The sequence below is a fragment of the Promicromonospora sp. NPDC050262 genome, from assembly GCF_040655935.1.
GTDB lineage: Bacteria > Actinomycetota > Actinomycetes > Actinomycetales > Cellulomonadaceae > Promicromonospora.
On the sequence record NZ_JBFAKX010000010.1, the window covers coordinates 1 to 115343 of the forward strand.

Below are 115343 nucleotides of genomic sequence, written 5' to 3' on the forward strand. Positions count from 1 at the left end.
ACCCGCGCGTTCATCGACGTCCGCGAGGTCTCCTGGATGCTCCGCGACCTCGGCCAGCACCTCATCGCCGGCGGACTCCTCACCACCACCGCCGCCGCGGGCGCGGCGGGTGCCGCCGGTACGGCCAAGCCCCGGTTCGGCAAGAAGGAGGCCGCTGTCGCGGCGAGCGTGCTCGCCGCGCTCGCCATCGGCGGCAGCGCCGCGGCCCTGATCGCCAACCAGCTCGGCGACCCGCCCGTCCAGGCCACCGACGACGCCGGGGCCGCCGGCGAGGGCGGCGGAGCGGGCGGCGGCGGAGGCGGTGGCGGAGCGGGCGGCGCCGGGGGCGGCGACGGCACGGACTCGTCCGACACCTCGGACAAGCCGTCGACGGACGAGAAGCCCCCGTCGATCCCGCCGGCGGACCCGCAGCCGCGCCCGGCCACCACGCCCAAGGAGGACGGCGCCGCCACGCCCGCCGACGAGCCGCCGGTGATGGCGGAGCCGGCGCCGGAGCCGGACTCCGGCGGCGCCCCTGCCGACACCCCGAATCCGCCCGCCGACTCCGGGCCGGACTCCGGCTCCGGGTCGAGCCCGGACGGTGGCTCCGACGAGCCGGACCCGCCCGAGGAGCCCACGGAGCCCGAGGAGCCGCCGACCGAGCCGGAGCCCCCGGCCGAACCGCCGGAGGTGCCGGAGGAACCGGAGGAGGAGGCGCCGGGTCTCGGGACCGCGCTGGAGGACCTGCTCGCCAGCCTCGGTCTCTCCGACCTGCCCGGCATCGACCTCACGACCACCACGCTGGACGAGATCTGGCAGCTGCTCTTCGGCACGTTCTCCGACGCGGCCGACGACGCAGAGTCGGCGACCGGGGACTGATGGTCGTGCGGGCCTCCCACGAGGCCCGTATCCCCACCTTGCTGTGCGGACGCACAGGTGATCTGGGCGCGAGCCCAAGATCTTCCCGCCATCACGGGGGACCCTTCCATGCTCATGCATTCTTTGCGAGCATGCACGCCCGGAGGCACGCGCGTCGAGGTGCCACGGGGTGCCACGCCGCGTGCAGGAGGGGGGCCGCGTGACCGTCACGAGCGCCGACCTCGGCCTGTGGGCGGCACACCGCCGCGCCGTGGTGTTCACGGTGTCCCGGCGGGTGCCCGGCATCGACCCCGAGCTCGCCACGAGCTGCGGCCTGGAGCTGCTCTGCGTGGAGCTCCTCAAGGCCCGCGACCTCGCCGACCCCCTCGCGTTCTGGAGCGCCACGTCCATCGACGTGGCGAAGCGGATGGCCCGCGAGCAGGACGCGGCCGCCGAGGGATCCGACGACGGCGCCGCCGACGTCAAGCCGCCCGGGCACGCCGTCGACCTCGAGGTGCTGGGCCTCGCGATGGAACGGTTGCCGGCCGGCGAGCAGCAGCTCCTCTGGGACCACCACGTGGGGTCCCGGCCGGTGGCGGCGATCGCCGACGAGATCGGCGTGCTCCCCTACGCCGCCAAGCGCCGCCTGCGCCGGGCCGAGAACCGGCTCGCGAGCACCTTCGCCGAGGCGCACTCCGGCACGGCCGCCGACGTCGAGTGCCGGGCCACCCGGGCCGCCCTGCACGACTTCGTCCGGAACCGCCTGCTGCCCCGCCGGCGGCAGCAGGTCGAGGACCACATGGTCGGGTGTTCCGGCTGCACGCGCGCGTACGTCGACGTCCGCGAGTCCTACTGGATGCTGCGCGCCGCGGCCCCGGTCCTCCTGCTCGGCGCCGCGGCGTCGGCGGGTCCGGGCGCGACGGCGGCCGGTGTCGCCGCGGGAGCGAGCGGCGCCGCCGCGGCCGGTCCTGCCGCATCGGGCGCGGCCGCCGCCGGTACCGCCGCGGCGGGCGCCGGGGGCTGGCTCAGCACCGTGGGTACCCGGGCCGTCGTGACCGCCCGGAGCGTGCTGACCGACCCGATGAGCCTGACCGCGACCGTCGCCGGCGGCCTGTTCGTCACCACGGCCGTCACCACCGGGGTGGCGGGCAGCATCGAGGCCGCGCCGTCGTTCCACGAGACCGGCACGGTCTCGGTCGTCGCGCCGGACGGCACACGGCCCGTCGTCCGGCAGGCCGCGCGGCCCTCCCCGCACACGGACCCGGCGAACGTCCCCGACCTGACCGACGTGACCCCGACAGGGCTCGTCCCGTCCGCCCGGGCGACGACGACGGACGACGTCCCGCCGGGCCTGGCGAAGAAGGACGGGGTGCCGCCCGGCCTCGCCACGAAGGACACGGTCCCGCCGGGCCAGGCGAAGAAGGACGACGCGACGCCGCCTGGTCTCGCGAAGAAGGACGGCGTTCCTCCTGGTCAGGCGAAGAAGGACAAGGTTCCGCCGGGCCAGGCGAAGAAGAACACGCCCCCCGACGAGGCCGAGCGGGAGAAAAAGGACCGCAAGAAGACGCCGCCCGGTCAGGCGCGCTCGAGGAGCACCAGCACCTCGTAGTGCGACGTCTGCGGGAACATGTCGAGCAGCCGCGCGCGCACGGGCCGGAGCGTCGGCATCGCGGCGAGGTCCTTGGCGAGCGTCGTCGCGTTGCAGCTCGAGTACAGGACATGGTCGATCCCTGAGGTCTCCAGCCAGTGCGCCAGGTCCGCGCCGATGCCCCGCCGAGGCGGGTTCACGATCACCATCTCGGGCAGGTCCGGACCCTGCGGCCCGACGGCGAACGCCGTCGCGTCGCCGGCCGCGAAGGTGACGTCCCGGAACCGGTCCGCCTGGCCGTCGTCGCGCAGCCGCTCCACGGTGCCCGACGCCGCCGCGACCGCCTCGGCGCTGATCTCGATGCCCGTGACGGCGCGACCCGGCGCGGCGCAGTGCAGGGCGAAGCCGCCGACGCCGCAGTAGAGGTCCCAGAGGCTCCCCGGGTCCACCTCGTCGACCCAGGAGCGCGCCTGCCGGTACAGCTCGGTGGCGACCGCCGTGTTGGTCTGGAAGAAGCTCTGCGGACGCAGGTCGAGCGTGATGTCGTCGATGCGCATCGGGAGGGTGGCGCGCTCCGTGAGCGGGATCTCGAGGTCGCCCTCCAGCACCGCGGCGTGCGCGGGCTGGATGTTCGCCGACGCCACCGCCAGGGCCGGGAGCTCGGCCTGCAGCCAGGCCAGGTGCTTGCGGATCCGGGCGATCGCCTCCTGGGAGCGCAGCACGAACCGGACCATGAGCTCGCCGTCGGGCGACAGCGTGACCAGCAGGTACTTGAGCTCCCCGCGCTGCTGGGCGCGCTTGCCCGTGCCCGAGACCTGATAGGGCTCCAGGTTCGCGCGCGTGACGAACGCCGCGAGCGGGCGGAAGGACGCCTGGAGCGCCTCGGGGTAGAGGCCGCAGTCGGTCAGGTCGACGCCGTGCCCGGCCCGGTCGAGGATGCCCAGCACCGGCTCGGCGACCGTGCCGCTCACGACCATCTTCGCCTTGTTCCGGAATCCGGACTCGACGCTGCTGACCGCGGGGAGCCAGGTGGTTCCGTCGGAGACCGGGTCGAGGAGCTCGGCGACGTGCCGCTCCTTGTCGAGCACCTGGGTGGGGTAGTCGATCTCCAGGAGGGTGCAGGAGTGGCAGCGTCCGGCGTCGTAGTGAGGGCACTGCACTCCCCCATTATCCAGTGCCCGCGCACCGCCGGGGTCAGCGGCGGCGCGCGGTGGCCCCGGAGGGTCGGTCAGCCCTCGTACTCGAAGTGCCAGGGCTCCTCGCGCCCGGCGCCCTGGCGGGCCCACTCCGGGTGTACCCAGCCGAACTTCGGCCCGTTGGCCGCGAGCCACTCGTACTCGGGCTGGCCGAAGCGGAAGCCGTCGTCCACAGGTACGTCCACAGCGAGCGCCCAACCGTGGTTGGAGGTGCCGGGCTCTGCGACCTGCCCGCTGCCGAACTCGTCGAGCGCCTGGAGCTGCCAGTCGTAGGGCCGGTAGCCGTACTCGATGCGCAGCGGCTTGCCGAGCTCCTCCTCGAAGGCCGCGCCGAGCTTGCTCCAAGCCTCGGCCGCGTCGCACCGGAGGTACTGGTCCTGCCCCTCGGGGCCGACGCCCACCAGGCACAGGTCGGCCTGCGCGAGGCGGCCGTTGGAGTCGTCGGCGACCGCCGCGCGGGCGGCCCACGCGGCGTCCTCGAGCGCGACCCGCGCCGTCTCGCGCTGCTGGCCGAGCGCCTTCACGGAGTTCAGCTTGCTTGTGTTCACGCCGACCGCGAGCGCCGCCTCGCCCTCGGTGCGGCGGGTGGCCAGCGCCGAGCGGACGCCGTCGGGCGCGCCCACCTCGGCCGTCCAGTCGAGCGTGTAGGCGGAGTCCCGCACGGAGATCTTGAGCTGGTCGGTGATCGAGGCGAGCGACGCCTTGGCCTCCTCGAGCTGCTGCGCCATGCTCTCGGCCTGGTCGGCCTCCGTCTGGGCCTGCGCCTCGGCGTCCTTGCGGTCCTGCTGCCACTGGCGGTATGAGGCCTGCACGTCCTTGATCGCCGCCACGAGCGTGGTCGAGGTGGTGCTCATGGACATCGACCACTCGGTCGCCGCCGCCTCCAGGGCGTCGATGTCCTCGGGCGCGTCGAGACCGGGGGCGCCGGCCTCGGGGATCGCCGGCGCCTCCTGCGCGCTGAGCGCCTTGGCCTGGGTGACGTGCGCGGCCAGGGCGGTGCGCACCGCGTCGTCGGCCACCCGGCCCTCCGACGCCGCGAGGGCCGTCTCGGCCTTCGCGATCTGCTCGGCCAGACCCTCCTGGGCCGTGCGCCCCACGTCGACCGCCTGCACGACGTCGGCGCGGGCGCTGCTGAGCTGCTCCAGGTCGCGCTCGTTGCCGACGTGGACGAGCGCGAACGCGATGCTGCCGATCAGGGCGGCCGCGGCGGCGATGAGAAAGACGAACAGCGGTCGCATGGAGCCGCCGTCGGGCCGCCCACCCGCGCCGCGCGGGACGATGTCCGATCTACCCGAGGACATGTCGGGTGTCGGCGCGGACCGCGCGGGCTTCGGCGCTTCCGCGTGGGCTGGTTCGGGCGAGGGCCCGGAGGATGTGGACGGCTCCACGTTGAGGGGCATGGCCCGCAGTTTGGCGAATCTCGGACGCGGGCGCTAGTTGCCTGCCCGCTCGGCGAGACTCTTGAGCTTCTCGTAGTAGGCGTCCGCCTCGCCGGCCTGCCAGTCCGGGATGTTGGTGTTGCCCTCGGTGAGGCCGACGGACCGGTCGGTGAGCTCGCGCAGGATGTCGGCGTGGCCGGCGTGCCGGGCGATCTCGTCGGTCACGTGCACGATGATCCGGAACAGCGTGACCTCGCCGTTCTTCCACCACGGCACGCGTCCGACGGTGCCCAGCGGGAGGGTCTCGACGGTCTCGTCGCAGAACGCCCAGGCTCGGCGGTAGAGGTCCACGACCGAGGCCACCGACTCGTCCGCGGTCGCGTACCAGTCGGCCTGCGGGTCCTTCTCCCAGTCCTCCTGCGAGACGAGCTCCGCCTGGTTCGGCCAGGGCCGCCCGAAGCACTCCCCGAGGTAGCCGATCTCGATGTTGGCGCAGTGCTTCACGATGCCCAGCAGGTTGTTCCCGGAGGGCACCAGGGGCCAGCGTGCCTGCTTCTCCGTGAGGCCCTCGAGCTTCCACACGAGGGCCTCACGGGTCTCCTGGAGGTACTTCTTCAGGATCTGCTTCTGCTCGAGCTCGGCCGCGTCGCCCACGGTCCCGCCGGTCGTCTGTGTCATGGGGACAGTGTGTCCCCGGCCACCGACATCCACCGAGCGCTTTCTACCGGAGCCGGCTCCGCCGCGTCGGCTTCCGGTGGAGCCACCACTCGGCGAACAGGAGGTTGACGATCCACGACACCCACGCGGACGCGACGGCGGCGCCCTCGATCTCCGGTGCGCCGAACCCGATGTCCGGGTCGGTGAGCGCGCCAGGGACGTAGATCGCGATGAGCACGGGCGCCCAGAACCGGTTGGTCACGATCGAGAAGGCGAGCGCCGTGCTGCGGACCATCCACTCCCGGTGGTCACCGAACCGGCGCTGCCGGACGGCGCGGTAGCCGAGCAGGGTGAAGGTCAGGAACAGCACGCCCATCATGGTGTTCGCCACCTGCTGACCCACGCCCGCGCTCGGGAACTGCGCGGTGACCAGCGCGGCGACGCCGGTCACGAGCGCAGTGACCACGTAGACGCGGCCGCTCCACCGGTGCACGCGCGGGTGGTGGGCCCGCAGCCACGGCCAGAGCTGCAGCACGCCCGCGGAGAGCATCACCGAGCCGGCGAAGATGTGCGTCACCAGGGCCGGGTAGAACGCCGGGCCGCGGTCGGTCGGGACCAGCGATCGCGCGGGGTCCAGACCCACGTACCGCGGCAGGGCCGTGACCAGGAGCACCGCGGTGACCAGGGCGAGGGGCGCGATCCACGGCCGCCGCCACCAGCGGGTCGCCGGGGGCGACTCAGCGCCGGGCACGGAACGCCACCCCTGCCGCCACGGCGAACACGAGCCCGAGGCCCACGCACCAGGTGATCGCCAGCGCCGCGACGTCGCCCGGAGCGGTGCCCCCTGCGCCGGCGGCGTCGCCCGCGAGCAGCCCGCGCACCGTCTCGATCACCGGCGTGACCGGCTGGTGCTCCGCGAACCCGCGCAGCCAGTCCGGCAGCGTGTCGACGGGCACGAACGCGCTGGACACATAGGGCAGGAACATCACGAAGAACGAGAAGCCGCCGGCCGCGTCGGGCGAACGGACCAGCACGCCCACGAACGCGGCGAGCCAGGTGATCCAGCCGACGAAGAGCAGGATCATCCCCACCGCGGCGAGCCACTCCAGGGCCGTGGCCGCGGGCCGGAACCCGAGCAGGATCGACACCCCGAAGACGATCGCGGTGGTGACCAGGTTCTTCACCAGGCTCGCCACCACGTGCCCGGACAGCACGGTCCAGGAGCTCACGGGCATCGACCGGAGCCGGTCGACCATGCCGCCCGACATGTCGCGCTCCACCGCCATCGCCGTGTTCGCCGCGCCGAAACCGGCGGCCAGCAGGATCACGCCGGGCGTCACGTAGTTGATGTACTCCGTGCCGGTGTCCAGGGCCCCGCCGAACACGAGGACGAACATCAGCAGGATGATGACGGGCAGCACCACCGCGGTGATCATCGCGTCCGCGTCCCGCGAGACGAGGCGCAGGCCACGCGTGGTCATCGTCGAGACGTCGCTCAGCACGTGGCTCATGCCGCCACCCCCGTGGTCCGGGCCGGGTGCTCCTGGCCGGCGTGCCCGGTCAGGGTGAGGAAGACGTCGTCGAGGCTCGGCGCGCGCACCTCCCAGTGCTCGGGCGCCACGCCGGTGTCCTCGACCAGCGACAGCACGGACCGCACGTGCGCGACCGAGCCGTCGGTGGGCACACGCACCCTGGCGCCGTCGACCGTGGCGCCCGCGAGCGCGGCGGCGACCCGCTCGACGTCGGCCGCGGCGGCGAGGGTGAGCTCGACGCCCGCCTCGCCCACCTGGCGCTTGAGCTGGGCCGGCGTGCCGTCGGCGACGATCCGGCCGCCGTCCACGAGCGCGACCCGCTGGGCGAGGCGGTCGGCCTCCTCCAGGTACTGGGTGGTGAGCAGCACGCTGGTGCCGTCGGCGACCACGCCGCGGACCACGTCCCACAGGGCCTGCCGGGACCGGGGGTCGAGCCCCGTGGTGGGCTCGTCGAGGAACATGACCCGGGGCCGGGTGAGCAGGCCCGCCGCGAGGTCGAGCCGCCGTCGCATGCCACCCGACCAGGTGCCGACGTGCCGGCTCGCGGCATCGGCCAGGTCGAACGCCGTGAGCAGCTCGGCCACCCGGTCCCGCACGACGCGGCGGGGCAGGTGGGCGAGCCGGCCCATCATCGTGAGGTTCTCGGCGCCCGACAGCTTGTCGTCGACGGCGACCTGCTGCCCCGTGAGGCTGATGATCTCGCGCACCCGCCGCGCGTCCCGCACCACGTCGAACCCGCCGACCGTGGCGCGGCCCGCGTCCGGCTTCAGCAGCGTGGACAGGATGCGGACGGTGGTGGTCTTGCCCGCCCCGTTCGGGCCCAGCAGCGCGAGCACCGCGCCTTCCTGGAGCTCCAGGTCGAGCCCGTCCAGCACGGGCGGGCTCGTCGAGCCCCTTCTCCCGAAGGACTTGCCCAGTCCCTCGGCCGTGACGATCGCAGTCATGGTCCCTCTCCGATCCGATTACTGTTTATGGCCTACGCGTTTTAGTGTGGAGCGTAAACAGTATGTGGTCAAGAGAGTTTCCGATCGGACCACGCCCCGGATCAGGGCAGGATGGGAGTCGATGAGCACCGACACGACGCCCGAACCGGCCGAGCAACCGCACGACGCACCACCCGCGCGCGAGCTGCCCGCTGCCGTGCAGCGCCTGTGGGGCGCCGCCGCGCCGCGGCGACGCGGGCCCAAGCCCGCACTGTCCGCCGCGCAGATCGTGGGGGCCGCGATCGACCTGGCCGACGCCGAGGGCCTCGCCGCCGTCTCGATGGCGCGTATCGCGGAGGCCGTCGGATACACACCGATGGCCCTGTACCGGCACGTGTCCGGCAAGGAGGAGCTGCTGGTCATGATGTCGGACGCGGTGGCGGCCGACCTGCCCGACATCCCCGCCGACGGCGGCTGGCGCGCCGGGCTCGAGGCCTGGACGCGGGCCCAGATCGCCCTGGGGCTGGCCCGGCCGTGGATGCTGGAGCTGCCGCTGTCCGCCGCACCGCCGGGGCCGAACCGGGTGCGCTGGATCGACCAGGCGTTCGGGGTCCTGCGCCCGCTCGACCTGCCCCCGGACGAGAAGCTCGCGATCATCGGCCTGCTCGCGCAGCACGTCCTGGGCGAGGCCCGGGTGCAGATCGAGTCCCACCGCGCGGCGGTCCAGCAGGTGCGCCGCGAGGCCGGGCTGCCCGACGGGACCCCCGAGTCCGAGCTCGACCCCGCCGCGGTCGAGGCGGCCAACCCCTACGCCGACTTCGAGACCGTGCTCTCCCGGTATGCCGACGCCACGACGTACCCGAACCTGTTCGAGGCGTTCGCGACCTGGCCGGAGACCGCGCCGCCCACGCCCCCCGACGACGACATCGCGTTCGGGATCACGGCCGTGCTGGACGGGGTCGAGGCCTACCTGAGACGCCGGGGCGCGATCCCGGACGACGGGTCATGAGTCCCTCCGCACGGCAACACAACGGTCCTGGCGCGACCACAGGCAGCGGTTTTCGGACGTTGTGCACAGGCGGACGGCCGGTGGGTGTGGAGTGTCGGTGGCGTGAGTCAGAGTGGTGCCGTGACAAGTGATCCCGTGACAGACATCAGGACAGCGGCCGAGGGAGCAGGCGCCACCCCGCGCTGCTTCGGCGACGGCGACCCGCTCTACTCCGCCTACCACGACGACGAGTGGGGCGTGCCCGTGCACGGCGAGTCCGCCCTGCTCGAGCGCATCGCCCTGGAGGGCTTCCAGTCCGGGCTCTCCTGGATCACCGTGCTGCGCAAGCGCCCGGCGTTCCGCGAGGTCTTCGACGGTTTCGACCCGGAACGGGTCGCCGCGTTCGGACCGGACGACGTCGAGCGTCTGCTCGGCGACGCCCGCATCATCCGGAACCGCATGAAGATCGAGGCCACGGTCGACAACGCGCGCGCCGTGGTCGCGCTGCACGACTCCGGGCGCACGCTCGACGAGCTGATCTGGTCGTTCGCACCTGACCCGGCCGGGCGCGAACGTCATGCCACGTTCAGAGACGTTCCGGCGTCGACCGCCGAGTCCAAGGCCCTGAGCAAGGCGCTCAAGAAGGAGGGCTTCCGGTTCATCGGCCCGACCACCGCGTACGCGGCCATGCAGGCGTGCGGCCTGGTGGACGACCACCTGGCGACGTGCCCGGTGGTGCTCCGCCGGGCCGGCACCGGGAGCGCCGGGACGGCCGGCTGAGGTCACAGGTCGGCGCACGGCTCCACGACCGGGAGCACCGCGTCACGCACCCACGCGGCGAGCGACGTGCCCGGCGGCCGCAGGATCACGGTGTCCACGCCGTGCACGGCGAAGCCCCGCATCTCCTCGACGAAGGCGGCGGTGTCATCCGGGCCGATCGGGCGCCCACGGTGCAGCATCGTGATGCGGATGGCGGCGGGGTCGCGCCCGACGTCGTCGCAGTGCCGGTGCAGCACGTCGAGCAGGTGGCGCAGCCGCTCCGGGGTCTCGGCGAACAGGTTGCACGCGTCGGCGTACTGCGCCACGAGCCGGAGGGTCTTCCGCTCGCCGGAACCGCCGATCATGATCTCCGGACCCGACAGCGGCGGCGGCGAGCACAGCGTCTCGGCGAGCTGGAAGTGCTTGCCCTCGAACGGGCCGTTCTCCTGCGGGTCGTACATCTGCCGGGCGATCCGAACAGTCTCCTCCAGCATCTCGAACCGTTCCTTGACCGGCGGGAACGGCACTCCGAGCCCCGCATGCTCCTTGTCGTACCAGGCGGCGCCGATGCCGTAGGTCGCCCGCCCGCCCGACACCACGTCGAGCGACGCGACGATCTTGGCCAGCAGGCCCGGGTACCGGTACGTCACGCCGGTGACCAGGGCGCCGAGCTGCGCCCGCTCGGTCACGCCGGCCAGGTAGCCCAGCGTCGTGTACGCCTCCAGCATCGGGTCCGACGCCGGAAAGCCCTGGTGCTCCATCTGGAAGTAGTGGTCCATCACGGAGATCCACGAGACGCCGCCCTCGTCGGCGTACCGGGCAGCGTCAGCCAACTCGGTACGCATCCGGGCGGGCTCCATCGAGTCGAAACGCATGAAGTGGGTGCCGATTCGCATGCCTCGATCCTCCTCCGCCGACGCGGGGCGTCAAGCGCGGGGCGTGGCCCGTGAGGCGACCGACGTGGCCAGCTCCTCCGTTCGCCCCAGGACGCACGCCACCAGCCAGGTGATCGACTCGGCCGTCTCGCGCGGGGACGCCGTCGGCTGCATGACGTGGCTCAGCGCGGTCCGCACGACGATGTCGATGACCGTCGCGATCCGCTCCGGCTCCAGGGCGACCTCGTACTGGTCCACCCGGTCCTGGACGACCACCTTCACGGTGCCGAGCAGCGCCTCCGAGTGGGTGGTGAGCAGGGGCAGCAGCTCGGTGTCGGCGCCATGGGTCGCCGAGACCACTGCGCGCAGCAGCGCGTTCCCCTCGGCGAACGTGAGCGTGCTCTCCACCGCGTCGTGGATCGCGGGCAGCAGGTCGTCGGGGTGCCGGTCGAAGGCCTCGGCGATCCGGAAGATGAACTGCGCCGACTCCGTGAGCACCATCGCCTCGGCCAGGTCGTCGCGGCTGCCGACGGCGTTGTAGACCGTCTGACGGCTCACGCCCGCCTCCGTCGCGAGCCGGCCCATCGTCACCTTGGACCAGCCGTGGGCACAGGTCAGACGCGCGGCAGCACCGATGATCCGACTCCGGTTGGAGATCGGGTCGTCGTCGTGTCCGGCGGTCGCCTCGGCCATGGCCTGATCCTAGGCAACGGGTGAACTTTCGGGCCGAGCGGGCGTACCCGACACGACATATTTCACCCGCTCTCCATTTCGCCCTGCGGAGCGGCGGCGCGGTGCGGTCCCGCCGCTTCCCTCACCGGCAACCCCTAGAGTGGCGGACATGGACCAAGAGGAACGCCTGGCAGTCTTCATCGACTACGAGAACCTGGCGCTCGGCGCCCGGGAGCACCTGGGCGGGATGCAGTTCGACTTCGGCCCGATCGCCGACGCGCTCGCCGTGCGGGGCCGGGTGGTCGCGCGCCGGGCGTACGCGGACTGGTCGTACTTCGACGAGGACCGGCGCATGCTCACGCGCCACCAGGTCGAGCTCATCGAGATGACGCAGCGGATGGGGGCCTCCCGCAAGAACGCCGCCGACATCAAGATGGTGGTCGACGCCATCGAGATGGCCTTCGAGCGCGACTACATCTCGACGTTCGTCATGTGCACGGGCGACAGCGACTTCTCCCCGCTCGTCCACAAGCTGCGCGAGCTGAACAAGCGCGTCATCGGCGTGGGCGTCGAGAAGTCGACGTCGCGGCTGCTGCCGGCCGCGTGCGACGAGTTCCTCTTCTACGACCGCCTCGAGGGCGTCGAGGTGCCCGACGAGGACCAGGGCGCCCCCGCCCCGAAGCGCGGCTCGCGCACCCGCAAGGCCGGCACGACGACGGAACGCGCCGCCGCGCAGAAGGCGCCGACCGCCTCGCGCCGTGCCAAGGCCGCCGAGGCGGTCGCGGAGGCCGTCGCCGGCACGACCTCGCCCGAGGCCCTGGCCGAGCCGGAGACGCCGGCCGAGCCCGAGGCGAAGCCCGCGACCCGCCGGCGCAGGAAGGCGGAGCCCGCACCGGCACCCGTCGACGTCGCGCCAGAGGCCGAGCCGGACGTCGACGTCAGCGATCAGGACGACGCCCCGGCGTCGGACGACGTGCCCATGGAGGTACGCGTGGCGCAGACCCTCGGCGACCTGCAGTCCTCGACCAGCGGCGCCGTCACGGCGTCCGCCCTCAAGCGGACGCTGCTGCGCAAGGACGCCACGTTCAGCGAGTCGGACTACGGCTTCCGCACGTTCGGCGAGTTCCTGCGGTTCCTCGCGGACCGCGGGTTCGTCGAGCTGGCGCCGGGACCGTCCGCGGGCGACCCCGAGGTGTCGCTGCCGGAGCAGGGCGACACCGACGCGGCGTTCGCGCTGCTGCGTGACGTGGTGCAGGAGTCGAACGGGTCGGCCGCCCTGTCGGGGCTGAAGAACGCCGTGCGCAAGCGGCGCCCGGACTTCTCCGAGAAGGCGCTCGGCTTCCGCGGGTTCCTCCAGTTCGCGAAGGCGGCGGAGGCGGCGGGCACGGTGTCCCTGGCCTGGGACGACGACGCGGACGACTACCTGGTGACCGCCTCCTCCTGAGCCGGAACCGCAAGCTCGGGCGGCAGACGAGCGGAGCCGGCGCCTAGGTCCCTTCCCGGTCGTCGAGCACGCCCGGCACGGAGGCGAGGCGGCGGGCGAGCTCGTCCCCGTCCCGGCCCGCGACGGTCGGCACCGGCGCGACGGCGGGAACCGCCGTCGTCGTGCCGGCGCGCGACCCGTCCACCGCGTGCGACCCGTTCCCCCCGTGCTGCGCGTTCCCTACGTGCGGCGCGTTCCCGGCGAGCACCTGCTGCCCGCCGGTGAGCTGCCGGATCGCCACGACCCGCACCCGGTCGGGACGGCGGCGCGCGACGTCCTCGTAGATCTCGACGTCGTGCTGGCCGTCGTCGCCGATGAGCACCCAGCGCACGTGCGGGAACCACGACATGAGCAGGTCGAGGCTCGCCCGCTTGTGGGCCTGGCCGCTGCGGAACCACCCGGTGAGGGTCGGCCCCCAGTCGGTGAGGAGCAGCGGGCCCGGCGGGTAGGCGTGCCGCGAGAGGAACGCGCGCAGGGTGCCCGCGGTGTTCCAGGCGCCGGTCGAGAGGTAGAAGAAGGGTGCGTCCGGGTGAGCCCGCTGGAGCGTGCGGTACAGCTCGGGCATGCCCGGCACGGCGCGCCGCGCACTGGAGTGCCGCACGAACGTGTTCCACGCCGCGAGCAGGGGCCGGGGCACGGCGGTGACCATCGTCGTGTCGTCGATGTCGCTGACCACGCCGGACCGCGGGCGCTCGTCGAGCACCCGGAGCGGAGCCTCGGCCTCGGCCGGTTCCGGCTCGTCGAGGCAGGTCAGGACGGCGGTGTGCCAGCCGTCGGACAGTGGGGCGTCCGTGGGGAGCTCGACGTCGACGTAGCCGGCCCGGTCGCTCGTCACCTCGGACGTGCCGCCGCCCACCTGGAGCCGCACCCTGCGGTGGGGCGCCGGAACGGTGAGAAAGTGGCGGAACCCACGCCGGCCGGCCCGGAGGGCGTCGCGGTTCGGGATGCCGGGCCGCCGCGGTGAGAGCACCACGCGGGCGAGCACCCGCACCTTGTCCGGCGTGCCGTACCCGGCGTAGGCCTCCAGCCGGGGGCGCCAGCCCACGCGGACGAGCACCCACCCCGCCGCGGCGTAGAGGTGGTCCTCCACGACCGCGGCGAGGTGCGGGCGCTGCGAAGGGTGCGGGGTCGGAGTGGCCACACCCGATTGTTGCCTACTACTGCCCGCCCATGCCCGTGGTCGCGACACCCTGGACGATGCGGCGCTGGAACAGCATGAACACCACGAGCAGGGGCAGCGCCGCGATCATCGCGGACGCCATGTTCTGCGCGTACTGCACGCCGTAGGCGTTCTTGACGGTGGACAGGCCGACCGGCAGCGTCATGAACTGCGGGTCGGTGGTGACGATGAACGGCCACAGGAAGTTGTTCCACGCGCCGATGAACACGAAGATCGCCACGGCCACGAGGATCGACCGCGAGAGCGGCAGCACGATGGTCCAGAACAGCCGCCAGGTGCCCGCCCCGTCGATGCGGGCGGCGTCGAGCAGCTCGCTGGGGATGGCGTCGAAGAACCGCTTGAGGATGAACACCATCACGGGCGCCACGACCTGCGGCAGCACGATGCCCGCGAACGTGTCCACGAGGCCCATCACCTGCATCTGCCGGAACAGCGGCACGATGAGGATCTGCCCAGGCATCATGATCGACGCGATGGTGAGCCACTGGAGCAGGCCCCGGCCCTTGAACACCGTCTGCGAGAACGCGAAGGCGGCCATCGCGGAGATCAGCACGGTCAGGATGGTGACCAGCCCGGCGACGACGAGGCTGTTCCACATCCAGATCAGCAGGTCGCTGTTGCCGAGCACCTGCTGGTAGGCCTCCAGCGTCCAGCCCGTCGTGGGCCACCACGACGCCGGGAGCGCGGCCTCGGCCTCGTGCTTGAAGCTCGTGACCGCGCCCCAGGCCACGGGGAGCAACCAGATGGCCGCGAGGACGACCAGGGCGGCGAGGGCACCGACCCGCACCCAGGGTGAGGGTCCGATCGTCAGCTTGGTGAGGGCCCGGTTCTCGGCGCGCTCCTGCTGCGCCCTCGTCCGGCGGTCGGCGACCAGTTCGGCGACGGACACGTCAGGCCTCCTTCCTGGACGGCAGCAGCCGCACCAGCGTGAACACGAGAATCAGGGCGAAGAAGACGTAGGAGATCGCGGAGGCGTACCCGAGCCGGTAGTTGGTGAAGCCGGTGTCGTAGACGTACTCGAGGATCGGCCGCGTGCTCCCGTTCGGCCCGCCCGCGGTGAGCAGGTAGATCTGGTCGAACACCTTGAGCGACGCGAGAAGCTGCAGCACCACGATCACGCCGGTGATGTTGCGCAGCTGCGGCAGGGTGATGGAGAAGAGCCGGCGCCAGCCGCCCGCGCCGTCGATCGTCGCGGCCTCGTACTGCTGCTGGGGGATCCCCTGCAGGGCGGCGAGGTAGAGCAGGAAGTTGAACCCGACGGTCCACCAGACGGTGACACCGGCGATGGAGAACATCGCCACGTTCTCGTCGGTGAGCCAGCCCACGGGCTGCAGCCCGAGGGCGGTGAACCACGTGTCGAGCAGGCCGATGTCGGGCTGGAACAGCCAGCTGCTCAGCGCGGACACGACGGCACTGGTCAGCAGGTAGGGCGCGAAGAACGACATGCGCCACACCCACTGGCCCGGCAGGCCGGTGTGCACGAGCAGCGCCATCACCAGGGCGACGACCACCAGGGGGACGGTGCTGAGCACCGTGAACCAGACGGTGTGCCACAGCGTGGTCCAGACCTGGGGGTCGCTGAACGCCTCGGCGTAGTTGGCGAACCCGATGAACTCGCTGCCGGTGCCGGTGAGGCTCTGGTTCGTGAAGCTCATCCACAGGCCGTACAGCGTCGGCAGCAGCAGGAACAGGCCGGTCGCCACCGCGAACGGCGCGACGAACAGGTAGCCGGACCTGTCCCGCTCACGCAGGGACTTGCCGGTGGAGGCGGTGCGGGTACCGGACCGGCCGGAGGGTTTCCGCAGGTCGGACAGGGCCCGTCCTGGGGGCGCCGTGACGCCGGCGTTCGAGACAGTCATCGTCGTCCTCTCGATCAGGCGGGGTTGGGCTGGGAGAGGAACCGGTCCATCTCGCTCAGCATGCGGGTCACGGCGGTGCGCGCCGGGGCCTTGCCGGCCAGGGTGTCCGTCATGGCGTCGGCCATGCGCGTCTGGAAGTCGCTGCCGCCGCCGGTGAACCAGGCGTCGGGGTCGAAGACGGCGACCTCGGCCGCGGGGGCGTAGTCGCGCTGCGGGGTGAGCTCCTGGTACGCGGGCTCCTGCACGATGGGCTGGTAGGCCGGGATGTGGCCGGCCGAGGCCCAGGTCAGGCCCTCCTTGAGGAGGCCCGCGAGCACCCGGTAGGTCGCCTCGCGCCTGGCGGGGTCCGGCGTGCCCTGCTTGGGCAGCACGAACGCGTGCGAGTCGGCGTAGTTGGCCGGGGTGTCGAAGATCGCCGGGAACTGCGTGGCCCCGACGTCGGGGTTCGCGCCCTGGAACATCGGCAGGTCCCACTCGCCGGCGAACATCAGGCCGGTGCGGTTCGACATGAAGCGGCCGGACGCGGCGTTGCCGTCCTGGTTCTTCGCCGCGACCTTGCCGTCGACCATCGCCTGGAGGAACTCGAAAACCTCGGTGGCGGCCTCCTCGTCGAGCGCTGCGGGGCGGCCCGGCGTCAGCTCGTAGCCGCCGCCGTTCTGGGAGTACAGGCCCCAGAACATGCGCCAGCAGCCCGCGGGGTCGCGCTGGTAGCCCCAGCTGACCCCGGTCTCGCCCGTGACCTCGGCCATCGCGCGCCCCGCCTCCAGGAAGCGGTCGGCCCCGGCGACGGCGGCCAGGTCCAGCTTGCCGTCCGGCCCCGCGAGGCCGGCCTGCTGGACGATGTCGGGGTTGTGGAACGCGATGTACGGGTGGGTGTCCAGCGGCAGGGCGTAAAGCTGGCCCTCGAACTGGGCCTTCTGCCACACCGCCGGGGCGAAGTCGGCCTCGGTGATCCCCAGCTCGGCGAGCGCGTCCAGGTCGAACGGCTCCAGGAGCCCGCCCGGCGCATACCCGGCCAGCCGGGACATGTGCATGACGGCGGCCTCCGGCGGACGCCCGCCGGACGAGGCCATCGCCAGCTTCGTGTAGTACGGGGGTCCCCAGGCGAGCGTCGTGGTCTCGACGGCGATGTCCGGGTTGGCCGCGGCGACCACACCCGCCATCTCCTGCATGAGGGCGCCGTCGCCGCCTGAGAAGAGGTCCCAGACCATGACCGAGGTCTTGCCGGCGCCCGCGGCGCTCGGCGTGGCGCAGCCCGCGAGCGCGCCACCGAGCGCAACCCCGCCTGCCCCGACGAGGGCCGCGCGCAGCAGCTCTCGCCTGCTCAGCCCCCCGGAACTACCCACGAGACTGCGGGTTCTCGACGCGGCCACGGGGCTTCCTTGGCCCGGGATGCCACGTCCTCGTACTACGGTCATCATCGACCTCCAATGGTGCAACGTTGCGCTCCAACGTTGGATCACGATGGACTAGGACGGGCGTCCAGTCAAGAGGGCACATGGCGGAAGGAAGTGAAGGCTTGGCCGAGCAAGCGGGTCGACGGGTAGGGATCAAGGAGGTGGCCGCGGCAGCGGGCGTCTCGTGGAAGACCGTCTCCAACGTCGTCAACGACACGGGCCGGGTCGGGGACGTCACGCGGGCCCGGGTGGAGGCGGTGATCGCCGAGCTGGGCTACCGGCCCAACCTGGCCGGCCGCCAGCTCCGGCGGGGCCGCACCAACACGCTCGCCCTCGCGGTGCCCTGGGTGCACGCGCCGTACTTCTCGGTGCTGGCGCACGAGGTGATCGACGTCGGGAGTGCCCGCGGCTACCGCGTGCTCATCGAGGAGACCAGGTCCTCGCGCGACACCGAGCTGGAGGTGGCGCGCGGCTTCGACGTCCAGGCGATCGACGGCATCATCTTCTCGCCGCTGGAGCTGACCCCGGCCGAGATCGACGAGGTCCGCGGCCCCGTGCCCCTGGTGCTGCTCGGCGAGCGGGCCGACCCGGACCCCGCCCGCGAGCGGCGGACAGACCACGTGAGCATCGACAACGTCGACGCGGCGGCGCAGGTCACCAAGCACCTGCTCGACACCGGCCGGCGGCGGCTGGCCTTCCTCGGTGCCGAGCCGCGCGGCGCGGGCCGGACCGGTGCGCAGCGTGTGCAGGGCTTCTTCGACGCCCACGCGGCGGCCGGCCTGGAGGTCGACGAGCGCTGGGTGCTCCAGTGCCCGCAGTTCTCGCGCCCGTCCGGCGCCGCCACGATCGAGTCGGTCCTGGCGCGGATCGACCAGGTCGACGGGATCGTGTGCGCCAACGACGAGCTCGCGCTCGGCGCGCTGCACGCGCTGCGCCTCAACGGGGTGCGGGTGCCCGACGACGTGGCCGTGACCGGCTGGGACAACACCGAGGACGGCCGGTTCTCGAACCCCACGCTGACGACCGTGGCGCCGGACCTCCGGGCCATCGCGGAGACGGCGGTGGACCGCATCATCGCCCAGCTCGAGAAGCCGGGCGTCGACCCGGTCGACGAGGTCGTGCCGTACCGCCTGCTGGTCCGCGAGAGCAGCCGCGTCTGACCTGGTGACGGCCCCGGCCGGGGCCGTCGGCGGGCCGGCCGGCCGCCGACGGACCGGCCCGGCCACCGTCGGCGGGCGAATCGGGTGATACAACGTTGCATTCTTGGCGGAAGACGTGTTGAATCGCCGCGCACCTGTCGTAGACGCAATGGAGCAGCTGATGACTTTCCTCGACCGCTTCTCGCCCGAAGGGACGCCAACGGCGACCGCCGTCCCGCGGCCCGAGTACCCGCGGCCCCAGATGGTCCGGGACCACTGGCTCAACCTCAACGGATCCTGGCAGTTCGAGATCGACCCGGGCGACTCCGGGCTCGAGCGGGGTCTCGTCGAGCGGCCGCTCCAGGACGAGATCACCGTGCCCTTCGCCCCGGAGTCGGAGCTCTCCGGGATCGAGAACACCGACTTCCTCGAGGCGGTCTGGTACCGCCGCGAGATCACCGTCCCCGCGGAGTGGTCCGCCGTGAGCGACGACCCGCACGTGCTGCTGCACTTCGGCGCCGTGGACCACGACGCGACCGTGTGGGTCGACGGCACCGAGGTGGTGCGGCACCGCGGCGGGTTCACGCCGTTCACGGCCGACCTGCACGGGCACGCCGCCCCCGGCGACACCGTCACCGTCGTGGTGCGGGCCCGGGACACGCGCCACGGGCCGCAGGCCCGGGGCAAGCAGTCCAACCGGTACGCCAACTTCGAGTGCAACTACACGCGCACCACGGGGATCTGGCAGACGGTCTGGCTCGAGCCCGTGCCGGCCACGCACCTGCGCCGTCCGCGCATCACGCCCGACCTGTCGAGCTCGGCGTTCGACGTCGTCGTGCCGCTCTCCGCGAACCGCCGGGGCCACACGATCTCCGTCACGGTGACCGACGCCGACGGCGAGGTCGCGAGTGCCACCGCGCGCGCCGACCTCGACCTGGCGCCGGCGCTGCGCGTGGTCGTGCCGGCGGACCGCGTCCGCACCTGGGGCACGGAGGACCCGCACCTGTACGGGGTCGACATCGAGCTGCGCGACGCCGCCGGCGCCGTCGTGGACTCGCTGCGCTCGTACGCCGGCCTGCGCTCCGTCTCCATCGACGGCCAGGCGATCAAGATCAACGGCGAGCACGTCTTCCAGCGGCTGGTCCTGGACCAGGGCTACTGGCCGGAGTCGCTCATGACGGCGCCGTCGGACGCCGCGCTGCTGCGCGACATCGAGCTGGGCCTCGCGGCGGGCTTCAACGGCGCCCGCCTGCACCAGAAGGTCTTCGAGGAGCGCTACCTGTTCCACGCGGACCGGCTGGGGTACCTGGTGTGGGGCGAGTTCGGCGACTGGGGCGTCAGCGGCTACGGCACCCCTGCCGACGGCCAGCGGCCCACCACGTCGTACGTCGCCGAGTGGCTCGAGGCGCTGCAGCGCGACCACAACCACCCGTCGATCATCGGCTGGTGCCCCCTCAACGAGACGCACCAGGACCTGCACGACCGCATCACGCAGCTGGACGACGTGACCCGCAGCATGTGGCTCGCCACCAAGGTGGCGGACCCCTCGCGGCCGGTGCTGGACGCCAGCGGCTACTCGCACCGCGTGCCCGAGACGGATGTCTGGGACTCGCACCTGTACGAGCAGGACCCGGCGAAGTTCACGGAGCTGGTCGGCGGCCTGGCCGACGGCAAGCCCTACGGGAACGAGCGGGACAACGGCACGCCGATCTCCCAGCCGTACAACGGGCAGCCCTACTTCGTCAGCGAGTACGGCGGCATCTGGTGGAACCCGGAGACGGCGGCCAGCGCGTCGGGCAGCTCGCCCGACTCGTGGGGCTACGGCCAGCGGGTCGTGGACGAGGAGGAGTTCCACACCCGGTTCGCCGGTCTGACGGACCCGCTGCTGGACGACCCCCTGATGTTCGGCTACTGCTACACGCAGCTCACCGACGTGTTCCAGGAGGAGAACGGCATCTACCGGTTCGACCGGAGCGTCAAGCTCGACGTCGACCGTGTCCGTGCCGTGCAGGTGCGTCCGGCGGCGTTCGAGAAGGGCGCCGACGAGGCCTCCTGACCGCCCCACCGCACGTGTCAGACGTACAGGTCACCCGGGTGACCTGTACGTCTGACACGTCTACCGGACTGTGCACCTTGTAGGTCTCTTTAGTCTTTTTCAGCACATAACACCCCACCCACAGCGGCGCTTGGGGGGTGCACAATAGGCCGGTGACGTACCGGTTCCTCAAGCTCATCCTCTCGATCCTCGTGCTCGTGCTCCTGCGCCCGCGCGTGACTGGGCTGCAGAACATCCCGAAGCGTGGGGCCGTGATCCTGGCCAGCAACCACCTGTCGTTCATCGACTCGCTGCTGATCCCGATCATGGCGCCGCGGCACGTCGCGTTCCTGGCCAAGGCCGAGTACTGGACCGGCAAGGGCATCAAGGGCCGCCTCTCCCGCTGGTTCTTCACCAAGATGGGCGACATCCCGGTGCAGCGGGACGACCCTCGCGCCGGGCAGCGCTCGCTGGAGGACGCCCTGGCGGTGCTGCAGCGCGGCGGCGCGTTCGGCATCTACCCCGAAGGCACCCGTTCCCGGGACGGCAAGCTGCACAAGGGGCACACCGGCGTCGCGTGGCTCGCCCTGACCGGCAAGGCCCCCGTGGTCCCGGTGGCGCTGCTCGGCACGGACAAGGTGAAGCCCATCGGCAAGATGCCGCGGTTCGCCCGGGTCGAGCTGCACTTCGGTACACCGATCGACCCCTCCCGGCAGATCGCGGCCGGTACCAAGCCCGCGCAGGCGCGGCGCGAGCTGACCGAGCAGGTCATGCAGTCCATCCAGGCGATGAGCGGCCAGGAGCGCGCGGACTGAGGCCGGCGTGAGCGCGGCGTTGGGCCTGGGCAGGCGGGGCCCGTGGTTCGGTCTGGTCGCCGGCGTGGCGGCGCTGGGCGCGATCGAGGTGCTCGTGCAGCACCTCGTCGCGGGCGCCCTGCTCCCCGCGCCCGTGGCCCTGGCCGTCGACCTCCTCGTCGGGGTGCTCACGGCCGCCCTGGTGGTCCTCTTCGTCTCACCCCTGTGGTCGCGGCACCACGTGTCCGACGGCGTGGCCCGGCTCCGGCTCGGCTGGCTCGGCGCGGTCGACGTCGCGGCCCCCGACGTCGTCTCCGCGGCGGTGTACCGGCCCACCGCAGCTCGTCCCCTGGAGCTCGGTGCCGGGTTCGACGAGAGCACCGGCCGGCTCTCGCTGGTACGCACGACGACGTCGCCCGCTGTGCTGATCGAGCTGTCCCAGCCCGTAGCGGGGCGGGTGCAGGTGATGCGGAAGGTCCGGGCGACGTCGGTGCTCGTGGGCGTCGCCGCGCCGGACGAGCTGCTCCGGACGCTGACGCCCACGCCCCGCTGACGCACGTGTCAGACCCACAGGTCACGCGGGTGACCTGTGGGTCTGGCACTCGGGCGAGTGCGGCGTCAGAGGCGGGTGCGGCGTCAGAGGCGCGTGATCCGGATCGCGTCGGCCACGACGTACGCCGTCCCCTGTGTCCAGCGGCTGACCGCCACGACGGTGCGGGCACCCGCCGTCATCGCGTAGGTGCCGAGCGAGAGCCACGCCCCGCCGGCCGCGGACTGGTCCACGCGGATGGTCGACGAGCCGGTGCCGGTGTAGACGATGAACGGCGTGGACGTGTTGTAGCCGGCGATCCCCGGGAACCATGCCTCCACCCGGTACGAGCCGTTGGACGGGATGGTGGCCGAGTACGTCGCCAGGTCGCTGACCTCGGCCGGCGTGGCGTAGCGGTAGTCGGCACCGTACCGCTCGGCCGAGAAGGACGACGTCAGCCAGGAGGAGCCGGCGGAGAAGCCCGCCGAGGTGTTGTCGACGATCACCGACCAGCTCGTGCCGGCCAGGGCCGCGGCCACCTCGGACCGCAGCTGCGGCAGCATCGAGTAGAGGACGTCGCCCGGGCAGGCCGTCGCCGTGTAGTCCCGGTGCCCGTAGATCTGGGTCGGCGCGATGCCGTACTGGTCGCAGATGTACGCGCACAGCTCGACCAGCCGGCTCCAGAGCTGCGCGGGCGGCGTGGCGCTCGTGTAGGTGCCCTGGTTCTCGATGCCGATGGCCTGGCTGTTCTGGCCGGGTGCGTGCGCGCCCACGACCGTGCCGCTGCCGTTCTGCAGCCGCGACAGCGAGCCGTGCCGGCCCTCCATGACGTACCCGCCGCGGCTCACCGTGAGGTGCTGCCCGGTGTCCACCCAGCCGTTGGCGAAGTGCCACTGCTGGATGTCGCGCGCGATCTGGTACCCGGCGGCCTGCGAGTAGTCGGTGACGTTGGCCGACGCCGTGTGGTGGATCAGGATCTTGTTCGGGTTGGTGGCGACCGTGTCGATGGTGCCGCGGGCCGCCGCGGCGCCCCAGGTGGCGCAGCTCGCGATGGTCGGCGCGGCCACCTCGACCCCGGCCACGGCGCCGGGCGGCGCGTCGGCGGGCGCCTCGGGGTCGGGCGCCAGGGAGGGCGGGGCGTCGGCTGCTCTGCCAGGCGCCGCGGGGGCCGCTCCAGCAGGAGCGGCGGGTGCGGCGACGGCGGGCGCGGTGGCTATCGTCGCGCCCGCGGCACCGATGCCGAGGACGACGGCGCCGCGGAGCAGGTCACGCCGGTCGAGAGAGGAGTGGTCGTGGTCGGTGGAGCTGTGGTCGTGGTCGTGCACGGTGGGGCCTCCACGGGTCAATCGCGCTGGTACGAGCCGATTTCATCCGTAGTATCGGCCGACCTGCGACCCGCCGGGTACATCACATCCAGGCCATATCCCGCGTACGATGCCGGCGCCGCCACGGAGGCCGGACGCCCAGGCCACCGGGGTGACCTGGGCGTCCGGCATTGCGGTGAGCGGACTACTGCTCGATGCTCTGGCGGCTCTCGGACGAACCTCGCCCGATCGAGGTCGAGCCGGCCGTGTGCGCCACCTCGACCTTGCGGGGCTTCGCCTCCTCGCTGACCGGGATCGTCAGCGAGAGCACGCCGTCGGCGTACGAGGCCGAGATCCGGTCGAGGGCGAGGCCCCGGCCGACCGTGAGCTGTCGGGCGAACGTTCCCGTGGGCCGCTCGCGGACCAGCCACTGCGCGCCGTCGTCCGAACGCTGCGTGCGCTCGGCCCGGACGGTGAGCGTCCGGTCCTCGACCGAGACGTCGATGGTGCCGGGGTCGACACCGGGCAGGTCCATCGAGAGGACGTAGTGGTCACCGGTGCGGAACAGGTCCATCGGCATCGCGCCGGACTGCCGTGTGTTGCCGGCGAACGTGCTGAACATCCGGTCCATCTCCTGGAACGGGTCCCAGTAGGTAGCCATCGCGCATCACCTCCTATGACGATGCGGCCCTGGCCCCTCCAGGGCCGCAGCGATCGGCGACGGCCTCGGCCGCCGCCCGGCTACGCTTCAATTCTGGCACTCGACACCCGAGAGTGCCAACCCCCGTCCGGGCGATCCGTCAGGCCGCCGCTCGGCCCGTCAGGCCCACGCGGTCCAGGAGGTCGAGGGCGGGGCGGTGCTTGTTGAACGTGTACACGTGCAGGCCGGGCGTGCCGGCGTCGAGCACCTCGCGCGCGAGCGCCGCGGAGTACTCGATGCCGTGCGCATGCTGGGCCTCGGGGTCGACGGCGCCGTCGGGCGCGGTGAGCCGGTCGAGGTCGCGCAGGAGCTCCGCAGGCGCCGCCACCCCGGTGAGCTCCTGGACCCGGCGCAGGCGGCGGGCCTCGGTGGTGGGCAGGATCCCGGCGAGGATCGGGATGGTGACGCCCTCCGCCCGGGCCGCCTCGACGAACCCGGTGTACGAGTCCGCGCGGTAGAAGAACTGGGTGATCGCGAAGCTCGCGCCCGCCTCCTGCTTCTCCAGCAGCCGCCGCACCTCCTGCTCGCGCGTGGTGCCGGCCCCAGGGTTGCCGTCGGGGAACGTGGCGACGGCGATGGCCAGCGGCCGGGCGGCCGAGCGCAGCGCCGTGCTGACGTCGGCGGCGCACCGCCGCTCGTCCACCTGCCGCAGGAGCCGCACCAGGTCCACGCTGGAGCGCACGCCGTCGGCCGGCGGGCGCCAGTCCGGCTCGTCGCGCGGCGGGTCGCCGCGCAGGGCGAGGAAGGACCGCACCCCGGCCTCGAGGAACTCCTCGATCACCGCGGACACGTCCTCCTGGGACGCGCCCACGCAGGTCAGGTGGGCCACCGGGAGCACGGGCGTGCCGCGCAGCAGCGTGGCGAGCACCTCGCGCGCGGTGGCGCGGTCGCCGCCGGCCGCCCCGTAGGTCACGGAGACGAAGTCCGGGCGAGCCGCCACGAGCCGCTGCGCCGTCTCCCAGAAGTTGGGTGCGGCGTTCGGCCGACGCGGGGGCATCAGCTCGAACGACACCGTGGGGCGGTGGGGGTGCGGCTCGGCGACCATGGCTGCTCCATCGAACCTGGCGTGAGCACCTTGCGTCCCTCGCACCGCGGCGACGCGGCAGGAGATCGGCAGGTTGCTGCGGTGTCAGGGAGCCAGGACTCTCGACCGCTCTGGATGGGGTTCGCCACCATGCTAAGCGACCGTCCAGCACTGGGACAGAATTCGTCCGTAAGTCGAGACGGCCCGGTCCACGGTGTGTGGACCGGGCCCGCCCGCTACTTCACCGACCCGGCCACCAGGCCGCCCACCAGGCGCTTCTCGATGATCATGAACAGGATCACCACGGGCACGATCGCCACGACGGACACCCCGAACACGTAGTGCCACGACGTCTCGTACTGGCCCACGAACTTGGTGAGCGCCACGGACAGCGGCTGGTTGCCCGCCGTGGTGAGCAGCACCAGCGAGGCCGCGAACTCGTTCCAGGAGGCGACGAACGTGAACACGACCGCCGTCACGATGCCCGGCCAGACGAGCGGCAGGTTGATCTTGGTCAGGACGGCGAACGTGCCGGCGCCGTCGAGCTGCGCCGCCTCGTCGACCTCCTTGGGGATGCCCGCGAAGAAGCTGTGCATGATCCAGACCGCGAAGGACAGGTTGAACGCGGCGTTGACCAGGATCATCGCGACCCACGTGTCGAGGATCCCGATGGCGATGAACTGCCGGAACAGACCCGACGTCAGCACGGCGGGCTGCACCATCTGGGTCACGATCACGAGGAACAGGAAGAAGAGCCGGCCCTGGAACCGGAACCGCGCCGTGTAGTAGGCGGCGGGCAGCGCCACGGCCAGCACGAGCAGCGTGGCGCACAGCGAGATCACCAGGGTGGAGATCAGGTTCTGCGCCAGCGGCGTCTCGGGCGTGGACCACATCGTGACGTAGTTGTCCCAGTGCCACTCCGTGGGGAAGTAGGTGGGGTCGACCGACCTGATCTCCGCCTTGGTCTTCACGGAGCCGAAGAACATGATCAGGTACGGCAGCAGGAAGACCACCAGCACCACGAGCCCGGCCAGCAGCCGGAGCAGCAGCGACCCGAGCGGCACCTGGTCGGTCGTGTACTTCCGCACCCTCCTCCGGTTGTCGGACGGCGGCCGGGTCGCGCTGCGCGAGGTGGTCCCCGGGTCGGTGATCGCGGTCATCAGACCTCCTCCAGGGGGCGGACGACCCGCACGTAGACGGCGACGATGGCGATGACCACCAGGAACGCGATGACGGACAGCGCGCTGGCCAGGTCGATCTGCCGCTGGTTCTGCATGTACTTGAAGATCATCGTCATGACGGTGTCGGCGTCGTACCCGGGGATGGACCCCGTCATGACGCGCAGGATCGGCAGCGAGTTGAACACGTTGATGATGTTGATCAGCACCGCCACCGAGATGGCACCCCGCAGCTGCGGCAGCACCACGCTGAAGTAGGTGCGCACCCCGCTGGCCCCGTCGATGCGCGCGGCCTCCACGGTCTCGCCGGGCACCGTCTGGAGCCCGGCGAGCACCGTGTAGGTGGTGAACGGCAGCGACACGAACACGGCGACCGCCATGGCCCACGCGAACGCGGTGCCGGGGTGCCGCGTCCAGCCGTAGCCCTCCGGCGTGCTGATCAGGCCGACGTCCACCAGGAACGAGTTGATGATGCCGAAGTACGGCTCCAGGCCGTAGTGGACCACCAGCGTCGTCATGACGACGCTGGAGGCCCACGGCACGATGACGGCCATCCGGACCAGGCGGCGGCCGGGGAATGCCTTGTTCAGCAGCGCCGCGAGCGCCAGCGACCCGATCAGGGTGCAGCCGACGACGACGACCACCCACACGACCGTGCGCCCGAGGATCGGCCAGAAGTACTGGAAGCCGATGACCGTCGCGAAGTTCGCGAGGCCCACTCCCCCGTCGTCCACGCCGCTCTGGCTGATGTCGCGTGTCGAGTTCCAGAACATCAGGCCGACCGGGAACAGGACCACGGCCGCAATGAGTGCGACCGCGGGCCCGATCCACGGCAGGGCCTTCAACAGGTCCTTCACCAAGTTCCCCGTGCTTTCGGTTCAGCGTTGCGTGTGGTCAGCCGTGCCGGGCACGGCGGTCGGTGCGGGGCGTCAGCCCGCGTCGACCTGTTCCTGGATCTCGGTCAGGACGTCCTGCGCCGACTTCTTCCCGTCGAGCTGACCGAAGAGCGCCTTGAACGCGGAGTCGGCCGCGGCCCAGTCCGGGTTGGTGCTCGGGTAGAACTGCGCGTCGGGCAGCACCTCGAGGAACGGCGCGAGCGCCTCCTCGCCGGCGAGCTGCTCCGAGCCCGAGAGGGTCGTAGGCAGGAAGCCCTCGGCCTGGACCCACGGCACGTAGACGTCGGCGGAGTAGAAGTAGTCGAAGAAGGCGGTGATGGCCTCCTGCTTGTCGCCGTCGTTCTGGAACGCCATGAGGTGGTCGGCCACCCCCAGCGTGAACGGCGAGCCGTCCTCGGTGGGGATCGGGTGGATCGAGTACTCCAGGTCGGGGTTGTCCGACTCGATCTGCCCGACGCTCGGCGGCAGGCCGACCTGCATGCCGACCTTGCCCTGGACGAAGATGTCGAACAGCGGGCTGCGGTCCGTCGCGCCGGCGTCGGCCTGCGTGGCGCCCTCGTCGATCATCTTCTTGACGAACTCGGCACCCGGGAGGTTCTCGGGGGTGTCGATCGTGATGGCCTCGGCGTCGCCGAAGGTGCCGCCGCCGCCCCACAGCCACACCGCTGCCTCGGCCTGCGCCTCCTCCGAACCGAGCGGCATGCCGTAGCCGGCCACGCCGCCACCCAGCTCCGAGACCTTCTTGGCGGACTCGAGCAGCTCGTCCCAGGTGGTGGGCACCTCGGCGCCCGCCTCCTCCAGGAGCGCGTCGTTGACGAACAGCGCACGGGCCGACGCGATGAACGGCAGGCCGTAGGTGGTGCCGCCCACCTGGGCGTTCTCCAGGAACGTGGGCTGGAAGTCGGCGTAGGTCTCCTCGGAGGTGACCTCCTCGACCGGGTACAGCAGCTCGTCCTCGGCGAAGCCGGCGAAGGGGCCGCCGTTGTAGATGTCGGGTGCGTCGCCGCCCTGGATCTTGGTGGCGATGACGGACTCGAGGTTGTCCCAGGACTCGACCTGGAGGTTGACGTCGATGTCGGGGTTCTCCTCCTCGAACCCGGCGATCACGTCGTCCCAGTTTCCCTGGGTGGCGTCGGAGTAGCTGGGGACGAGCAGGTCGAGAGTGGTCCCGTCGCCGGTCGCCTCCCCGCTGGACCCGCCGAACCCGCAGGCCGTCAGTCCGGTTGTCGCGGCAAGCGTGATCGCCATGATCCCGCCGAGCCTCTTGTACTGCGCCATTGCCGTCCCTCTCCTTCGTGGTGGTGCAGGTCACGTTTTCACTCGGGTCGGAATCTGTCAATGGTTCTAACAAACCTGTGACACACGGGTGACACAGCGTTTCCAGACCTGCCCCTGGGGCAACCAAGAGGCAGCGAGAAGGGCCGCAGCCGGCGGCTGCGGCCCTTCTCCTGGCGGGTTTCCGGGCCGACGGCGAGGTGCGCCGACCCCTGTGGTCAGCAACCGCAGAGCTCGGGGATCCAGCCGGTGCCCGAGGCGAAGCGGGAGGTCCCCGGGTAGGTGACCTTCCAGTACCCGTCGCGAGCGTTGACGACCGTCGAGATCCGGCCGTCGGACCCGATCTTCAGGTCCCGCACGAAGACGGCTCTCTTCTCGCCCCACGGGCCGTCGGGGTCGTACGAGAGGATCGCGGCGCCCGAGCGGAGCCGCAGCCACGAGACGGAGCCGTCGTCGGCGACCCGCAGCACCTTCGCGGTCGCGTTGATCCGCACGGGACGACCGTCGGTCGCATCCGACGAGATGCCCGCGTGGACCGTGGTGGCGCGGCGGAACTGCACCCGCTGCGCCTCGTTCACGTCGATCTGGTGCCGCACCCGGGTCCCGTCCGCCTTGCGGATCACGGTGAACACCTCGACGCCCACCCGGTAGGTCCCGGGGTCGATGGTCCCGGTAAAGTTGATGGCGCCCCGCTTGACCATGGCGGTGCTGCTGGTGCGCTTCAGGACGATCGTGCGCTTGCGCACCGGCTCACGGTCGATCTTCTGGAGCGTGACCTCGACCTCCGCGCCGAGCATGGTGCCACCGGAGGCCTTCAGGGCGACGGTGTACCCGAACCTGGCGGGGCGGAGCTCCTGCTCGTCCACGTCGGCCCAGATCGTGGAGCCCGAGGCGTACATCGACGTGGTGACCGTGGTGCCCTGGCGCGTGTGGACATCGACGACCGGCAGCGCCGCCGCCTGTGCCGCCGGGGCGACGACGAGGCCCCCGGCGAGCAGGGCCGTGGCGGAGGCCAGTGCCACCAGGCCACGGCGGAAGAGAGAGGTACGAGACGTGCTGTGCAGAGACATCGTGGTGTTCCCGTCCTTCGGAGGATGCCCGTCCCGAGCACGTCGCTCGCCGTCGGGCTTGTACACACCAGTACGGACGGGTGCCGGGAATCGTTGTGGGTGAAGACGGCGAAGGGCCGCGGCCCGCGGCCGCGACCCTCGCCCTGCCCTGCGGCCGACGACGGGACCCACCGCCTGCCTCGTACGGTCAGCAGCCGCAGCCCACGTCGCCCTGCCCGATCCACGCCACGGAGGCGGCGCGGCTCGAGGTCCCCTGGTAGGTGACCTTCCACCAGCCCTTGCGGGACTCGACGACCGTCGAGATCCGGCCGTCGGTCCCGATCTTCAGGTCCCGCACGAAGACGGGCTTCCTCGGCTCGTTCGGGCCGTCCGCGTCGAAGGAGAGGACCGCGGTACCCCAACGGTTCGGGCCCCACGAGAGAGTCCCGCGGTCGATGACCAGGATCTTCGTGGTGGCGTTGATCCGCGCGGGACGGCCGTCCGTCGCCTGCGTGCTGATGCTCCCGTCGGTCCGCGTGTCACGGCGGAGCTGCACCGTCTTGCCGTTGCTCACGTCGACGAGGTGCCGGACCCGGGTGCCGTCGGGCTTGCGCACCACCGTGAACACCTCGACGCCCACGCGGTACGTCCCGGGCTGGATGACCGCTCCGTTGAAGTCGAGGGTCCCCCTGCTCAGGAAGCCGGTGGTGCTGCGCTTCATCTCGATGGTGCGCTTGCGCACCTGCCGGCTGTTGATCTTCTGGACCGTGACCTCGACCTCCGCGCCCAGCATGGTCCCGCCGGACGCCGCGAGGGCGACCGTGTAGCCCACCTCGGCGGGGTAGAGCTTCTGCCGCTCCACGTCGCCGGTGATCGTCGAGCCCGAGGCGTACATCGACGTGGTGACCGTGGTGCCCTGGGACCGGTGGACGTCGACCACCGGCAGCGACGACGACTGCGCCGTCGGGGCCACGACGAGGCCCGAGGCGAGAAGAGCCGCGGAGGTGGCCAGCGCCACCAGCCCCCGGCGGAGCAGAGGGGTACGGGACGTGCTGAGCAGAGACATCGCGAGTTCCTGTCTGTCGACGGTGCCTGTCCCGCCGCGCACACCGCTCGGCGCCAGGCTCCACCACCGTCCACGGACGGGAGCACCAGAACGTTGTGGGTGAAGAGAGCACGAGAGCGCCCGCCCGGTCGGGACCGGACGGGCGCTCTTCGGCTCGCGCTGCCTACCGCGCGGTGCTCATCGTTCCGTGGCGCCGATCATCGGCAGGCCGAACGACAGCCCGACGGCGAGGATGCCGCCCACGAACACGTACGGCGACGATGCCGCGTCGCCGATCGAGCCGACGGCCATCAGCGCGAACCCGCCCAGGAACAGGGCGAAGCACACGATGAAGCGAACCACCAGCGCCGCCGTGGGCTCCTGCTTCTGCCTGCGTGCCACCTCGAAGTTGCTCATGAGCCAAATCTACCGGCTCACGATGACCGGCAGCTCGTCCTGCACCCCGTTGACCGTGACGGTCACCGTGGCCCGGCCGGCGCGCAGGGCCGACAGCTCGTGCATCGCGGGGTCGAGCGCGAGCACCGCGTGGCGGGAGCAGTCCCGCAGGGCGGCGCGGCCCCGCTCGTCCGTCACGCACACGCCCGGGCCGCCCCAGCGCGACGAGACGGGCCAGGCCACCGGCACCTCCCGGGTCCCGTCCTGCACGACGACGGCGCTCACTACCGCGGTGCCGCCCACCTCGAGCGACTCCGGCCCGGAGACCGTCACCTGCTCGGCACGGGTGTTGACCTCCCAGGCCAGCCAGGGGTCGGCGGACCGGCCGCCGGCCGACGGTCCCGACACACGGCCCGACGCCGGGTGGACGCCCAGCATCGACCAGCCCGTGAAGCCGCCGTCGGCCGGGGTGCTCGCCGGGCCCTTCCCGGAGTTGCCGTTGACCAGGTACGGCACGCCGTCCTGCGTGCTCGCGTGGAAGACGCCCACGTGGGAGCCCACCGAGGCGATCGACTTGCCGGACGACTCCTCGAACTCCTCGAACCACCCGCGCAGCGTGTCGGCCTCCAGCCGGTCGGTGAGCTGGCTGGCCTTGGTCGGGAGCGGGTCGTCGAGGGGGTGGTGGGCGAACACCAGCACACCGGTGACGGCGCGGTCGGTCGCGGCGTCGTCGAGCGCCTCACGGAGCATCCGGACCTGCGCGAAGTCCGTGCCCAGGCGGCCCGAGGACGAGTCGAGCATGACGAGCCGCGTCGTCCCACCCGCCCGACCCGGGGTCGGGACGTCCAGCACGCGGGTCCGCTCGCCGAACTCCTCCTCGAAGTTGGCGATCGAACCGCCCATCACCTCGTGGTTGCCGGGCACGTAGTACCAGGGGAAGTCCGCGCCGGAGAGCTCCTCGGTGAGGACGCGGCGGGCGAGGTCGAAGTCCTCGGGGGCGGCCTCGTCCACCAGGTCGCCGTTGATGACCAGCAGGTCCGGGTCGTCGGCGACGATCTCGCGGAGCGCGTCGCGGGCACCGGCCACGGCGCCCGACTCGGGGTCGCGCGCCACGAACTGGGCGTCGGACAGGACGGCCACCCGCAGGGGCGCGCCGTCAGTGGCGCCGTCGGCCGCCACGACCGGGTCCTCGACGCGGGGCGTCTCGGGGGCGTCCACCGCGGGCGGCACCTGCGCGGCGATCGCCGACAGGGTCAGCGCGCCCGTGTACTGCTCGCCCGCCGTCGTCTCCAGCGCGCGCACGCGCTGCAGCCTGAGCGGGAACGCGACGCCGTCGGGCACCGGGAAGGTGACCTGCCGCCAGCCGGTCCAGGTGACCTCGGGGCCGTCGAGCTGCGTGACCACGCCGTCGCCCTGCCGCACCTGGAGCCGCAGCCAGGCGCCGTGGCCGTCGCCGTCCACCCACATCGTCACCGCGCGAGGCGCGCCGGGCAGCTCGCGCCCGCCCGCCGCGGCCTCCGGCAGCACCGCGTACTGGCCGCGCGTGGCCGTGGACCGTGTGAAGTCGTACGTCATGCGCAGGCCCGCCGCGCCGTCGTGTCCCGCTGCCGGAGCGAGCGAACCGCCCGGCGCCCGGTCGTTCGCCGAGGTCCAGGAGGCGGCGTCCGCGAAGTCGGCGACGACGTCCTCCTCCAGGCTGACCGTCACGGCCACCTCGGTGGTCAGGTCCGTCCCGGCCGGGCCGGGCACGGTCAGCTCGAAGGTCGTGCCGCCCACCGCCGCGAGCGCGCGGACCTCGAAGGACCCGTCGGCCTGGGGGACGAGCTCGGCGACCGGCTCACGGGTCGCACGCACCCCCGCGATCCGGGGCTCGCCCGGCTCGACCGCCGTCACCGTGACGTCCCGTGCCTCGATCGGTGCCGAGAACCCCCGCGCGTCGTAGCCGGTCAGCACGAGCGGCGCGGTCGCGTCGGCGTCCTCCAGCCCGACGACCGGCGTGTCCACACCGGTCCGGACCAGGCTGCCCAGCACCTCCACCTCGGTTGTCCCGGAGGCAAGACCCCAGCGGCTCAGGGACGCCGCGGTGACGACGGTGCTGCCGGTCCGGCGGCCGGTCACCACGCCGTCGCGCACGGAGGCGACCCGCCCGTCGCGGGCGCGCCACGAGGAGGGCTCGGTCGCGACAGGACCCATGGCGTCGTCGTACCCCTTGCCGGTCAGGGTGCGGTGCAGACCGGGGAAGACGCGGTCGGCGTCGTCCGCCGGGACCGTGGTGCGCACGTCGTAGGCCGCGACGCGGCCCGACCCCGCGGGGACGTAGAGGCCGAGGCCGTTCGCGTCGGACCGCTCGTAACCGTCGGAGGGGCTGTTCAGGATCGTGTTGGCGCTGTCGCCGGGCAGCCGGGCGACCATCTCGGAGGAGCCACCGCCGTCGAGGTTGATCGCGTCGTCGGCACCGAGCTGGGCCATGAGCTCGCCCAGCTCGTAGAGGTTCATCCCGATGCTGTGGGTCTGGCGGCCGTCGACCACCACGAAGTACGCGCGGGTGCCGGACGCGTCGAAGCCGACCGCGGTCCGCGGGTGCCGCAGCTCCACGTGGTCGCCGGTCGCGGAGGTGACCTCGCCGTCCTCCAGCAGCGGGTCCTCCGGGCCGCCGCCGATCGCGACGGCGACGTCGCCCGCGTCGGCGCGGACGCCGTACGCCAGGTCGACGTGGTCGCCTGGCCGCAGGGCGGCCAGCGCGTCGGCCGCGGCTCCGGGCCGGGCCACGACGGCGCGCGTCCCGTCCGGGAGCTGCCCGTCCCCGGGCTGCCCGACGGCGGTCACGGTGCCGTCCGCGGAGACCGTCACCTCGACACCCTGCTCGCCGGCCGCCAGGGGACGGGTGCGCGTGAAGGCGCCCCACCCGGCGTCGAACACGGCCACCCCGGCCTGGGGCAGGGCCGTGACGTTCAGGCCGCTGACCGGGACCTCGGTACGGGCCCCGGCGTCGGCGCCCGACGCCGAGGCCCAGCTCACCGAACCCTCGAGAAAGATCTGCGCCAGCCGCCCCACGCCGTCCGACCCGAACGCGACCGAGCGCTCCCGGCCCGGCGACGCGGACTTGACCAGCGTGCCGTCGTCGACGCTCGCGCCGAGGGCGGCACCCGAGTTGTTGATGTCGAAGTAGTCGCCGTTGATCGCCGCGATCGCGCCGCGGGAGGAGGCCATCTCGGAGACCGGCGCGGTGTCGGCGACGTGCTCCGGTCCCACGTAGCCGACGCGCACCGTGCCCCGGGGCACCTGCCCGTCGGCGCCCGCCGCGCCGAGGTCCGCGACGAGCACCTCGCCGCTCAGCCAGCCGTCCTCGCCCAGCCGCGCGAACCGCGTGAGCTCCAGGCCAGGCGCGATCCGCCGCTCCTCGCGGCGGGTGACGATGGCGTCGCCGCCGTCGTCGAGCCGGAGCGGGGTGACTTCTCCGGAGGTCCCCGCGGATCTTCCGGACGGCAGCAGAGTGCTCGCGAACGGGGTCGGAGCGGTCAGCGCCGTCGCGGCGCGCGGTACGTCCTCCGGTGCGGGGAGCGGCGCCGCGAAGGCGCCGTTCGCGGGAGCCACGAGAAATGCGGCGGCAACTGTGCAGGTCAGCGCTTTGGTGAGTATTCCTCGCGGCTTTTCCGGCCGTGCGCCGGACAGGACTCGTCGCATGCTCGTTCCTTCTGGGGAGTCGGGGGGAGCGTTCTGCGGCAGGGTTGCGCGGCGAGGTTATGGCCCGACGACCAAAGTGTGAATATCACCCGAATCGCAACGTTGTTCACTGAACGCGAAACATGGGCGAGTTCGGGTGACACTACGATGCGTTCGTGGCAAACACGTCCCCGGCCTTCGACCAACGTCCTGCCCGTGTGCGCACGGACTGGGGCATCTCCGGTGCGCTCGCCCTCACCGCCACCGATGCGCGCTCGTCGCTCGTGGTCGTGGTGGACGTGCTCTCCTTCTCGACCACGGTCACCGTCGCCTGCGAGCAGGGCGCCGGCGTGTACCCGTTCCCGTACCACGATCCCGCCGGGGCGGCCCGACTCGCGCGCACCATGCGCGCGGCCCTCGCCGGCCCGCGGTGGGAGGACGGCATCAGCATCTCGCCCGCGTCACTGCAGGACCTCGACGCCGAGCGCCTCGTGATCCCGTCGCCCAGCGCCGCGCAGATCTGCCACACCATCGCGAACCGCGGCGCCCTGATCGTCGCCGGCAGCCTGCGCAACGCGAAGGCCGTGGCCGGCCTCGCCGCCGCGCACCTGGACGCGTCCGAGCGGCACGACGTCGTGCTGGTCCCCGTGGGCGAACGCTGGCCCGACGACACGCTGCGCCCCGCCCTCGAGGACTACCTGGCCGTCGGCTCCATCGCCGCGCGCCTCACCGCGATGCTGCCTGACGTGAGCATCTCCCCCGAGACCGAGGCCACGGTCACGCTGTGGAAGGGCACCCGGGACATCGTCGACTCCGTGGGCGGCACGGCGAGCGGCCGCGAGCTCCTCGACTCCGGGTTCGCCGACGACGTCACGATCGCCACCGAGGTCGACGCCACCGACGTGGTGCCGGTGCTGATGGACGGCGCGTTCGTACCGCTGGGGCACCGCGTCGCCGCGGCCCGGGGGCGCCGGAACGTCGGCGCGAGCGTCCGCTAGCCCCTCGTGAGCCGGCCCGCGAGGGCCGTCACGATCTGGATGTCGCCGTCGAGCCAGGGCACGTCGTCCAGCTCGGCCGCGGTGAGCCAGCGCAGCTCGTCGTGGTCTTCCAGAGGCTCGGGCGTGCCGTGCGCCAGCAGCGCGAGCCACACCCGCATCCGGTGCCGTTCGGTGATGGGCCACGCGCCGTCGTCGGGGCCGGGTACCTCGGCGCCCACGTCGACCCGCACCCCGAGCTCCTCGGCGAGCTCACGGCGCAGCGCGTCGACGTGCGCCTCACCGGGTTCGACCTTGCCGCCGGGGAGCTCCCAGCGGCCGGCGAGCGCCGCCGGCGCCGAGCGACGCGCGGCGAGCAGCCGGGTGGGCCGGTCCAGGTCGTCCACGATCGCGGCGGCGACCACGTCGATAAGGGTCTGCTGCATGCCGAGCAGTCTTCCACCCGGACCGTCCGGCCGGACCGGCGAGCCACCACGTCCGGACACAGCACGACGACGGCGCCTCTGGGGAATGGCGCCGTCGTCGGGGAACTGCTGCGTGTCAGGCGACGATGTCGAACTCGTTCGCCTTGGCGATCGCCTCCGCGCGTGAGGACACGCCGAGCTTGCGGTACACACTGCGTACCTGCGTCTTCACCGTGTTGCGGGTGACGTAGAGCCGTCGAGCGATCTGCTCGAGTGTGGCGTCCTCGGTGAGGTTCGCCAGGATCACCCGCTCACGACGAGTGAGGCTGGGGAGACGGTGGTCAAGGGTCATCGCGGTCATGGTCGTTTTCCTCCACACAGCGGCCGGTTCTGGGGTTCCGGCCTACGGTTGCTGCTATGAGAAGGACTTGGCCGCCGTAACTTCATGACGCGGTTCTGAAAGAACTTCTTGACTGTTACCTTTCCGAGATCAAAATCGCCCCCCGAGGGCACGAAAGTGCACCTAAGGGGGCGATTTCGCCCGCTCGGTCCTGCTGACCCCGGGACCGGGTCAGCTCCCGGTGTGCTCCGCGTACTGGGCGGCGGTGAGAAGCTCACCCGTACCGGACACCTCGACCTTGAAGAGCCAGCCCTTACCGTACGGGTCCTGGTTGACGATCTCCGGGTTGTCCACGGCCTCGGCGTTCACCTCGGTGACGGTGCCGCTCACCGGGGAGTAGAGCTCGGACACCGACTTGGTGGACTCGATCTCGCCCACCACGGAGCCCGCCTCGATGGTGGCACCCACCTCGGGCAGCTCGAGGTAGACCACGTCGCCGAGCGCCTCGGCGGCGACGTCGGTCACGCCGATGACGGCGGGGGTGGACCCGTCCAGCCACTCGTGCTCGGTGGTGTACTTCAGGTTCTCGGGGAAGTCAGCCATGACAGCTCCTTGCGTGTAGGTCAGTTCTGAGGACGACGGTAGAACGGCATGGGCACCACCACGAACGGTTCGGCCCGCCCGCGCACGTCGACGGCGAGCTCGGTGCCCTCGGCCGACACCTCGGGCGTCACGTAGGCCATCGCGATCGGGTAGCCGAGCGTGGGCGACGGCGCGCCGGACGTCACGCGCCCGACGACGGCCCCCACCTCGGTGCCGACGCCGCGCTGCACCACGTCGTAGTCCGCCCGCGCGGGGCGACGGCCCTCGCCCCGCAGCCCGACGAGCACCCGCACGGGCGCCGACTCCTTGCGCGCGGCCAGGGCGTCCCGGCCGACGAACGGGACCGGCGTGCCGTCGTCCGACACCTTGTCGAGGCGCACCACGCGGCCCATCCCTGCCTCGAAGGGCGTGGTCGTGGTGTCGAGCTCGTGGCCGTAGAGCGGCATGCCCGCCTCGAGCCGCAGCGAGTCGCGGGCCGAGAGGCCGGCCGGGACCAGCCCGAGGGGCTCGCCCGCCGCGAGCAGGGCGCGCCAGAGCGCCACGGCCCGGTCGGCGGGGACCCAGAGCTCGAACCCGTCCTCGCCGGTGTAGCCGGTGCGACCCACGAGCAGCGGCTCGCCCTGGAACCGCATGCCCATGCAGGCGTAGTACTTGAGGTCGGCGAACGCGGTGCCGCCCGAGATCTCGGCGTCCTCCACGAGGCCCTCGGTGGCGAGCATGATCTCGACGGCCCGCGGACCCTGCACCGCGATCAGCGCCTGACCCGGCTGGACGTCCTTGAGCACCACGTCGAACCCGGCGGTGCGCTCCTGCAGCTTGCCCAGCACGAGCTCGGCGTTGGCCGCGTTCGCGATGACGGAGTACTCGCCGGGGGCGTGGTGGTAGACGATCAGGTCGTCCAGCACGCTGCCGTCCTCGGCGCAGATCATCGAGTAGCGCGCGCCCATCTCGCGGACCTTCGAGATGTAGCCGACGAGGGCGTGGTCGAGGAACGCCGCGGCGTCGGGCCCCGTCACGTTGATGTTGCCCATGTGCGACAGGTCGAACAGGCCGGCGGCCTCGCGCACGGCCCGGTGCTCGGCCAGGTCGGACGTGTAGCGCAGCGGCATCAGCCAGCCGCCGAACGGCGTCATCGAGGCGCCGAGCGCCACGTGCTCGTCGTACAGCGGGGTCTTGCGGTCCTCACCCATGGATCAATCCTCTCGTCGGCCCGTTGTCAGACGTACAGGTCACCCGGGTGACCTGTACGTCTGACACGTGCGGCTCCGTCTGACAGCTCACTCGGCGAAGGCCTCGACCGGCGGGCACGCGCACACCAGGTTGCGGTCGCCCTTGGCGCCGTCGATGCGGCGCACCGGCGGCCAGTACTTCGCGGCCCGCAGGCTCGCCACGGGGAACGCGGCCAGCTCGCGCGAGTACGGCTTGGTCCACTCGTCCGTCATGACCGACGCCGCGGTGTGCGGCGCACCGCGCAGCGGCGAGTCCTCGGCGGTCCAACGGCCGGCCGCGACGGCGTCGATCTCGCCGCGGATGGCGATCATCGCGTCGACGAACCGGTCGAGCTCGGCGAGGTCCTCCGACTCCGTGGGCTCCACCATGAGCGTGCCCGGCACCGGGAACGCGAGGGTGGGGGCGTGGAAGCCGTAGTCCATGAGGCGCTTGGAGACGTCCTCCGCGGTCACGCCGGTCTCGGCGGTGATCTTGCGCAGGTCGAGGATGCACTCGTGCGCCACGAGGCCGTTCGGGCCCGTGTAGAGCACCGGGAAGTGCGGGTCGAGCCGGCTCGCCACATAGTTGGCGGTGAGGACGGCGGCCTTGGTCGCCTCGGTCAGCCCGTCCGGCCCCATGAGCGCCACGTAGGCGTACGAGATCGGCAGGATGCCGGCGGAGCCGTAGCGCGTCGAGGCCACGGGGATGCCCGCCGCCCCGGCCTCGCCGGCCCCGACGCCCGGCGTCGGGTCACCCGGGAGGAAGGGCACGAGGTGCTCGGCCACGGCGACCGGGCCCACGCCGGGGCCACCGCCGCCGTGCGGGATGCAGAACGTCTTGTGCAGGTTCAGGTGCGAGACGTCGCCGCCGAACTCGCCCGGCCGGGCCAGGCCGACCAGCGCGTTGAGGTTGGCGCCGTCGATGTACACCTGGCCGCCGGCCTCGTGCACCAGGTCGCAGACCTCGCGCACGTGCTCCTCGTACACGCCGTGCGTGGACGGGTAGGTGATCATGATGCCCGCCACCTGCGGGCCGTGCTGGTCGAGCTTGGCGCGCAGGTCGTCGAGCAGGATCTCGCCGTCGTCCGCCGTGGACACCACCACGACGCGCAGGCCCGCGAGCGCCGCCGAGGCCGCGTTGGTGCCGTGCGCGGACGCCGGGATGAGCACGATGTCGCGGTGCTCCTCGCCGCGCGACGCGTGGTAGCCCTTGATCGCGAGCAGGCCGGCGAACTCGCCCTGGCTGCCGGCGTTGGGCTGCACGGAGACGGCGGCGTAGCCGGTGATCTCGGCGAGCTGGCTCTCCAGCGCGGTGACGAGCTCGGTGTAGCCCTGGGTCTGGTCGACCGGGGCGTACGGGTGGATGTCCGCGAAGCCGGGCCAGGAGATGGCCTCCATCTCGGCGGTGGCGTTGAGCTTCATGGTGCAGGAGCCCAGCGGGATCATGGTGCGGTCCAGGGCCAGGTCCTTGTCCGAGAGCTTGCGCAGGTAGCGGAGCATGCTGGTCTCGGAGCGGTGCTGGTGGAAGATCGGGTGCTGGAGGTAGTCGGTCGTCCGGACCATCTCCGCCGGCAGGGCCGAGTCGAGGACCGGGCCGGACACGGCGAAGGGCTCGTCCGAGAACACTGCGAGCACGTTCGCAACATCCTGTGCCGTGGTGGTCTCGTCCGTGCTGATCTGGACGTGGTCCGCGTCCGGCACGAACAGGTTGTACCCGGCGTCGGCCGCAGCACGGGCGACCTCCCGGGCCCTGCCCGGGACCACGGCGCGGACCGTGTCGAAGAAGACGTCGTGCTCGACCTTGACGCCTGAGGCGTGAAGGCCCTCGGCGAGAGACAGCGCGTACCCGTGCACGCGAGTCGCGATCGCCTTGAGGCCCTCCGGGCCGTGGTAGACCGCGTACATGCTGGCCACGATGGCCAGCAGGGCCTGTGCGGTGCAGATGTTGCTCGTGGCCTTCTCGCGGCGGATGTGCTGCTCGCGGGTGGCGAGCGCGAGGCGGTAGCCGGCGGCGCCGTCGACGTCGATGGAGACGCCGACCAGGCGGCCGGGGAGCTGGCGCTCGAGGCCCTTCTTGACCGCCATGTAGGCGGCGTGCGGGCCGCCGTAGAACAGCGGGACGCCGAAGCGCTGCGCGGAGCCCACCGAGATGTCGGCGCCGAGCTCGCCGGGGCTGGCCAGGAGCGTCAGGGCGAGCAGGTCCGTGGCGACGGTGACGAGCGCGCCGGCGGCCTTGGCCTCGGCGATCACGCCGCGGGCGTCGAGCACGCGGCCGGAGGCCCCGGCCTGCTGCACCACGAGGCCGACCAGCTGGCCGGCCGGCAGCTCGGCGGGGAGGCCCGCCTGCAGGCCGTTCGAGAGGTCCGCGACCACGACCGGGAGGCCGATCGCCTCGGCGCGGCCGCGGGCCACGGCGAGCGACTGCCCGAACAGGTCGGCGTCCAGGACGACGTAGCCCTCCTTGGCCCGCGAGGCGCGCCACATCAGGGCGACGGCCTCGGCCACGGCGCTGGCCTCGTCGAGCAGGGAGGCGTTCGCGATCTCGAGGCCCGTGAGGTCCTCGACCGCGGTCTGGAAGTTGAGGAGCGCCTCGAGCCGGCCCTGGCTGATCTCCGGCTGGTACGGCGTGTAGGCCGTGTACCAGGCGGGCGACTCGAGCACGTTGCGCCGGATGACGGCGGGCGTGTGCGTGCCGTAGAAGCCCTGCCCGATCATCTGGGTCTTGACCTGGTTCTTGCCCGCGAGCTCGCGGAGGTGGGCGAGCACCTCGGCCTCGGTGCGGGCGGCCGGCAGGTTCAGCGGCGCCTGGCTGCGGATCGCCTTGGGGACGGCCCGGTCGACGAGGGTGTCCATCGTGTCGATGCCGAGCTGGTCCAGCATGGTGCGGACCTCGCGGCCGCGCGGGCCGAGATGCCGGTCGGCAAAGACGTCGGGGTTGTGGGGCGTGCTCACGGCGGGCTCCTGGCTGTCCGAGGGCGTGGGGACGACTGCGGTCCCTCCCCGCTCTGTCATCGGACCCTGCCCGCTGGCGGGCATACGTCGACCTGAGAGTTTTGCCGGTCCGTCATCCCTCCCGGACAGCGGGGAGGAGGGCGGGACGCGCCGGCTTGCACCGTCGGTGGAGCCGCCGCACCGGTTGCCCGGCGGCGGCTCGCTTTCCAGAGTTGCCTCGCCGCGGCGGTACGGGGGCCTGAGAGATTCCCGGGGAGGAAATTGCTCCTTCGGCGCCGGGTCGCGCGGCGTCTGGACGACGACGGCGCGGGGCCGGACTCTCCCGCCGCGGTTCTGGCGGCACGGTCCTGGTTCGAGCCGATCGAGGTCGAGCTGGTCGGGCCAGGGCCGTTGAAGATGTTCAGTTATGCGGACATCGTAGCGGCGCGGGCACAGTCCCGGGGAATGCCGTCGGACGGCCCGGAGTCGCCCGACCCAGGGATCACCGCGTGCTGTGCACCACGACCCGCCTCACCATCGACAACCGCTCCAGCGTGCGGACCAGCGACAGCGCCAGGCGCGCGCCCGCGCGGAACCGGAGCTGCACGTGGTTCGCGCTGCCCGGGCCGGTCGACACGGCGTCGACCGTGACACCGCGGGTGGAGAACACGCTGGTCAGCGTGGCGACGACGCCGACCTCGTCGGCGCCCCGCACCTCGGCGTCGACCTCCCACGTCCGGATGTCGGCACCGGACTCGGACGGCATCGCGGCAGCCATGCCCACCACCGGGTCGGCACCGGCGGGGGCGATGCCGAGGCCGTCGAGCATGGCGTCGATCATGCGTCCGGAGGCGGCCAGCGCCGCGGCCTCGTCGTCGGCCAGCGGGTCGAGGACCACGCGGCTCCAGCCCTCCGGACCCAGGATCACCGGGACGCCGAGCACACGGCCGGGGCTGGTCGACCCGTCGATCCGCACCTCGTCCTCGAGGGCGACCTGACCGGCGACCACGATCTCGCGGCCGTCCAGCAGTGTGGCGATCATGTCGACCGTCGCGGCGGCCGTGCCGGCCGGGGTCTTGGCGCCGCTCTGGTGGGTCATCACGGGCCGGGCGACGACGCGCACGTCCGGGGGCCAGGTGTCGACCAGCGCGAACGCCTCGGCGACGTCCCGAGCGGCCACCGCGTCGAGCTGCACCCTGGCCTCGGCCAGCTCGTCCGCGTACGTGTCGAGCGTGCGGCCGCGGCGCAGGTCCGCGACGGCAGCCTGTCGCTCGGCGACGTCGAGCCCGGCGATCCGCACGGTCGACCACAGCGGGACCGCCCGCTCCCCGTGCTGACCCGCGACGAACCCGGACACGCGCGCCCGGCGCACACCGAGCGACAGCGCGATCTCCCGCTGGAACCGCAGGGTGTCGAGCCAGGCGCCCATGCCGATCACCCGGTGCCTGCCGAGCGCGTCGGCGAACACCGCCACGCCGACCTCGACCGGGTTCGAGACGACGATCACGACCTCGCGGCCCGAACCGTGCTTGCGCAGCGCCGCCGCGTGCTGCTCGAAGACCTGCTTGTTCGCGGCGGCCAGCTTTCTGCGGTCGGTGTCGGAGCCGACCTCGGCGGCGGCGGTGAGGCCTGCCGCGACCACGACGATGTCCGCCACCACGTCGGTCGGCGCGAGCGCGACGTCGATCAGGGGCGCACGCTCGTCGAACGCGTCCATCAGGTCCGTCCGCAGCCCGTGGACCGCGCTGGCGCTGCGCCCGTCGGGCCGGCCCACGAGCTGGAGGCGTGAGGTCGGGGAGAGCACTCCGTGCGCGATGAGCTGGGTGCAGACCTGACGGCCCACGTCCCCCGTGGCCCCGAGTACGGCGACGTCCATGCGCAGGAGCCTACGTCGGCGGGAGCGCACGGAATCGCCGGGTGGGCGGGCACTACCCCAGGTCGATCTCCCGGGCCGCCACGACCATCTCGTCCACCACGGCCCGGACGATCGGGCCCGGCTCGTGCCGGTTCTGCCGGTGCCGTACCACGAGCCGCCGCGAGCCGAGCCCGGCGAGCGCCACCACCGCGACGCCGTCGGGCACCTCCTGCTGGAGGGCCAGGGCAGGCAGCATCGCGACGCCCTGACCGGCGGCGACGAGGGAGATCGCGGTGTCGAAGTCGTTGTAGGCGTGGCGGGTCTCGAACGTGGTGCCGAGCTGCGCGGCGAGCCGGCTCGCGGCGCGCTCGGCCGCCGAGCCGGCCTGCGGGCCCACCCACGTGAGCGTCGCGAGGTCGTCCAGCCGCTCGGGCTCGGGCAGGCTGGTCGGCACCACGATGCGCCACGGCTCGTCGAGCAGCGGCACGTCGTGCGCACCGCGCGGGGCGGGCGCGTCGACGGCCACGTCGCGCTCCAGCACCACCGCGTCCAGGTCGCCCGCCCGCAGCCGGCGCACGGAGTCGGTCGGGTCGTGCTCCTGCACGTCGACCTCGATGTGCGGGTGGCGCTCGGCGAGCGAGACGAGCATCGGCGCGACGACGGTACGGATCGCCGTCTGGATGGACCCGACCGAGATCCGTCCCGTGAGCTCACCCTCCAGGGCGGCCACGGCCTGCCGCGCCTGGACGAGCTCCGCCTCGATGCGTTCGGCCGCGTCGGCGAGCACCCGGCCGGCGGGCGTGAGCGTCACGCCGCGCGGCCCGCGGTCCAGCACGTCGATACCCTCCTCCGCCTCCAGCCGGGCGATCTGCTGGGACACGGCGGACGGCGTCACGTGCAGCAGGTCGGCCGCCGCGAGCACCCCGCCGGCACGGTGCACGGCAAGGAGGAAAGCGAGTCTTCGCGGGTCAGTGGCCATGTAGCGATGCTACATCCCGGAGTCACAAACATTCGATTGTGCTGAAGGCAGATGTGGCTCATGATTGAGCCTGGCAGCGGCTGGGCCCAGCTCTTCCCGGACCGCCGGCCACCCTTCCCCCTTGGACACCGGTTCTCGGTCTCCGCCACATCCTCGAATCGTTTCGAGCAGTTCCCCAGGAGTTCTCTCATGTCCCTCATGCTGGTCGTCACCGTCCTCGGCTGGGTTGGCGCCATCGCCGGCCTCGTGGCCTATGCCATGGTCAGCCGCGGGCGCTGGAGCGCCGATTCCCTCGCGTTCCAGGGCACCAACATGCTGGCAGCCGGGACCCTGCTCACCGTGGCCGCCGCGAACGGCATCTGGCCGTCCGCCGCGTCGAACATGGCCGCCATCCTGATCGGCGTGAACGCCGTGTACACCGTGGTGCGCGCCAAGAAGCGTGCCGCGAAGGAGGCGGCCGCGCTGCGGGTCGTCGAGGACACCGTCGACACCGTGCCGGACCACGTCCCGGACCACCTCGCCGACCACGCACCCGCACCGCGGCCCGCGGTCAGCTACCGCGCGTTCGCCGAGGCCGCCTGACCCAGCGGCACCCTGCCTCGTGGGATCCGGCGTCTCCCCCCGGATCCCGCGCGGCACGTGTGTTCCCGTTGCGTACGACGGGGGATGTGGTGCGCTGGCACCATGACCCCACGCATCCGGCAGGTGGTGCTCGACACCACGGACGCACGCGCTCTCGCCGAGTTCTACCGGGAGCTGTTCGGGCTCTCGTACCGCCCCGGCGACGAGCCCCCGCCGGAGGGCGAACCCGACCCGAACGGCAGCGACTGGCTGGTCCTGCGCAACGACGACGGTGCACACCTGGCGTTCCAGCAGGTGTTCGACCTGCCGCGCTCGACCTGGCCGGAGTCCGACATCCCCCAGCAGCTCCACCTCGACACGACGGTGCCGGACGTCGGCGCGCTCGCCGAGGCACGCGACCACGCCCTCACGCTCGGCGCGACGCTGCTCTACGACCGGTCGGACGACCCGGAGGAACCCCTCTACGTCTTCGGCGACCCGATGGGCCACCCCTTCTGCGTCTTCGTGGGCTGACCGGCTCCGTGGCCTGACCGGCTTCGTGGGCTGACCGGCTTCGTGGGCTGTCGCCGCGTGGCGCTACGCCGTCGAGCGGGTGAACGTCACGTCCACGACCAGCGCCCGGTGGTCCGAGACGCCCGTGTCCACGACCCGGCCCTCCGCGGAGCCGATGCGCCCGCCCGGCACACGCGGGTCGCCGTCGGCCCCCGCACCCGTTCCCTCGCCCTCGCCCTGGGGCACGCCCTCGTCGAGGAGGACGTGGTCGATCTGGAACCGCGGGTCGTGCCGGGGGAACGTGTCGCCCGTCACGAGGGGACGCCAGCCGGTGCGGTCGGCGGGCACCAAACCACGCAGGTTGAAGTCGCCCAGCAGGACCAGGGGGCGCCGCAGCCCGACGAGCCGACGGCGCAGATAGTCCACCTGACGTTCCGCGTGCCGCTCCCCCGCTGCGCCCCGGCGGTAGCCGGCGGCGCGCCGGACCATCCCGCCCGCCCAGCTCACGGCGGAGAACCGGTACACGCTCAGGTGCGTGCACACGACGGTGACCGGGCCCGACGGCGCGTCGATCCGGGCCGCGAGCGCCACCCGCGGCTCGTCGGTGCCGAGCTGCACGCGGCCCCACACCCAGGGCGTCGCAGGCGGCAGCAGCACGGTGTGCCAGCTCAGGACGGGGAACCGGGACAGGAGCGCGATGCCGTAGCCGGGCGCTCCGGGCCGCTCCGCCCGACGGGCTCGGCGTCGGATCCCGGGGTAGCGGAACGGGCCGGCGAGCGCCGGCCGGAACCGGTGGTCGACGGCGCCCATCGCCGCCGCGCAGAGGGCCGCCTGGTCCGCTCCCCCGGAGCGCACCTGGCCCTGGTCGACCTCCTGCAGCCCCACGACGTCGGCGTCGAGCGCGGCGACAGCCCGGGCCAGGCGGTCGTTGTCGACGCGGCCGTCCGGGCCGAGGCCGTGCTGGACGTTGAACGTGGCGATGCGCACGTGATGATCCTGGGCCCGCGGTGCGGCGAGCGCTACCCGGTGAGCGGGCGCGGCGGCCGGATGTCTTCGCGGCATGCGTGCAACCTTTGACCCACGTCCCCCGTAGTGGGTGACATGAGGCAGGAGAATGGGACGACCGTGGGCAACCTTGGGACGGGCGAGCCGTCGGGTGAGGACCGGGCCGGCGACGTGCAGGTCTTCGTGCGGCGCTCCCGCGACGCGGAGTTCACCGAGTTCGTGCGGGAGTGCGGGCCGTACCTGCACCGGACCGCGTACCTGCTGTGCGGGGACCCGCACCGCGCGGAGGAGCTGGTCCAGTCGACGTTCGAGCGGGTCTACCGCACCTGGGCCAAGGTCAGGCCGGGCACGCGGCGCGCCTACGCGCGCCAGATCCTGGTCAACCTGCGGATCGACGGCTGGCGGCGCACCCGCCGTGAGTCGTTCCCGGGCGACGACAAGATCCCCGTCACGCCGGCGTCGGACCATGCCGGGCACGTGGTGCTGCGCGACGAGCTGGTTCGCGGGCTGGCGCGGCTCCCGGTCAGCCAGCGGCGGGTCGTGGTGCTGCGACACCTGCTGGACCTGCCCGAGGCGGAGGTCGCCCGCGAGCTCGGGATCGCCGTCGGCACGGTGAAGGCGGCGAACTCGCGCGGGCTGGCCCGTCTGCGGGACCTGCTCGTGGCGCAGACCGAGGCGGTCGAGCCGGTCGAGTTCGACGAGCAGGCCGTCCTGGACCGGAGCCGGGCCGCGCTGCGCCGACGTCGGGTCCGGCAGGCGGTGGGGGCCGCGTGCGCGGTGCTCCTGCTGGCGCTCGGGGTCGTGACGCGCGGGCCGGTGCCACTGCCCTGGGTCGGGCCGGTCGTCCTCCCCGGCGGGGACCTGATCGTTTCCCTGTTCGACGACGGTCGGGCCGGGCCCATCGACGGCCTCGCCCCGCACCTGCGGCCGGACCCGGGGCCGGACCTGGCGGGCAGCACGCCGCTCGCGTGCCCGGAGGAGCTGCCGGCGCCGACCTCGGCGCGGGCCGCAGAGCCGGGCGAGGACGTCGGCCCGCTGGACGGATCCCTAGTGGTGGATGTGGCAGACGCACGCCCGTTGACCTGCTACGACGTCGACATCGAGACGGTCACGCCCGGGCGGATCGACGAGCAGGCAGGGGTGCCCGTGACCGACGACGGAGGCAAGCAGATGCCACCGCTCGACGGTCTCGCCGAGAACGGGGACATCTGGGCCGCCGGAGCGGAGTTCGGGCCCGCCGGCACGGTCGAGGGCGCCTTCGTCAAAGCTGATGCCCACCGCAGCGACGGACCGACCGAGTCGATCCCCACCGACACGATCAACGATGTGACGCTGGTGCCGTACGACGTCGCCGCGCGGGGCGACCGGGTGACGTGGGGCGAGACGACAGGTGGGGAGGGCCCCACACGCACCAGTCAGATACGCACCTTCCGGGCCGGTACGGAGCCAAGGACGCTCGCCACCTACGAGGGAGACGTCGGGGAGGTCGCCCTCACCCGCGACCACGCACTGTGGACGGATGGGGCGCCGGAGGACGAACCGCGACTGCTCAGCACGAGCATCGACGACCCCGGGACGCCGGTGGTGCTGGCGGACCCCGTCACAGCTTTCGCGGCCGACGACGACGAGGTCGTCGCAGCCGTGCTGGAACCGGGGTCCGGCGACACCCGCACGACGACGATCTGGCTGCTGGACAGCCCGGCCGGGGGGAACCTGTCCGGCTCCACGGCGGTGCTCTCGATCGAGCACGGCCCGGCGGACCGGATCCCGGAGGTCGCCGTCTCGGACGATCTCGTGGCATGGACGACCGTGTCCGACGAACAGGGCACCACCCTCTTCGTCCTCGACCGGAGCGGCGGGGTGGACAGCGTCGTGCGGGCCGGTGACAACAGCGTCAATGGCCTGAGCGCCGCGGGCGGCCTGCTCCTGTGGAACAGCGCGGACGACGAGAACCCGGTGGGGCCGGCCTACCTGTACCGCGCCACACCCTCGACCGCCGGGTACGACGGACCGGACCTCGCCCAGTTGCCGGGCGACACCGAGAGGGCAAACCTCGCTGGCGACCGCATCGTCTGGGGCGAGGGCTTCGTCCCGCGCGACGCGGTCGGCCGGGCATGGATCGTCGAGGGCGCCGTTACTCCGACGCTCGCACGCGAATGACCGACGCACCTCGTCCGACGTGGTCCGACGTGGTCCGCGCCGATCGCGTCAGAGGTCGCCCGGAGCGATCGGGGCAGCCAGGAACTCGTCGATCGCCTCGCGGGTGGGGAACACCGTCACGCCCGGGCCGGAGAAGAGGTGCACCAGCGTCAGGGCGATGTCCCGCACCGCGATGTTCGCCGCGTTCGACGCCTCGCGGAGCAGGTCGAAGGCCGCGTCCTCGTCGGCGCCGTAGACCACCATCAGCACGCCCTTGGCCTGCTCGATCACCGCGCGGCGCTCCGCCGACGCCCGGATCGAGGCGGTCGCGTCGCGTGCCGCCGCCTCCCGCTGCGAGTCGGTGACGTCGATGAAGTACCCGAACAGCTCGGTCACCCGGTCGGTTTCCGGATCGCGCCGGCCCTGCCCGGTCACCGCGAGGGTCCGCGTCTCCCCTGCGGCGTCGAGGATCCGGTGCACCGAGCTGAAGGGCTGTCCCGTCTCGGCCGCCTCCCGCAGCACGCCGTCCACGCGGGCGCGGTCGTCAGGGTGCTTGTGGGACAGCATCAGCGGCGTCGTCGGCACGATCTGACCCGGCTCGAAGCCGTGCATCTCGTACACCTCGTCGGACCATTCCCACTCGCCGGTGGCCAGGTCCAGCCGGTAACGGCCGACCGGGGACGTCCTGCCGCGGGCGAGCACTTGCTCGACGCCGTCCACGATCGTGGGCTCGCCGGGCGTCGGTACAGAGTTCACGAAACTCCTTGCAGGGTGATGTTCCGGGCCTGGTGGGACCGAGGGTACGGGATGTGCGGCCTGACGAGGCACGGGCTAGCGTGAACAGAGGTCGAAGAAGATCACGTCGGCCGAGACGTCGCGTGACGATGGAGGACGACATGAGCCAGAACCCGGCGTTCCCACCGCAGCAGCAGAATCCGCCGGGCGCCACCGACCAGATGGTCCCCACCCCCGACCACGGCGAGACCAGCTACGTCGGCAGCGAGAAGCTCCTGGGGCGGAAGGCCCTGGTGACGGGTGGCGACTCGGGCATCGGACGCGCGGTCGCCATCGCGTTCGCCCGTGAGGGCGCCGACGTCGCCCTGTCCTACCTGCCCGAGGAGGAGCACGACGCACGGGCGACGGCGGAGTGGGTGCGCGGGGAGGGCCGCCAGTGCGCCCTGCTCCCGGGTGACCTGCGGGACGAGCCGACGGCGCGCGGCGTCGCACACCGGGCAGCAGGCGAGCTGGGCGGCATCGACGTGCTGGTGAACAACGCCGGGTACCAGATGGCGCGCCGCAAATCGGTCGCGGACGTGACCACCGAGGAGCTCGACCGCGTGGTCAAGACCAACCTCTACGCCCTGTTCTGGGTGACGCAGGCGGCGCTCGGGCACATGGGCGAGGGCGGCTCGATCATCAACAACTCGTCGATCCAGGCCTACCAGCCGTCCACGTCGCTGCTCGACTACGCGGCCACCAAGGCCGCGATCAACAACATCACGGTGAACCTCGCCGCCGAGCTGGGGCCGCGCGGCATCCGCGTGAACGCCGTGGCGCCCGGGCCGATCTGGACGCCGCTGCAGCCGGCCACCCAGCCCGAGGAGAAGATCGAGTCGTTCGGCACCGACACCCCGTTGGGCCGGGCGGGGCAGCCCGCAGAGGTCGCGCCGGCGTTCGTCTTCCTGGCGTCGCCGACCACGGCGTCGTACGTGTCCGGGACGGTGCTCGGCGTGACGGGCGGCAAGCCGGTGTTCTAGGAGCGACCGGCCGGCGTGAGCACCTCGACCGTGCCGTGCTCGCCGTCCACCCGCACCAGGTCGCCCGTGCGCAGCCGCATCGTCGCGTTGCCGCACCCGACGACTGCCGGGATGCCCAGCTCGCGGGCCACGATCGCGGCGTGCGAGAGGGGTGCGCCGACGTCGGTCACGACGGCGGCCGCACGCGGGAAGAGAGGCGTCCAGCCCACGTTCGTCACCGTCGTGACCAGCACCTCGCCGGGGAGCAGCGCCTCGCCGTCGTCCACCGAGCGCACCACCCGCGCGACGCCCTCCGTCACGCCCGACGCCCCGGGGAAGCCCCGGACCTGGTCGGAGCCCACGGCCTCCCGGCCGTGCTCGTCGTAGACGTCCGACCGCCGGGCGGGGTCGGCGGCCCATCGGACCGGGTCGAACCGGCCGCGGATCACCGCCGGGTACGCCGGCAGGCCCTGGTACAGGTCGTAGGTGGCGCGGCGCACGGCGACGACGTCGCGCCCGCCCTCCCCGGTGCGCAACCCCGCGCCGGTGCGGAGCACGTCGAGCAGCTCGTCGACCGTCAGGTAGAAGACGTCATCGCCCAGTCCGGTGAGCTCCCCGGCCCGCACCGCGAAGGCGCGCAGTGCCCAGAACGTGCGGATCACCTCGGACCGCGCCCGCTCCCGGTCCCGCGCGTTCCGGGCCCACCGGTCGAGCTGGCTGCGCAGCCGCGCGGCCTTGCGCGGCGACAGCCGTTCGAGCCGCTCCCAGACGGCGGCCCGCGCCCGCTGCTGCCGGTCGAGCAGCGCGTCGACGTCGGTCCCGGCCGCCGCCGCGATCTGCCTGTCCAGCCAGGCGGGATCCTCCGCCGGGCGCGGCCGGGAGACCTCGAACTCGTCGACGCACCGGTGCCCGTACCGCGTCACGTACGTCTCGCGGTCGAGCCGCCCGAGGGCCACCTCGCGCAGGTTGACCAGCGTCTCCATGCTGGCCAGGTGCTGTCCGCCGGAGGACAGGCCGGACGTCAGGGTCTCCGTGTCGGCGTCGCCGAGCAGCGCGTGCAGGTCGCGGCGCAGGGTCAGCAGCTTGGTGCCGTCCTGCCGGGCGGCGCCGCGCAGCACGCGCGACGACGCCTCCAGGTAGGGGCCGAGCTCCGTGGTCCAGAAGTCCGCGAGCCCGGCCGGGTCCCCGACGTCGGCCGCATGCCGGCGCAGGGCGGTGCCGCGCTGCTCGGCGGTAGCCAGGAATCCCTGCACGGCGCGGACGTCGCGCACGAGCGACGTGAGGTTGCGGCCCACCATCGGCAGGAGCCGCCGGAACAGCTCCCGGCGGCCGATCGGGACCACCGGGATGTCGGGCTGACCCGGGAGCCGCCCGAACACCTCGCGGTACGCCGCGTCGACCGCCTTACGCATGCCGAGTGCCTGGGCGACCGTCTCGGTGGTGCTGAGGTTCATGTAGAACCGGCCGCCGATCGTGCCGTACGCGGGGACGCCGATGTCCGTGTCGGCCATCGCGTTCGCCATGAAGATCCGCACGAGCGACCAGGTCAGCGGTGTCATCACACTGGGCAGCGCCTCGCCCAGGTTCGCGTTGGTCCACAGGAAGTCGCCCAGCAGGCTGTCGTTCCACACCTCCGTGACCGCCACCTGGCCTGCCGCGCCCGTGACGGGACGCGCCTGGAGGATCGCGGGGGCGCCGTCGTGCAGCGCCCACTCCACGTCCATCGCCACGCCGTACAGCTCCTCGATGCGGACGCCGAGCGCGGCGAGGCGCGCGGCCTGCTCGTCGGTGAGCGCGGGCTCGTCCCGCAGCGCGGCGGGGACCGGCTCGTTCCGGGTCCCGTCGGCGGTCCGCACCGTGCGGACCTCCTTGGTGCTGACCATGCGCTCCACCGCGCCGCCTACCCGTGCCACCAGAAAGGTGTCGGGCGTGACCTGCCCGCCGACCACGGCCTCGCCCAGCCCCCAGGCCGCGTTGATCAGCACGCGGTCGCGGGACCCGGTCATCGGGTCGACGGTGAACAGGATGCCGGCGGCGTCGGCGTCGACCAGCCGTTGCACCACCACCGCGAGGGCGACCTCCTCGGCGGGGATGCCGTGGCGCGCGCGGTAGCCGATCGCGCGCGCCGTCCACAGGGAGGCCCAGCAGCCCCGGACCGCCCGGAGCAGGGCGTCCTCGCCGCGGACGTTGAGGAACGAGTCCTGCTGGCCGGCGAACGACATGCCGGGCAGGTCCTCGGCCGTGGCCGAGGAGCGGACGGCGACGGCGGGGGCCTGGTCGTCCGGGGCGCTGTCCGGCGTACCCGCTGTAGTGCTGCCCGTGGTGCGCAGGTTCGCGTACCCGGCCCGGACGGCGTCGGCGACCGCCGCCGGGATCTCCAGGCCGGCGAACACCTCGGCGATCCGGACCGCGGCGGCCTCGTGGGTCTCCGGCCGGTCGGGCTCCACGTCCCGGGCCGCGGCGACGATCGCCTGCTGCGGCGCTCCGGCGACCGCGGCCCGGTAGGCGTCCGTGGTGACGTGGAAGCCGCCGGGAACCGGCAGGCCGGCAGTGGCCAGGCGGGCGAGCGACGAGCCCTTGCCGCCGGTCGCCGCCAGCTCCACCGCCGCGGGATCCGCGAGCGGCAGCGTGAACGAGTGCGTGACCTCGGTGCTCACGACGGGTCTCCTTCTGCTGGCGAGAGGTCTTCCTCTGGCGGGAGGTCGTCGCCGAGCGACTCCCGCAGCTTGGCCCGCGCCACCGCGTAGGCCTGGTCGACGAACGCACGGGTGGCGTCCGCGCAGACGGCGCGCGCAGCGTCGGACGGCGGGTTCTCAGCCGCGAAGGCGCGGGCGAGCGCGTCGCCGATCAGCTCGCCGGCGCGCTCGTCGGACACCCGCAGCGAGTCAGGCATCATCCGCAGCGAGACGAGCGAGCCGTGCAGCACGGCGGCGACCAGGGTGAGGTGGTCCTCCAGGCTGAGGTCGGCGCGCACCATCCCGTGCTCCCGGAGCGTGGCGAGATACTCGCCGAACGGGGCCACCATGTCGGGCGTGGTGGTGCTGGTCTGCTTGCGGGCCACGAGCTTGCCCAGCACCGCGGAGTCCTGGACCATCGCGGCCTGCAGCAGCGGACGCCGGTGGAGCTCGTGGGCGAGGAGGCCGAAGAGCCCGGGCAGGGTCGCGGTCTCCGGATCTTCCTGGAGGCGCCGCCGCACCGCGCCGATCATCTGGGCCCGGTCCCACCGCATCAACGCGGCGAACAGGTCCTCGCGGCTGCCCCAGTGCAGGTAGATGGTGCCCTTGGCCACCCCGGCGAGCCGGGCGACGTCGTCGATGGTGGTCTTGTCGTAGCCCCAGCGCAGCACGAGCTCGGTGGCGGCGTCGAGGATCCGTTCCGCGCGCTCGTACCTGCGCTGCGCCGTCCCCCGCCGCTGCGTCGTCGCGCCCATGGCTGGTGCCTCCACCCCTGGCCTTCGTGAAAGTGTGACCAGATTCGTTCATCTGGTCATCTTGGAGGCTAGACCTGGGCCGAGCAGGAGGTCAACCAGCTTTTCGGCGCTACCGGACCGTGATGGTCACGGCGTGCTGGGACGGCGCCTGGAGGGCCGTACCCGGGTACTCGGCGATCCAGCGACCGGAGATGCTCGTGCCGACCTTCGTGGAGTAGGTGCCGGCCGAGCCCGTCTTCACGGTCTTCTTGTAGACCGGGCCGGCCGACCCGGCGGGGTCGAAGTACAGCTTGACGGGGGTGTTGGGCGAGAGCCGGTTCGCGACCTTGGTGTCGCTGACCAGCTGCACCTTCCGCACCGCTCCGCTCAGCGTGATGGTCTTCGGGCCCGTGAACGTCTTGGCCGACGCCGAGACGCTCGTGCTGCTGGCGCGCTTGACCGTCATGGTGGTGATGGTGCGGTCGTTGACGATGACGTTCGCCTTGCAGCTGCTGCGTGACTCCGGCGCCGGCGAGAAGCAGATAGAGACGTACTGCTGGTCCACCCCTACGTCGTAGACGCCGGCGGGCATCAGCGGGCTGACACGCGCAGTCGTGTGGGTCGACTGCAAGAAGTAGTCGGTGCCCACCTCGTGCTGCCACTCCAGGGTCGCCGTCCGGACGATCCCGTTCGGGTATCGACCCTCGCCACGCCTGCTCTCGAACCAGAGATTGCTCGCGCTCCGGGCCCAGCCGAGGCCGCGGATGCCGGCGTCGAACCGCACTGTCGCCGGCTCCATGCCCACCACGATGTCGGTCGCGATGATCCGGACGCCGCCCGCGTAGCCCTTCGCTGTCTTGGACGCAGAACCTGAATGAGTTGTCCGGTCGATCTGCCGTGTCTCCTGCGGCGTGTCGGCCGGCGACGAGCGCTTGTACCTGTCGGACTCGGGGACGACCGCCCGCCAGATGCCGTCCGACGGTGCGACCAACGTCGTCTCGAAGTAACCGCGAGCGTCGGACGTCGCCGAACCGCGATAGACACGTGGAGCCGTCCCCTTGGGGTCGAACCAGATCTCAACCTGCTCACCGGCAAATGGAACCTGGCTGTATGGCGATCCGAGCACCGCGATACCCGAGACCACGGCCTTCTCCCCCGCCGGAATGTGCTGCGGGGTCGCCTGGAAATCCCTGAGATATGGACTTCTGCGCTGGAAGAACTCGACCGCGTCGGTGCCCGCGACACGAACATTCACCGGTCCGGACTCGGTCTGCACCACGACGACGGCATCGAACGACACCAGGTAGCGACCGAGCTCCCGGACGGCCGGAAGCTCGAAGTCACTCGCCTCCCACCTGGTGGTCCCGGGCCGCTCGAACGCAGTCTCCCGAGCGTAGATCTCCTCGTTCGAAGGGTTCGTCACCCGGATCATCGCGCTGGTCAGCTCAGCCGAGATGCCGTTGTGCTCCAGCCAGACAGCCATGTACGGAGCTTGATCGGGCACATGAACCTGGGCGGTGACCTGGATGTCTCCGTTCGAGCCGGAGATGATCCCGACGCCAGCAGTCGCCGGGCCCGCACCGACGATCAGGCCCGCGCCCGTCAGGACCAACGCCGACAGGACACCTACTACTCGCCGCACCGAAGCGCGCATGAACAGCCTCTCCACGTGCCAACCAATCCTGTTGCCGAGGTGAATCGCGAAGCCGCTACCTCACCGTGATCGTCACGGCCCGCTCGGACGGCGCCTGCAGGTCCGTGCCCGGGTACTTCGCGATCCACTGGCCCGACCGCGTCGTGCGGTACGTCGTGGTGTAGACGCCCTTCGAGTTCGTCCGCACCGTCTTCTTGTACTGCGGCCCCGTGGCACCGGCCGGGTCGAAGTACAGCTTGACCGGCGTGTTCGGCGACAGCCGGATCGCGGCCTTCGTGTTGCTCACGAGCTGCACCTTGCGCACCGCACCGCGCAGCGTGATCGTCTTCGGCCCCGTGAACGACGTCGCCGACGCCGCGATCGTCGTGCTGCTCGCCCGGCGAACACGCACTGTGGTGACCACGTCCCCCGGCATCGAGACACGCGCCTCCTCGGCGTCCCAGCGATCCGTCCAGACGGCCATCTCGCCCGTGAACCGCACGTCGTACAAGCCCGCCGGGTGCACGGCGGACAGCCGGTAGGCCCGCGTCGCGCTGTAGTTCGTCCGCCACGGGAACTCCCCGCTGCTGTAGTAGACGTCGCCCGCACCGAACCGCCCTTCCGCGCGGCGGTTGGTCATGTACGGCCCGGAGAACTTGATGTTCCCCGGATATCCCGCGGTCAGGAGCCCCGCATCGACGTAGACCGTCTGCGGCTCGATCCGGGTCACGACGTCCTGGACAATCACCCGCGCCTTCGCGGTGTGCCCGTTCTTCGTACCCGACACCACGACCGACCGGACGGGCTGGGTGACCTTGCGGCTCGTGAACGTCGCCGTGCCCGGACCCAGGAGCGTGTCCTCGTCCTCGCCCGGCCGGACGATGTCGTAGGTGCCGGAGGTGCTGGGCCGCACCGTCTTGGCGAACCAGCCGTCGGCGTCGGTCGTCACGGTCGCGACGGCCTCGCGAGGCGCCGTCCCGGCCGGATCGAAATAGATCGTCACGAGTTCCCCGGCCGCGGGCGAGTATGGACCGTGTCCGACGAAGCCGTGGACCTGGACCGGCGAGCCCGCCGGCGCCACGTTCGGGGCGAGGGCGATGTCGTTGTAGGTGTAGGTGGACAGGCTCGCCTCGCCCTCACCGGTCGGTGCCCCGACCGCCGCCGGCCCGCCCAGCAGGCTCCCGACGAGCGCCAGGCCGAGCACCTGGCCGAACGGCTTCCGGACACGGACGACCATCGATACCTCGCAGGTGGGGAGTGGCCCGGCAACCGGGAACAGGCCTGATCCTGTCAGGCGCCGCGACAAAAGGTGCGAGTCGGCTGAGAATCCCCGGGGTGAACTTTCGGGTGCGCGGACAGCACAAAGGTCCGCCCCGACCAGGCGGTCAGACATGGATCCGAGAACCCATACCTGACCGCCTGACGGAGGCGGACCTCCCGCCGGTCGCCGACGCCCGGTAGCCGCCGACGGCGGCGAGCTAGCCGACCGTCACCGTCACGGCCGCCTGCGACTTCGCCAGCAGGCTCGTGCCCGCGTACTTGACGATCCACCGGCCCGACGCCGCGGCGTTGACCGTTGTCGAGAAGGTGCCGTCAGTACCCGTGGTGACGTCCTTCTTGAGGACCGCGGGCGACGACCCCGTGGGGTCGAAGTACAGCTTGACCGGCGTGTTCGGCGCCGGCCGAATCGCCGCGCCACCGCCGCTGACCAGCTGCACCCGCTTCACGTCACCGCTGATCGTGATGTTCCGCGCCGCGGGCACCGACGTCTGCGAGGCCGCGACCGTCGTGGTGGTCGCCCGCTTGACCACGATGGTCGTCACCGTGGGGTCCTCGATGAGCACGTCGTGCGTGCAGTTGCTGGTGCCGCCCTCGAGCCCGTCCCAGTCCGGCGCCGAACAGGCCTTCATGGCGTCCCGGATGCCGATGTCGTAGACACCGGCCGGCAGAGTCGGGTTGAAGGTGAACGTCGCGTGGCTCGTGCCGATCCCGGAGTGCGTCAGCTCCCGCTGCACCCGGTACCCGTCGGGGAAGCTGCCCTCGCCGCGCCGGCTCTCGGCGCTGACCCAGCCGGACGTGCCGCCGACGGTGAAGTCGAGGCTGCCGACGTCGACCCGCCGCTGCACGGGGGCGAGGCCCAGCACGACGTCGTGCGTGATGAGGTGGTCGCCCGCGGTGAAGCCGTTCTGCGTGGCATTGACCGTGCCCTGCCGCAGCGTGGTGTCGCGGGCCCGCTCCGACGAGGTCAGGGTCCACACCGCCTTCGCACCCGAGTCGGTCATCGGCATCTCCGCACGCCACTTGCCGGAGGCCCCCGGCTGCTGCCGGGTCGTGAAGAAGCCACGGTCGTCCGTCGTCAGGGTCTCGATGAAGGCCTCGGGCGCGTCGCCCGTGGGGTCGAAGTACACCTTCACCTCCTGGTCGGCCGCCGGCTCGTAGTCACCGGTGCCGAGGCTCCTGATGTTCGCCGCCCCGGAGAACGAGACCGTCGACCCCGCGGGCGCGCTCGCCGGCGAGGTCCAGATCAGGGGGATGTTCCGCTTCGCCCGGAAGGGCACCAGCACCGGGTCCGCGGTGCGGATCGGCACCTTGACCACGCCGTCGGTGGTCGTCACGTCGATCTCCGCCGCCACGGACACCTCGTAGACACCGGGCTCGGCGTCGGCCGGCAGCGTGACCTTCGAGGTCCAGGTGTTGGCCGTGCCCGACGCCACGAACTGCGCCCCGGTCAGGCTGCGGCCCTCCGGGTCCACCATCGTCATGCGTCCGGAGCGCATGGCCGCGGAGGACCCGTTGTGCGTGATGGACATGGTGCCGGTGATGGACCCGACCACGTCCCCGCCGGGCGGCAGGGAGATCTTGGCGGAGACGACGACATCGTCCACCCGGTTGGTCACACGGTCCGCGGTGACGCCCGGCGGCGGTGCCGTGCTCACCTCCGCCGCGAGGCTCGGAGTCGTGGCAACGCCGGTCATCAGCAGTGCGGCCCCGAGCGCCATACCCAGCGACGCCCGCATCCTCGATCTGTTCAAAGCAGCCCCCTCGTCAGAGGGACGCGGACGCGTCCCGCCCAGGCGCATGCTCTCCCGGCCGACAGGGGCGGGCCACGGGAGGCGGTGATGCGAGCGGGTGAATTTTCCTCGCCCCGGACGCTAAATCGGACGTTGAGTGAGAATGGGGATTATGCAGACCGACGGACGACAGGAGACGCAGACCGAGCGGGCGGACAGGAACTGGAACGAGCTCCTCCAGGAGCTCCGCGTCATGCAGACCGGCGTGCAGATCCTCACCGGTTTCCTGCTCACTCTGCCCTTCCAGTCCCGGTTCGCCGACCTCGACCGGTACCAGGTCGTCGTCTACCTGGCCCTCGTCGTGGCCTCGGTCACCGCGACCGCCCTCATCGTGGCGCCCGTCAGCGTGCACCGGGCGCTGTTCCGCAAGCAGATGAAGCGCAACATCGTCACCCTCGCCGACCGGATCACCCGCGCCGCCCTGGCGGCCCTCGCCCTGGTGATCACGGGCGCCTCGCTGCTCGTGTTCGACGTCGTGGTCGGGCGGACGGCGGGGATCATCGCGGGCGCCGGTGCGCTCGTCGTGATGGCAGTGCTGTGGGTGCTGCTCCCCGAGGTGCTGCGCCGGCGGGGCTGAGCCGGCGCAGCCGCTCGAACTACTTCACGGTGATGGTGACGGCGCCCTGCGACGGCGCCTGGAGGTCCGTACCCGGGTACTTCGCGATCCAGCGGCCCGACATCGACGTGCGGTACGTCGTGGTGTAGATGCCCTTCGAGTTGGTCCGCACCGTCTTCTTGTACTGCGGACCGGTGGCGCCGGCCGGGTCGAAGTAGAGCTTCACGGGCGTGTTCGGCGAGAGCCGGATGGCAGCCTTGGTGTTGCTCACGAGCTGCACCTTGCGCACCGCGCCGCGAAGCGTGATCGTCTTCGGCCCGGTGAACGACGTCGCCGACGCCGACACGGTGGTGCTGCTGGCGCGGCGGACACGCACGGTCGTGACCGACTTCCAGGGGATCGGGACAGCTACGGTTTGCAGCGAGCCGTCCCCGTCGGAGTCCCAGTGGTCCGTCTCCACGCGGATAGGTCCTTCGTAGTAGACGTCGTAGAGCCCGGCAGGTTGCAGGGCCGACATCCAATAGGTCCGCGCCCCGCTGTAGAACGTGTCCCACGGGTCCTGGTCGCTGGTGGTGACGTCGCCACTCCCATAGCGCCCCTCCGCCCGCCGGTTGGTCATAGAAGGCCCTGCCAAGGCATTGGCTGAATACCCCGGCGTCAGGATCCCCGCGTCGAGATAGACGGCCTGCGGCGCGATCCTTGTGACGACGTCCTGCACCGTCACCCGGACTCGTGCGGTGTGACCGTCCTTGGACCCCGATACCAGTACCGACCGGACAGGCTGGCTCGCCGAACGTCTTGCGAACTTGCCGGTCCTGGTGCCCATGACGTCCGTGCCCTGGTTCGCGACGACGACGTCATAGGTACCCGACGTCGTTGGCCTGAACGTCTTGGCGAACCACGCATCGTCATTGGTGACTACCGTCGCCACGAGCGCACGAGGAGCCGTGCCGGACGGATCGAAGTAGATCTCGACCTGCAGTCCACGCCCAGGCTGGCGCCGCTCCCAGATGGTGTCCGGCTGGATCGCGATGTAGCCGTGGACCTGAACCGGTGTCCCCGCGGGGGCCGTCGCCGGAGCGATCGCCACGTCGTACCAGGTCCGCGCATACGTCATGGGCGACGGGCCATCCGAGTCGGTGTCTGCGGCAGCCGCGGGCAGGCCGGTCAGGAGGCTGCCGGCCAGCGCGACTCCCAGCGCGGAAACGAGCATCTTTCGGGCACCGATGACCATGGACTGACCTCGCGGAAGATGGGCCCGGAAACCGGGAGCACGCCGCATCGTGCCAGACGGGGGCACCCCAGAACCTCAGTATTCAGGGCGTCACAGGGTGATCTTCGCGCTGGCCTCAGAGCGTCTTGTGCCAGGCCACGATCCGGTCCACCGCACGCGACACCGTGTCGAGCGACGACGCGAACGACAGCCGCACCCACTCCCCGCCGTGCACGCCGTCGAAGTCGGTGCCGGGCGTGATGGCGACGTCGGCCTCGGCGAGGAGCCGCGCGCAGTAGGTGACCGAGTCGAGCCCGAACGAGGCGATGTTCCCGTACAGGTAGAACGCGCCGTCGGCCGGGGCGACGGGGCGCCAGCCGAGCTCGTCCAGTCGCTCCACGAGCAGCCTGCGCGACGACGCGTAGCGCGCCACGTTCTGCGCCGCCGCCTCGTACCCCTCGGGTGTGAAGGCCGCGATGCCGGCGTGCTGCGCGAGCGCGGGCGGCGAGAGCGCCACGTTGCTCGCGAGGGCGTCGACGGGCGCGACCAGCTCGTCCGGCAGCACGAGCCAGCCGAGGCGCCAGCCGGTCATCGCCCAGTACTTCGAGAACGAGTTCACGACGACGGCGCCCTGGTCCACGAACGTGGCCGCCGTCGCCTGCGCCACCTCGTCCGAGTAGGCGATGCCGTGGTAGATCTCGTCGCTGATCAGGCGCACGTCGTGGTCGGCGCACCACTCGGCGATCGCGGCCAGCTCGGCCGGCGTGATCATGGTGCCGGTCGGGTTCGCGGGCGAGGCGACCATGACGCCGTCGAGCCCGCCGCCGTAGTAGGCCTCGTTGAGCTGCGACACCGTGGGCTGGTAGCGGGTCTCGGGACCGCAGTCGAGCTCCACGACCTCGCAGCCGAGCGCCGACAGGATGTTCTTGTAGGCGGGGTAGCCCGGACGAGCGAGCGCCACCCGGTCGCCGACGTCGAACGACGCGAGGAACGCGAGCACGAACCCGCCGCTCGACCCCGTGGTGACGGCGATCCGCGCGGGGTCGACCTCGACGTCGTACCAGCGCCGGTAGTGGCCCGCGATCTCGGCGCGCAGGGCCGGGACGCCCATCGCCTCGGTGTAGCCGAGGTTGCCGTCGCGGAGCAGGGCGATGGCCCGCTCCCGCACCACGTCCGAGGCGCCGGTCGACGGCTCCCCCGCACAGAGGTTGAGCACGTCCGCCCCGGTGGTCCGGCGCGCGTTCGCGGCGGCGAGCACCTCCATGACGGCGAACGGGGGCACGTGGGACCGACGAGAGACCTTCATGCGGCCATCATGGCCCACCGAGGTGCCCGACGGCGGTACGAGCCGGTGAGTTCACCAGCGCACACGGGCGAACGTCAGCGACGCGACGCCGTTGTCACCGAGGCTGGTCCAGGCGATACGGTCGCCGTCGACCCCGACCTCGGCCTGCTCGCGGGCGAGCCGGACGACGCCCGGGGCGCCGTCCCTGTCCACCATCGCGTAGGCCGAGCCGTCCTCGGTCGACCAGGCGACGGTCCCGGCGGACACGTCCAGGGCGGTGACCGGCGAGGTTCCGCGTACGTGGTAGGCCGTGAGCGTGGAGACGTCCACCAGGTAGAGCAGGTCACCGGCGGAGAAGACGAGCCGCCCGGCGTCGTAGCCGAGCGCGGACACCGGCTCATCCCCCAGATCCTCGTTCCGGAGCGACAACAGCAGCGCCGACTGCGCGTCGCCCCTACCGGAGATCAGCTCGAACTCAGTCGTCGAACCGGGTCCGGCTCCGATGCCCGGGCCTCCGGAACCTTCCTCGTACGCGACCAACAGGCCGTCCGGCGTCGATCCCAGGGCGCAGACCCGCTCCCGGACGCCCGTGCGGTCCGGCGCGGGTCCGTCGAGCGCAGCCGTGTGGAGCGTCTGGGTACAGCTGGTCCGTGCGACGTTCGGCATGGTGGTCCACCCGAGCAGCGTGTCCGAGAGCGCCACCGTTCCGACCTCTGCGGCCTTCATCACCGACGAGTCGCTGACCGTCGTCACGCTCCCGTCCTCGTCCAGGACCCGCAGGGTCCACGGCAGCGTCCCGACGATCTGGGTGTTCGGCGTCTCGAACCAGGCGGCCCGGTCGCCCTCACGGACCAGGCCCAGGGCCTGCGGCCAGCGGCCGTCGACCTGCTCGGTCTCCGCCACCGGCACCACGTCCCGCCATCCCTTGCCGTCCGGGGCCAGTGCCTCCAGCGTGGACGGCCCCGGGATGAGGTCGCCGTCGAGCGCCGGGTCCGGGTCGGACCAGTTGAGCACGCTCTCGCCCGCGCCCAGGGTCGTGGCATCGGCCTCGACCCTGGCGGGGGTCGTCCACCGGTGATCGACGATGACGTCGACGCACCGGTCGACGTCGTGCGCGTCCGCGGTGTCGATCATCCCGACGACGGTGAGCTCGCCCCAGCCGGCGGACATGGTGTCGACCGGGGTCGTGGGCGCGTCGTCGTCGGGCCGGGTGCACGCCGCGGTGTCCGCGTGATCCGAGGGCAGGCCGGAGATCCCTCGGCCGTCGAGCCCGAGCACCTCGCGCAGCCACTCGCTGCCCGGCAGCGCCACAGGCCCCAAGCCGGGTACCCGCACCGGGCCGGCCAGCATGAGGCCGAGAACCAGCACGAAGATCCCCGCGACCGTCGCGACGGTCTGGACCGCCCGCCGACGCCGGGCCGCCGTCCGGGCCTGGAGCAGCACCCGGTCGCCGTCCGCCCGGAACTCCGGGACTGCCTCGATCGCCGAGGCGCTGAGCAGGGAACGCAGCCGCGCGAGGCCGCGCGCGTTGGCGGACTTGACCGAGCCGAGCGAGATGCCGAGCTCCTCGGCGACCTGCGCCTCGGACAGGTCGAGCAGGTGCCGCAGCACCACGACGCGCCGCTGGCCGAGTGGCAGTGCCCGCAGGGCCCTGCCGAGCTCGTCCCGGACGGCGACGTCGTGCGCGTGGTCAGGGACGGGCGAGATCGGTAGGACACCGTCGTCCGTCACTCCCACGCGCCGGTCCTTGCGCCAGCCGTCGATTCTGAGATTCATCAGGATGCGCCGCGCATAGGCCCGCGGCTCCCCCGTCCGCGCCTTGGCCCACGCGCGGTACGTCCGCTCGAACGTCGCCTGGACCAGCTCCTCGGCCTGGTCGGCGTCGCCGGACAGGAGGTAGGCCGTCCGGTACAGGTACGCGCCCGCCGCCGTCACGAAGTCCACGAACTCCGCGTCGAGGTCGGGGGCGACCAGCACCCTCGCGCGCCCCGGATCGACGACGGGCTGCTCGGTTGTCTCCGCGTTCATACCGCCCACCACGGGCGAGCCGGCTCAGAGGTTGCCTCGTCCTCGGACACGACCACGCGGAGCATCCGGTCATCATGCCGCCGGATACGGCCCAACGGGCATTGGTTCGCGGCGAGAACCGTGGCGAATCAGCTTTTACCAAGCTCCAACCCGCACTCACAATTGTGTGGGTAGACTCATAATTGTGGCTCTAGCCCCACAATTTCTCGACGCCCATCTGAACTGAGCAATGTCGGCTCACGTTGCCTTTCGGGCCGCTTGTGAAAGTTGTAACATGCTTGCCATGGCGCCCGGATCGCGCGATGACGCAGACAACGACCCCCTCCGCCGAGCCGCGCAGTACCGCGTGGACCGGGAGGCAGCGGCCGAGCGCGCGGAAGGTCCCGGTTCCTCGGTTCCGGACGACGACGAAGCCGGCGACGACAACGCCGGCGAGGGCGACGCCAACGAGTCCGAGACCAAACGGCCCGGCAGCATGTCCGTCGAGGAGCGCTCGCGCTACGTCGACGTGGTGATCGACCAGGCGATGCGCCGCGGCGAGTTCGACAACCTGCCCCTGCACGGCAAGCCGATCCCGGGCATCAGCGGCAAGCACGACCCCGACTGGTGGGTCAAGGGCCTGATCGAGCGGGAGAACATCACCGGCGTCCTGCCGTCGGCGCAGCTCCGCAAGGACGACGCCGAGCTGGACGCCCGGCTCGACCTCGAGGCCATGGAGGAGCGCGTCCGCGAGATCGTCGCGGAGTTCAACGCGCGTGTCGTGGACGCCCGGCGTCAGCTCCAGGGCGGCCCGCCGATCGTCACGCCCACCCGCGACGTGGACGAGCAGGTGCGCAGGTGGCGGGAGCGCCGGGCGGCGCGCCGGGCCGCGGCGTCGGCACCCTCGACGTCCGCGGCGCGCACACCGCGGACGTCGGCCGACCGGCCGTGGTGGAAGTTCTGGTGACGGCGGGTCAGAACCCGTACGCCGTCACGATGACCACGGCGGTCATCAGCCAGTAGGGCACCGATCCGAGCGCGAACCCCAGTCCCGCGGCGATGGCCATGCGGCCTCGGTGCGCCCCGAACCGGCTGGACACGGCTCCCGCCGCCATCGTGAGACAACCCACGATCGTCACGCCCTCGGCGGCGCCCTGCGAGATGAGCATCCCGAGGATGAGCGCGACCACCCCGACGACGGCCTCGCCGCGCGCTAGGAACGGCCCGCCTCGACGAGCCCGCGGGTGAGTCTCCTGGTGCGTTGTCATGGCGCATCGCCCCTCGTGCCCGACGTCGGCGTGGGCACCTCTTTTCCAGGATCGCACCAGGACCCGTTCTTTGCCAGGGCCCACCAGGATCAGGCGCGGGGCGCCCCGCCGTCGGCCGGCGCGAGCACGTAGCCGCGGAACCACCTCGCCGTCTCGCGCCAGACCTGCTCCCGGGCAGGCGCCGCCGAGAGGGTCGCGTCGTGCAGCCCGCCGTCGATCCGCACCAGGGTGGTGAGGGAGCCGACGTCGGGCACGCGACGGGCGATCCCGACCACGTCCAGCACCGAGTCGGTGGACCGCATCTCCTCGGTCCACCGCGTCGGGATGCTGCTGCGGGCACTGAGCAGCACGAGGACCGGTACGTCGATGCCCAGGCCCCGCGCGACCTGGTCCTGTCCGCGGAAGATCGCGGCCAGCCACGCGGGCGTGGCGCGCCAGCCGGCGTCGGGCCGCCAGGCGACGTCGTAGTCCCACTCGCCATCGAACCGCGACGAGATCGAGCGCGCGTACAGGCCGCGGTCCAGGTTGACGAGCTGGCTGCGGGGCACGAGCACCGACTGCACGCGGATGCCGGGCTCCATGAGCTTGCGCCCCGCCTCGCGGGTCTGGAACTCCAGCCACGGCCCGTTCAGCACGAGACCCGCGACCCGTTCCTGGTTGCGCGCCGTCCACAGGCTGAGGGTGAGCCCGCCCGTGGAGTGGCCCATCAGCACGAGCCGACGGTCGGGGCGGTCGTCGAGGCCGTGCCCCATGACGGCGAGCGCCGCCTCGATCTCCTCGTCGTAGGTGGCGAGGCTGCGGACGTACCCCGGGGTCTGGCCCTCACGCAGGCTGCGCCCGTAGCGCCGCAGGTCGAGCGCGTGGAACCGCACGCCGAGCGACTCCCAGAAGTCCGCGAGGTGGGTCTGGAAGAAGTAGTCGAGCCAGCCGTGCACGTAGAGCACGTCGACGCCGGCGTCGGGCGGTGCGGCTGGCGTCGCGGCCGGGTCCCCGTTCGTGTGCTGCCGTCCGGCGCCCGACAGGCGCAGGCGGCGGCCGAGCTCCGACAGCTCGTCCCAGAGGCGCGCCACCTGCGGGTTCTCTGCTCCGACCCGCCGGATCCCCCGGTGATGCTCGGCCTCGCCGGGCTTGGCGAGGCTGTCCTCCGTGGTGTCCGGCCCGACCGCCGTCCGGGAGCCGGACCGGGCCCGGCGCACCAGCGTCGCCACCACCTCGGTCTCGTCCTCGTCGGGCTCCAGCGGCAGGGTCAGGCGTTCGAAGCCCGGCAGCACGTCGGGCTCCCAGACCGGCTCCGGCGCCGGCCCGTCGTCCAGACCGGGGGAGAGGCTCGTCATCTGACCGACGGTAACCGGAGGTGCGCCCACTCCGCCGGGTAGTCGTCGAGCCAGACCTCGAACGAACGCGCGGCACGCCCGGCCAGGTGCGCGACGTCGGGGCTCACGTTCGCGAGCACACCCGCCTCGATCGCCTGGCACCGGGTGATCCAGTCCTCCACCTCGGTGGCGGTCGACCGGTAGAACTGGGCGCGCGCCTGCTCCACGGTCTGGGACACGTACCGGATGGTGCGGCCGACGGCCGCCGACAGCGTCGCCGCGATCTCGTCGAAGGTCAGCGCCTCGGGTCCCGTCAGGTGGTAGGCACGGCCCGCGTGCCGGCCCGGGTCCTCGTCGAGCAGGACCGCGGTGGCGACGTCGGCCACGTCGTCGTGCGACACGGTGGCGACCCGGCCGTGGCCGGCCGGCGCACGGAGCAGCGCCTGCTGCCCGGAGCCGGACGACTCGTCGTGCACGGCGAAGGTGAGGGTGCGGTGGAACATGCTGGTGCGCAGCATGGTCCACGTGAGGTCGGTGCCCCGCAGGTACTCCTCGGTCAGCCAGTCGTCGCGGGCGCTGGACGCGATCGCGTCCGGCGCGGCACCGATCGACGAGACGTAGACGACGTGCCGCACGCCCGCGAGCACGGCCGCGTCGATGGCCGCGCGGTGCCTGGAGAGGCGGCCGGGACGCTCCCGGCCCGGCACGAGGAACACGGCGTCCGCCTCGGCGAAAGCGCTGGTCAGCGCCCTGGTGTCCGCGTCGGTGGGGATCGCGACAACCTCCGACTCGGGCAGCGGGGCGCCGTCGGGCAGCCGGGGGGCGGCGCCCCTGCCGGCGACCAGCATGCGCTGGTGACCGCCTGCCGCGGCGACACGGAAGGCGAGCCTGGAACCCAGCCGGCCGTCGGCCCCGGTGAGGACGATCAGCCGGTCCGGCGACGCGGGCGTCATTCCCACACCGTAGACGGCGGACCGCCGACCAGCCGGTCGGGGCGGGGTGAAATGCCGATCAGGCGCCCGAGGGCACGCCCAGCTCCGCCCGGACGAAGTCGACCACGCCGTCCGCCGCCGCCTCGATCTCGGCGAGGCACTCCTCGAAGTCCTCGGGACCCCCGTACCAGGGGTCGGCGATGTCGAGCCGGTGCTCGGGAGCGCCCTCCGCGGCAGGGTCGAACGACCGGTACATCCGGATCGTCGTGTCGGCCTGCGTGCGGCCGGCGAGGTTCCGCAGGGCCTGCGCATGGCGCGTCGTCATCGCGAGGACCAGGTCCCGCGAGCCGACGTCGTCCCTGGTCACCTGGCGTGCGCGGTGGGCGTCGCCGGTGGGGTACCCGTGCTCCGCGAGGACGGCGCGGGCGCGCCGGTCCACCGGGTTGCCGTGCTCCTCGTCGCTCACGCCGGTCGAGTCGACCACCACGGCGTCGCCCAGGCCGGCGGCCTCGAAGCGGTCGCGCAGCACGATCTCGGCCATCGGGGACCTGCAGATGTTTCCGGTGCAGACGGTCATCACGCGGTAGGCAGTCACGCGCACATTCTCCCGTGCCGCTTTCCCCGGCTGTCTCCGGGCGCGGGAAAGCCCGCGGGGCGACATGTGTCAGCCGTGCTGGACGAGGGCACGGCACCCGCGGGCTCCGGTGGTCGCGAGGAAATCGCCACCAGTGTCCCGTTGCGCCTGAGCGATCAGGAAGGCCCCGTGCTGAGCCCCCCGACCGCCGTCGGCGCGAAACGCTTACGCGTCACGCGACTAGCGCGCGACCACCTCATGGGTCCGATGTGAAATCACTTCTCGGATCACCTCCCTTCTCATGTGCCACAGAACCTACGCCGCCAGGCGGCGTACGCACAGGCTTTTTCCTCGCGGCGAAATTCGTGGCCCAGGGCATTCGGCCGAGCGACGACTTTCGGGGGACCGGCCCGTCTGCCCTGCATGACCATCACCACCGTCGACGCGCTCACGACGTCGGCCGACGGCACGCTGATCGCCTTCGACGTCACCGGCCCGGCCCGCGGCCTGGCGCCCGCGGTCGTCGTGATCGACGGTGTCCTGGCCCACCGGGTGCCCGTCACGCTCGCCGTGGCGGCGGAGCTGGGCGACCGGGTGACCACGCTGCGGTACGACCGGCGCGGGCGCGGCGGGAGCGGCGACACCCCGCCGTACAGCGTGGACCGGGAGATCGACGACATCGCCGCGTTGTTACAGGTCACGGGCCCGGCCGCGCTGCTGGGCATCTCCACGGGCGCGTTCCTGGCGCTGCGCGCGGCCGCCGACCTGGGCTCCGCGGTCACCGGGGTGCTCTGCTACGAGCCGGGCTACGACGTGGCCAGCGGCGAGCCGCCCGCCGATCCCCGGATGATCGCGGGGGTGGAGGCATGCGTGGAGGCGGGTGACCCGGGCAGCGCCGTCGAGCTCTTCCTCGACGTGGTGGGCATGCCGTGCCGGCTGGTGCCGCGGATGCGGGCGTCGGCGTCATGGGCGGACCTCGAGTCGATGGCGCCGACCATCGCCTACGACGGCCGGGTGCTCGCGGCCGTCGCCCTGGGGCGACGCGCCCTGATGTGCCGGTGGGACATGATCACCCAGCCGGTGCTGGTGGCCCACGGCACCGCGAGCGCCGCAGCCGTCGCGGCGGCGGCGGACTCGCTGGTGGCCGTGCTTCCGGCGGCACGCCGGGTGACCGTTCCCGGTCACGGGGCGGACGTGCCGCCGGAAGCGATGGCGGAGGCCGTCGCAGGCCTCCTGGGTGTCGTCAGTCCGTGAGCGAGGCGCGGGAGCCGACGACGGGGGACGAGCCGATCAGACCGCCGAGCTGGGACGCACCGGAGCCCGAGCCGGCGAGCGTACGGGCGGACATCGTCCCCTCGTAGCTGTCGTACTTCACGTACTGGTGGTAGACCTGGCCGTCCGACCGGTCGGTGATACGCCAGCGGCCACCCACCCAGACGGACCGCGGGGCCTCGGTGTAGGCACGGAAGAAGCCGCACCCGTCACTGTCGAGCGGGACGCCCCAGGAGATGTGGTCGGGCTGCTCCTGGCCGGCACCGGCGTAGACGTGCCCGTTGCTGCCGACGAACTGCACAGAGATGTCACCGGTGGGGTAGTAGCCCGGCGCGGCGCAGACGCCGACGTCGGCCGTCAGGTAACCGGCGTACTCGTAGGACTCGCTGATCGCGGCGTTGTAGTTCCACAGGCTGAACCACTGGTAGGCCGCGAAGGGCGACGACAGCGAGGACCGAACCCAGAGGTAGGTCCGGTTGCTGGTGTCCTTGCCGGCCATGTTCGACACGACCACGCGGAACTGGTTGAGCTCGTGCGCGGGAGCGGCGGTGAACCGGTACGTCGAGCTGTTCGACCCGATGTTGGTCCAGGTGCCGCTCGCAGGGGTCCAGCGCTGCCACTGGTACTTGAGGCCGCCGCCCGTGGCGGAGACCTTGAGCGTCACGGTCTTGCCGACCGTCGTGTCCACGTAGCGCGTCGGCTGCGTGGTGACGTTCGGCGTGCTGATGCCGACGGGCCACTTCACGGTGACGGTCGCCGAGCTAAGGCGCTTGGCCGGCAGGTAGGCGTACTTGCGGCCGACGATCTCCACCGAGATCTTCTTGCCGTGCTCCTTGGTCGTGAGCTTGTAGGTGCGGCTGGTCGCACCGGCGATCGGCGTGCCGTTGGCGCGCCACTGGTAGGTGACCACCGACGGCGTGGGCGACCAGGTGCCGCGGTTCGCGGTGAGGGTCTGGCCCACGCGGACGGTGCCGCTGATCGTCGGCGCGGACGTCCGGGCGAACGGCTTGGAGACGACGGCGGCGGCCGACGTCAGGCTCTTCGTCGTGTAGCCCGCCTTGGAGCCGGTCACCGTGACGGTGAGCTTGTCACCGTGGAGGCGGCTGGGGATCGTGTAGGTGCGGCTGGTGGCGCCGGAGATCGAGCTGCCGTTCGCCTTCCACTGGTACTTCAGTGTGGCCGTCGGGGAGAAGTGGCCGGTCGTGGCGCCGACCAGGCCGCCGACCTTGACCGTGCCGTTGATCTTCGGCGTCGTGGTGACGAAGCTGGCCTTCGCGACCGTCGAGAACGCGCTGTAGGCGGTCTTCGGGGCGTAGCCGGCCTTCGTGCCGGTCACGACGAGGCGCAGGGTCTTGCCCGCGTGCGCGGCCTGCGGGGTGAACGTCGTCGTGGTGGCGACCGTGGTGCCGCTGATGTTCCACTGGTAGGCGAGGGAGGTGCCCTCGGGCCAGGTGCCGGGCCGGGCGGTGAGCTTCGAGGCGACCTTGACCGTGCCGGAGACGGTCGGGGTGCCGGCGGCGAGGTCGCCGAGGGTCACGACACCGGAGGCCGCCGCGACGGGGTCGCTCGTCAGGCCGCCCGCGGTCGCCGCGACGGTGCCGATCAGGTACTGGTCGAGGTAGGCGGGCAGGACGTCGAGCGTCGGGTCGCCGGCACCTTCGACGAGGGTGTCCGTGGCGTCCAGGACCGCGTCGGCGCTGAGGTACCACGCGTAGGCGACGGACTCGGGCTCGGGCGCCCAGGTGCCGCCAGTCTGGTCGAGGGCGATCGTGGTGCCGACCACCGCTGCCCCGCTCACCGCGAGGGTTCCGGTGAAGACGGGCGCGTCGGCCTCCGCGGCGGACGCCGGCACAGCGGCGAACGGCCCGGCGACCAGGGCGAGCGTGGCGAGCGATGCGCCGGCGCGCCAGCGCCGGGCCGTTCTCGGGGTGGGGGCGGCGAACGCGGGGTGGGCGTCGCCGAAGAGCTTCTGCTTCATAGGGGGGTCCTTCGCGATCCGTGACAGGACGGGGCACCGGGGACCGCCGTCGGTCCCGGGCGTCGCGAACGTAACCTGCCTCGAATGCTGCCGGAAGCAACATTGAGCGAGAATCGGCTTAAAACCGTCGAAGTTCACCCCTGGATTCACCCCGCGGTGAATCCTGTCGCCGCCAGGGCCCGTCGAGACATGCGTCCCGACGGGCCCTGGCGATCTCAGGACGGGCGATCTCAGAACGGGCGGCTCAGAACGGGCGGCGAGCCGTGACCAGGATCCGCGGCGCCTCGTCCACCAGCACGTTGCCCGTCGCGAAGTGCATGTGCAGCCCGCGCAGCGCCGCCTCGTGGCGGGCGACGGCGGCGGGGGTGAGGTCGGCCAGGTCGGGCACCTGCCAGGCCGCGACCCGCAGGTACCACAGCACGGAGGAGAGGTCCTTGAACGTGCGCGTCCCCGCGTACTCCGTGGCCTCGACGATCTCGAGGCCGGAGGCGACGAGGCCGTCGGAGATCACGTCGATCGTCACGCCGTCCGGGTCCCAGCCCAGCGGCACCCGGAGCGCCTGGTTGAGGACGAATCCGTCGCGCGTGTCCACCTGCTCGGTGAGGAACGTGCCGCCCGGCTCCAGCACGCGGCCCACCTCGTCGGGGTCGATGGTGCTGAACCGGCTGAGCACCGCGCTGTACTGGCCGTCGAAGAAGGGCAGCAGCACGTCACCCGTCCACGACGGCTCCACGCGGCGCACGTCGACTCCGAGCGGCTCCAGGCGCCGTCGGGCGGCGAGGAAGGCCGGGCCGAGCTCCGTGGCGGCCGAACCCTTGGGGAGCGGGCCGAGGCCCGCGAAGAAGTCACCGTCACCGGTGCCGATGTCGAGCACGGCACCTCGGGACTTGAGCACGATCTCGCGGGCCAGCGTGGGGTAGTCCCACTCCGGCACGTCGATCGTGAGACGGTCGTCGACGGGAGCGTTGTCGAGACCACCCGTGAACAGCGCCGCGGGTGTAGCAGGTGTCGCAGGGGCGTTACGCGCCCATTCGACGTGGTCCTCGAACGGCGCGTCCGGCGCCGGAGCAGGGGCGATCGAGACGTCAAGCATGTGGGAGATTGTGACGCAAACGGGGAGTAAGGGCTAACACTGGTGCAAACACGACCGGAGGCATCGCCGTGATGGTGAATCCCATACCCGCGGCGCACATCTCACCGACGGAACCGCCGTTCTCACTGCGCGTGGTCGGCCTGATGTCCGGCACGTCCCATGACGGGGTCGACGCCGCGGCGTGCGATCTCCGGCTCACCGGCGACACGCTGACGCTCACGCCCCTCGGGCACCTCTCCGCGCCGTACCCGGAGGAGCTCCGGTCGTCGCTGGTGGCGGCGCTCCCGCCGGCCGCCAGCTCCGCGGAGGCGGTGTGCCGGCTCGACACAGGCATCGGCCAGGCCTTCGGCGACGTCGCCGGCCGTGCCGTGGCCGAGCTCTGCGACGGGCGAGCCGACCTCGTGGTCTCCCACGGCCAGACGCTCTTCCACTGGGCGCCCGCGGGCGGCGCCGTTCGGGGCACCCTGCAGATCGGCGAGCCCGCGTGGATCGCCGAGGCGACCGGGCTCCCCGTCGTCTCCGGCCTGCGCACGCGCGACATCGCCGCGGGCGGGCAGGGCGCCCCGCTGGTCGGCCTGTTCGACGCGCTGTGGCTCGCCGGCCGCCCCGGCGCCGTCGCGCTCAACCTGGGCGGCATCGCGAACGTGACCGTGCTGCCGTCGGCGGGCGATGCGCGCGCGGGCGCACCCGCCACCACGCCGGTCGCCTTCGACACCGGCCCCGCCTGCGCGCTGCTCGACGCCGCGACCTGGCACGTCACGGGCGGACGCCTCGCCTTCGACGCCGACGGCGCCCTCGCCGCCCGCGGCCGCGTGCTCCCCTCGCTGCTGGAGCGGCTGCTCGACGAGCCCTACTACGCACGACCGGCCCCGAAGTCGACGGGCAAGGAGCTGTTCCATCTCTCCTACCTGCTGGACCGCGTCGGACCCACGGAGCCGACGGCGGAGGACCTGCTCGCCACGCTCGTGGCACTCACCGCCCGCACGGTGGCCGACGCCGTGCGGCACACCGCCACCGAGGTGGTCGCCTCGGGCGGCGGGACTCGCAACCCGGTGCTCATGGCGGCACTCCGGGAGGAGCTGCCCGGGGTCGCCGTCCGGACGTCGGACGAGCTGGGCGTGCCGAGCCAGGCAAAGGAGGCGCTGGCGTTCGCGGTACTCGGTTGGCACACGTGGCACGGCCTGCCCGGCGTGCTGCCGGGGGCGACCGGGGCGCGGCACGCGAGCGTGCTGGGGTCGGTGACGGCGGGAGCGGACGGGCGGTACCCGCCGGGGCGGGGTTCGGGCGTGGGGCGGCCGGGGCGGTTGGAGATCTTGCCGCCGGTCTGAGGCTCCGTGGCTCGCAGGCGTGACCCGAGGCGGCGCCGACGGGTGAAAGCGGAGCGAGGCGCCCGATTTTCACTGAAAAGCGGCCCTGTGACCGATAAAGTCACGCGACTTGTCGTCCCGCGTGTAGACCATGCGCGGCTACTGCTGGAGCGCTCGATGTCGACCTCGGTAACACGGCGGTTCCTTCCCTCGGCACGGCGGACCTGCGCGTCGCTGCTGGCCTCGGGTCTCGTGCTCGGACTTGGTGTGACGACCGCTGGTGCGTCACCTGCCATGGACGCGCTCGTGGCGAGCACGACAGAAGTCGTTGCGCCAACCCTCGCCGCGGATGCCGAACCTCTCGATCCCAGCTTCGTGCAGGAGGGGATGCCGAGCACGCACGGCGGACAGGTCGTGGGATGGGGACGCCTGAGCGGGGCGTTCAACGGCAACTCGCCGCGAGCGCTTCCGGACGGTGTTCATGCCGTGGCACTCTCCGCCGACGATCGCCATATCCTGATACTGCGGAGCGACGGAGGAGTGGACGTCCATGGGTCCGGCGCCTTCAGCGGATCGGGCCGCCACCTCACGCCACCGGAACGCACGACATTTACTGCCGTGTCGGCGGGCTGGGACTGGACCACACGGATCCTCAGGTCCGACGGCATAGTGGTCGACGCGTCGGGGACGCCGGTGAAGACACCGCCCCAGGGTCTGCGGTACATAGCAATCTCAGGGCACCTTGCACTGCGTTCGGACGGGACGCTCGACCCTGCCTCCACCCCGGGCGAGTCGTGCTCCGCGGCACGCGATCCGGGTTCCGACCTTCGCTACACCGCCATCACGGCCCGGCGGGACTCGGGAGACTGGGCCGCGCTGCGCAGTGACGGCGTCATTCTGAGCTGCCACGAACTGGTCGACGGGTGGGAGACCCGGGTCGTCGACCCCCCGGCGGGCACACGGTTCATCGGCGTCGACATGGGCAACGGGGAGGTGGTCGGCGCCACTGCGGACGGACGCGTCATCTCGTCGGGCGGGACACAGCTCGCCGCCGCCCCGGCGGGACGTTCAGTCGTCTCGCTTGCTGCGTTGGACCCGGGGCAGGGCAGTGCGACACTCGACGACGGGTCGATCCTCAGCTGGGGACTCATCGGCAGGGACGCGGTGCTGCCGCTGGTTCCGGCGGAGCGCGCCGTCTTCTCCGCTGTCGACGGATACAGCACCACTGCACAGCACTGGGCGATCATGGTCGGAGACCCCGTCCCTGTGGAGGTTTCCCTGCGGCCTGTGCTGCCGTCGGGCCGTCCGTTGCGCGTCACGGATGACGTCCGGATCGGCGCCAATGCCACTCTTGCTAACGGGGTGCCAGTCTCCGGCCAATTTGAGCCGACATCGCAGGCACCTGACGGGCAGGTACAGGCGCTCGAGACGGTGGGCCTTTGGCCTTCGGATCCGGCTGAGATCCGGTTCTCCACCGGAACCCACGAGCTCACCGGAACCCACCTGCTGGACGTGACGTTCTCCGGGTCCCCCTACGCCACGACCACAGTCGAGACCTCGTTCGATTTCATGGAGCCGAGCATCGTAAAGCTCACCACCTCGGGACCCGCGACGTGGCACGACGGCACCGAGAAGACGCTCTGCTTCACGCTCGCCACCGAGGACGGCTCGCCTCTGTGGTGGCCCACGACGTACGGACCGACCACGATCAGCGTCGGTGCCGACCCAGGCGACGTGTACGAGGCAGAGCCACCACCCTGGGACGGCGCGCCGGGCAATTGGTGCATGCACTACCTGCAACTTGAACCCGGTACTTACACGGCTCAGTTCAACTACGAAGGATGGGGTGAAGCCGACTCGGTGTCGTGGACCGGTCAGATCGTCGTACTGCCGCCCGCCACCACACGCATCCAGAGCGACCTACCAACCTCGTGGCGTTACGGCCAGATGCCGGACTTTGTCTCGTTCGACGTGCTGTCCGACTCGCTCGTTCCGGTGGGAGTTGCGGTCCTGGAGCTCGACGACGGGACCTGGTTCGGGGCCGGCGACCAGCTCGACGAGAATGGCCGCGGGAAGATCTCGATCGGCCACGAGGATGAGCTCGCTCCCGGCACCCACCCCATGACCGTGCTGTATCGGGGCGGATACGGCTTCGCTCCCGCCCGCCTGGAGCGGACGGTCACCGTCGAGCCTGGCGTCTTCAGCGCAGCGGCGCCGAGGGTCACGGGAACGGCGAAGGTCGGCTCGAAGCTGTCCGCGTCCACCGGCATCTGGTCGCCGACACCCACGAGTTTCCGCTACGCGTGGAAAGTCGACGGCGTCGCCGTCACGGGCGCGACGTCGAGCACCTTCAGCGTCCCCGCCTCGGCGGCGGGCAAGAAGGTCACCGTCACGGTCACCGGCCTCAAGCAGTACTACGAGTCGTCGGCGACCAGCGCCCCCACGACCGCCGTCGCCCCCGGGACGTTCACCGCCCCGAAGCCGACGATCAAGGGCACGGCGAAGGTCGGCGCGACGCTGACGGCGACCCGCGGGACGTGGTCGCCGACGCCGTCGTCCGTGAAGTACGTCTGGAAAGCGAACGGCGTGACCATCTCGACCCGGACGTCGAGCACGTTCGTGGTGCCGGCGTCGGCGAAGGGGAAGCGGCTGACCGTCACGGTGATCGGCTCGCGGACCGGGTACACGACGAGGTCGGTCGCGAGCACCGCGACGTCGGCGGTCGGGGCGGGGACGTTCACGGCGCCGCGGCCCACGATCACGGGGACCACGCGGGTCGGGTCGACGCTCACGGTGAGCTGCGGGACGTGGTCGCCCGCGCCGTCCTTGGTGAAGTACGTGTGGAAGGCGAACGGAACGACCATCTCGACCCGGACGAGCAACCGGTTCGTGATCCCGGCGTCCGCGCGTGGCAAGCGCCTGACCGTCACGGTGACCGGCTCACGGACCGGGTACACGGCCAAGTCGGCGACGAGCATCAGTACGGTGACCATCCGCTGAGCCTCGCGGCAGCCCGCCCCGGCCGGGGTGGCGGCGTCCCACGACGTCGCCACCCCGGCATTTCCGTGTGTGACCCCGGAAATACCGGGGAGAAGTACCCATCTCGGGCGGGATGCCGAGCCCGAGGCCGGACATGACGAAGGCCCCGACTCTCTGAGTCGGGGCCTTCGTAACAACGTGCGCGAGGGGGGAGTTGAACCCCCACGCCCTTTCGGGCACACGGACCTGAACCGTGCGCGTCTGCCTATTCCGCCACTCGCGCGCTGCGTGGATGAGGCTAGCACGGCTCAGAGGGCAGTTCCGAATCCAATAACAGTGAAGTGGTTCACGTCCCGCCGCAGGTCTAGTAGCGTGCGGATCCGCCCACGTCTCTCCTCGCCGCGCCACCTGAGGGAAGATCGGAGAAGATCCGCAGGACATCCACAGTATTGGAGTCTGCGGGGACCTACCGGTCTATACGATCTAGGTAGTCTGCCCGGCGCAGACCCTGGAAGGAGGTGGCATGGGCGCCCTGGACCGCTTCGAGAAGAGCGTGGAGCGCATGATGAACAACGCGTTCGCCAAGGTGGGACGTGGCGAAGTGAAGCCCGTCGAGCTGGCGAGCAGGCTGCGGCGTGAACTGGACGACCGTGCCGCGGTCGTCGGACGCGACCGTACCGTCGCACCGAACGAGTTCACGATCGAGCTCGCTCCCGACGACTTCGCCCAGATCGAGGCGTGGGGTGCACAGACCCTCGCCGACGAGCTCGCGTCCAACATCACGGCGTACGCCGCGACGCAGCACTACGCGTTCGTGGGCCCCGTCAGCGTGACGTTCGACGAGCAGTACGAGCTGGTGCCCGGCCGCTTCACCGTGCGGTCGCGCAGCGTGCAGGGAAGCGTCGCCCCGGCGACCTCCGGCGCGCCGACGGGACGGCACCCGCTCATCGACATCGATGGTCAGCGCTACCTGCTCACCGGACCGGTGACCGTCATCGGGCGCGACGCCGAGGCGGACATCGTGGTGGACGACCCGGGTGTCTCCCGGCGGCACCTCGAGATCCGCGTGACGCCGGACGGCGTCGTGGCGACCGACATGGGCTCCACCAACGGCCTGTACGTCGAGGGCCACCAGGTTCCTGCCGCGACCCTGCTCGATGGCAACACGATGACCATCGGCCGTACCCGCATCATGTTCTGGACCGGCAGTGCGTCCGGTGCGGACAACGAGGACTGGTGAATAAACCGAAATGAGTGAGCTGACGTTCACCCTGCTCCGGCTGGGCTATCTCGTGCTGCTGTGGGTGTTCGTGCTCTCCGCCGTCGCAGTGCTACGGCGCGACCTCGCGGGGCCACGCACGACCAGCGGCCGGCGGCGCCGGCCCGAGCTGGCGGGGCCGGCCCCGACGCCGTCCCCCGGCGGCGGTGCGCCCCGCGCGCCCCAGCGCGGTGGCCCGTCGCGGCTCGTCGTGGTGGCCGGCCCGCTCACCGGGACGACCATTCCCCTCACCTCGTCCGGAGTGCTGATCGGGCGTGCGCCGAGCTGCACCCTCGTGCTCGACGACGACTACTCGTCCTCGCGCCACGCGCGGATCTTCCCCCAGGGCGGCCAGTGGTTCGTGGAGGACCTCGGTTCCACGAACGGCACCTACATCGGCGAGGAGCGGGTGCAGGGCGTGCTCCCGCTCGGCCTCGGTGTGGGCGTGCAGATCGGACAGTCCGTCGTCGAGCTCCAGGGATGACCACCACGTGACCGTGACCTTGCGGTATGCCGCGCGCTCCGACGTCGGCCTCGTCCGCTCCAACAACCAGGACTCCGCGTACGCGGGGCCCAACCTCCTCGTCGTGGCCGACGGGATGGGCGGACACGCAGGCGGCGACGTCGCGTCCGCGCTGACCATCGCGGCCCTGGTGGGCCTCGACCGGCCCGACCACAGCTCCGACCAGTCGATGTCCGAGCTGGAACGCTCGATCGACCGCGCCCGGCAGGACCTCGTCGACGCCACCACGGCCGACCCGGACCTGGCCGGCATGGGCACCACCGTCACCGCGCTGCTGAAGTCCGGCAACACGCTTGCCATGGCCCACCTGGGCGACTCGCGCGCGTACCTGCTGCGGGACGGCACCCTCGCGCAGGTCACGGTGGACCACACCTTCGTGCAGCACCTGGTCGACACCGGTCGCATCACGCCGGACGAGGCCGAGAGCCACCCGCAGCGCAACGTCGTCATGCGGGTCCTCGGCGACTTCGACCTGGACCTCACTCCCGACCTGTCGATCCGCGAGGCGGTGCCCGGCGACCGCTGGATGCTCTGCTCCGACGGCCTGTCCGGATTCGTGCCGGACAGCGAGATCGCCGAGGTCCTCAACACCGTCCCCGACCCGTATGACGCCGTCGAGCGGCTCGTCTCGATGTCCATGCGCGCGGGCAGCACCGACAACATCACCGTCGTCGTCGCGGACGTCCTGGACGACGCTGCCGCGGCGGGCACCACGGCCACCGTCACCCCGGAGATCGTCGGCTCGGCCGCCCTCGCGGGCGTGACCGCGGCCGGTGGTGGTGCGCCCTCCGCGAGCGCCACCCCGCACTCCGAGATCGACGGCGACACCGTGACCGGCTTCAGCCGCGGCGGCGCGGCGCAGGGCGGACAACCGGCGCCGGCCGCCGTCGCGGTGGGCGTGCTGTCCGACCCGGCGGCCCAGGACAGCCTGGCCGACACGCTCGAGCAGGCCATGATCGCGGGCGGCACCGACGAGGAGCAGTACCAGCCGGACATCCAGCCCGACGACGACCTGGCCGAGGAGGCCGACGAAGAGGCGCCGACGCGCAAGAAGCGCGTCTGGCTGACCGTGGTCGGTGCCCTGCTGCTCGTCGTGGGCCTCGTCCTGGCGGGCTGGGGCGGCTACCGCTGGACCCAGACGCAGTACTACGTGGGTGAGTCCGACGGCCAGGTCGCGGTGTTCCGCGGCATCCCGGCGACGGCCGGACCCCTGACCTTCTCGACGGCGGTCGAGCTCACGGGCACCCGCGTCGACGAGCTGCCTACCTTCGTCGCGGACCGGGTGAACGAGACCATCCGCGCCACCTCCCTCGAGGACGCCCGCGGGCGCGCCGAGCGGCTGATCGCCGAGGCGGCCGAGGAGACCGAGCCGTCTGCCTCGCCGTCGCCGTCGTCCACCCCGACGCCGACCACGAGCGAGCCGGCGAGCACCTCGTCGCCGAAGTCCACGCCCACCGCCTCCAAGGAGACCGGGACGGGAGGGAACGGATGAGCGTCCTCCAGCCCGAGGAGAAGGCACCGGCCCGCGCCGCCGAGGCGATCCTGCTGGTCGTCGCGCTGGCGCTCGGCATGGGCGGCATGTGGATGGTGGGCTACTCCCTCGAGGACGGCCTGCCCGAGGGGTTCTGGACCTACACGCTCGTCCTGGCCGCGCTGGCCTTCACGGCGCACATCGTGCTGCGGCTGCGTGCGCCCTACGCCGATCAGGTAATCCTGCCGGCCGTCGTGCTGCTGAACAGCGTCAGCATGGCGATGGTGCTCCGGCTCGACCTGTCGCCCAACATCGCCATGGCCGGCGCCAACGCGCCGAGGCACATCATGTGGTCCGCGATCGGCATCATCCTCGGCTGCATCGTCATCTTCGTGATCCGCGACCACCGCAGCTTGCGCCGCCTGACCTACACGGCGATGATCGTCGGCATCGTGCTGGTCGTCCTCCCCCTGGTCCCTGGCCTGGGCAAGGAGATCAACGGCGCGCAGATCTGGATCTTCATCGGCCCGTTCTCGCTGCAGCCGGCCGAGTTCGCCAAGATCGCGTTCGCCGTGTTCTTCGCGGGCTACCTGGTCGCGAACCGCGACACCCTGGCGCTCGCGGGCAAGAAGTTCCTGGGCCTGCAGCTCCCGCGCCTGCGCGACCTCGGCCCCATCCTCATCGTCTGGGCCGTCTCGCTGGCGGTCCTCGTCGGCGAGAAGGACCTCGGTACCTCGCTGCTGTTCTTCGGCCTCTTCGTCGGCATGCTCTACCTGGCCACCGACCGGGTCGGCTGGATCGTCATCGGCCTCACGATGTTCGCCGCGGGCGCCGTCGTCGCCTGGTCGATCTTCAGCCACGTGCAGGGTCGCGTCGATGTGTGGCTCGACCCACTGAACGCTGAGCTCTACGAGCGCGACTTCGGCGGGTCCTACCAGATCGTCCAGGGCATGTTCGGCATGGCGTACGGCGGCATGTTCGGCGCAGGCTGGGGCGAGGGGTTCCCGGACCGGGTGCCGTTCGCCTTCTCGGACTTCGTGTACGCCGCCCTCGGCGAGGAGCTCGGCCTCACCGGCCTGCTGGCGATCCTGCTGATCTACCTGGTGATCGTGCAGCGCGGCCTGCGCCACGCGATCGGCGTGCGTGACGGTTTCGGCAAGCTGCTCGCGGGCGGTCTCGCATTCGTCATGGCGCTGCAGCTCTTCGTGGTCGTGGGTGGCATCACCCGCATCATCCCGCTCACCGGTCTGACCCTGCCGTTCATGGCCCAGGGCGGATCGTCCCTGCTCGCGAACTGGATAGTCATCGCCCTCATGCTGCGCATCTCCGACGCCGCCCGGCGACCGTCGGCCCTGCCGACCCGCGGCACCCTGGCCGACCCCGCGCCCGCCGTGGTGGGCGGCGGCGCGATCGAGGTGGGCGGGCCCGGCGCGACTCCGGTCCAGGCTGGGACCGACGCCGGTGCGGGCCGCGGGCCGACGCCCAACGAGGCGACCCAGATCGTGCGGGGGGTGGACCTGTGAACGCGACCCTGCGCCGCCTCTCGACGATCGTCATGGTGATGTTCCTGGCCCTCATGGTCTCGACCACCTGGATCCAGTTCGTCCAGGCACAGAGCCTGAACGACGACCCCCGGAACGTCCGCGGGATCTACAGCGCGCTCGGCCGGGACCGTGGACCCATCGTCGTGAGCAACGGCGACCCGATCGTCACGTCCGTCCCCGTGGACGACAACTTCAAGTACCAGCGCACCTACTCCGACGGCGACGGCGGTGCGGCCACCGTGTACGCGCCGGTCACCGGCTACTTCGCCATCAACGGCACGGTCACCGGGATGGAGCGCTACGCGAACAGCTACCTCGCGGGCGAGGACGACTCGCTGTGGCTCGACCGCCTCCAGAACCTCATCACGGGCGAGGAGGCGCAGGGCTCCTCGGTCGAGCTCACGATCGACCCCAAGGTGCAGAAGGCCGCGTGGGACGCGCTGGGCGACAACGTCGGTGCCGCCGTGGCCATCAACCCCAAGACGGGCGCCATCCTCGCGATGGTCTCCAAGCCGTCGTTCGACCCGAACACCCTCGCGGTGCACGACAATGCGGCCGTCACGGCCGCGTCGGAGGAGCTGTTCAACTACAAGCCGCAGGTCAACTCGATCGGCGGCGAGGAGCGGCTCAGCCCCTACGGCCCCACGATCAACCGCACGATCAACGCGATCTACCCGCCGGGCTCCACGTTCAAGCTGCTGACGTCGGCCGCCGCCATCGAGTACGAGGGCATGACCCCGGAGACCCCGATCCCGGCGAAGGACGTCTACCAGCTCCCCGGCACGACCGGTGACGGCGGCAGGGTGCAGAACTTCGACGGCGAGACCTGCAGCCCGACCGGTTCGATGACGCTCAAGGACGCCCTGCGGATCTCGTGCAACACCGCGTTCCTGGAGCTGGCCAACACGGTGGGCAAGGACGGCATGCAGCAGATGTTCCAGGACTTCGGCTTCACCGACTCGCTCGAGATCCCGATGACCACGTCGGTCGGTGTCTACCCGGGCCTCTCCGACACCGCGACGGACGACTCCGACGCCCGCATCGCGCTGTCCGGCATGGGCCAGGGCGACCTTCGCCTGACGCCGCTCCAGGTGGCCATGATGTCCGCGGCCATCGCGAACGACGGCGACCTCATGGAGCCGTACCTCATCCAGAGCGTGCGGGACAGCGACCTCGAGCTCGTGAGCCAGACCAAGCCGAACCGCTACAAGAGCCCGTTCTCGTCGTCCACGGCCGACGCGCTGACCGAGATGATGGTCGCGGTGGTCGAGGACGGCTCCGGCCAGGGCGCACAGATCCCGGGTGTCCAGGTGGCCGGCAAGACCGGTACCGCGGAGGACGACCCCCGGTCGCCCACGCTGTGGTTCACCTCGTTCGCTCCGGCCGACGACCCGCAGGTCGCCGTGGCCGTGGTGCTGGAGAACGAGGGCCAGTCCACCAACGAGACCACGGGTGGCGCCCTCGCCAGCCCGATCGCCGCGCAGATCATGCAGGCGGCGATCTCGAAATGAGACCGGTCGAGGGTCTGTCGCTGGGCGATCGCTACAAGCTGGTGCGGCGCATCGCCATGGGCGGCATGGGCGAGGTCTGGGTAGCGCGCGACGAGAAGCTCGCGCGCGAGATCGCCGTGAAGGTGCTCCGTGAGGAGTACACGGGCAACGAGGACTTCCTCCGCCGCCTGCGCACGGAGGCCCGGAACTCGTCGACCCTCGTCCACCCCAACATCGCGCAGATGTTCGACTACGGCGAGGAGAACGGCGCCGGCTACCTGGTCATGGAGCTGGTCCTGGGTGAGCCGCTCGCCGACCTGCTCGAACGGGAGCCGGTGCTGCAGCCGGCCCGGCTGCTGCCGATCCTGGCGCAGACCGCGCGCGGCCTGCACGCCGCCCACCTCGCCGGCGTGGTGCACCGTGACGTGAAGCCGGGCAACATCCTGCTGGAGCACTCGGGCACCGTGAAGATCACGGACTTCGGTGTCTCGGTGGCCCAGAACCAGGTGCCCATGACCGCCACGGGCATGGTCATGGGCACCGCGCAGTATCTGTCCCCCGAGCAGGCCGTGGGCCAGTCGGCCACGGGCGCCTCGGACATCTACGCGCTCGGCGTGGTCGCCTACGAGGCGACGGCGGGCCGCCGCCCCTTCACCGGCCGGACGCCGGTCGACATCGCGATCGCGCACGTCAACGCGCCGATGCCGCTGCTGCCGACCTCGGTGCACCCCGGGCTGGCCGAGACCATCACGCAGATGCTGGAGAAGGACCCGGCGCAGCGCATCGCCTCGGCCGACCAGCTCGCGCGGCACCTCGACATGCTCGCCGCGGAGATCGCCGAGGACCCGTTCGGCAGCTCGCGCTACGCGCGCCGCTCGCGTCGCGACGGTCAGGCGTCCTCCACGCAGCGCTCCGGCACCGGCCGGTCGAGCGCGCCGCAGCCCGGCCCCTCGCACGCCCGCAGGCAGTCCCCGTTCGGCCCGACCAGCGGCGGGCGGCACACGACCGTGGCCAACGCCCAGTCCGCGCCGCCCCAGCCGTCCCCCGGCCCGGGAGCGCCGGCCGGCGGATTCGGTTCGGGCACGGCGGCGGGTGGTTACGGTTCCGGGAACCCCGCGGGCGGTTACAGCCCGGGCACCCCGGCCGGCGGCTACGGTTCCGGGCCGTTCGGCTCCGGTTCCTACGGTTCCGACTCCGCCGGGTACGGCACGACGTCGGGCACTTACGGGACAGACGCCTACGGACGCCCGTACTCACCGGCTCCGGGCACCCCCGCAGGCGGACCGGCCTCCGGGGGATACGGCTCGGACTCGGCCGGGTACGGCACCGACTCCGCCGGCTACGGGTCCGACTCGGCCGGGTACGGCACGACGTCGGGCGCCTACGGCTCCGACTCCTACGGCAGGCCGGCCGCACCCGGGTACGTCCCGCCGCCGGCGGGCTCGGCGAACGGGGCCGCACGGGCCTATCCGTCGCGCCGCGACCTGCACTCGACACGCCAGGACGGACGGCGGGTCCCCCAGCAAGGGCGTTCGGGAGGGCACCCTGGGAAGGGACGACGCAGCCTGTCGTCCGACATCCAGGGCTGGGTGAACGGGATCGAGGATCGCCTGGGGATCCGCGTGTCCTGGCCGCTCGTCGCACTGGTCGGGCTGCTGCTCGTGGTCATCCTCATCATGCTGGTCACCGGGGGCGGCGACGACGGCGCTCTGCGGGAGCCGTTGGGTTCCTCCGAAATCTACGCCGAAACGCTGAATCCCCCGGCAGCGGCCGGACTGGCCGCTTCTGGGATGATGCTCCTCAACGAGTCGTATGCCCTGAGGCAGACGGCCACGACATCAAAGGACCTATGAGTGGTGGAGAACACGCCCCGCGTACTCGCCGGCCGTTATGAGGTCGGCGAGCTCGTCGGCCGTGGCGGCATGGCCGAGGTGCACATCGGCCACGACACCCGTCTCGGTCGTACCGTCGCGATCAAGGTGCTCCGTTCCGACCTCGCCCGTGACCCGTCGTTCCTCACCCGGTTCCGGCGCGAGGCGCAGTCGGCTGCCGCGCTGAACCATCCCGCGGTCGTGGCCGTGTACGACACCGGCGAGGACATCCACCAGAACGCCGCCGGCGAGGACGTGCACGTGCCGTTCATCGTCATGGAGTACGTCGAGGGACACACCGTCCGCGACATCCTGACCGACGGCGCGGCGGTGCCGATCGAGGAGGCCGTCGAGATCACGGTCGGCGTGCTGAGCGCGCTGGAGTACTCGCACCACGCCGGCATCGTGCACCGCGACATCAAGCCCGCGAACGTGATGATCACGCCCACGGGCGCGGTCAAGGTGATGGACTTCGGCATCGCCCGGGCCATGGCCGACTCCGCCGCGACGATGACTCAGACCCACGCCGTGATCGGCACGGCGCAGTACCTCTCGCCCGAGCAGGCCCGCGGCGAGCAGGTCGACACCCGCTCCGACCTGTACTCCACCGGCTGCATGCTGTTCGAGCTGCTCACCGGACGCCCGCCGTTCCAGGGCGACTCGCCGGTCGCCGTGGCCTACCAGCACGTGGGCCAGGAGCCGCAGCGCCCGTCGGAGGTCGCCACCGACGTCCCCGAGGTGCTCGACCGCATCACCCTCAAGGCCCTGACCAAGGACCGCGACCACCGGTACAGCACCGCGGCCGAGTTCCGCCGCGACCTGGAGGCCGCGATGCGCGGCGGCCAGGTCACCGCACCCATGGTCGGCGCGGCGATGATGGGTGCGACCCAGGTCGCGGGCCAGCCCGCGTACGGGGCCACGCAGGTCATGACGCCGGGCAACGGCAACTGGGGTCCGGCGACGGCGCAGCAGAGCCCGATCACGCCGGGCAACGGCTACCCCGGCCCGCAGACCCGCAACGGTCAGCGCGAGCCCGAGAAGAAGAGCAAGGCCCTGATGTGGTGGCTGCTCGGGATCGCCCTCGCGGCGGTCGCGGCCATCATCATCGCCATGGTCATCAACGGCGGAGGCGAGGACGAGCCGACGACGGTCGCCGTGCCCACGATCTCGGAGGGGATCAGTGCCGAGGAGGCACGGTCGCAGATCGAGGCCGCCGGTCTGACGTTCCAGTCGGCCATCGACAAGGAGTCCGACCTCGACGAGGGTCAGACCACCGGACAGACCGACCCGGGCGCCGGCGAGGAGGTCGAGCCGAACTCGACGGTCACCGTCTACGTGGCGGGTGCTCCGGGGCAGGTCACGCTGCCCGAGCTGAAGAACCTCTCCGAGGCTGACGCCCGGGCCAAGCTCGAGGAGCTGAACCTGACGGTCAGCAGCACGGAGTCCGAGAACAGCCCGGACGTCAGCCAGGGCCAGGTCACCAAGAGCGAGCCGGGCGCGGGCCAGACCGCGCAGGAGGGTTCGGACGTCGTCCTGTACGTCTCGACCGGCAACACCACGCTCCCGAACGTCGTCGGGCAGTCCAAGGAGGGCGCCGAGGCACAGCTCGCGAACCTCGGTCTCGGCACCATCCAGTGGGACACCGAGGAGAGCGACGAGGTGACCCCGGGTACGGTGTCACGCACCGACCCCGAGGCCGGCGACGTGAAGCAGGGCACCTCGGTGACGGTCTACATCGCAGAGGCGCCGGCACCCACGGAGACGACCGTCCCCGCGGACCTCGTCGGCAAGACGCTCGACGAGGCCCAGGTCGCGTGCACCGGTGCGCAGATCACGTGCCAGCAGGCGTCCGAGGAGGCCTCGGACATCTTCGCCGCCGGCCAGGTGATCCGGTCCGACCCGGCTCCGGGCTCCACCGTCGACGTGGGCTCGTACATCAACCTCGTGATCTCCACCGGCCCGGAGGGCGGCGGGGAAGGCGACGGTGAGGACATCATCCCGTAACGCAGTCGGCCCCTGACCGGAGACCGGTCAGGGGCCGCACCGCGCACATGGCGCCGCAGGTCAGGAGATGACCAGCGGCGCCATTCCCTGTGCCCGCTGCACGGCGCCCTCGAGCCCGCAGGTCTCCAGCCAGTTCGCCAGCAGCCGGTGCCCGCCCTCGGTGAGCACGGACTCGGGGTGGAACTGCACGCCGTGCAGCGGCAGCTCGCGGTGCTGCAGCCCCATGACAATGCCCGACGCCGTCGAGCAGGTCACCTCCAGCTCGGCCGGCACGCTGTCCGGCGTCACCGCCAGCGAGTGGTAGCGCGTCGCGGTGAACGGCGCGGGCAGGCCGGCGAGGACGCCCTGGCCCGAGTGCTCCACAAGGCTCGTCTTGCCGTGCATGAGCTCCGGCGCGTGCGTCACCTTGCCGCCGAACACCTCGGCCAGCGCCTGGTGCCCGAGGCAGACGCCGAGCATCGGGGTACGCGACCGGGCGCAGTCCCGAATCACGTCCTCGGAGGCGCCGGCCTCCGCCGGGGTCCCCGGGCCGGGGGAGACGAGCACGCCGTCGTAGGGCACGGGCGCGCCGTCGCCGCCGTCGTACCAATAGCGGCCGTCGGCGTCCGGGGTAGGCACGGCGTCGTTCCGGACCACCACGGTCCGGGCGCCGATCTGGTCGAGATAACCGACGATCGTGTAGACGAACGAGTCGTAGTTGTCGACGACGAGGATGCGCGTCATGCAGGCATGCTACGCGCCGACGGTGGTGTCGTTGAACGGCATGTAGTCGCTGAGCCACGGGAAGAACTGCGTGAAGCACACCGCGATCACGCCGAACGCCAGCACGAGGCAGACGAGGAACTTGAACCACCCGGGGCCGGGAATGGCCCGCCACAGCAGCGCGTACATCAGCTCACCAGCTCCTTCGGCATGCCCTCGCCCACCGGCGACCAGTACTCGAGCTCACCGTGCACGATGTACCGCTCGGTCGCGGAGAACATCGGGTGGCAGGAGGTCAGCGTGATGAACCGCTTGGTCAGCTCGGGCATCGGCTCGTCGGCGGTCACACCGGGGACCGGGGCGATGACCTCGACGTTCTGCGGGTAGACGATCTGCGACTCGGTCACCTTGTACACGTACCAGGTGTCCTCGGTACGGACGACCAGCGGATCACCGGGCTTGAGCTCGGCGATCTGGTTGAACGGCTTGCCGTAGGTGGTGCGGTGCGCGGCGACCGCGAAGTTGCCGAGGTCGCCCGGCATGGCGGTGCCCACGTAGTGGCCGATGCCGATGGTGTCGAGCACCGTCGCCTTGTCCGTGCCCTCGGCGATCGGCTTGACGTAGTTGTCGCCGAACCGCGGGATGTACATCTGCGCGAAGAGCGTGCCGGCGTCCGGTGGCTCCGCCATGACCGGCGGCGGGCCGTGGTTCTCGGTAGCGGTCTCGGGACCGGTTGGAGCGGCCTCCCAGTCCATCTCGGCGATGATCTCGCTCTGGGCGCGCGCGCCCTCGACGTCCGTCCACCAGAGCTGCCACACCACGAACAGCCCGAGCACCAGACCCGCGGTCACGAGAAGCTCTCCCATCACGCCGATCAGCCAGGCGACGGGCCGCATGGGGGATCCCGCCGACTGGGGGCGCCGCGCGTTGCGCGGACCCATCCCGGACGGACCGCGCTGATACGCGATGGGGAACACCTCCTGCGGCAGGGGTACGTTGTGGCCGGCCTGCGCGTGGGTCATCCAAAGACCTCCGTACCATCGGGAACCGTCGCGTACTGCAGACCGCCGCCGTCGTACGCGGGGAGGTCCAGGTGGTCGCTACGTCGCACGTCCCAGCCCAGGTGTACCCAGTCCACGTACTCGAGGTACGTCTGCACACCCTCGGACTCGTCGAGCGACGCCTCCATCTTCTCCGGGTCTCCGACTGCCGTCACCTTGTACGGTGGTGAGAAGACCTTGCCGTGCAGCAGGAGGATGTTCCCGGAGCACCGAAACGCCGACGTCGACGTCACGCGCTCGCCCTGCAGGGTCATCGCCTCGGCCCCGCCGGCCCAGAGCGCGTTGATGACGTGCTGCAGGTCCTGCTGGTGCACCACGAGGTCGTCCGGCTGCGGCTCGACGCCACCGGGACCCGCCCCGACCGCCGTCGACGGCGCGTCGTCGAGCGTCACGGTGAGACCACCGCCCTCGACCGGTTCGGATCCCGACACCACGCCCTCGCGGCGCACCAGGTCGTCGTCCAGCGTCGGGACGGTCGTGCCGGCACGCGCGCTCAGCGCCTCGATCTCGCGGTCCAGCTCGGTGCTGCGCTCGGTGAGGTCGGTGACGCGGTCGGTCTCGGTGTCCACGAGCTGCGCGAGGTCCTGCGGGTCGCGGTTGCCGGCGCCGCCGCCGTCGGCCAGCCGGGCGCTGGCGCTGAACATCAGGCCGGCGAGCACGGCGACCGCCCCCACGCTGAGCCACGAACGCCACCGTGCGTGGGTCAGGGCACCAAGAAAGCCTCCGGCACCGCCCTTGGACGACGGCGCGGGCGTCGGCTCCGGTCCGGTCACATGCGTCCCTCCTGCAACATTCGACCAACCCGCGGACGCGTCTGGTCACGACTCGGGCTGTCGACCACTACGCTAGTCCACGAGCAAGCAGACGTCGGCTCGGCACACCCGTCGGGCAGACCCCCCAGGACAGGAGCCCGCCTCGTGCCCGAGTCGAAGTCCCGCAACAAGAAGAAGGCCACGCCCAAGGCTGACAAGGCCGAGGCCAAGGTCGCGCTGCCCGGTGAGGCGGTCAACCCGCGTTGGCTCGCCCCCGTCATGGTCGGCCTCATGGTCCTCGGCCTCGCCTGGATCGTGACGTACTACCTGACCAGCGCAGACCTCGCCCTGCCGATCCCGCAGATCGGCCAGTGGAACCTCGCGGTCGGCTTCGGCCTGATCATCGTGGGCTTCGGGCTCACCACCCGCTGGCGCTGAGGAACGGTGGCTCCGCGGCCGCGCCGAGGCGGCCGCGGAGCTGTGTACCCATTTATCCACAGCTGTGGGTAAAGCTGGGGAAAAGAGTGTGGCGCTACACCACCAGCTAGCTCTTCCGCCTGTTCACAGGACGCCGACGGAGCTGTAGCGCCATACCGCCAGCGCGGTCAGGACGGCGATACCGGCCACCGGGACGACCCACGCGACGAGCGCACGCCGGTCCTTGGGCGCGTACGCATAGGCGGTCGCCACCAGCGCACCTGTGACGAGACCGCCGAGGTGTGCCTGCCACGAGATGTTCGGCACGAAGAACCCGATGGCGCCGTTGATCGCGAGCAGGACGAGCACCTGACCCATGCTGCGGCCCAGGCGGCGCATCACGGGGAGCATCGCCCCGAACAGCCCGAACACCATGCCGGACGCGCCGACGACCGGCGTCACCCAGGCGTCCGACGTGAACGGGTCGCCGGCCAGGAGCAGCACGCCGACCGACCCGCCCACGGCGGACAGCAGGCACAGGACCGCGAACCGGGCCCGGCCGAGCAGCGGCTCGAGGAACTGGCCCGTGATCCACAGCGCGTACATGTTGAACAGGATGTGCAGCGGCGACGTGGAGTGCAGGAACGATGCCGTGAGGAACCGCCACGGTTCCATCGCGCCGCCCCAGGGCCAGAACCACAGCGCCTGCGTCCACTCACCCCTCGTCACCAGCTGCAGCAGCCAGCTCACGACGCAGATGCCGATGATCGTCAGCGTGACGACCGGCCGACCGTGGGTGGAGGCGGCCGTCGCGGTGCCACCGAAGACCGTCCGGACACGCGGCGCGGCACGACTCGACTCCCGGACGCAGTCGACGCACTGGATGCCGACCGCGGCCGGCCGCTGGCATTCCGGGCACGCCGGCCGACCACAGCGCTGGCAGCGCACGTAGCTCACCCGGTCCGGGTGACGCGGGCAGACGGGAGCCTCGGCCTCGGTCGGCTCCTCGGCGGCCGGGTCGTTCATCGCGATACGTCCTCAGTCCCCTCGGTCCTCAGTGCTCAGGTCGTACGTGTCCGGTCCAGGGCGGCGCGGGCGCCGCGGCGGGTCAGGGCTCGATGGTGACGGACTCGATGACGATGTCCTCGACGGGACGGTCGCCGGGACGCGTGCGCGTCTTGCCGACCTTGTCGACGACCTCGCGCGACGCGTCGTCCGCGACCTTGCCGAAGATCGTGTGCTTGCCGTTCAGCCACGGGGTCTCCGCGGTGGTGAGGAAGAACTGGGAGCCGTTGGTGCCCTCGATCTCGCCGGTGACCGGGTTCCGGCGCTTGCCGGCGTTGGCCATCGCGAGGATGTACTTCTCGTTGAACTGGAGCTCAGGGTGGATCTCGTCGTTGAACGTGTACCCCGGGCCGCCGGTTCCCGTCCCGAGCGGGCAGCCGCCCTGGATCATGAAGTCGTCGATGACGCGGTGGAAGATCAGGCCGTCGTAGAACGGGTCCTTGCGCTCCTCGCCCGTGCGCGGGTCCGTCCAGGCCTTCTCACCCGTCGCCAGGCCGACGAAGTTCTCGACAGTCTTGGGCGCGTGGTTCGGGAAGAGCTCGATGCGGATGTCACCGGAGGTGGTGTGCAGGATTGCGAACATGCATCAATCCTCCCACGGAGCGGCCCGTAGATGCTGCACCGGCGCCTCCCGCCCTCGCCAGTAACGGCAGGCGATGGCAGAGTGGCACCTTGAGGAGTATTGAACAGTTCGGGGGGAGTTACATGACCCGCAAGAAGGTGACCGACTACGTGGACACGAGCAAGATCGACACCGAGAAGGTCAAGGAGAGGGCCGCGGAGGCCACAGCTCTGCTTTCCGACGTCAGCTCCAAGGCCGCGTCGCAGGCCGGGTCCATCGCGGCCCAGGCCAAGGACCGGGCCTCGAACGCGAAGGACTGGGCCCAGCCCCGCGTGAACGACTTCATCGCGTGGCTCACACCGCGCGCCGAGAAGGCCTGGCAGGACAGCCTGCAGGCGGCCGCGCCCCAGGTCGAGAAGGTGGCGGGCAAGGCCGCGCCCCTCATCGACTCCGCGCACGACAAGCTCGTGGACGACCTGCTCCCGAAGATGGTCTCCGCGTTCAACGCCGCGGCGGCCAATGCCGCGGCGGCTCAGGGCAAGACCTCGCTCGCCGAGACCGTCACGGACGCGGCGGACAAGGCCAGCAGGAAGAGCTCCAAGAAGGGCTGGCTCATCGCGCTGGCCGCGGGCGGCGCGGCCGTCGCGGGCTACGTCTTCTGGAAGCGCGCGCAGCCGCAGACCGACCCGTGGGCCGAGCCCTGGGAGCAGAGCTCGGGAGCCGACTACTCCGACGGCGCCGCCAAGCACTCCTCCGGCGTCGGCTCGGCGGCAGGCTCCGCGCTCGCCAAGGGCAAGGAGGCGGGGGCCAAGGCCGCACAGACGGCCAAGGACCTCGGCGCCCGGGCCTACTCGGCCGCGAGCCCCGCGTTCGAGGCGGCGAAGGAGAAGGCCGGTCCGGTGCTCGAGAAGGCCGCCCCGGTGATCGACGCCGCCAAGGAGAAGGCTGCTCCCGTCATCGACGCCGCGAAGTCCACGGCGCAGAAGGCGAGCGGCGCGGTGTCCGACGCCGCGCAGAAGGCCGGCTCCGACAGCCCCGAGAAGCCGGCCAAGGCAGCGGAGCCGAAGGACGCCAAGCCGGCTCCGCCCACCAAGGACGAGCCGATCGTGGACCAGGTTCCGCCGGGGGAGAGCAAGCAGGGCAGCTGACCCCAGCCCGTCTCACGGACACCAGAAGGGCCCGGCCGACACGGCCGGGCCCTTCTGTCCTGTGGATGCCGCGACCAGCGCGCCGGGCTCAGCCGCCGATCGGCGTGGCCTCCCCCGCGAACGGGTCGAGCTGGATGAAAGCCTCGGTCGGGTCACCGTCGTGCACCAGCGATTCCTGCGCCACGACGTCGTCGAACGCGAACGCGTACGCCTTGCCGTCCGCCATCTGCTCGTGGATGTACTTGGCGTAGTAGTTCGTCACCGAGTCCTGGTAGAAGCCGGCCGGATCCTGGGTCGGCTGGGTGCTGCTGTCGAGCAGCGAGGACCGGTTGAACCCTGCGCACAGCGTGCGCGCGATGGCGCCGATGTCGTTGTTCGGCGCGGCCAGGTCGCCCGCGCAGCCGAAGATCGACTCGCCCGAGGGCTTCGGGAACGTCGTGACGACGGCGCCCGACGTGTCGGTGAACGTCATCGTGTCGCCCGAGACGGTCCCGAGGAACTTCTTGTCCGGCTGGTCGCCGTACGGCACGACGGTGAGGGTCTCGCTCGAGTACTTGCTCCAGACCCGGTCGACGTAGTCGGACAGGATGTTCGCGTCGATCTGGCCCGTGCCGACGCCGTGGCCGGGGGAGAGCACCCGGAGCACGGATCCGTCAGGGCCGGTCTGCGCGAGACCGTCCCAGCCGTCCTGCTGCGAGAGCGACGAGACGACGTGGTCCCAGCCGTCAGGCTTGAGCATCCCCGTATGCAGCAGCTCGCCGCTCGAGGAGCGCAGGCCCGTCTGGTACGGCGCGGAGAAGAAGTCCACCTGGGTGCTGTTGATCCACAGGCCGGAGTCGTTGAGCGTGTACTCCGTCCAGTTGAACAGGATGTCGCGGTTGGGGTCGCTCGGGTTCTGCACGGCCGGCTGCACGAGCTGCCCGTCGTTGACGATCTTGAGGTCGAGCTTGCTCCCGTAGGAGAAGTACACGCGGCCCGACAGCTTGGGCATCTGGATGGTGACGTCCTGCCCGTTCGCCGGACCCGCGATCGACGCGTCCGGCGCCGGCTCGGGGACGCTCCCGGCGTCCGGCCACGGGTGGAACGTCCCCTGGGCGTCGGCGTAGCCGAGCTGGCCGCCGGTCTCGCCCAGGACGTAGACGAACACCTGGTCACCACGACCTGAGTCGTTGGTGATGGTGAGCGGGATGGTGTCGGGTACTGCGGTGGCTGTCGGCGTGGCGACCACGGCAGCCGACAGGGCTGCTGTCACTGCGGCGGCGGTGCCGATGAGCTTCCTGGTCAGGGACACGCTGTCCTCCTCGGATCACGAGGGGCCGAACAGGTGGGTGGTGCTGCCCCTCGCGCTCGACGATATGGAAGGAGTCCTGCCATGTCAGTAGCCGGAGGCGGATCGGGGGTGAAAAAATCACCGGACCGGCCGAACGTACGGGTATCCCACAAGGCGCGCGTACGTGATCCCTCGGACGTGCGGCGCCCGACCACGGAGCGCGGGCCTGACCGACCCCGGGAACGACAAAAGCCCGGACGAATCCGGGCTTCGGTCATGGGGTGGAGCCAGGGGGACTCGAACCCCCAACCCCCTGCTTGCAAAGCAGGTGCGCTACCAATTGCGCCATGGCCCCGTGAGGGCCGCTCAGTCGATCGAGTCGGTGACCTCGGACCAGAGATCGCGGCCGGCCGCGTCCTCACTCAGCTTGCGCCAGAGGATGTAGCCGGCGCCGGCCGCCAGCAGCACTATCAGCAGCTTCTTCACGAGTTCCTCCTGAGGAGCCTCTGCAGGTCCGGGAGTGGGGCTAGGAGGACTTGAACCTCCGACCTCTTCCTTATCAGGGAAGCGCTCTAACCGTCTGAGCTATAGCCCCGGAGAGCGTTGCGCACGCTCTTGCGACACTGGAGATTACCCCAGGTAGGGACGATGTCCCAAACCGAAATGATGGTCCGCGGTGTGACGTGCGCCGAGTCGTGCGCGATGACGCACGAGAACGCTCCGGCAGCGCTGGTCAGTCGTCGGTCAGCGTCATGTGCACGCCGCCGACGAGTGCTGCCGTGATGTTGTACAGGAACGCCATGATCGTCGCGATCGCCGTCAGCAGCACGATGTTGCAGATGCTGATCAGGGTCGCCAGGGAGATGACGCGGGGGAACTCCACGAACTGCGTGAGGTTCACGTTGCTCTGCGGGCCCACGGCGTCCTCCACGAAGCTCTGCACCGTGGTGAAGACACCGAGGCTGTTGAGCACCGACCAGAACACCGCCGTGGCCACCACGGTCATGATCGCGACCGCGACGGCCAGCAGGAACGCCAGCTTCATGACGGACCACGGGTCGACCCGGGAGATCGCGAGCCGCACGCGGCGCGGGCCGGCCGGGGCCGGACGCGGCACCTCGGGCGTGGGGGCCGACGCCGGCTGTGCGGGCTGGCCCTGCGCCCCCTCGGCGGGTGTACCGACCGGAGCGGCGGTGCCGCGCACGCCGCCCGCGGTGTAGTGCATCTCGGGCCGCGGCTTGGGCTCGTTCTGAGCCGCCGTCTGCCCCTCGTCGTCAGGCATGATCGAGGACACCTTCTTCGCCGCGCTACGGGCCGCGTCGAGGGCGGCCTGGGCAGCCTTCATCGCGCCGGCCTTCACGCCGTCCGCCGCTCCCGTCGGAGCGGCCGCCGGGGCGCTCCCCGGCGTGCCGGGCGCCGGGACCCGGTTCCACGACTTCGCGTCCGGCTCAGCCGCGGGTGCGCTCTGCGACGCCGCGGTGTCGGTCTTCGTCGAGGCCCGCCCGATCGCCGAGACGAGGCCCGCGGAGTCCTTGGACCCGCCGTTCGACTCCGCGGCGGGCTTCTGCTCCTTGCCCTGCTTGCCCGCCTCGTAGGCGGACCGCCAGACCCCACCCGTGGTGGGGACGGCCGCGGCGGAGTCGTCCGCGGCGGCCGGCTTCGGCGTCTTGCTCTCCGGCGTGGGCTGGTCCGCCTTCGCCGCGGGGGAGGCGACCACGACGGGCTCGGACAGCTTCTCGCCGCCCGTGGCCTGACCGTTGCCGGCAGCGGCGCCGTTCGACGCGCTGCCGCCGTCGGCAGGCTTGTCCGCGGCCGAACCGTTCGACGCGGAGGTCTTCTCCGAGCCGGCCCCTGCCGGCTCCGCGCCGGAGGTCTCGGCCGCGGCCTTGTCCTCCGTCACGGCCTTACGGTCCCGGGTGATCTCCAGGTCCTCTTCGAGCGAAGGCGTCGCGATGCGCACGTGCCCGTTCTTGTCACTCGTCATCAGCTGTCCTCGCGTCCGGTGCTGTCCTGCTCAGGGGTGCTCGGAACTTCGTCGGGGGTCGGATTCGCTTCCACGGTAACCCGCTCGGCAGGTTCGCCGTCGGAGTTCTCGTCGGTGGCACCCACCGCATCGCCCGCGTCCTCACGCTCCGCGTTGCGCGCGACGGCGATGATCCTGTCCCCCTTGTCCGGCTTTGCGAAGGTTACCCCCTGGGTGTTCCGGCCGGTGAGGTTAACTTCCGCGACGGCCGAGCGCACGATCTTCCCGCGCTCCATGATGACCAGCACCTCGTCGTCCGCATGGGTCACGAGCGCACCCACGAGGTCGCCGCGCGCCTCCACCAGGTTGGCGACCTTGATGCCGAGGCCACCGCGGCCCTGGATCCGGTACTCCGAGATCCGGGTGCGCTTGGCGAACCCGCCCTCGGTGACGACGAACAGGTCGGCGCCGTCGATGACCACGTCGGCCGACAGCAGCTCGTCCTCCTCGCGGAACTTCATGCCGGTGACGCCGGACGTCGCGCGGCCGAGCGGACGGATCGACTCGTCGTCCGCGTGGAAGCGGATCGACTGGCCCTTGCGCGACACCAGGATGAGGTCGTCATCGGCGTTCACGAGGCGGGCCGAGACCAGCTCGTCCGCGGCGCCGTCGGCGTCCTCCCGCAGGTTGATCGCGATGAGACCGCCGGAACGCGGCGAGTTGTACTCGCTCAGGCGGGTCTTCTTCACCAGCCCGCGACGAGTGGCGAGCACCAGGTAGTCCGCGGCCTCGTAGTCGGGGATGTCGAGCACCTGGGCGATCTTCTCGCCCGGCTGGAAGGCCAGCAGGTTGGCGACGTGCTGCCCCTTCGCGTCCCGGCCGCCCTCGGGCAGCTCGTAGCCCTTGGCCCGGTAGACCCGGCCGAGGTTGGTGAAGAACAGCATCCAGTGGTGGGTCGTCGTCGTGAAGAAGTGGTCCACGATGTCGTCCTCGCGCAGCTGCGCGCCGCGCACCCCCTTGCCGCCGCGCTTCTGCGAGCGGTAGTTGTCCGTCCGCGTCCGCTTGGCGTAGCCGCCGCGCGTGATCGTGACGACCACGTCCTCCTCGGGGATGAGGTCCTCCATGGACATGTCGCCGTCGTACGGGAGGATCGTGGTGCGGCGCTCGTCGCCCCAGCGCTCGGTGACCTCGTCGAGCTCCTCGCCCACGATGGTCCGCTGACGCTCCGGCTTGGCGAGGATGTCGAGGTAGTCGTTGATCTCGGTCTGCAGCTTGGCGTGCTCGTCGAGGATCTTCTGCCGCTCGAGGGCGGCCAGACGGCGCAGCTGCATCGAGAGGATCGCGTTCGCCTGCTGCTCGTCGATGGTGAGCAGGTCCATCAGGCCGGTGCGCGCCTCGTCGACGTCGGGGGAGCGGCGGATCAGCGCGATGACCTCGTCGAGCGCGTCGAGGGCCTTGAGGTAGCCCTCGTAGATGTGGATCTGGTCCTGCGCCTCCTTGAGGAGGTACTCGGTGCGGCGGCGCACGACCTCGATCTGGTGCGTGGTCCAGTGCCGCACGAACGCGTCGATGCTGAGGGTGCGGGGCACCTCGTCGACCAGCGCAAGCATGTTCGCGCTGAAGTTCTCCTGCAGCGGCGTGTGCTTGTAGAGGTTGTTCAGCACGACCTTGGCCACGGCGTCGCGCTTGAGCACGATCACCAGGCGCTGGCCGGTGCGGCCCGACGTCTCGTCGCGGATGTCGGCGATGCCGTTGATGCGGCCGTCGTTGACGAGGTCCGCGATCTTCGACGCCAGGTTGTCCGGGTTGACCATGTACGGCAGCTCGGTGACGACCAGGCAGATCCGGTTCTGGATCTCCTCGACGCTCACCACCGCGCGCATCGTGATGGAGCCGCGGCCCGTGCGGTAGGCGTCCTCGATGCCCTTGTGGCCCAGGATCTGGGCTCCGGAGGGGAAGTCCGGGCCCTTGATGCGCTGCAGGAGCGCCTCGAGCAGCTCCTCGCGCGACGCGTCGGGGTGGGCGAGGTGCCACCGGACGCCCTCGGCCACCTCGCGCAGGTTGTGCGGCGGGATGTTGGTGGCCATGCCGACTGCGATGCCCGCCGAGCCGTTGACCAGCAGGTTCGGGATACGCGCCGGGAGGACGACGGGCTCCTGGGTGCGGCCGTCGTAGTTCGGCCTGAAGTCGACGGTGCCCTTCTCGATGTCGCGCACCATCTCCAGCGCGAGGGGCGCCATCTTGCACTCGGTGTACCGCGGGGCCGCCGCGGGGTCGTTGCCCGGCGAGCCGAAGTTGCCCTGCCCGGCGACCAGCGGGTAGCGCAGCACCCAGTCCTGCACCAGGCGCACCAGGGTGTCGTAGATCGCGGTGTCACCGTGCGGGTGGTACTTGCCCATGACGTCGCCCACGACGCGCGAGCACTTGGAGAACGCGCGGTCGGGCCGGTACCCGCCGTCGTACATCGCGTAGATGACGCGGCGGTGCACCGGCTTGAGGCCGTCCCGCACGTCGGGCAGCGCGCGGCCCACGATCACGCTCATCGCGTAGTCGAGGTACGACCGCTGCATCTCCAGCTGCAGGTCGACCTGCTCGACACGACCGTGGTGGACCGCTACGCGCGCGTCCTCCACAGGAATGCCGTCGTCGGAGTTCTCCACGCCGGGGGTCTCGTCCGTCACCGTCTGTACTTCCTTTCCACGCCGCTGGGCGTGTCACTTCGTCTCGTGGGCCACCGTCTCGACGCGGGACGCCGCAGGGCCCTCTCGGGCACTGCTGCGGCGACCCCAGGTCAGATGTCGAGGAACCGCACGTCCTTGGCGTTGCGCTGGATGAAGGTGCGGCGGGACTCGACGTCCTCGCCCATGAGCACCGAGAAGATCTCGTCGGCCGCGGCCGCGTCGTCCATGGTGACCTGCAGCAGCGTCCGGTGGTCCGGGTCCATCGTGGTGTCCCAGAGCTCGGAGTAGTCCATCTCGCCGAGACCCTTGTAGCGCTGGATGCCGTTGTCCTTGGGGATCCGCTTGCCCTGCGCGGCGCCGGCCTCCAGGAACGCGTCGCGCTCCCGGTCCGAGTACACGTAGTCGTGCGGGGCGTTGCTCCACTTGATCCGGTACAGCGGCGGCTGCGCGAGGTACACGTGGCCGTGCTCGATCAGGGGTCGCATGTACCGGAACAGCAGCGTGAGCAGCAGGGTGCAGATGTGCTGGCCGTCGACGTCGGCATCGGCCATGAGCACGATCTTGTGGTACTTCAGCTTCGAGATGTCGAAGTCCTCGCCGATGCCCGTGCCGAAGGACGTGATCAGCGCCTGGACCTCGGCGTTGGACAGCGCCTTGTCCAGGCGGGCCCGCTCGACGTTCAGGATCTTGCCGCGCAGCGGCAGGATCGCCTGGTTGTGCGGGTTGCGGCCACGCACCGCCGAGCCGCCGGCCGAGTCTCCCTCGACGATGTAGATCTCGCACTCGTCGGGGAACCGCGACTGGCAGTCCTTGAGCTTGCCCGGCATGCCGCCGCCGTTGAGGATGCCCTTGCGGCGGGTGGCCTCGCGCGCCTTGCGCGCCGCGATCCGTGCCTGCGAGGCCTGGATCGCCTTGCGGATGACGTCGCGGGCCTCGTTCGGGTGCGCGTCGAACCAGTCGACGAGCTGCTCGCGCACCACGCGCTGCACGAAGGTCTTGGCCTCCGTGTTCCCGAGCTTGGTCTTGGTCTGGCCCTCGAACTGGGGCTCGCCGAGCTTGACGGAGATGACGGCGGTCAGCCCCTCGCGGATGTCGTCACCCGTGAGGTTCTCGTCCTTCTCCTTGATGATCCCCTTGTCGCGCGCGTAGCTGTTGACCAGTGTGGTCATCGCCGCGCGGAAACCCTCCTCGTGCGTACCGCCCTCGGTGGTGGAGATCGTGTTGGCGAACGTGTGGACCGACTCGCTGTAGGCGCTGGTCCACTGGAGTGCGACCTCGACCGAGATCTTGCGCTCGGTGTCCTCGCTCTCGAACGAGATGACGTCGGGGTGGATCAGCTCCACCCGCTTCGCCGAGTTGAGGTGGTGCACGTAGTCCATGAGGCCGTCGTCGTACTTGAACGTGACGGTGCGCCACGAGTCCGCGCCCTGGGCCGCGTCCTGGGACGTGCCGTCGGCGTCGGGCTGGCCGTCGGCTCCCGTGACCTCCTCGACGCCGTCGGCCGCCGCCTCGGGCTCCGCACCCGTGACCTCGTCCGTCGCGGACGAGTGACCCGCCCGCTCGTCGGTGAGCGTGATCTTCAGGCCCTTGTTGAGGAAGGCGTACTGCTGGAACCGGGCACGCAGCGTCTCGAAGTCGTACTCGGTCGTCTCGAAGATCGACCCGTCGGCCCAGAACGTCTGCGTGGTTCCGGTGTGCTCGTCGGGGCCGAGCGGCTCGAGCTGCTCGACGCCGGTGATCGGGTTACCGCCGTCGGTGTACTCCTGACGCCAGTTGAACCCATCGCGGCGTACCTCGGAGACGAACCGCGTGCTCAGCGCGTTCACCACGGACATGCCGACGCCGTGGAGGCCACCGGAGACGGCGTACCCGCCGCCGCCGAACTTGCCTCCGGCATGCAGGATCGTCATCACGACCTCAAGCGTTGGCTTGCCCTCGGTCGGGTGCATGGCGACCGGAATGCCTCGACCGTCGTCGGAGACTCGCACTCCGCCGTCGGCCAGAAGGCGCACGTCGATCTCGGTGGCGTGGCCTGCGAGGGCCTCGTCCACAGCGTTATCCACAATCTCGTACACAAGGTGGTGGAGCCCACGCTCACCGGTCGATCCGATATACATGCCCGGTCGCTTACGAACGGCCTCGAGACCTTCCAGGACTGTGATGTTCCCGGCGTCGTAGCCGCCGTCGATTCGCTCTGTCACGGGCGGGGTTGCTCCTCGTCTTTCAGGCACACGATGTGCACGACGACGGACGTACCAGCTGCTGCGCGAGCGGCTCGGACCAGGTGAGGTCCATGCCGTGCTCGGGTGCCAGGTACTGTCCGACGGCTCGTCGGTGCTCAGCGTTCCGGGCCCTCAGGACGTTCCTGGGAACCCGGCGCGGTTGACCCCCTCATACTACCTTCTGAGCGGCGAAAACCCGGGATCCTGGGGTGTTTGTAGCCACTCCTCCACAACCTTTCTCCACAGGGTGATTCCTGGGGCCCTGAAGGGGTTCCCGAACGGCCTCCGAAGCCTCGATCCGACCCTCGTCGGGGGCGCGGGCCGGGGGTCCGATCCGACCCTCGCGCGGTCGTCGTCGACGACCTCGACGACGCCGCTCCGGACGACTCGTCGAGAACGCACTCCGGCATGCGATTCCCCTTCGGTTCGTCATGTCGCCGTCTGTTGAAGGTCAGAAAATTTGCACGCAGAAGGTGACATTTCGTTGATTTGTCGTTTTCTGCTCTAATAGCGCCGACCGGTCACATGCGCGCGCACGCGCACTCTCACTTCGAAGGGCAACAGAGTGAAGAAGCTTCTCGCCGGCGGAACTCTCGCCATCCTGGCATTCGGCGGCATGATTGCCAGCGCCGCACCCGCCTCCGCACACACGCCGAGCGTCTCCGCCGACTGCGGTTTCGTGAACGTTGATCTCAAGTACTACAACGGGGCCAAGGTCACCGTCGTTATCGACGGCCAGACGGTCGAGGACACCGAGTTCTCCAACGGCTTCCAGAAGCTCTACCCGGACCTCGCGCTCGACAAGGCGCACGAGTGGACCGTCACCGTCGACGCCTATGACGGCCAGGGCGGCACGCAGTACGACTGGACGGAGTCCGGTTCGATCGGTGTCTGCCAGACGCCCCCGCCCGCCGAGGTCGTCACCCCCGTGATCCCCGAGGCCGTGGCAGGTTGCGCCGCCAGCCTGGACGACGTGGTCATCCCGGAGAGCACCGAGGCGATCATCTACACCAAGACCGAGGCCGGCATCGTCGCCACGCTCACCTCGGAGGAGTACACGTTCCCCGAGGAGCTCGGTGCCTACCAGCTCCAGGAGGACGGTTCGGCCCTGCTGCCGACCGAGCTCATCGTGATCGAGGAAGAGTGCGCCGAGCCGGAGCCCTCGCCGTCCGTCGAGCCCAGCGAGGAGGCCTCCGTGCCGCCCGCCGCCGAGCCCTCCGCCTCGCCCAGCCCCGCGGCTGAGGAGCCCGCGGAGCTCGCCGCGACCGGTGCGACCGTCGGTGGCGCCATCGCGTTCGCCGCGCTGCTCGCCATCGGTGGCGTCGCCCTGGTCTGGGCCCGCAAGCGCATGCAGCAGAACGCGTGAGCAGGTAGCTCCTGGCTGACGCTGCGGCGCAGCTGAGCGACGAAGGGCTCCCCGGCTTCGGCCGGGGAGCCCTTCGTGCGTGTACGGCCGTTCTGGACCGTGTACGAGCCGTGTGCGGAGTACTGCCGGCGGGCGCATGCCCCTGTGGACCGTGGGTCGTCAGCCCCAGGTGTCCCGGGGGCCGGGGCCGCGCACGGACCGAGGGCCGCGCCGGAATCCGGGTCCGGCCGGGCCGAGCACCGTGACCTCCTCGACGACGCCCTCCCCGATCTCCTCCGCCATGCGCCGGATCAGGGTCGGTACCAGCAGCCGGAGCTGGGTCGCCCAGGCCGTCGAGTCGGCGCGCACCACGAGAACCTTGTCCTCGAACGCCTCGGGCGTGCAGTGGTCGGCGATCTCCGAGCCCACCACCTCGCGCCAGCGGCCCACGACGCCGCCCACCGACACCTCCTCGGTCCAGCCCTTCTCGCGCAGCAGGCGGCCGACGACCGCCCCGAGGAGCTGTGGGTCCCGGGCACCGGGCCCTGAACCGCTCGACCGGGGCTCGGCCAGGGGAGACCGGCGCGAGGGGGATCCGGGCCGCAGTCCGCGGGCTCGGGCCGCGGCCTTGGCACGGTTGAGGGCGGCCCGAGCGACCTCCGACGGCGGCGTCAGAGGGGGCTCGGAGTTATCCACAGGCCCCTGTGGAGATTCGTCAGTCACGGGTCACCGTCCCGGGTTCCACGTGAAACCGTACGCCGTTCAGAGCCGGCGGGATGTCCTCCGGCACGGCCGCCGTGACGAGCACCTGACGGGCGGGGAGCACCAGGTCCGCGAGTCGTTCCCGGCGCCGGACGTCGAGCTCCGCGAACACGTCGTCGAGGATGAGCACCGGATCGGCGTCGGTGCCCAGATCGGGGTCCCAGAAAGCGGGTGAATCCGCCGAATTCTGCGGATCCCCGCCCAGCAGACGGAACGATGCGAGTCGCAGCGCGAGCGCGAAGGACCACGACTCGCCATGGCTTGCGTACCCCTTGGCGGGCAGTCCGCCGAGCGTCAGCACGAGGTCGTCCCGGTGCGGGCCGACCAGGCTGACACCGCGCTCCAGCTCCTGCGGCCGGGCCTCGACGAGGGCCTCGAGGAGCAGGTCACGGAGGCGGCCGACGTCCAAAAAGTTATCCCCAGAGGCTGTGGACAACTCCGGTGGATTGTCCGTCGAGAGGGCCGGCAGCGATGACCGGTAGGCGATCTCCGCGTCGCCGTCGGCATCACTCACCTGCTCGTACGCGGCAGCGACCGCGGGACGCAGCGCGTCCACCAGCTGCACCCGCAGGGAGAGGATCTCCGCGCCGAGCTCGGCCAGTCGTGCGTCCCACACGTCGAGCGTCGCCAGCTCGGCGGCCGCCGAGCTCTCGGACCGCGCCGAACCGCCGGAGCGTCGTGCCGACCGCGCCGACTTGAGCAGGGCCGAACGCTGCCGCAGGACCCGTTCATAGTCGGACAGCACGGCCGACACCCGCGGCATCATCAGGACAAGAAGCTGGTCCATGAACCGCCGCCGACCGTCCGGGTCGCCCTTCACCAGGGCGAGGTCCTCGGGTGCGAAGAGCACCGTTCGCAGGATCCCCAGCACGTCCCGCGCCCGCACCGGCTGGCCCCGGTTGATCCGGGCGCGGTTCGCCTTGCCCTGGGTGATCTCCAGCTCGATCGTGCTGGCGCGGTCGCCCCGTACGATCCGCGTCCGCACCACGGCTCGCTCGGCGCCCGACCGCACCAGCGGCGCGTCCGTGGCGACCCGGTGCGAACCGAGGGTCGCGACATAGCCGATGGCCTCGACCAGGTTGGTCTTGCCGCGGCCGTTGCGCCCGACGAACGCGTTGACCCCCGGTTCGAGCTCCAGGTCGGCCGACGCGTACGACCGGAAGTCCAGCAGGGAGAGGTGGGAGACGTACATCGGTAGGAGATCGTACGTCCCGGCCGCTACTCCGCCGACTTCACCGCGTGCCCGCCGAACTGCTGGCGGAGCGCGGCCACGGCCTTCATGGCCGGCGACTGCTCCTGGCGCGAGGCGAACCGCGCGAACAGGGCGGCGGAGATCACGGGGAGCGGCACGGCGAGGTCGATGCCCTCGTCCACGGTCCACCGGCCCTCGCCGGAGTCGTCGACCCAGTCGTCCAGCAGCGCGAGCTTCGGGTCCTCCTCCAGCGCCTTGACCATGAGGTCCAGCAGCCAGGAGCGCACCACGGTGCCGCGGCTCCAGGCCCGCACCGTGCCGTGCACGTCGGTGATGAGGTCGGACTTGGCCGCGAGCAGCTCGTAGCCCTCGGCGTAGGCCTGCATCAGGCCGTACTCGATGCCGTTGTGGACCATCTTGGCGTAGTGGCCGGCGCCGACGCCGCCGGCGTGCACGAAGCCCTCCTCGCGCGGTCCCTCGGGGCGCAGCGCGTCGAAGACGGGCAGCACGCTCTCCACGTCCGCGGCCGCGCCGCCGACCATCAGGCCGTACCCGTTCTCCAGGCCCCAGACGCCGCCGCTCACGCCGACGTCGAGGTAGCCGATCCCGTTCTTCGCGAGCTCCGCGGCCCGCTCCTGGTCCTCGACGTAGTGCGAGTTGCCGCCCTCGATGACGATGTCGCCCTCGGACAGGATCTCGCCCAGCTGGTCGAGCACGCCACGGGTGGGCTCACCCGCGGGAACCATCACCCAGACGACACGCTTGTCCTCGGGGAGCGCGGCGGCGAGGTCGGCGAGCGTCGCGACGTCGGACACCTCGGGCCGCGGGTCGAACCCGGTGACCTCGATGCCCCCCTTGCGCAGACGGGCCCGCATGTTGTTGCCCATCTTCCCCAGGCCGACCAGGCCGATGTGGGTAACCATGTGCGTGAAATCCTCCTGGGTCGTTCGACGGGGTCGCTCGTGGCGGCCGTCCTTGGTGCGAGCTGACGATGGGTTGCGGGCGTGCGCCGTCGATCAGGACGGAGCGTCGAACCCGTCAGCCGGTGAAGCGGATCGGTACCAGCAGGTACCGGTAGGCGGAGTCGTCCTCGCCGTCCAGGCTGCCCTGACCGGTGAACTCGACCGGCTTGTTCGGGTGCGTGAAGGACAGCCGGACGAAGTCCGTGCCCAGCGCGCCCAGGCCGTCGAGCAGGAACTGCGGGTTGAACGCCACCGCGATGTCCTCACCGACCAGGACTGCCTCCAGCGCCTCGGACGCCTGCGCGTCGTCGCCCTGGCCGGCGTCGAGCACGACCTGGCCCTCGCTGAACGAGAGCCGGATCGGCGTGTTGCGCTCCGCGACCAGGCTCACGCGCTTCGCCGCCTCGATCAGCGGGGCGGTGGCGACGACGGCGTGGATGGGCGTGCTGTCCGGGAACAGGCGCCTGACGGCGGGGTAGTCGCCGTCGACGAGCTGGGAGGTGGTCTGCCGGCCGCCGGCCTCGAAGCCGACGAGGTCGAGGCCCTGGCCTGTGGACAGACCGACGTTCACGAGACCACCGCCCGAGCCGAGCGACTTGGCGACGTCGTTGAGCGTGCGTGCCCGCACGAGCGCGACGGCGGAGAAGCCCGGCGTGGCCGGGGTCCACGTCAGCTCGCGGAGCGCGAGGCGGTAGCGGTCCGTGGACAGGAGGGTGATGCGCTCGCCCTCGATCTCGACCCGCACGCCGGTCAGCAGGGGGAGCGTGTCGTCGCGGCTGGCGGCGACGGTCACCTGGGCGACGGCGTGGGTGAACGCGTCACCCGACACGGTGCCGCTCACCTCGGGCAGCCCGGGCAGCGCCGGGTACTCGTCCACAGGCATGGTGAGGAGTGTGAATCGGCTGGCACCACAGGTGACGATGACCTTGTTGCCCTCGAGCGCCACGTCCACAGGCTTGTTCGGCAGCGCTCGCGAGATCTCGGCGAGCAGTCGGCCGGAGACCAGCACTGTGCCCGGCTCCGCCACCTCGGCGGGGATCTCGGAGCGCGCGGAGGTCTCGTAGTCGAAGCTCGCGAGGTTGATGACGCCCTGCGCGTCGGCCTCGATCCGGACTCCGGCAAGCACCGGTGCCGGCGGGCGCGTGGGGAGCGTACGAGCGGTCCATGTCACGGCATCGGCGAGAACGTCGCGCTCGACCCTGAACTTCATGCCGTTACATCTCCTCTTGTTCCTGGGCTGTCGAGGGAAACCCTACGCGAGTTGGAGACCTCACGGCACTCGATAGGTCCTGGCTGTGGATGGACTTCTCGGAGAGTCTCGTACTAGTGTTCGAACGGGCAGTCGAAGCGCTCGACCGGCTTATGAAGGCGTGTGGATTCCCCCTAATAGATAACTGTCGTAGTAGTAGTCGGTGTTGTGGAAACTGGGGAAATCGTGTCTTTCCGCAGGTCAGAGGCCATTTCCTCCTGTGGAGGAGCTGTGGGGTGATCTGTGTATGAACTGGGGACCGCTGTGGACGGCCAGTTTTTACACACAGGCTGTCCACCGATCGGGGTCTCGTCGCCCACAGAAAACAGGCCTTCGTCCACACCCGTCCACAGGCTTGTCCCCAGGTGTGTATCGGCTGGTCAGCGCAGCGCACTAGGTTCTGCACAGGTTGTGTCCACAGCGCTGGGGACAAGCGAAGCAGAGTCAAGGGAATCAGCCGATCTTCATGTGGACAGTCCTGTGGAGGTGCGTATACGCAACACCCCTGTGCACCGGTTCGGCTGTGCACAGGGGTGTTGAAAGGTGTGGAAGTGGGAGCTATGCCCGGATTTTCGGGCCGCACGAGGGTGGGGAGGACGGCACGCGTGAGGTGCGGCTCGTCAGCCGCGCTGCTGCTGCTTGATCCGGCTCGTGAGCTCGGTGACCTGGTTGTAGGTCGAGCGGCGCTCCGCCATCTGGCCGGCGATCTTCTTGTTCGCGTGCATGACCGTGGTGTGGTCACGGCCGCCGAACTGCTGGCCGATCTTGGGCAGCGACAGGTCGGTGAGCTCGCGGCAGAGGTACATGGCGATCTGCCGGGCGGTGACGAGCACGCGCGAGCGTGACGAGCCGCACAGGTCGTCGATGGTGAGGCCGAAGTAGGCAGCCGTCTGCGCGATCACGACGGCGGGGGTGATCTCCGCGGTGTCGTCGTCGTCGGTGATGAGGTCCTTGAGGACGATCTCGGCGAGTGCCAGGTCGACCTGCTGCCGGTTGAGGTTGGCGAACGCGGTGACGCGGATGAGCGCCCCCTCGAGCTCACGGATGTTCGTCGAGATCCGGGAACCGATGTAGGAGAGGACGTCGGCCGGGACGTCGAGGTGCTCGCTCGCTGCCTTCTTACGCATGATGGCGATACGCGTCTCGAGGTCCGGAGGCTGGACGTCGGTGATGAGGCCCCACTCGAAGCGGGAGCGCAGCCGGTCCTCGAACCCGTTGAGCTGCTTGGGCGGGACGTCGGACGTGATCACGACCTGCTTGTTCGCGTTGTGGAGCGCGTTGAAGGTGTGGAAGAACTCCTCCATCGTCTGTTCCTTGCCCTGCAGGAACTGGATGTCGTCGATGAGGAGCACGTCGACGTCGCGGTACCGGCGCTGGAACGCGCCTGCCTTGCCCTCGCCGATGCTGTTGATGAAGTCGTTGGTGAACTCCTCGGAGTTCACGTACCGCACGCGGATGTGTGGATAGAGGTTGTGGACGTAGTGCCCGATGGCGTGCAGCAGGTGGGTCTTGCCCAGTCCCGAGTCGCCGTAGATGAAGAGCGGGTTGTACGCCTTGGCCGGAGCCTCGGCCACGGCGACGGCCGCGGCGTGCGCGAACCGGTTGGACGAGCCGATGACGAACGTCTCGAAGATGTACTTCGGGTTCAGCCGGGTGGGCTCGGCCGACGGCTTGGGCGCGGGCTGCGGCGCGATCGGCATCTGTGCCTGCTCGGGCTCCGGGGGCTCGTGCTCGAGGGAGAGGGCCGCCGGGCCGGAGATCTGGGACGGGCCGGCGAGCGTGCTGCTGCTCAGCTCGGGGTCCACGGTGATGCCGAAGCGGACGTCGCGCCCCAGGACCGACGACATCGCGGAGACCAGGTCGTCGCGGACCGCCGTCTCCAGATAGGTCCGCGTCTGCTCGTGGGGGACGGCGATGAAGACCATGTCGTCCAGCACTGCCATCGGCTTGGCGAGACGGATGAAGGCGAGCTGCCGGGGGCTCATGTCGGGCCGGGCCTCGAGCGCTGTCAGGGTCTGCGCCCAGACATCGCCGATGTTCTCGTCCGGGTTGGCCACTGGCTTTCCTTAGTCTCGTGCGTGGGGTGGTGCGCGACGCTGGGGGTGTGTTGGAGTCTGCCATGATGAGGCACCGTCCACACAGTTGTCCACAGGTTGTGGATGGCGCGGATCATGCCTGGGTAAGTGGTACGTAGCCAGGCAGGACGGCCCGGCGGGGAAGGTCGGCGAGGCGCGCGGTGTGGCGCGTCCGACACGCATGATCCTGCCGTTCTGGTTTGACCCGGGGGCTCCCGGCGGCGTAACGTCAGACAGCCGTTCCAGGTATTTCTGCGCGCCCATACACGGATTCGAGCCACGTCCTCCGACGTCGGCCAGGACCAGTGGGCCAGGCCCCGGGTCGGCTCGGTCGATCGAAGTACTGAACGGCCACCTTTCACTGCATCGTCGAGGACAGACGGTGTGCCTACCCCGACGTTCTTGGAGTACCTCGTGAGCAAGCGGACCTTCCAGCCGAACAACCGCCGTCGTGCGAAGACCCACGGCTTCCGGCTGCGCATGCGCACCCGTGCCGGCCGCGCCATCCTGGCAGCTCGCCGGCGTAAGGGTCGCGCCGAGCTCTCAGCCTGAGCCATGTTGCCCGCGGCGCACCGTTTGCGCCGTTCCGTCGACTTCGAGCGGACGGTGCGCCGCGGCACGCGCGCAGGTCGATCGACCTTGGTGGTTCACCTCCTGGTCCAGGACGAAAATGTCCCGGACCAAGGATCGGGAACTCCACAGGTCGGTTTTGTCGTTTCCAAGGCTGTGGGTAACTCCGTGCAGCGCAACCTGGTGAAGCGTCGGCTCCGTGCCGCCGCGTTCGGCCAGCTCTCCATGCTGCCCAGCTCCGCTCGTGCGGTGGTGCGCGCGCTGCCGCCGTCGGCAGACGCGACCTACGCGGACCTCGACCGCGACCTCGACTCGTGCTTGCGGCGTGCTGTCGCGCGCGTTTCCGGAGACGGGAAGAGATGACCACCATCCCCGCACCCGAGGGTGAGGCGCCGACGCGTGAGCCTTCGCTGATCGGCCGGCTCCCGGTGACCCTCCTTGTGGGGATGGTCCGGTTCTACCAGGCGTTCATCAGCCCGATGAGCCCCCCGAGCTGCAAGTACTACCCGTCCTGCTCGCAGTACGCCCTGATCGCGCTGCGTCGCCACGGTGCGCTGCGCGGGCTCGGTCTCGCGCTGTGGCGCCTGCTGCGGTGCAACCCGTGGAGTCTCGGCGGCGTCGACGACGTGCCGCCCGCGCGCGGCACGCACACTCACGCCGAGAGCTGACCTGCCTCGGCTCGTGCCGCCGTACACGACCCCCTCGCACCTACCGCAGACTTCGCGTCACCAACTCTGGAGCTTCTTGACCGATGGACTTCTTCGCCTTCCTCTACCCCATCGAGTGGGTCGTGGCCTGGATCATGTACGGGTCACACTGGCTGTTCACCTCTCTCGGGATGTCCAGCGGCCCCGGGACCGCGTGGGTGCTGTCGATCGTCGCGCTGGTGATCGTGATCCGTGTGGCACTGATCCCGCTCTTCTTCAAGCAGATCAAGGCCTCGCGCGGGATGCAGATGATCCAGCCAGAGCTGCAGGCGATCCAGAAGAAGTACAAGGGCAAGACGGACCCGGCGTCCCGCGAGAACATGACGCGCGAGACCATGGAGCTGTACCGGAAGCACGGGACCAACCCGTTCGCCTCCTGCATGCCGATCCTGCTGCAGTCGCCGATCTTCTTCGCCCTGTTCCGGGTGCTCAACGGCCTGGAGCCGATCTCGACCGGTGCCCAGGACCCGATCGGCCCCATCACGCGTGAGGTCGCCAGCGACATCGAGTCGTCGACACTGTTCGGCGCCCAGCTCAGCGACGTCTTCCTGCAGACGGACTCGATGACCTCGCGCATCGTGGTCATCGTGCTGATCGTCGCAATGAGCGTCACGACGTTCACCACGCAGCGCCAGCTGACGATGAAGAACATGCCGCCGTCGGCGCTCGAGGGCCCGATGGCGCAGACGCAGAAGCTGATGCTCTACATGCTGCCGATCGTCTTCGCGATCTCCGGCGTGAACTTCCCGGTCGGTGTGCTGATCTACTGGACCGTGACGAACCTCTGGTCCATGGGCCAGCAGTACTACACGATCAAGCGGATGCCGACGCCTGGTTCCGTCGCGGAGAAGCAGATGAAGGAGCGGCAGGCTGCGAAGGCCGCGCGCAAGGCTGCTCGGAACGGCGGGGTCATCGAGGAGGACGTCCCGGTGGTCGAGGAGCCGAAGAGCGGTCAGCGCGTCCAGCCCAAGCGGAAGAACCGGCAGAAGGGCGGGGCCCGTCCGGAGCCCACGCGGCCGGCGCTCGCTCAGTCCGCTCCGCAGGACGCGACCGACGCGCCGGCCGATGCGCCGACCGACGCATCGACCGATGGATCGACCGGCAAGCAGCAGGCCGCCACGCCGAAGCAGTCGAGCACGTCCAAGCAGTCCGGTACGCCGAAGCAGTCCGGCTCGCCCAAGCAGTCCAGCACGCAGCCCGGATCGAAGCCCAAGCAGTCCGGCACCGCGCCCGGGGCGACCCCGGCGTCGTCGGGCAAGCGCAAGCAGAAGAAGTAGGAGGAGACGCGATGAACGCGAGCACAGGTACGGCCGCACCCGATCCCGCGGCCACGGTCGCGGATCCGGAGGACCGCACCAAGCGCCTCGAGGAGGAGGGCGAGATCGCCGCCGACTACCTCGAGGAGTTCCTCGACATCGCCGACCTCGACGGCGACATCGACCTGGACATCAAGCACGACCGCGCGGCGGTCGAGGTGGTCGCCGACGACCCCGAGTCGCTCGCGCACCTGATCGGTCGTGAGGGCGAGGTGCTCGACGCGATGCAGGAGCTCACCCGCCTGGCGGTGCAGACCCGGACGGGGGACCGGAGCCGGCTGATGCTCGACATCGGCGGCTACCGGGCGGCACGTCGTGTCGAGCTCACCCGGATCGCTGATCGGGCCGTCGAGCAGGTGCAGGAGTCCGGCGCCGAGGTCGAGCTCGAGCCGCTGAACGCGTTCGAGCGCAAGGTCGTGCACGACGCCGTCGCCGCGGCGGGCCTGGTGAGCGACTCACGCGGAGTCGAGCCGGAGCGGTACGTCGTGGTCCAGCCGGCTGGAACGGCGGCCGCGGTCACCGACTGAGCCGGTGGGTTTCGGCCGAGGGCCGGTGTACGTCCCGAGGACGTGCACCGGCCCTCGGTGTGTTTGGCTTCTTTCGACAGCAAGTGGAGGACGGGACGTGGAAGGTTCTGACGTGGCAGGGGATGCCGGCTCGACCGATGCCGAGGTGTTCGACGGCGAGACGCTCGGCGCCAGTGAGGCGGTCAAGACGTACCTGGGCGACGCCTACGACGGCGTGGTGCGCTTCGCGGAGCTGCTCCGTGACCAGGGAGAGCTGCGCGGACTGATCGGACCTCGTGAGGTACCGCGCATCTGGGAGCGGCACATCCTCAACTCCGCGGCGGTCGTGCCGTACCTTCCCGCAACCGGATCGGTCGCCGACATCGGGTCGGGTGCCGGGCTGCCCGGCATCGTGATCGCGGTGATGCGGCCCGGGCTCCAGGTGATCCTGGTCGAGCCGATGGAGCGACGGACGACGTGGCTGGCCGAGGTCGTCGCCGAGCTCGGACTGACGAACGTCGAGATCAAGCGTGGGCGAGCCGAGGAGTACCACGATGCCTTCGAGGCGGACGCCGTCACCTCGCGGGCTGTCGCCGCACTGTCGAAGCTGGTCCGGATGAGCATGCCTCTCGTCCGGGTGGGTGGCGAGCTGGTGATCCTCAAGGGGCGCAACGTGGCTCAGGAGGTCGAGCCTGCGCGAAAGGTGCTGAGGAGGTACGCCACGGGGGATCCGGAGATTCTCGAGGGGACCACCGTGGAGGGCGTCGAGTCCACGACGATCGTCCGGGTGCGTCGCGGGAAGTAGATCGCCCGGCACTCATGTTTCACGTGGAACGGGAGCGATCGCCGGTGGCGATCGCTCCCGTTCCTGGTTTTCGGATGTCCCAGCGCTCAGCGCGTCGGGCTGGTCGGCGGGTCTCAGCAGCCGCCACAGTTGTAGTAGAGGATGTCCCAGTGGTTGCCCTCGTCGGTGTAGAGGTTCCCGGCGCCGGAGCGGTACTGGTAGCCCCAGCCGGAGATGTACCCGACGTACGTGAAGTTGTTGCTGATGTAGCTGTCGATGCAGGTGCTCTGCCGGGTGTCGAGCTTGTAGCCGTTCCAGTGGCTGTACGTGCCGCTCGAGTGTCCGGTCTCGGTGCCGCCGGTGATCGTGATGGCACATCCGCTGGCCGAGCGGAACGTCTTGATCCCGTCGATCGTGGTCTGCCGGACCTGCTCGAAGGAAGTGCAGGTGGCAACGTTGCGGTTGCTGCATCCGCCGCTCGACGTCCAGGAGATGCCGGCCGCGCTGAGCTGAGCGGTCGCCTGTGCATGAGTGAGGAACGTCGCGGCGCTGGCGGGGGCCGCGAAGGCGAGCACGAGCGCCGCTGTGAACGCGGTGATCAGTGCGGTGGCTCGGGTGATGGGTCCGGACAAGACGCCTCCCTGCGTGGAGTCAGACGTACCTGGGCGATTCGAGGATAGATGGAGACGGGACGGGTCTGGGCATACCAGTTCAGACATAGCGGCGACGGGTCGGCGGGGATGGCGACCCGGATGGACGCCGTTCTTGGGGTGGGCCCGTTTCACGTGAAACAGGGGAACCGATGTGGAACGGAGCGGAGCGCGTGCCGTTCTCGGCAGAGGAAGTTGCCATGGCGTCGGACGCGTTTCACGTGAAACCGAGCTGTAGCGATCCGGGCGACAGCGAGCCCGCCATGGGCGGTACGCGGGGGCGCCGACTGTCGCATCGATGCCCGGATGCATCGGGCTCTCAACCTGACGTGGCGCACCATGCGCAATGCGGCCGGTCGACCACGATCTGATCCCGCCCGCGACGGCGTTTCGGCACGCTCGAACAGGCACCCGACCGTAGCGTTACACGGGTGTGCTTCTTCAGACGAAAGTCCAAGCGAGCGGCGGCGGCTGCGGCTCTGGCGGCGTCCGCCGCCAAGGCAGATACGCCCGACTCGTCCGCTTCGGAATCGGCGGTGGCGGTCCCGGACGACGCCACGCCGGTGGACTCCGTGTCGCGAGCGGCGCCGTCAGCTTCGCCCTCTGTGGCAGGGCTGACCGATGGGCCGCCGGTCGGGTTTGAACCGGCGGCGGAACATGCACCCGACACGATGTCCGCCGAGCACCCGGCCGAGGGCGCGGCGGTTGTTGGAGCGGCCGTCGCGGGAGAAGCTCCCGGCCGGGTCGCGGACGAGTCTCCGGAAGGATCGCCAGGCGTCGCCGCCCCGACCGGGACTGCGAGTGCAGACCTGGACAGCGCCGGGAGCGATGCCCCGGACGCCCGCGCAGAAGCTGCATCGGAGGCAACGACAGAGGCACACCCCGCGGCGCAGGTCTCGACCACCACCGCGGCCGGCGACGGAGCTTCGTCAGACACCTCCAGTACATCGGTCGAAGAAGTGCGGGACAGGCGGGCCGGCGCCGAGCCGTCCAGCGAGGCGAATGGTGCTCCGGCGGCTTCGACGTCCACCGTGGACGAGCTGGAAGAACGCCCGGGGGAGGGCACGAGCGTGCCGTCGTCCCAGGACATGGCACCGCCGCCGGCCGAGATCGTGAGCGGTCGTCCGCGCGACGAGGTCTGGGGGCAGGACAAGCCAGACCCCGAGGGAAAGAACGTGGCTGAGCTCAGCCAGCTGATCGAGTCCGTAACGAGGTCGGCCTTGGCCGGCGACGAAGAGGCCACCGAGGTGGCAGAGGTTCTGGAGACCCACGAGATGACGGAAGTGCTGGAGCCGACGTCGGATCAGATCGACGGGCGGCCCTTGTCGGAGGTGGCGGCCGACGATCCTGATCTGATGGAGGAGCTGCCCTCGCGCCGCCCGATCCCGGCGGATGCGATCAAGCGGGCAACTGAGGCACTCGACGCGGCAGTGAATGCCGCCCCGGCGGTGATCAGCTCGACCACCATGACCGTCGACGACGAGATGGTGGACTTCGTCGATGCCGAATTCACACATTTCGACGGAGAAACCGCCTCGGAGGCCAAGCCAGAAGCCGGGGCCAGCGATTACAGTGTCCGCGTGACGGATCCGATTCCTGTGCAGGGCCTCTCCGCTCCCGGTGTTTCACGTGAAACGACCGGGTCCGTGCAGACGCCCAATGGCACTCAGCAGCCCACGGGCGGCCCGCACGGTGGCGATGACGAGCGGCGATCGGCCCTCATCGCGACCGTCCCGGCCGTTGACGATACGACTCCTGTCGCCGCCGAGCTCGCAATGGACGCTCGCCGACGCATCGAGCTCCAGGGGCGGAAGTTCCCGCGCCCGCCGAAGACCCGCATCATCACGGTCGCCAACCAGAAGGGTGGCGTCGGCAAGACGACCACCACGGTCAACATCGCGGCCGGGCTCGCGCAGTCCGGCCTGAACGTCCTCGTGATCGACAACGACCCCCAGGGCAACGCCTCGACGGCGCTCGGGATCGAGCACCGGGCGGGGACGCCCTCGGTCTACGAGATCCTCGTCGAGGGCGAGCCCCTCGCGAACACGATTCAGCAGTGCCCGGACATCCCCAACCTCTGGGGCGTCCCCGCGACGATCGACCTGTCGGGTTCCGAGATCGAGCTGATCTCCCTTGTTTCACGTGAAACGCGACTCCGCAAGGCGCTCGACAAGTACCTGGCCGACAGGGTCGCCGCGGGAGAGGAGCGCATCGACTACGTGCTCATCGACTGCCCGCCGAGTCTTGGTCTCCTGACCGTGAACGCGTTCGTCGCGGGCCGCGAGGTCTTCATCCCCGTACAGTGCGAGTACTACGCGCTCGAGGGCCTGAGTCAGCTGCTGAAGACGATCGACCTGATTCGCTCCCACCTCAACCCGGAGCTCCGGGTCTCGTCCATCCTGCTGACGATGTACGACGGACGGACCAACCTGGCGCAGCAGGTGGCGGGGGAGGTGCGGTCGCACTTTCCTGCCGAGACGTTCAAGACGACGATCCCGCGTTCGGTCCGGATCTCCGAGGCGCCGAGCTACGGCCAGACGGTGATGACCTACGACGCGACATCCACGGGGGCACTCGCGTATCTTCAGGCGTCCCGAGAACTGGCCGAGCGCGGTCAGGGCGGATCGAGCCCGCGCCGTGCGATGAAGGCGGAGCCGGTCGGAGCACAGGACTGATGCTCGGCAGTGATGAACGAGATGCGTTGCATCCCCTGTATGAGATGAAGCCCGTCCGAGCTCAGCGCCGGACCGGAACCGACGAGGAGACACGATGACTGCGAAGCGACGCGGGCTCGGGCGGGGCCTGGGCGCCCTGATCCCGACGGGTCCGGAGCTGGACGAGCGGGCTTCCGCAGCGGGGGAGTCGGACGGCGCGGACAGCGTGCTGGGCGGCTCGGTCGCAACTGTCGTCGAGGAGCGTCCTGCTCCTGATGTGGCTCTGACGGACGATGTGTCGGTGAGCACCGCCTCGGCCGACACGATCACGGGGCAGGCTCCCGAGCAGGTCACGGAGAAGAAGTCCGCGCCCAAGAACACGGGGCCTCGTCCTAGCACGGTGAAGTGGGACTCCGCGATCGCCAGCGGGCGGCTGTCGGTCGCCAACGAAGCGAGTGAGGGCAACGGGGCTTCGGCACTGGACGACGCGTTCTTCAGCCGGGAGGAGAGCGCACCCGAAGCCGTTTCACGTGAAACACCGGATCTGGTCCCAGTGCCGGGTGCGCGGTTCGCCGAGCTCCCCGTCACCGCTATCCGGCCCAACACCTGGCAGCCGCGCACGGTCTTCGACGAGGGCGACCTCGACGAGCTGGTCGACTCGATCAAGGAGATCGGTGTTCTCCAGCCGATCGTCGTCCGCCCGGACAAGGACCACCCGGGCGAGTACGAGCTCATCATGGGCGAGCGCCGCTGGCGTGCGACGCAGGCCGCTGAGCTGGAGACCATCCCGGCGATCGTTCGCGACACCGACGACGGCGACATGCTCCGGGACGCGCTGCTGGAGAACCTGCACCGCTCGAACCTGAACCCGCTCGAGGAGGCCGCCGCCTACCGGCAGCTGCTCGACGACTTCGACTGCACGCACGAGGAGCTGGCGAATCGGATCGCGCGCAGTCGCCCGCAGATCTCCAACACCCTGCGCCTCCTGCGGCTGCCCCCGCTGGTGCAGCGCCGCGTTGCCGCGGGCGTGCTCTCGGCCGGCCATGCGCGCGCCCT

Annotated in this window: 97 protein-coding genes, 3 tRNA genes, 2 pseudogenes and 2 riboswitches (1 of these 104 running past the window's edge); of the genes and pseudogenes, 37 read left to right on the forward strand and 65 right to left on the reverse strand. The window is 71.1% G+C overall.

Annotation, left to right across the window (positions count from 1 at the left end; all coding sequences use genetic code 11):
• Together AB0I29_RS15995 and AB0I29_RS16000 are read left to right on the forward strand one after the other, a co-directional pair.
• Positions 1 to 858: pseudogene (locus AB0I29_RS15995) on the forward strand (hypothetical protein); the annotation flags it as partial.
• Between the two features lie 199 nt (positions 859 to 1057).
• Positions 1058 to 2446, forward strand: a complete 1389-nt coding sequence (locus AB0I29_RS16000; RefSeq protein ID WP_357483043.1) for a sigma-70 family RNA polymerase sigma factor — start codon at positions 1058 to 1060, stop codon at positions 2444 to 2446.
• Here the strand turns inward: AB0I29_RS16000 and rlmC are convergent.
• The 6 genes from rlmC to AB0I29_RS16030 all read right to left on the reverse strand — a co-directional run bounded on the left by rlmC (position 2413) and on the right by AB0I29_RS16030 (position 8133).
• Positions 2413 to 3585, reverse strand: coding sequence for a 23S rRNA (uracil(747)-C(5))-methyltransferase RlmC (gene rlmC, locus AB0I29_RS16005; RefSeq protein ID WP_357483046.1), 1173 nt, complete (start codon positions 3583 to 3585; stop codon positions 2413 to 2415). The two genes, AB0I29_RS16000 and rlmC, sit on opposite strands and share 34 nt — an antisense overlap.
• A 68-nt stretch (positions 3586 to 3653) precedes the next feature.
• Positions 3654 to 4922 carry a M15 family metallopeptidase gene (locus AB0I29_RS16010; protein WP_357483049.1) on the reverse strand — a complete coding sequence of 423 codons (1269 nt, stop codon included), beginning with the start codon at positions 4920 to 4922 and terminating at the stop codon, positions 3654 to 3656.
• A 132-nt stretch (positions 4923 to 5054) separates the two neighbouring features.
• On the reverse strand, positions 5055 to 5678 hold the full coding sequence (locus AB0I29_RS16015; protein WP_357483052.1) for a DinB family protein: 624 nt from the start codon (positions 5676 to 5678) through the stop codon (positions 5055 to 5057).
• A gap of 43 nt (positions 5679 to 5721) precedes the next feature.
• Complete coding sequence (locus AB0I29_RS16020) at positions 5722 to 6408, reverse strand: DUF2306 domain-containing protein (RefSeq protein ID WP_285100641.1); 687 nt, start codon at positions 6406 to 6408, stop codon at positions 5722 to 5724.
• Positions 6395 to 7168, reverse strand: a complete 774-nt coding sequence (locus AB0I29_RS16025) for an ABC transporter permease (RefSeq protein ID WP_357483055.1) — start codon at positions 7166 to 7168, stop codon at positions 6395 to 6397. Before AB0I29_RS16025 ends, AB0I29_RS16020 begins: the two co-directional genes overlap by 14 nt.
• Entirely contained in the window at positions 7165 to 8133 is a 969-nt protein-coding gene (locus AB0I29_RS16030; protein ID WP_357483058.1) for an ATP-binding cassette domain-containing protein, read from the reverse strand. Before AB0I29_RS16030 ends, AB0I29_RS16025 begins: the two co-directional genes overlap by 4 nt.
• Positions 8134 to 8254: 121 nt before the next feature.
• On the opposite strand from AB0I29_RS16030, the gene AB0I29_RS16035 reads away from it, so the two are divergent.
• Positions 8255 to 9121 carry a TetR/AcrR family transcriptional regulator gene (locus tag AB0I29_RS16035; protein ID WP_357483061.1) on the forward strand — a complete coding sequence of 289 codons (867 nt, stop codon included), beginning with the start codon at positions 8255 to 8257 and terminating at the stop codon, positions 9119 to 9121.
• 135 nt (positions 9122 to 9256) lie between these two features.
• Entirely contained in the window at positions 9257 to 9880 is a 624-nt protein-coding gene (locus AB0I29_RS16040) for a DNA-3-methyladenine glycosylase I (RefSeq protein ID WP_285100637.1), read from the forward strand.
• A gap of 2 nt (positions 9881 to 9882) precedes the next feature.
• Here the strand turns inward: AB0I29_RS16040 and AB0I29_RS16045 are convergent, their stop codons facing one another.
• Both AB0I29_RS16045 and AB0I29_RS16050 read right to left on the reverse strand, forming a co-directional pair.
• On the reverse strand, positions 9883 to 10755 hold the full coding sequence (locus AB0I29_RS16045) for an LLM class F420-dependent oxidoreductase (protein ID WP_285100636.1): 873 nt from the start codon (positions 10753 to 10755) through the stop codon (positions 9883 to 9885).
• Between the two features lie 30 nt (positions 10756 to 10785).
• Positions 10786 to 11427, reverse strand: coding sequence for a TetR family transcriptional regulator (locus tag AB0I29_RS16050; RefSeq protein WP_285100635.1), 642 nt, complete (start codon positions 11425 to 11427; stop codon positions 10786 to 10788).
• Positions 11428 to 11575: 148 nt separating this feature from the next.
• Here AB0I29_RS16050 and AB0I29_RS16055 point away from each other — a divergent pair, with 148 nt between their 5' ends.
• Positions 11576 to 12850 carry an NYN domain-containing protein gene (locus AB0I29_RS16055; RefSeq protein WP_357483066.1) on the forward strand — a complete coding sequence of 425 codons (1275 nt, stop codon included), beginning with the start codon at positions 11576 to 11578 and terminating at the stop codon, positions 12848 to 12850.
• Between the two features lie 43 nt (positions 12851 to 12893).
• On the opposite strand, the gene AB0I29_RS16060 is transcribed toward AB0I29_RS16055, so the two are convergent.
• The 4 genes from AB0I29_RS16060 to AB0I29_RS16075 are packed head-to-tail and all read right to left on the reverse strand — an operon-like array spanning position 12894 to position 17301.
• On the reverse strand, positions 12894 to 14030 hold the full coding sequence (locus AB0I29_RS16060; RefSeq protein ID WP_357483069.1) for a phosphatase domain-containing protein: 1137 nt from the start codon (positions 14028 to 14030) through the stop codon (positions 12894 to 12896).
• Positions 14031 to 14046: 16 nt separating this feature from the next.
• Positions 14047 to 14958 carry a carbohydrate ABC transporter permease gene (locus AB0I29_RS16065; protein ID WP_285100632.1) on the reverse strand — a complete coding sequence of 304 codons (912 nt, stop codon included), beginning with the start codon at positions 14956 to 14958 and terminating at the stop codon, positions 14047 to 14049.
• Position 14959: 1 nt separating this feature from the next.
• A complete protein-coding gene (locus tag AB0I29_RS16070) occupies positions 14960 to 15928 on the reverse strand; it encodes a sugar ABC transporter permease (protein WP_285100631.1) in 969 nt (322 codons plus the stop codon).
• 14 nt (positions 15929 to 15942) lie between these two features.
• Entirely contained in the window at positions 15943 to 17301 is a 1359-nt protein-coding gene (locus AB0I29_RS16075; RefSeq protein ID WP_285100630.1) for an extracellular solute-binding protein, read from the reverse strand.
• A gap of 146 nt (positions 17302 to 17447) precedes the next feature.
• On the opposite strand from AB0I29_RS16075, the gene AB0I29_RS16080 reads away from it, so the two are divergent.
• The 4 genes from AB0I29_RS16080 to AB0I29_RS16095 all read left to right on the forward strand — a co-directional run bounded on the left by AB0I29_RS16080 (position 17448) and on the right by AB0I29_RS16095 (position 21846).
• Positions 17448 to 18485 (forward strand): LacI family DNA-binding transcriptional regulator, encoded by a 1038-nt coding sequence (locus AB0I29_RS16080; protein WP_285100629.1) that lies wholly within the window; start codon positions 17448 to 17450, stop codon positions 18483 to 18485.
• A 160-nt stretch (positions 18486 to 18645) separates the two neighbouring features.
• Positions 18646 to 20520, forward strand: a complete 1875-nt coding sequence (locus AB0I29_RS16085; protein ID WP_357483076.1) for a sugar-binding domain-containing protein — start codon at positions 18646 to 18648, stop codon at positions 20518 to 20520.
• Between the two features lie 152 nt (positions 20521 to 20672).
• Positions 20673 to 21314, forward strand: a complete 642-nt coding sequence (locus AB0I29_RS16090) for a lysophospholipid acyltransferase family protein (protein WP_036958689.1) — start codon at positions 20673 to 20675, stop codon at positions 21312 to 21314.
• A gap of 7 nt (positions 21315 to 21321) precedes the next feature.
• Positions 21322 to 21846 carry a hypothetical protein gene (locus tag AB0I29_RS16095; RefSeq protein ID WP_357483080.1) on the forward strand — a complete coding sequence of 175 codons (525 nt, stop codon included), beginning with the start codon at positions 21322 to 21324 and terminating at the stop codon, positions 21844 to 21846.
• An 83-nt stretch (positions 21847 to 21929) separates the two neighbouring features.
• On the opposite strand, the gene AB0I29_RS16100 is transcribed toward AB0I29_RS16095, so the two are convergent.
• From AB0I29_RS16100 to AB0I29_RS16145, 10 genes are all read right to left on the reverse strand, one after another.
• Positions 21930 to 23147 (reverse strand): N-acetylmuramoyl-L-alanine amidase, encoded by a 1218-nt coding sequence (locus AB0I29_RS16100; RefSeq protein ID WP_357483083.1) that lies wholly within the window; start codon positions 23145 to 23147, stop codon positions 21930 to 21932.
• Positions 23148 to 23331: 184 nt separating this feature from the next.
• Entirely contained in the window at positions 23332 to 23787 is a 456-nt protein-coding gene (locus AB0I29_RS16105; RefSeq protein WP_285100625.1) for an Hsp20/alpha crystallin family protein, read from the reverse strand.
• Between the two features lie 139 nt (positions 23788 to 23926).
• Positions 23927 to 24871, reverse strand: a complete 945-nt coding sequence (locus AB0I29_RS16110; protein ID WP_285100624.1) for a methylenetetrahydrofolate reductase — start codon at positions 24869 to 24871, stop codon at positions 23927 to 23929.
• Between the two features lie 4 nt (positions 24872 to 24875).
• A riboswitch (SAM riboswitch) is annotated at positions 24876 to 24992 on the reverse strand.
• Between the two features lie 94 nt (positions 24993 to 25086).
• Positions 25087 to 26010: a carbohydrate ABC transporter permease gene (locus tag AB0I29_RS16115; RefSeq protein ID WP_285100623.1), complete on the reverse strand. Its 924-nt coding sequence runs from the start codon at positions 26008 to 26010 to the stop codon at positions 25087 to 25089.
• Positions 26010 to 26885 (reverse strand): sugar ABC transporter permease, encoded by an 876-nt coding sequence (locus AB0I29_RS16120; RefSeq protein ID WP_285100622.1) that lies wholly within the window; start codon positions 26883 to 26885, stop codon positions 26010 to 26012. Before AB0I29_RS16120 ends, AB0I29_RS16115 begins: the two co-directional genes overlap by 1 nt.
• 72 nt (positions 26886 to 26957) lie before the next feature.
• The gene (locus AB0I29_RS16125; protein ID WP_285100621.1) at positions 26958 to 28202 is read right to left on the reverse strand and encodes an extracellular solute-binding protein; all 1245 of its coding nucleotides are present in this window, start codon (positions 28200 to 28202) and stop codon (positions 26958 to 26960) included.
• A 215-nt stretch (positions 28203 to 28417) separates the two neighbouring features.
• A complete protein-coding gene (locus tag AB0I29_RS16130; RefSeq protein ID WP_285100620.1) occupies positions 28418 to 29221 on the reverse strand; it encodes a hypothetical protein in 804 nt (267 codons plus the stop codon).
• A gap of 235 nt (positions 29222 to 29456) precedes the next feature.
• Complete coding sequence (locus tag AB0I29_RS16135) at positions 29457 to 30314, reverse strand: hypothetical protein (protein WP_285100619.1); 858 nt, start codon at positions 30312 to 30314, stop codon at positions 29457 to 29459.
• A 177-nt stretch (positions 30315 to 30491) separates the two neighbouring features.
• A complete protein-coding gene (locus AB0I29_RS16140) occupies positions 30492 to 30710 on the reverse strand; it encodes a hypothetical protein (protein ID WP_285100618.1) in 219 nt (72 codons plus the stop codon).
• Between the two features lie 9 nt (positions 30711 to 30719).
• Positions 30720 to 34283: a phosphodiester glycosidase family protein gene (locus AB0I29_RS16145; RefSeq protein ID WP_357483092.1), complete on the reverse strand. Its 3564-nt coding sequence runs from the start codon at positions 34281 to 34283 to the stop codon at positions 30720 to 30722.
• Positions 34284 to 34528: 245 nt separating this feature from the next.
• Here AB0I29_RS16145 and AB0I29_RS16150 point away from each other — a divergent pair, with 245 nt between their 5' ends.
• Entirely contained in the window at positions 34529 to 35350 is an 822-nt protein-coding gene (locus tag AB0I29_RS16150) for a 2-phosphosulfolactate phosphatase (protein ID WP_285100616.1), read from the forward strand.
• Here AB0I29_RS16150 and AB0I29_RS16155 read toward each other — a convergent pair.
• The 7 genes from AB0I29_RS16155 to AB0I29_RS16185 form a co-directional block, all read right to left on the reverse strand.
• On the reverse strand, positions 35347 to 35772 hold the full coding sequence (locus AB0I29_RS16155) for a (deoxy)nucleoside triphosphate pyrophosphohydrolase (RefSeq protein WP_285100615.1): 426 nt from the start codon (positions 35770 to 35772) through the stop codon (positions 35347 to 35349). The genes AB0I29_RS16150 and AB0I29_RS16155 overlap by 4 nt on opposite strands.
• A gap of 115 nt (positions 35773 to 35887) precedes the next feature.
• Positions 35888 to 36112 (reverse strand): helix-turn-helix transcriptional regulator, encoded by a 225-nt coding sequence (locus AB0I29_RS16160; protein WP_285100614.1) that lies wholly within the window; start codon positions 36110 to 36112, stop codon positions 35888 to 35890.
• Between the two features lie 210 nt (positions 36113 to 36322).
• Complete coding sequence (gene gcvH / locus AB0I29_RS16165; RefSeq protein WP_285100613.1) at positions 36323 to 36694, reverse strand: glycine cleavage system protein GcvH; 372 nt, start codon at positions 36692 to 36694, stop codon at positions 36323 to 36325.
• Positions 36695 to 36714: 20 nt separating this feature from the next.
• Complete coding sequence (gene gcvT, locus AB0I29_RS16170; protein ID WP_357483098.1) at positions 36715 to 37884, reverse strand: glycine cleavage system aminomethyltransferase GcvT; 1170 nt, start codon at positions 37882 to 37884, stop codon at positions 36715 to 36717.
• Between the two features lie 87 nt (positions 37885 to 37971).
• Entirely contained in the window at positions 37972 to 40854 is a 2883-nt protein-coding gene (gcvP, locus tag AB0I29_RS16175; protein ID WP_357483101.1) for an aminomethyl-transferring glycine dehydrogenase, read from the reverse strand.
• A 216-nt stretch (positions 40855 to 41070) separates the two neighbouring features.
• A riboswitch (glycine riboswitch) is annotated at positions 41071 to 41189 on the reverse strand.
• A gap of 146 nt (positions 41190 to 41335) precedes the next feature.
• Positions 41336 to 42709: a lactate dehydrogenase gene (locus AB0I29_RS16180; RefSeq protein ID WP_357483104.1), complete on the reverse strand. Its 1374-nt coding sequence runs from the start codon at positions 42707 to 42709 to the stop codon at positions 41336 to 41338.
• Between the two features lie 52 nt (positions 42710 to 42761).
• Positions 42762 to 43667, reverse strand: coding sequence for a LysR family transcriptional regulator (locus tag AB0I29_RS16185; protein WP_285100610.1), 906 nt, complete (start codon positions 43665 to 43667; stop codon positions 42762 to 42764).
• A 189-nt stretch (positions 43668 to 43856) separates the two neighbouring features.
• On the opposite strand from AB0I29_RS16185, the gene AB0I29_RS16190 reads away from it, so the two are divergent.
• Together AB0I29_RS16190 and AB0I29_RS16195 are read left to right on the forward strand one after the other, a co-directional pair.
• Positions 43857 to 44249, forward strand: a complete 393-nt coding sequence (locus AB0I29_RS16190; protein ID WP_285100609.1) for a hypothetical protein — start codon at positions 43857 to 43859, stop codon at positions 44247 to 44249.
• Positions 44250 to 44351: 102 nt separating this feature from the next.
• Entirely contained in the window at positions 44352 to 44762 is a 411-nt protein-coding gene (locus tag AB0I29_RS16195; protein ID WP_357483109.1) for a VOC family protein, read from the forward strand.
• A 63-nt stretch (positions 44763 to 44825) separates the two neighbouring features.
• On the opposite strand, the gene AB0I29_RS16200 is transcribed toward AB0I29_RS16195, so the two are convergent.
• A complete protein-coding gene (locus AB0I29_RS16200) occupies positions 44826 to 45728 on the reverse strand; it encodes an endonuclease/exonuclease/phosphatase family protein (protein WP_357483112.1) in 903 nt (300 codons plus the stop codon).
• Between the two features lie 138 nt (positions 45729 to 45866).
• Here AB0I29_RS16200 and AB0I29_RS16205 point away from each other — a divergent pair, with 138 nt between their 5' ends.
• Entirely contained in the window at positions 45867 to 47906 is a 2040-nt protein-coding gene (locus AB0I29_RS16205; protein WP_357483115.1) for a SigE family RNA polymerase sigma factor, read from the forward strand.
• 48 nt (positions 47907 to 47954) lie between these two features.
• On the opposite strand, the gene AB0I29_RS16210 is transcribed toward AB0I29_RS16205, so the two are convergent.
• Positions 47955 to 48641 carry a PAS and ANTAR domain-containing protein gene (locus AB0I29_RS16210; RefSeq protein WP_285100605.1) on the reverse strand — a complete coding sequence of 229 codons (687 nt, stop codon included), beginning with the start codon at positions 48639 to 48641 and terminating at the stop codon, positions 47955 to 47957.
• A 140-nt stretch (positions 48642 to 48781) separates the two neighbouring features.
• Between AB0I29_RS16210 and AB0I29_RS16215 the strand changes: the two genes are divergently transcribed.
• Positions 48782 to 49642 carry an SDR family oxidoreductase gene (locus tag AB0I29_RS16215; protein WP_357483119.1) on the forward strand — a complete coding sequence of 287 codons (861 nt, stop codon included), beginning with the start codon at positions 48782 to 48784 and terminating at the stop codon, positions 49640 to 49642.
• Here the strand turns inward: AB0I29_RS16215 and AB0I29_RS16220 are convergent.
• The 5 genes from AB0I29_RS16220 to AB0I29_RS16240 form a co-directional block, all read right to left on the reverse strand.
• Positions 49639 to 52278 carry a PEP/pyruvate-binding domain-containing protein gene (locus AB0I29_RS16220; RefSeq protein ID WP_357483122.1) on the reverse strand — a complete coding sequence of 880 codons (2640 nt, stop codon included), beginning with the start codon at positions 52276 to 52278 and terminating at the stop codon, positions 49639 to 49641. The two genes, AB0I29_RS16215 and AB0I29_RS16220, sit on opposite strands and share 4 nt — an antisense overlap.
• Complete coding sequence (locus tag AB0I29_RS16225) at positions 52275 to 53051, reverse strand: helix-turn-helix domain-containing protein (RefSeq protein WP_357483125.1); 777 nt, start codon at positions 53049 to 53051, stop codon at positions 52275 to 52277. Before AB0I29_RS16225 ends, AB0I29_RS16220 begins: the two co-directional genes overlap by 4 nt.
• Before the next feature lie 109 nt (positions 53052 to 53160).
• Positions 53161 to 54513, reverse strand: coding sequence for a hypothetical protein (locus AB0I29_RS16230; RefSeq protein ID WP_357483128.1), 1353 nt, complete (start codon positions 54511 to 54513; stop codon positions 53161 to 53163).
• Between the two features lie 226 nt (positions 54514 to 54739).
• Positions 54740 to 55900, reverse strand: coding sequence for a hypothetical protein (locus tag AB0I29_RS16235; RefSeq protein WP_357483131.1), 1161 nt, complete (start codon positions 55898 to 55900; stop codon positions 54740 to 54742).
• Positions 55901 to 56141: 241 nt separating this feature from the next.
• Positions 56142 to 57695: a hypothetical protein gene (locus AB0I29_RS16240; RefSeq protein WP_357483134.1), complete on the reverse strand. Its 1554-nt coding sequence runs from the start codon at positions 57693 to 57695 to the stop codon at positions 56142 to 56144.
• A gap of 151 nt (positions 57696 to 57846) precedes the next feature.
• Between AB0I29_RS16240 and AB0I29_RS16245 the strand changes: the two genes are divergently transcribed.
• Positions 57847 to 58311 (forward strand): DUF6328 family protein, encoded by a 465-nt coding sequence (locus AB0I29_RS16245; RefSeq protein ID WP_285100598.1) that lies wholly within the window; start codon positions 57847 to 57849, stop codon positions 58309 to 58311.
• A 19-nt stretch (positions 58312 to 58330) separates the two neighbouring features.
• On the opposite strand, the gene AB0I29_RS16250 is transcribed toward AB0I29_RS16245, so the two are convergent.
• The 3 genes from AB0I29_RS16250 to AB0I29_RS16260 form a co-directional block, all read right to left on the reverse strand.
• Positions 58331 to 59524 (reverse strand): hypothetical protein, encoded by a 1194-nt coding sequence (locus tag AB0I29_RS16250; RefSeq protein WP_357483137.1) that lies wholly within the window; start codon positions 59522 to 59524, stop codon positions 58331 to 58333.
• Between the two features lie 115 nt (positions 59525 to 59639).
• Positions 59640 to 60809, reverse strand: coding sequence for a pyridoxal phosphate-dependent aminotransferase (locus AB0I29_RS16255; protein ID WP_357483140.1), 1170 nt, complete (start codon positions 60807 to 60809; stop codon positions 59640 to 59642).
• Positions 60810 to 60860: 51 nt separating this feature from the next.
• Positions 60861 to 62816, reverse strand: a complete 1956-nt coding sequence (locus AB0I29_RS16260) for a SigE family RNA polymerase sigma factor (RefSeq protein WP_285100595.1) — start codon at positions 62814 to 62816, stop codon at positions 60861 to 60863.
• Between the two features lie 283 nt (positions 62817 to 63099).
• On the opposite strand from AB0I29_RS16260, the gene AB0I29_RS16265 reads away from it, so the two are divergent.
• Positions 63100 to 63762: a DUF1992 domain-containing protein gene (locus tag AB0I29_RS16265; RefSeq protein ID WP_357483144.1), complete on the forward strand. Its 663-nt coding sequence runs from the start codon at positions 63100 to 63102 to the stop codon at positions 63760 to 63762.
• Between the two features lie 7 nt (positions 63763 to 63769).
• On the opposite strand, the gene AB0I29_RS16270 is transcribed toward AB0I29_RS16265, so the two are convergent.
• From AB0I29_RS16270 to AB0I29_RS16285, 4 genes are all read right to left on the reverse strand, one after another.
• A complete protein-coding gene (locus AB0I29_RS16270; RefSeq protein ID WP_285100592.1) occupies positions 63770 to 64063 on the reverse strand; it encodes a hypothetical protein in 294 nt (97 codons plus the stop codon).
• A gap of 89 nt (positions 64064 to 64152) precedes the next feature.
• Complete coding sequence (locus tag AB0I29_RS16275; protein ID WP_357483147.1) at positions 64153 to 65397, reverse strand: alpha/beta hydrolase; 1245 nt, start codon at positions 65395 to 65397, stop codon at positions 64153 to 64155.
• On the reverse strand, positions 65394 to 66329 hold the full coding sequence (locus tag AB0I29_RS16280; protein ID WP_285100590.1) for an NAD(P)H-binding protein: 936 nt from the start codon (positions 66327 to 66329) through the stop codon (positions 65394 to 65396). The genes AB0I29_RS16275 and AB0I29_RS16280 overlap by 4 nt, the downstream gene beginning before the upstream one ends.
• Before the next feature lie 58 nt (positions 66330 to 66387).
• Positions 66388 to 66885, reverse strand: coding sequence for a low molecular weight protein-tyrosine-phosphatase (locus tag AB0I29_RS16285; protein WP_357483468.1), 498 nt, complete (start codon positions 66883 to 66885; stop codon positions 66388 to 66390).
• 420 nt (positions 66886 to 67305) lie between these two features.
• Here AB0I29_RS16285 and AB0I29_RS16290 point away from each other — a divergent pair, with 420 nt between their 5' ends.
• Positions 67306 to 68136 (forward strand): alpha/beta hydrolase, encoded by an 831-nt coding sequence (locus tag AB0I29_RS16290; protein ID WP_357483151.1) that lies wholly within the window; start codon positions 67306 to 67308, stop codon positions 68134 to 68136.
• On the opposite strand, the gene AB0I29_RS16295 is transcribed toward AB0I29_RS16290, so the two are convergent.
• Positions 68126 to 70132, reverse strand: a complete 2007-nt coding sequence (locus tag AB0I29_RS16295) for a hypothetical protein (protein WP_357483154.1) — start codon at positions 70130 to 70132, stop codon at positions 68126 to 68128. The genes AB0I29_RS16290 and AB0I29_RS16295 overlap by 11 nt on opposite strands.
• A 244-nt stretch (positions 70133 to 70376) precedes the next feature.
• Positions 70377 to 71225: a class I SAM-dependent methyltransferase gene (locus AB0I29_RS16300; RefSeq protein ID WP_357483157.1), complete on the reverse strand. Its 849-nt coding sequence runs from the start codon at positions 71223 to 71225 to the stop codon at positions 70377 to 70379.
• A gap of 71 nt (positions 71226 to 71296) precedes the next feature.
• Between AB0I29_RS16300 and AB0I29_RS16305 the strand changes: the two genes are divergently transcribed.
• Both AB0I29_RS16305 and AB0I29_RS16310 read left to right on the forward strand, forming a co-directional pair.
• A complete protein-coding gene (locus AB0I29_RS16305) occupies positions 71297 to 72553 on the forward strand; it encodes an anhydro-N-acetylmuramic acid kinase (protein ID WP_357483160.1) in 1257 nt (418 codons plus the stop codon).
• A 273-nt stretch (positions 72554 to 72826) separates the two neighbouring features.
• Positions 72827 to 75532: a hypothetical protein gene (locus AB0I29_RS16310; RefSeq protein WP_357483163.1), complete on the forward strand. Its 2706-nt coding sequence runs from the start codon at positions 72827 to 72829 to the stop codon at positions 75530 to 75532.
• A 178-nt stretch (positions 75533 to 75710) separates the two neighbouring features.
• On the opposite strand, the gene AB0I29_RS16315 is transcribed toward AB0I29_RS16310, so the two are convergent.
• Positions 75711 to 75794 (reverse strand) — tRNA-Leu (locus AB0I29_RS16315).
• A 240-nt stretch (positions 75795 to 76034) separates the two neighbouring features.
• Between AB0I29_RS16315 and AB0I29_RS16320 the strand changes: the two genes are divergently transcribed.
• From AB0I29_RS16320 to pknB, 7 genes are read left to right on the forward strand one after another with little or no spacing between them, the layout of a single operon-like run.
• A complete protein-coding gene (locus tag AB0I29_RS16320; RefSeq protein WP_020017306.1) occupies positions 76035 to 76751 on the forward strand; it encodes a DUF3662 and FHA domain-containing protein in 717 nt (238 codons plus the stop codon).
• A gap of 10 nt (positions 76752 to 76761) precedes the next feature.
• Complete coding sequence (locus AB0I29_RS16325) at positions 76762 to 77253, forward strand: FHA domain-containing protein (RefSeq protein WP_357483167.1); 492 nt, start codon at positions 76762 to 76764, stop codon at positions 77251 to 77253.
• Between the two features lie 7 nt (positions 77254 to 77260).
• Positions 77261 to 78784 carry a PP2C family serine/threonine-protein phosphatase gene (locus AB0I29_RS16330; RefSeq protein WP_357483172.1) on the forward strand — a complete coding sequence of 508 codons (1524 nt, stop codon included), beginning with the start codon at positions 77261 to 77263 and terminating at the stop codon, positions 78782 to 78784.
• On the forward strand, positions 78781 to 80286 hold the full coding sequence (locus AB0I29_RS16335) for an FtsW/RodA/SpoVE family cell cycle protein (protein ID WP_285100582.1): 1506 nt from the start codon (positions 78781 to 78783) through the stop codon (positions 80284 to 80286). The genes AB0I29_RS16330 and AB0I29_RS16335 overlap by 4 nt, the downstream gene beginning before the upstream one ends.
• Complete coding sequence (locus tag AB0I29_RS16340; RefSeq protein WP_285100581.1) at positions 80283 to 81818, forward strand: penicillin-binding protein 2; 1536 nt, start codon at positions 80283 to 80285, stop codon at positions 81816 to 81818. Before AB0I29_RS16335 ends, AB0I29_RS16340 begins: the two co-directional genes overlap by 4 nt.
• Complete coding sequence (locus tag AB0I29_RS16345; RefSeq protein WP_357483181.1) at positions 81815 to 83650, forward strand: protein kinase; 1836 nt, start codon at positions 81815 to 81817, stop codon at positions 83648 to 83650. Before AB0I29_RS16340 ends, AB0I29_RS16345 begins: the two co-directional genes overlap by 4 nt.
• The gene (pknB, locus tag AB0I29_RS16350; protein WP_357483186.1) at positions 83651 to 85672 is read left to right on the forward strand and encodes a Stk1 family PASTA domain-containing Ser/Thr kinase; all 2022 of its coding nucleotides are present in this window, start codon (positions 83651 to 83653) and stop codon (positions 85670 to 85672) included.
• 60 nt (positions 85673 to 85732) lie between these two features.
• On the opposite strand, the gene AB0I29_RS16355 is transcribed toward pknB, so the two are convergent.
• The 4 genes from AB0I29_RS16355 to AB0I29_RS16370 are packed head-to-tail and all read right to left on the reverse strand — an operon-like array spanning position 85733 to position 88208.
• Positions 85733 to 86395 carry an aminodeoxychorismate/anthranilate synthase component II gene (locus AB0I29_RS16355; protein WP_357483189.1) on the reverse strand — a complete coding sequence of 221 codons (663 nt, stop codon included), beginning with the start codon at positions 86393 to 86395 and terminating at the stop codon, positions 85733 to 85735.
• A 9-nt stretch (positions 86396 to 86404) separates the two neighbouring features.
• Positions 86405 to 86563 (reverse strand): hypothetical protein, encoded by a 159-nt coding sequence (locus AB0I29_RS16360; RefSeq protein WP_285100577.1) that lies wholly within the window; start codon positions 86561 to 86563, stop codon positions 86405 to 86407.
• On the reverse strand, positions 86563 to 87396 hold the full coding sequence (locus AB0I29_RS16365; RefSeq protein ID WP_357483195.1) for a class E sortase: 834 nt from the start codon (positions 87394 to 87396) through the stop codon (positions 86563 to 86565). Before AB0I29_RS16365 ends, AB0I29_RS16360 begins: the two co-directional genes overlap by 1 nt.
• Positions 87393 to 88208, reverse strand: a complete 816-nt coding sequence (locus tag AB0I29_RS16370; protein ID WP_357483198.1) for a DUF881 domain-containing protein — start codon at positions 88206 to 88208, stop codon at positions 87393 to 87395. The genes AB0I29_RS16365 and AB0I29_RS16370 overlap by 4 nt, the downstream gene beginning before the upstream one ends.
• A gap of 144 nt (positions 88209 to 88352) precedes the next feature.
• Between AB0I29_RS16370 and AB0I29_RS16375 the strand changes: the two genes are divergently transcribed.
• On the forward strand, positions 88353 to 88625 hold the full coding sequence (locus tag AB0I29_RS16375) for a cell division protein CrgA (protein ID WP_285100574.1): 273 nt from the start codon (positions 88353 to 88355) through the stop codon (positions 88623 to 88625).
• 123 nt (positions 88626 to 88748) lie between these two features.
• Here the strand turns inward: AB0I29_RS16375 and AB0I29_RS16380 are convergent, their stop codons facing one another.
• Entirely contained in the window at positions 88749 to 89630 is an 882-nt protein-coding gene (locus AB0I29_RS16380) for a rhomboid family intramembrane serine protease (RefSeq protein WP_285100573.1), read from the reverse strand.
• An 82-nt stretch (positions 89631 to 89712) separates the two neighbouring features.
• Positions 89713 to 90252, reverse strand: a complete 540-nt coding sequence (locus tag AB0I29_RS16385) for a peptidylprolyl isomerase (RefSeq protein ID WP_285100572.1) — start codon at positions 90250 to 90252, stop codon at positions 89713 to 89715.
• Positions 90253 to 90374: 122 nt separating this feature from the next.
• On the opposite strand from AB0I29_RS16385, the gene AB0I29_RS16390 reads away from it, so the two are divergent.
• A complete protein-coding gene (locus AB0I29_RS16390) occupies positions 90375 to 91379 on the forward strand; it encodes a hypothetical protein (RefSeq protein ID WP_357483210.1) in 1005 nt (334 codons plus the stop codon).
• An 88-nt stretch (positions 91380 to 91467) separates the two neighbouring features.
• Here the strand turns inward: AB0I29_RS16390 and AB0I29_RS16395 are convergent, their stop codons facing one another.
• From AB0I29_RS16395 to gyrB, 7 genes are all read right to left on the reverse strand, one after another.
• Entirely contained in the window at positions 91468 to 92670 is a 1203-nt protein-coding gene (locus tag AB0I29_RS16395) for a beta-1,3-glucanase family protein (RefSeq protein ID WP_357483213.1), read from the reverse strand.
• Positions 92671 to 92931: 261 nt separating this feature from the next.
• A tRNA-Ala gene (locus AB0I29_RS16400) sits at positions 92932 to 93004 on the reverse strand.
• Between the two features lie 11 nt (positions 93005 to 93015).
• Positions 93016 to 93135 carry a DLW-39 family protein gene (locus AB0I29_RS16405; RefSeq protein WP_285100569.1) on the reverse strand — a complete coding sequence of 40 codons (120 nt, stop codon included), beginning with the start codon at positions 93133 to 93135 and terminating at the stop codon, positions 93016 to 93018.
• 35 nt (positions 93136 to 93170) lie between these two features.
• A tRNA-Ile gene (locus AB0I29_RS16410) sits at positions 93171 to 93244 on the reverse strand.
• A 138-nt stretch (positions 93245 to 93382) separates the two neighbouring features.
• Complete coding sequence (locus AB0I29_RS16415; protein WP_357483218.1) at positions 93383 to 94633, reverse strand: DUF3566 domain-containing protein; 1251 nt, start codon at positions 94631 to 94633, stop codon at positions 93383 to 93385.
• Positions 94633 to 97272: a DNA gyrase subunit A gene (gene gyrA / locus AB0I29_RS16420; protein WP_285100651.1), complete on the reverse strand. Its 2640-nt coding sequence runs from the start codon at positions 97270 to 97272 to the stop codon at positions 94633 to 94635. The genes AB0I29_RS16415 and gyrA overlap by 1 nt, the downstream gene beginning before the upstream one ends.
• A 131-nt stretch (positions 97273 to 97403) precedes the next feature.
• Positions 97404 to 99494 (reverse strand): DNA topoisomerase (ATP-hydrolyzing) subunit B, encoded by a 2091-nt coding sequence (gyrB, locus tag AB0I29_RS16425; protein WP_357483221.1) that lies wholly within the window; start codon positions 99492 to 99494, stop codon positions 97404 to 97406.
• Between the two features lie 586 nt (positions 99495 to 100080).
• On the opposite strand from gyrB, the gene AB0I29_RS16430 reads away from it, so the two are divergent.
• Complete coding sequence (locus AB0I29_RS16430) at positions 100081 to 100881, forward strand: hypothetical protein (protein WP_357483224.1); 801 nt, start codon at positions 100081 to 100083, stop codon at positions 100879 to 100881.
• 159 nt (positions 100882 to 101040) lie between these two features.
• On the opposite strand, the gene AB0I29_RS16435 is transcribed toward AB0I29_RS16430, so the two are convergent.
• From AB0I29_RS16435 to dnaA, 5 genes and pseudogenes are all read right to left on the reverse strand, one after another.
• Positions 101041 to 101556, reverse strand: coding sequence for a DciA family protein (locus tag AB0I29_RS16435; RefSeq protein WP_357483227.1), 516 nt, complete (start codon positions 101554 to 101556; stop codon positions 101041 to 101043).
• Positions 101557 to 101575: 19 nt separating this feature from the next.
• A complete protein-coding gene (recF, locus tag AB0I29_RS16440; protein WP_357483230.1) occupies positions 101576 to 102814 on the reverse strand; it encodes a DNA replication/repair protein RecF in 1239 nt (412 codons plus the stop codon).
• A gap of 26 nt (positions 102815 to 102840) precedes the next feature.
• Positions 102841 to 103788 (reverse strand): annotated as a pseudogene (gene gnd / locus AB0I29_RS16445) (phosphogluconate dehydrogenase (NAD(+)-dependent, decarboxylating)); the annotation flags it as partial.
• Between the two features lie 64 nt (positions 103789 to 103852).
• Positions 103853 to 104986, reverse strand: coding sequence for a DNA polymerase III subunit beta (gene dnaN / locus AB0I29_RS16450; protein ID WP_020017328.1), 1134 nt, complete (start codon positions 104984 to 104986; stop codon positions 103853 to 103855).
• Between the two features lie 659 nt (positions 104987 to 105645).
• Positions 105646 to 107082, reverse strand: a complete 1437-nt coding sequence (gene dnaA / locus AB0I29_RS16455) for a chromosomal replication initiator protein DnaA (RefSeq protein ID WP_108492793.1) — start codon at positions 107080 to 107082, stop codon at positions 105646 to 105648.
• 432 nt (positions 107083 to 107514) lie between these two features.
• Between dnaA and rpmH the strand changes: the two genes are divergently transcribed.
• The 6 genes from rpmH to rsmG all read left to right on the forward strand — a co-directional run bounded on the left by rpmH (position 107515) and on the right by rsmG (position 111004).
• Complete coding sequence (gene rpmH / locus AB0I29_RS16460) at positions 107515 to 107652, forward strand: 50S ribosomal protein L34 (RefSeq protein WP_010849920.1); 138 nt, start codon at positions 107515 to 107517, stop codon at positions 107650 to 107652.
• A gap of 3 nt (positions 107653 to 107655) precedes the next feature.
• A complete protein-coding gene (gene rnpA / locus AB0I29_RS16465) occupies positions 107656 to 108033 on the forward strand; it encodes a ribonuclease P protein component (RefSeq protein WP_285100561.1) in 378 nt (125 codons plus the stop codon).
• Positions 108030 to 108338, forward strand: coding sequence for a membrane protein insertion efficiency factor YidD (gene yidD, locus AB0I29_RS16470; protein WP_285100560.1), 309 nt, complete (start codon positions 108030 to 108032; stop codon positions 108336 to 108338). Before rnpA ends, yidD begins: the two co-directional genes overlap by 4 nt.
• Positions 108339 to 108421: 83 nt before the next feature.
• The gene (gene yidC, locus AB0I29_RS16475; protein ID WP_357483241.1) at positions 108422 to 109654 is read left to right on the forward strand and encodes a membrane protein insertase YidC; all 1233 of its coding nucleotides are present in this window, start codon (positions 108422 to 108424) and stop codon (positions 109652 to 109654) included.
• Between the two features lie 11 nt (positions 109655 to 109665).
• Complete coding sequence (locus AB0I29_RS16480) at positions 109666 to 110220, forward strand: R3H domain-containing nucleic acid-binding protein (RefSeq protein WP_357483244.1); 555 nt, start codon at positions 109666 to 109668, stop codon at positions 110218 to 110220.
• Positions 110221 to 110332: 112 nt separating this feature from the next.
• Positions 110333 to 111004, forward strand: a complete 672-nt coding sequence (gene rsmG, locus AB0I29_RS16485; RefSeq protein WP_357483247.1) for a 16S rRNA (guanine(527)-N(7))-methyltransferase RsmG — start codon at positions 110333 to 110335, stop codon at positions 111002 to 111004.
• A 113-nt stretch (positions 111005 to 111117) separates the two neighbouring features.
• On the opposite strand, the gene AB0I29_RS16490 is transcribed toward rsmG, so the two are convergent.
• Positions 111118 to 111615, reverse strand: a complete 498-nt coding sequence (locus AB0I29_RS16490) for a hypothetical protein (RefSeq protein ID WP_285100556.1) — start codon at positions 111613 to 111615, stop codon at positions 111118 to 111120.
• A gap of 623 nt (positions 111616 to 112238) precedes the next feature.
• Between AB0I29_RS16490 and AB0I29_RS16495 the strand changes: the two genes are divergently transcribed.
• Together AB0I29_RS16495 and AB0I29_RS16500 are read left to right on the forward strand one after the other, a co-directional pair.
• Positions 112239 to 114308 carry an AAA family ATPase gene (locus AB0I29_RS16495; RefSeq protein WP_357483250.1) on the forward strand — a complete coding sequence of 690 codons (2070 nt, stop codon included), beginning with the start codon at positions 112239 to 112241 and terminating at the stop codon, positions 114306 to 114308.
• Between the two features lie 94 nt (positions 114309 to 114402).
• Positions 114403 to 115343, forward strand: partial view of a ParB/RepB/Spo0J family partition protein gene (locus AB0I29_RS16500; RefSeq protein ID WP_357483253.1) — the 5' portion only. It continues 340 nt past the right edge of the window; only the first 941 of its 1281 coding nucleotides appear in the window; its start codon is at positions 114403 to 114405; its stop codon lies off the right edge, out of view.

Coding starts and splice junctions, on each gene's coding strand:
- AB0I29_RS16215 (WP_357483119.1), top strand. CDS start 48,782: ATGAGCCAGAACCCGGCGTTCCCACCGCAGCAGCAGAATCCGCCGGGC.
- yidC (WP_357483241.1), top strand. CDS start 108,422: ATGGACTTCTTCGCCTTCCTCTACCCCATCGAGTGGGTCGTGGCCTGG.
- AB0I29_RS16115 (WP_285100623.1), bottom strand. CDS start 26,010: ATGACCGCGATCACCGACCCGGGGACCACCTCGCGCAGCGCGACCCGG.
- dnaN (WP_020017328.1), bottom strand. CDS start 104,986: ATGAAGTTCAGGGTCGAGCGCGACGTTCTCGCCGATGCCGTGACATGG.
- AB0I29_RS16180 (WP_357483104.1), bottom strand. CDS start 42,709: ATGGACGTCGCCGTACTCGGGGCCACGGGGGACGTGGGCCGTCAGGTC.
- AB0I29_RS16025 (WP_357483055.1), bottom strand. CDS start 7,168: ATGAGCCACGTGCTGAGCGACGTCTCGACGATGACCACGCGTGGCCTG.
- AB0I29_RS16070 (WP_285100631.1), bottom strand. CDS start 15,928: ATGACTGTCTCGAACGCCGGCGTCACGGCGCCCCCAGGACGGGCCCTG.
- AB0I29_RS16035 (WP_357483061.1), top strand. CDS start 8,255: ATGAGCACCGACACGACGCCCGAACCGGCCGAGCAACCGCACGACGCA.
- AB0I29_RS16030 (WP_357483058.1), bottom strand. CDS start 8,133: ATGACTGCGATCGTCACGGCCGAGGGACTGGGCAAGTCCTTCGGGAGA.
- AB0I29_RS16155 (WP_285100615.1), bottom strand. CDS start 35,772: ATGCAGCAGACCCTTATCGACGTGGTCGCCGCCGCGATCGTGGACGAC.
- AB0I29_RS16270 (WP_285100592.1), bottom strand. CDS start 64,063: ATGACAACGCACCAGGAGACTCACCCGCGGGCTCGTCGAGGCGGGCCG.
- AB0I29_RS16355 (WP_357483189.1), bottom strand. CDS start 86,395: ATGACGCGCATCCTCGTCGTCGACAACTACGACTCGTTCGTCTACACG.
- AB0I29_RS16085 (WP_357483076.1), top strand. CDS start 18,646: ATGACTTTCCTCGACCGCTTCTCGCCCGAAGGGACGCCAACGGCGACC.
- AB0I29_RS16310 (WP_357483163.1), top strand. CDS start 72,827: ATGGACGCGCTCGTGGCGAGCACGACAGAAGTCGTTGCGCCAACCCTC.
- AB0I29_RS16285 (WP_357483468.1), bottom strand. CDS start 66,885: ATGACCGTCTGCACCGGAAACATCTGCAGGTCCCCGATGGCCGAGATC.
- AB0I29_RS16110 (WP_285100624.1), bottom strand. CDS start 24,871: ATGGTCGCCGAGCCGCACCCCCACCGCCCCACGGTGTCGTTCGAGCTG.
- AB0I29_RS16275 (WP_357483147.1), bottom strand. CDS start 65,397: ATGACGAGCCTCTCCCCCGGTCTGGACGACGGGCCGGCGCCGGAGCCG.
- AB0I29_RS16415 (WP_357483218.1), bottom strand. CDS start 94,633: ATGACGAGTGACAAGAACGGGCACGTGCGCATCGCGACGCCTTCGCTC.
- AB0I29_RS16190 (WP_285100609.1), top strand. CDS start 43,857: ATGTCCCTCATGCTGGTCGTCACCGTCCTCGGCTGGGTTGGCGCCATC.
- AB0I29_RS16230 (WP_357483128.1), bottom strand. CDS start 54,513: ATGGCTGTCTGGCTGGAGCACAACGGCATCTCGGCTGAGCTGACCAGC.
- AB0I29_RS16015 (WP_357483052.1), bottom strand. CDS start 5,678: ATGACACAGACGACCGGCGGGACCGTGGGCGACGCGGCCGAGCTCGAG.
- AB0I29_RS16260 (WP_285100595.1), bottom strand. CDS start 62,816: ATGAACGCGGAGACAACCGAGCAGCCCGTCGTCGATCCGGGGCGCGCG.
- yidD (WP_285100560.1), top strand. CDS start 108,030: ATGACCACCATCCCCGCACCCGAGGGTGAGGCGCCGACGCGTGAGCCT.
- AB0I29_RS16135 (WP_285100619.1), bottom strand. CDS start 30,314: ATGTCTCTGCTCAGCACGTCCCGTACCCCTCTGCTCCGCCGGGGGCTG.
- gcvH (WP_285100613.1), bottom strand. CDS start 36,694: ATGGCTGACTTCCCCGAGAACCTGAAGTACACCACCGAGCACGAGTGG.
- AB0I29_RS16390 (WP_357483210.1), top strand. CDS start 90,375: ATGACCCGCAAGAAGGTGACCGACTACGTGGACACGAGCAAGATCGAC.
- AB0I29_RS16295 (WP_357483154.1), bottom strand. CDS start 70,132: ATGAAGCAGAAGCTCTTCGGCGACGCCCACCCCGCGTTCGCCGCCCCC.
- AB0I29_RS16360 (WP_285100577.1), bottom strand. CDS start 86,563: ATGTACGCGCTGCTGTGGCGGGCCATTCCCGGCCCCGGGTGGTTCAAG.
- AB0I29_RS16245 (WP_285100598.1), top strand. CDS start 57,847: ATGCAGACCGACGGACGACAGGAGACGCAGACCGAGCGGGCGGACAGG.
- AB0I29_RS16280 (WP_285100590.1), bottom strand. CDS start 66,329: ATGACGCCCGCGTCGCCGGACCGGCTGATCGTCCTCACCGGGGCCGAC.
- AB0I29_RS16480 (WP_357483244.1), top strand. CDS start 109,666: ATGAACGCGAGCACAGGTACGGCCGCACCCGATCCCGCGGCCACGGTC.
- AB0I29_RS16050 (WP_285100635.1), bottom strand. CDS start 11,427: ATGGCCGAGGCGACCGCCGGACACGACGACGACCCGATCTCCAACCGG.
- AB0I29_RS16140 (WP_285100618.1), bottom strand. CDS start 30,710: ATGAGCAACTTCGAGGTGGCACGCAGGCAGAAGCAGGAGCCCACGGCG.
- AB0I29_RS16160 (WP_285100614.1), bottom strand. CDS start 36,112: ATGACCGCGATGACCCTTGACCACCGTCTCCCCAGCCTCACTCGTCGT.
- AB0I29_RS16195 (WP_357483109.1), top strand. CDS start 44,352: ATGACCCCACGCATCCGGCAGGTGGTGCTCGACACCACGGACGCACGC.
- AB0I29_RS16225 (WP_357483125.1), bottom strand. CDS start 53,051: ATGGGCGCGACGACGCAGCGGCGGGGGACGGCGCAGCGCAGGTACGAG.
- AB0I29_RS16125 (WP_285100621.1), bottom strand. CDS start 28,202: ATGGCGCAGTACAAGAGGCTCGGCGGGATCATGGCGATCACGCTTGCC.
- AB0I29_RS16235 (WP_357483131.1), bottom strand. CDS start 55,900: ATGGTCGTCCGTGTCCGGAAGCCGTTCGGCCAGGTGCTCGGCCTGGCG.
- rnpA (WP_285100561.1), top strand. CDS start 107,656: ATGTTGCCCGCGGCGCACCGTTTGCGCCGTTCCGTCGACTTCGAGCGG.
- AB0I29_RS16185 (WP_285100610.1), bottom strand. CDS start 43,667: ATGGCCACTGACCCGCGAAGACTCGCTTTCCTCCTTGCCGTGCACCGT.
- AB0I29_RS16380 (WP_285100573.1), bottom strand. CDS start 89,630: ATGAACGACCCGGCCGCCGAGGAGCCGACCGAGGCCGAGGCTCCCGTC.
- AB0I29_RS16010 (WP_357483049.1), bottom strand. CDS start 4,922: ATGTCCTCGGGTAGATCGGACATCGTCCCGCGCGGCGCGGGTGGGCGG.
- AB0I29_RS16300 (WP_357483157.1), bottom strand. CDS start 71,225: ATGCTTGACGTCTCGATCGCCCCTGCTCCGGCGCCGGACGCGCCGTTC.
- AB0I29_RS16305 (WP_357483160.1), top strand. CDS start 71,297: ATGGTGAATCCCATACCCGCGGCGCACATCTCACCGACGGAACCGCCG.
- AB0I29_RS16255 (WP_357483140.1), bottom strand. CDS start 60,809: ATGAAGGTCTCTCGTCGGTCCCACGTGCCCCCGTTCGCCGTCATGGAG.
- AB0I29_RS16265 (WP_357483144.1), top strand. CDS start 63,100: ATGGCGCCCGGATCGCGCGATGACGCAGACAACGACCCCCTCCGCCGA.
- AB0I29_RS16345 (WP_357483181.1), top strand. CDS start 81,815: ATGAGACCGGTCGAGGGTCTGTCGCTGGGCGATCGCTACAAGCTGGTG.
- AB0I29_RS16045 (WP_285100636.1), bottom strand. CDS start 10,755: ATGCGAATCGGCACCCACTTCATGCGTTTCGACTCGATGGAGCCCGCC.
- AB0I29_RS16105 (WP_285100625.1), bottom strand. CDS start 23,787: ATGGCTACCTACTGGGACCCGTTCCAGGAGATGGACCGGATGTTCAGC.
- AB0I29_RS16365 (WP_357483195.1), bottom strand. CDS start 87,396: ATGACCCACGCGCAGGCCGGCCACAACGTACCCCTGCCGCAGGAGGTG.
- AB0I29_RS16055 (WP_357483066.1), top strand. CDS start 11,576: ATGGACCAAGAGGAACGCCTGGCAGTCTTCATCGACTACGAGAACCTG.
- AB0I29_RS16385 (WP_285100572.1), bottom strand. CDS start 90,252: ATGTTCGCAATCCTGCACACCACCTCCGGTGACATCCGCATCGAGCTC.
- recF (WP_357483230.1), bottom strand. CDS start 102,814: ATGTACGTCTCCCACCTCTCCCTGCTGGACTTCCGGTCGTACGCGTCG.
- AB0I29_RS16320 (WP_020017306.1), top strand. CDS start 76,035: ATGGGCGCCCTGGACCGCTTCGAGAAGAGCGTGGAGCGCATGATGAAC.
- AB0I29_RS16290 (WP_357483151.1), top strand. CDS start 67,306: ATGACCATCACCACCGTCGACGCGCTCACGACGTCGGCCGACGGCACG.
- AB0I29_RS16250 (WP_357483137.1), bottom strand. CDS start 59,524: ATGGTCATCGGTGCCCGAAAGATGCTCGTTTCCGCGCTGGGAGTCGCG.
- AB0I29_RS16335 (WP_285100582.1), top strand. CDS start 78,781: ATGAGCGTCCTCCAGCCCGAGGAGAAGGCACCGGCCCGCGCCGCCGAG.
- gcvT (WP_357483098.1), bottom strand. CDS start 37,884: ATGGGTGAGGACCGCAAGACCCCGCTGTACGACGAGCACGTGGCGCTC.
- AB0I29_RS16325 (WP_357483167.1), top strand. CDS start 76,762: ATGAGTGAGCTGACGTTCACCCTGCTCCGGCTGGGCTATCTCGTGCTG.